The sequence below is a fragment of the Dysgonomonas sp. 520 genome, from assembly GCF_010501095.1.
Lineage (GTDB): Bacteria > Bacteroidota > Bacteroidia > Bacteroidales > Dysgonomonadaceae > QVMP01.
This window is the reverse complement of record NZ_QVMP01000015.1, coordinates 1-84634: the sequence shown is the minus strand read 5'-3', so window position 1 is coordinate 84634 and position 84634 is coordinate 1. Positions and strand designations below refer to the sequence as shown.

The 84634-nt window shown below is 38.4% G+C and carries 72 protein-coding genes and 1 pseudogene; 30 read left to right on the top strand and 43 right to left on the bottom strand.

Annotated elements, in window-relative coordinates; all coding sequences use genetic code 11:
* Window positions 1-120: 120 nt before the first annotated feature.
* The 16 genes from D0T56_RS10390 to D0T56_RS10315 all read right to left on the bottom strand — a co-directional run bounded on the left by D0T56_RS10390 (window position 121) and on the right by D0T56_RS10315 (window position 18267).
* Window positions 121-1836 (bottom strand): BACON domain-containing protein, encoded by a 1716-nt coding sequence (locus tag D0T56_RS10390; protein WP_163320084.1) that lies wholly within the window; start codon window positions 1834-1836, stop codon window positions 121-123.
* Between the two features lie 120 nt (window positions 1837-1956).
* Window positions 1957-2469: a hypothetical protein gene (locus tag D0T56_RS10385; protein ID WP_163320083.1), complete on the bottom strand. Its 513-nt coding sequence runs from the start codon at window positions 2467-2469 to the stop codon at window positions 1957-1959.
* Window positions 2470-2546: 77 nt separating this feature from the next.
* Window positions 2547-3467: a phage major capsid protein gene (locus D0T56_RS10380; protein WP_163320082.1), complete on the bottom strand. Its 921-nt coding sequence runs from the start codon at window positions 3465-3467 to the stop codon at window positions 2547-2549.
* A gap of 99 nt (window positions 3468-3566) precedes the next feature.
* Window positions 3567-4799, bottom strand: a complete 1233-nt coding sequence (locus tag D0T56_RS10375) for an XkdF-like putative serine protease domain-containing protein (RefSeq protein WP_163320081.1) — start codon at window positions 4797-4799, stop codon at window positions 3567-3569.
* 104 nt (window positions 4800-4903) lie between these two features.
* Window positions 4904-5089: a hypothetical protein gene (locus D0T56_RS10370; protein WP_163320080.1), complete on the bottom strand. Its 186-nt coding sequence runs from the start codon at window positions 5087-5089 to the stop codon at window positions 4904-4906.
* Window position 5090: 1 nt separating this feature from the next.
* A complete protein-coding gene (locus D0T56_RS10365) occupies window positions 5091-6380 on the bottom strand; it encodes a leucine-rich repeat protein (protein ID WP_163320079.1) in 1290 nt (429 codons plus the stop codon).
* A 2-nt stretch (window positions 6381-6382) separates the two neighbouring features.
* A complete protein-coding gene (locus D0T56_RS10360; RefSeq protein ID WP_163320078.1) occupies window positions 6383-6976 on the bottom strand; it encodes a hypothetical protein in 594 nt (197 codons plus the stop codon).
* A 147-nt stretch (window positions 6977-7123) separates the two neighbouring features.
* Window positions 7124-7531: a DUF5053 domain-containing protein gene (locus D0T56_RS10355; RefSeq protein ID WP_163320077.1), complete on the bottom strand. Its 408-nt coding sequence runs from the start codon at window positions 7529-7531 to the stop codon at window positions 7124-7126.
* A 47-nt stretch (window positions 7532-7578) separates the two neighbouring features.
* Window positions 7579-7740, bottom strand: a complete 162-nt coding sequence (locus tag D0T56_RS10350; RefSeq protein WP_163320076.1) for a hypothetical protein — start codon at window positions 7738-7740, stop codon at window positions 7579-7581.
* A gap of 130 nt (window positions 7741-7870) precedes the next feature.
* Window positions 7871-11188, bottom strand: coding sequence for a hypothetical protein (locus D0T56_RS10345; protein WP_163320075.1), 3318 nt, complete (start codon window positions 11186-11188; stop codon window positions 7871-7873).
* A gap of 289 nt (window positions 11189-11477) precedes the next feature.
* Window positions 11478-14339 (bottom strand): hypothetical protein, encoded by a 2862-nt coding sequence (locus tag D0T56_RS10340; protein WP_163320074.1) that lies wholly within the window; start codon window positions 14337-14339, stop codon window positions 11478-11480.
* A gap of 164 nt (window positions 14340-14503) precedes the next feature.
* Window positions 14504-14803 (bottom strand): hypothetical protein, encoded by a 300-nt coding sequence (locus D0T56_RS10335; RefSeq protein WP_163320073.1) that lies wholly within the window; start codon window positions 14801-14803, stop codon window positions 14504-14506.
* Between the two features lie 49 nt (window positions 14804-14852).
* A complete protein-coding gene (locus D0T56_RS10330) occupies window positions 14853-16379 on the bottom strand; it encodes a hypothetical protein (protein ID WP_163320072.1) in 1527 nt (508 codons plus the stop codon).
* 63 nt (window positions 16380-16442) lie between these two features.
* On the bottom strand, window positions 16443-16913 hold the full coding sequence (locus D0T56_RS10325) for a hypothetical protein (RefSeq protein WP_163320071.1): 471 nt from the start codon (window positions 16911-16913) through the stop codon (window positions 16443-16445).
* Entirely contained in the window at window positions 16910-17458 is a 549-nt protein-coding gene (locus D0T56_RS10320; protein WP_163320070.1) for a hypothetical protein, read from the bottom strand. The genes D0T56_RS10325 and D0T56_RS10320 overlap by 4 nt, the downstream gene beginning before the upstream one ends.
* Window positions 17459-17511: 53 nt before the next feature.
* Entirely contained in the window at window positions 17512-18267 is a 756-nt protein-coding gene (locus D0T56_RS10315; RefSeq protein ID WP_163320069.1) for a hypothetical protein, read from the bottom strand.
* Between the two features lie 72 nt (window positions 18268-18339).
* On the opposite strand from D0T56_RS10315, the gene D0T56_RS10310 reads away from it, so the two are divergent.
* Complete coding sequence (locus tag D0T56_RS10310; protein WP_163320068.1) at window positions 18340-19032, top strand: hypothetical protein; 693 nt, start codon at window positions 18340-18342, stop codon at window positions 19030-19032.
* A gap of 250 nt (window positions 19033-19282) precedes the next feature.
* Here the strand turns inward: D0T56_RS10310 and D0T56_RS10305 are convergent, their stop codons facing one another.
* The 6 genes from D0T56_RS10305 to D0T56_RS10280 form a co-directional block, all read right to left on the bottom strand.
* A complete protein-coding gene (locus D0T56_RS10305; RefSeq protein WP_163320067.1) occupies window positions 19283-20473 on the bottom strand; it encodes a site-specific integrase in 1191 nt (396 codons plus the stop codon).
* A 258-nt stretch (window positions 20474-20731) separates the two neighbouring features.
* A complete protein-coding gene (gene clpB, locus D0T56_RS10300; RefSeq protein WP_163320066.1) occupies window positions 20732-23317 on the bottom strand; it encodes an ATP-dependent chaperone ClpB in 2586 nt (861 codons plus the stop codon).
* Between the two features lie 592 nt (window positions 23318-23909).
* Window positions 23910-25394, bottom strand: a complete 1485-nt coding sequence (locus D0T56_RS10295) for a hypothetical protein (RefSeq protein WP_163320065.1) — start codon at window positions 25392-25394, stop codon at window positions 23910-23912.
* Window positions 25387-25869 carry a CYTH domain-containing protein gene (locus D0T56_RS10290; RefSeq protein ID WP_163320064.1) on the bottom strand — a complete coding sequence of 161 codons (483 nt, stop codon included), beginning with the start codon at window positions 25867-25869 and terminating at the stop codon, window positions 25387-25389. The genes D0T56_RS10295 and D0T56_RS10290 overlap by 8 nt, the downstream gene beginning before the upstream one ends.
* A gap of 3 nt (window positions 25870-25872) precedes the next feature.
* Entirely contained in the window at window positions 25873-26958 is a 1086-nt protein-coding gene (locus D0T56_RS10285; protein ID WP_163320063.1) for a DUF4831 family protein, read from the bottom strand.
* Window positions 26959-27020: 62 nt separating this feature from the next.
* Window positions 27021-27815 carry a thymidylate synthase gene (locus D0T56_RS10280; RefSeq protein WP_163320062.1) on the bottom strand — a complete coding sequence of 265 codons (795 nt, stop codon included), beginning with the start codon at window positions 27813-27815 and terminating at the stop codon, window positions 27021-27023.
* Window positions 27816-28099: 284 nt separating this feature from the next.
* On the opposite strand from D0T56_RS10280, the gene D0T56_RS10275 reads away from it, so the two are divergent.
* From D0T56_RS10275 to D0T56_RS16775, 4 genes and pseudogenes are all read left to right on the top strand, one after another.
* On the top strand, window positions 28100-29371 hold the full coding sequence (locus D0T56_RS10275) for a site-specific integrase (protein ID WP_163320061.1): 1272 nt from the start codon (window positions 28100-28102) through the stop codon (window positions 29369-29371).
* Window positions 29372-29651: 280 nt separating this feature from the next.
* Window positions 29652-30593, top strand: a complete 942-nt coding sequence (locus D0T56_RS10270; protein WP_163320060.1) for a type II CAAX prenyl endopeptidase Rce1 family protein — start codon at window positions 29652-29654, stop codon at window positions 30591-30593.
* Window positions 30594-30991: 398 nt separating this feature from the next.
* Entirely contained in the window at window positions 30992-31378 is a 387-nt protein-coding gene (locus tag D0T56_RS10265; RefSeq protein WP_163320059.1) for a hypothetical protein, read from the top strand.
* A gap of 171 nt (window positions 31379-31549) precedes the next feature.
* A pseudogene (locus D0T56_RS16775) lies at window positions 31550-31753 on the top strand (transposase); the annotation flags it as partial.
* 20 nt (window positions 31754-31773) lie between these two features.
* On the opposite strand, the gene D0T56_RS10260 reads toward D0T56_RS16775, so the two are convergent.
* The 4 genes from D0T56_RS10260 to D0T56_RS10250 all read right to left on the bottom strand — a co-directional run bounded on the left by D0T56_RS10260 (window position 31774) and on the right by D0T56_RS10250 (window position 35966).
* The gene (locus D0T56_RS10260) at window positions 31774-33027 is read right to left on the bottom strand and encodes a hypothetical protein (protein WP_163320058.1); all 1254 of its coding nucleotides are present in this window, start codon (window positions 33025-33027) and stop codon (window positions 31774-31776) included.
* Window positions 33028-33111: 84 nt separating this feature from the next.
* The gene (locus D0T56_RS10255) at window positions 33112-34803 is read right to left on the bottom strand and encodes a hypothetical protein (RefSeq protein ID WP_163320057.1); all 1692 of its coding nucleotides are present in this window, start codon (window positions 34801-34803) and stop codon (window positions 33112-33114) included.
* Window positions 34804-35006: 203 nt separating this feature from the next.
* Complete coding sequence (locus D0T56_RS16770; RefSeq protein WP_255491153.1) at window positions 35007-35132, bottom strand: hypothetical protein; 126 nt, start codon at window positions 35130-35132, stop codon at window positions 35007-35009.
* A gap of 6 nt (window positions 35133-35138) precedes the next feature.
* Window positions 35139-35966 (bottom strand): AraC family transcriptional regulator, encoded by an 828-nt coding sequence (locus tag D0T56_RS10250; RefSeq protein WP_163320056.1) that lies wholly within the window; start codon window positions 35964-35966, stop codon window positions 35139-35141.
* A 485-nt stretch (window positions 35967-36451) separates the two neighbouring features.
* On the opposite strand from D0T56_RS10250, the gene D0T56_RS10245 reads away from it, so the two are divergent.
* Window positions 36452-36838 carry a hypothetical protein gene (locus tag D0T56_RS10245; RefSeq protein WP_163320055.1) on the top strand — a complete coding sequence of 129 codons (387 nt, stop codon included), beginning with the start codon at window positions 36452-36454 and terminating at the stop codon, window positions 36836-36838.
* Between the two features lie 101 nt (window positions 36839-36939).
* Here the strand turns inward: D0T56_RS10245 and D0T56_RS10240 are convergent, their stop codons facing one another.
* Together D0T56_RS10240 and D0T56_RS10235 are read right to left on the bottom strand one after the other, a co-directional pair.
* The gene (locus D0T56_RS10240; protein ID WP_163320054.1) at window positions 36940-37740 is read right to left on the bottom strand and encodes a DUF4249 family protein; all 801 of its coding nucleotides are present in this window, start codon (window positions 37738-37740) and stop codon (window positions 36940-36942) included.
* A 29-nt stretch (window positions 37741-37769) separates the two neighbouring features.
* A complete protein-coding gene (locus tag D0T56_RS10235; RefSeq protein ID WP_163320053.1) occupies window positions 37770-40085 on the bottom strand; it encodes a TonB-dependent receptor in 2316 nt (771 codons plus the stop codon).
* 559 nt (window positions 40086-40644) lie between these two features.
* Between D0T56_RS10235 and D0T56_RS10230 the strand changes: the two genes are divergently transcribed.
* Window positions 40645-41259 (top strand): DUF2238 domain-containing protein, encoded by a 615-nt coding sequence (locus D0T56_RS10230; RefSeq protein WP_163320052.1) that lies wholly within the window; start codon window positions 40645-40647, stop codon window positions 41257-41259.
* Between the two features lie 70 nt (window positions 41260-41329).
* Here D0T56_RS10230 and D0T56_RS10225 read toward each other — a convergent pair whose 3' ends face one another.
* Both D0T56_RS10225 and D0T56_RS10220 read right to left on the bottom strand, forming a co-directional pair.
* Complete coding sequence (locus D0T56_RS10225) at window positions 41330-41950, bottom strand: nitroreductase (protein ID WP_163320051.1); 621 nt, start codon at window positions 41948-41950, stop codon at window positions 41330-41332.
* 46 nt (window positions 41951-41996) lie between these two features.
* Window positions 41997-42332 carry a hypothetical protein gene (locus D0T56_RS10220; RefSeq protein WP_163320050.1) on the bottom strand — a complete coding sequence of 112 codons (336 nt, stop codon included), beginning with the start codon at window positions 42330-42332 and terminating at the stop codon, window positions 41997-41999.
* 121 nt (window positions 42333-42453) lie between these two features.
* On the opposite strand from D0T56_RS10220, the gene D0T56_RS10215 reads away from it, so the two are divergent.
* The 5 genes from D0T56_RS10215 to D0T56_RS10195 all read left to right on the top strand — a co-directional run bounded on the left by D0T56_RS10215 (window position 42454) and on the right by D0T56_RS10195 (window position 50362).
* A complete protein-coding gene (locus tag D0T56_RS10215; protein ID WP_255491152.1) occupies window positions 42454-43614 on the top strand; it encodes a CDP-glycerol glycerophosphotransferase family protein in 1161 nt (386 codons plus the stop codon).
* Between the two features lie 104 nt (window positions 43615-43718).
* A complete protein-coding gene (locus D0T56_RS10210; protein WP_163320049.1) occupies window positions 43719-44051 on the top strand; it encodes a hypothetical protein in 333 nt (110 codons plus the stop codon).
* A 480-nt stretch (window positions 44052-44531) separates the two neighbouring features.
* Window positions 44532-46943, top strand: a complete 2412-nt coding sequence (locus tag D0T56_RS10205; protein ID WP_163320048.1) for a TonB-dependent receptor — start codon at window positions 44532-44534, stop codon at window positions 46941-46943.
* A 388-nt stretch (window positions 46944-47331) separates the two neighbouring features.
* Window positions 47332-48558 carry a GTPase HflX gene (gene hflX / locus D0T56_RS10200; protein ID WP_163320047.1) on the top strand — a complete coding sequence of 409 codons (1227 nt, stop codon included), beginning with the start codon at window positions 47332-47334 and terminating at the stop codon, window positions 48556-48558.
* Entirely contained in the window at window positions 48542-50362 is a 1821-nt protein-coding gene (locus tag D0T56_RS10195) for a DUF4954 family protein (protein ID WP_163320046.1), read from the top strand. Before hflX ends, D0T56_RS10195 begins: the two co-directional genes overlap by 17 nt.
* A 21-nt stretch (window positions 50363-50383) precedes the next feature.
* On the opposite strand, the gene D0T56_RS10190 is transcribed toward D0T56_RS10195, so the two are convergent.
* From D0T56_RS10190 to D0T56_RS10180, 3 genes are all read right to left on the bottom strand, one after another.
* Window positions 50384-51067 carry a DUF2461 domain-containing protein gene (locus tag D0T56_RS10190; protein WP_163320045.1) on the bottom strand — a complete coding sequence of 228 codons (684 nt, stop codon included), beginning with the start codon at window positions 51065-51067 and terminating at the stop codon, window positions 50384-50386.
* 14 nt (window positions 51068-51081) lie between these two features.
* Complete coding sequence (locus D0T56_RS10185; RefSeq protein WP_163320044.1) at window positions 51082-51705, bottom strand: viroplasmin family protein; 624 nt, start codon at window positions 51703-51705, stop codon at window positions 51082-51084.
* A 176-nt stretch (window positions 51706-51881) separates the two neighbouring features.
* Window positions 51882-52751 carry an NAD kinase gene (locus tag D0T56_RS10180; RefSeq protein ID WP_163320043.1) on the bottom strand — a complete coding sequence of 290 codons (870 nt, stop codon included), beginning with the start codon at window positions 52749-52751 and terminating at the stop codon, window positions 51882-51884.
* 138 nt (window positions 52752-52889) lie between these two features.
* Between D0T56_RS10180 and D0T56_RS10175 the strand changes: the two genes are divergently transcribed.
* The 8 genes from D0T56_RS10175 to D0T56_RS10140 all read left to right on the top strand — a co-directional run bounded on the left by D0T56_RS10175 (window position 52890) and on the right by D0T56_RS10140 (window position 59603).
* Window positions 52890-53609, top strand: a complete 720-nt coding sequence (locus D0T56_RS10175) for a pyridoxine 5'-phosphate synthase (RefSeq protein ID WP_163320042.1) — start codon at window positions 52890-52892, stop codon at window positions 53607-53609.
* 19 nt (window positions 53610-53628) lie between these two features.
* Entirely contained in the window at window positions 53629-54504 is an 876-nt protein-coding gene (locus D0T56_RS10170) for a cell envelope integrity protein TolA (protein WP_163320041.1), read from the top strand.
* An 11-nt stretch (window positions 54505-54515) separates the two neighbouring features.
* Window positions 54516-55061 (top strand): DJ-1 family glyoxalase III, encoded by a 546-nt coding sequence (locus tag D0T56_RS10165; protein ID WP_163320040.1) that lies wholly within the window; start codon window positions 54516-54518, stop codon window positions 55059-55061.
* Window positions 55062-55174: 113 nt separating this feature from the next.
* Window positions 55175-55603 (top strand): ribonuclease P protein component, encoded by a 429-nt coding sequence (locus D0T56_RS10160; protein ID WP_255491151.1) that lies wholly within the window; start codon window positions 55175-55177, stop codon window positions 55601-55603.
* Complete coding sequence (gene yidD / locus D0T56_RS10155) at window positions 55600-55821, top strand: membrane protein insertion efficiency factor YidD (protein WP_163320039.1); 222 nt, start codon at window positions 55600-55602, stop codon at window positions 55819-55821. Before D0T56_RS10160 ends, yidD begins: the two co-directional genes overlap by 4 nt.
* A gap of 29 nt (window positions 55822-55850) precedes the next feature.
* Window positions 55851-57470 (top strand): rhamnogalacturonan acetylesterase, encoded by a 1620-nt coding sequence (locus D0T56_RS10150; protein WP_163320038.1) that lies wholly within the window; start codon window positions 55851-55853, stop codon window positions 57468-57470.
* 22 nt (window positions 57471-57492) lie between these two features.
* On the top strand, window positions 57493-58131 hold the full coding sequence (locus D0T56_RS10145; protein WP_163320037.1) for an HAD family hydrolase: 639 nt from the start codon (window positions 57493-57495) through the stop codon (window positions 58129-58131).
* Window positions 58132-58142: 11 nt separating this feature from the next.
* A complete protein-coding gene (locus D0T56_RS10140; RefSeq protein ID WP_163320036.1) occupies window positions 58143-59603 on the top strand; it encodes a sodium:solute symporter in 1461 nt (486 codons plus the stop codon).
* A gap of 24 nt (window positions 59604-59627) precedes the next feature.
* Here the strand turns inward: D0T56_RS10140 and D0T56_RS10135 are convergent, their stop codons facing one another.
* Both D0T56_RS10135 and D0T56_RS10130 read right to left on the bottom strand, forming a co-directional pair.
* On the bottom strand, window positions 59628-59963 hold the full coding sequence (locus tag D0T56_RS10135; protein ID WP_163320035.1) for a MerR family transcriptional regulator: 336 nt from the start codon (window positions 59961-59963) through the stop codon (window positions 59628-59630).
* Between the two features lie 14 nt (window positions 59964-59977).
* The gene (locus tag D0T56_RS10130) at window positions 59978-60952 is read right to left on the bottom strand and encodes a M23 family metallopeptidase (protein WP_163320034.1); all 975 of its coding nucleotides are present in this window, start codon (window positions 60950-60952) and stop codon (window positions 59978-59980) included.
* 128 nt (window positions 60953-61080) lie between these two features.
* Here D0T56_RS10130 and alaS point away from each other — a divergent pair, with 128 nt between their 5' ends.
* Window positions 61081-63699 carry an alanine--tRNA ligase gene (alaS, locus tag D0T56_RS10125; protein WP_163320033.1) on the top strand — a complete coding sequence of 873 codons (2619 nt, stop codon included), beginning with the start codon at window positions 61081-61083 and terminating at the stop codon, window positions 63697-63699.
* Window positions 63700-63769: 70 nt separating this feature from the next.
* On the opposite strand, the gene D0T56_RS10120 is transcribed toward alaS, so the two are convergent.
* The gene (locus D0T56_RS10120) at window positions 63770-64270 is read right to left on the bottom strand and encodes a dihydrofolate reductase (RefSeq protein ID WP_163320032.1); all 501 of its coding nucleotides are present in this window, start codon (window positions 64268-64270) and stop codon (window positions 63770-63772) included.
* Window positions 64271-64350: 80 nt separating this feature from the next.
* On the opposite strand from D0T56_RS10120, the gene D0T56_RS10115 reads away from it, so the two are divergent.
* Together D0T56_RS10115 and mazG are read left to right on the top strand one after the other, a co-directional pair.
* Window positions 64351-66408 carry a cytochrome c biogenesis protein CcdA gene (locus D0T56_RS10115; RefSeq protein WP_163320031.1) on the top strand — a complete coding sequence of 686 codons (2058 nt, stop codon included), beginning with the start codon at window positions 64351-64353 and terminating at the stop codon, window positions 66406-66408.
* Window positions 66405-67187, top strand: coding sequence for a nucleoside triphosphate pyrophosphohydrolase (gene mazG / locus D0T56_RS10110; RefSeq protein WP_163320030.1), 783 nt, complete (start codon window positions 66405-66407; stop codon window positions 67185-67187). Before D0T56_RS10115 ends, mazG begins: the two co-directional genes overlap by 4 nt.
* A 21-nt stretch (window positions 67188-67208) precedes the next feature.
* Here mazG and D0T56_RS10105 read toward each other — a convergent pair whose 3' ends face one another.
* From D0T56_RS10105 to D0T56_RS10095, 3 genes are read right to left on the bottom strand one after another with little or no spacing between them, the layout of a single operon-like run.
* Entirely contained in the window at window positions 67209-67739 is a 531-nt protein-coding gene (locus D0T56_RS10105; RefSeq protein WP_163320029.1) for a GNAT family N-acetyltransferase, read from the bottom strand.
* Between the two features lie 44 nt (window positions 67740-67783).
* The gene (locus tag D0T56_RS10100; protein ID WP_163320028.1) at window positions 67784-68434 is read right to left on the bottom strand and encodes an alpha/beta hydrolase; all 651 of its coding nucleotides are present in this window, start codon (window positions 68432-68434) and stop codon (window positions 67784-67786) included.
* A 13-nt stretch (window positions 68435-68447) separates the two neighbouring features.
* On the bottom strand, window positions 68448-69233 hold the full coding sequence (locus tag D0T56_RS10095; RefSeq protein ID WP_163320027.1) for a hypothetical protein: 786 nt from the start codon (window positions 69231-69233) through the stop codon (window positions 68448-68450).
* 255 nt (window positions 69234-69488) lie between these two features.
* Between D0T56_RS10095 and secDF the strand changes: the two genes are divergently transcribed.
* The gene (secDF, locus tag D0T56_RS10090) at window positions 69489-72521 is read left to right on the top strand and encodes a protein translocase subunit SecDF (RefSeq protein WP_163320026.1); all 3033 of its coding nucleotides are present in this window, start codon (window positions 69489-69491) and stop codon (window positions 72519-72521) included.
* 189 nt (window positions 72522-72710) lie between these two features.
* On the opposite strand, the gene D0T56_RS10085 is transcribed toward secDF, so the two are convergent.
* Window positions 72711-73607, bottom strand: a complete 897-nt coding sequence (locus D0T56_RS10085) for a hypothetical protein (RefSeq protein WP_163320025.1) — start codon at window positions 73605-73607, stop codon at window positions 72711-72713.
* Between the two features lie 12 nt (window positions 73608-73619).
* Window positions 73620-74270 carry an ABC transporter ATP-binding protein gene (locus tag D0T56_RS10080; RefSeq protein WP_163320024.1) on the bottom strand — a complete coding sequence of 217 codons (651 nt, stop codon included), beginning with the start codon at window positions 74268-74270 and terminating at the stop codon, window positions 73620-73622.
* 130 nt (window positions 74271-74400) lie between these two features.
* On the opposite strand from D0T56_RS10080, the gene D0T56_RS10075 reads away from it, so the two are divergent.
* The 5 genes from D0T56_RS10075 to D0T56_RS10055 all read left to right on the top strand — a co-directional run bounded on the left by D0T56_RS10075 (window position 74401) and on the right by D0T56_RS10055 (window position 80937).
* Window positions 74401-75069 carry a TatD family hydrolase gene (locus tag D0T56_RS10075; RefSeq protein WP_163320023.1) on the top strand — a complete coding sequence of 223 codons (669 nt, stop codon included), beginning with the start codon at window positions 74401-74403 and terminating at the stop codon, window positions 75067-75069.
* A 220-nt stretch (window positions 75070-75289) separates the two neighbouring features.
* Entirely contained in the window at window positions 75290-76348 is a 1059-nt protein-coding gene (locus D0T56_RS10070) for an asparaginase (protein WP_163320022.1), read from the top strand.
* Complete coding sequence (locus D0T56_RS10065; RefSeq protein WP_163320021.1) at window positions 76329-76820, top strand: YkgJ family cysteine cluster protein; 492 nt, start codon at window positions 76329-76331, stop codon at window positions 76818-76820. Before D0T56_RS10070 ends, D0T56_RS10065 begins: the two co-directional genes overlap by 20 nt.
* 270 nt (window positions 76821-77090) lie before the next feature.
* Window positions 77091-78026 carry a phospholipase A gene (locus D0T56_RS10060; RefSeq protein WP_255491150.1) on the top strand — a complete coding sequence of 312 codons (936 nt, stop codon included), beginning with the start codon at window positions 77091-77093 and terminating at the stop codon, window positions 78024-78026.
* 16 nt (window positions 78027-78042) lie between these two features.
* The gene (locus tag D0T56_RS10055) at window positions 78043-80937 is read left to right on the top strand and encodes a PD-(D/E)XK nuclease family protein (RefSeq protein ID WP_163320020.1); all 2895 of its coding nucleotides are present in this window, start codon (window positions 78043-78045) and stop codon (window positions 80935-80937) included.
* Between the two features lie 175 nt (window positions 80938-81112).
* Here the strand turns inward: D0T56_RS10055 and D0T56_RS10050 are convergent, their stop codons facing one another.
* Window positions 81113-83206 (bottom strand): S9 family peptidase, encoded by a 2094-nt coding sequence (locus D0T56_RS10050; protein WP_163320019.1) that lies wholly within the window; start codon window positions 83204-83206, stop codon window positions 81113-81115.
* A gap of 256 nt (window positions 83207-83462) precedes the next feature.
* Here D0T56_RS10050 and D0T56_RS10045 point away from each other — a divergent pair, with 256 nt between their 5' ends.
* A complete protein-coding gene (locus D0T56_RS10045; protein WP_163320018.1) occupies window positions 83463-84047 on the top strand; it encodes a sugar O-acetyltransferase in 585 nt (194 codons plus the stop codon).
* Window positions 84048-84126: 79 nt separating this feature from the next.
* Here D0T56_RS10045 and D0T56_RS10040 read toward each other — a convergent pair.
* The coding region (locus D0T56_RS10040; RefSeq protein ID WP_163320017.1) for a hypothetical protein at window positions 84127-84634 on the bottom strand (508 nt) is incomplete at its 5' end.

Below are 84634 nucleotides of genomic sequence, written 5' to 3'. Positions count from 1 at the left end.
CTTGATTATATCAATTGTGTCTTGTTTAGCCATATCAAATTTTAATATATTGATATTTGAGATAATAATACAAAAAAAGCAGAAACATGATGCTTCTGCTTTCTTATATCATATTATATATTATCCTGTTATTTCTGCATTTATTACATAAGTTGCAGTTCTTGTTTTCTTGTTATAAAAAATCGTTCCTATTTTGGTATAGTCATTCTGATAATCAGCAGCATTTGAACCACCTTGTGTTGTAATACTCACACCAACAGCTTCAAATAATACATTCTCACCACCTACATTTTCAAAATTATAGCCATCCTGAACCATTGCACCACCTTTATAGGCATTCAGGAAGAATGCACAATTGCCATTTAAACGAGTACCAAACCAATTGGCATATACATTAATTTCAACCACATCAGGCAGGGTATCATATTGAGTTATTAAGGTGTTCATATTGATGTAAGTACATTCATTTCCACTACCTGTATTATCACCACCCCAAACCAAATAACTAGCAACATCAACATTTCTATTGCCTGACATATTCCAACCAACAGCAGAATTATCTAATTGAATATCATTAGCTAATGCAATATTAGTATTCATAAATACAGTTGATGTATCTAAATCCCTGCCATCACCTTCACCCCAATAATAACGAAAAACCAGATAATCAAATTCAGGAATAATGATAACATTTTCTGCCTGTGTAATATTAATAGTCAATTGAAGTTCTGGTTTATCATTGTGTTGTAATACGATTGTTCCATTTCTCATTGATTCTGCTTCATTTGCAGCGACATTAATATATAATGTATCATCAGTACCAATAGTATAACTTATCCAATTGGGAATGCTAACAACAGAATATTCATAATTTTCACCCAATACAGTAATAGGATAAGACTTTAAAGCACCCTCATAATTGAATAATTCTTCAACAATTCTTTGTTCTTGGTCGTTGGTAAAATACAGTTGATAATTGTATTTATTATAGCAAGTGGTATTGTATTTTCTTACTTTTTTACCATCAAAGGCTGTATCTATATCATAAGAACCCACCACATCATAATTACTTACATCCACATCATCATTGATGTTATTATATATGTGTATGGCTTGTTTATTCCCTGTATCTGAACATAACCTACCATCTTTATCAACAGCATATTCATTTTTATCATTGGTTACACAATAAGCATATTGTGCAACTTCATAATTGGTAAAACCTTGACATTCAAATAATGTTGGGATATATTTTATATTTAATATATAATCATCTAATGTTTTTGTTCTGTAATTCTCCATCACTGACAATGGTTTATAAGAGTTCGAAGAAAATGTAATGTTATATACATTATCACCTGTTACTTGCTCAATCAGTAATTCAATAGATATAGTAGCACCATTTTCATCACCAATTGTAAAACAGAAATCAGAAGTCAACACTTTTCCCTTCCAATATTGGTTATGAAGATTTGGGAAAAACATTACAAAGAATTTTTTGTTTTTGTTCTTGGATAGTAATAAATCCAATTCCTTATCTATTCTTCTGACCTTAGTCGTCAGTGATTGTGTATAATAGTGATTGTAATAGGTATGTTTAAAATTGGCTGTTTCATCAGCTTCTAATTGGTAGAATTTTGAAGTTGATAATATGGTACTGTATTCTGTCAAATTATCAAAGCTATCATTAAATGCTGTAGGTTTAAATGAACCTTTTGAAGTTTTGACAGCTTGAAAATCATCAAAAGGAAGAAGATATATTTTATATATGCCACCTGTCCTATAATCTAAGCAGTTATTTAATATATCTTGATTTATATCACAATTATTATTCATCAATATTTATGTTTAAGATATTGATATTGGTGGGGTGAGTACAAAAATACAAAAAGGGCGTTCCATGTGAACGCCCCTATCTACTATCTTATATTTTTATTACCATTTGGTAATAAGTTTTTATACCAATCCTGATACAACTGTTTCATCTAATAGTAATGTGTGTACTTCTGGTTCTACACCCACCATTGTTATAGTCCATCCCTGAGCATCACCAACTGCAGAACCACTATTATAATTGTTAGCTGTTGCCTCAATTCCATTGATACGACCAACCAAATTACATTTACCTGATTTATCAACTAATACAGCAGTGAACTTACCTAAATCCAATGGTGTTACTTGGTTCAACATTTCAATATCGTTATTACTAATAACTGCCTGAACTGTAATTTGTCTGTATTTATTACCATTACTAACTACTAAATCATCTTGGAAGAATGCAGTTTCGTTATTAAAATCAAATTTAAAGTATTTATCTGTTGCTTCTAATGTTATATCTGTTATATAACCATCAGCATCAGTTGTATATGTACTTTTCTCATTGAAATTGGTAAGATACAAACGTGCGATACCTGATAAATTATAATCACAAGATTTTGTTATAGAGCTATTTATTTGACATTTTGCCATAGTATATTTTTTGTTTTATTTGCTATTATTTAATTGTACTGGGATGGGAATAACCCACCCCAATAGCTTACTTGCTATTATTTATAAAGTACCACTTCATCAGGGAATGCAACTTGCACACCTAATTTCAATCTACCTTTAACGAAATATTTGTCATCTTCTGGTTGTGGGAACATACCAGTTCTTAACTCAGTTTCATCAGAAATCAAATCTGTACCATAAGCTAAATTGTGCCAGTTAGCGAATACCATAACATCAGATGGAATACCAGATAAAGCAACTACTTCATAACCCATATAAGATATACTATCACCAGTGTTTAACCAATTTTGGTTAATAACTATATTTGAGTTGTTTGTATCTGCTAATGCCAATTTAATTAATTTTTCAGCCTTTTTTGATACATAGAATTTTAATTCTCCATCCTCAGAAGCATCAATTACATCTTCTGATTGCGCTAAGAATATTTTTTCAAATTCACCTAAGATATTAGCTTTCGTTAAAGCCACACCTGCAACTTTGATTGTATCAGTTGCATTATCAAGAACGGTAATAAACCCATCAATATCAGTTGCTGATGCTACACCATTCCATATTTTAGCTTCTATTTCTTTACCTATTTTCTTTTGAACCAAATACATTATTTGGTCTTCTACTTCAGATGGAAGTTCATCCAAGTTTGCGCCTGGTTTCATAATTTCACCTATCCAAGATTTTTCAAATTCTGCTAAACATTGCTCAAAATTTACCTTGTATGGTTTTACCTCTAATTCACGTTCACTGAATTTTACATCACCTGATGGAGTCCAACCACAAGTACCCAACCCATCAAACTGAAGTAAATCGTCTTCAATTGAAGAAGTATTTAACAAGGTCTTATATTTTACGTTTGGAATTATATTAACGTGTTCAGAAGTCTTGTTTGAAAACATCAACTTTGTGAAAAAGTCTGGTTGTCTGGTAGGTTGGTATGTTACATTATCTAATATTACTGCCATAGTCGTATTTTATGTTTTTTTATTTTCTATTTATTTTGTGTTGGGATGGGTATTTTCCCATCCCAGTCAGTTGTCATTTAAGTTATTGATAACCAATTTTTATTTTTTCTGAAATGCTGATAATTGGTAAGCTAACTTTTCAGCCCTTGACATTTTTGTGTAGTCTATTTTCTTTGTCGATTGACGAACATTAGCAGGTTTGGTTGATGGTGTAGATTTTCTTAGTTTTCTCAATTCAACTGCATCATCAGCAACAGTAGATTCCAATTCTGCTATTTTAGCCAATAATGAAGCGACATAATCAGCAACTTCTTTAGTTACTGGGTGCATTGTTCCATCAATATCAATTTCAAATGTTTCATCTTCAACAAATTCATCTTCCTGTTTTACTCTTTTCGATTTCTTTAATTCAGTTGGTGCAACTGCTTCTTCTGGTTCATCAGCCACATCATCTGTTTCTTTTGTTTCAACTAAGTAGCCATCTGCATCAATTTCAATTATTGAATCATCAGATAGTATGTGTTCACCAGCACTCATTTGTTCTCCATCAATAGTAGCATAACCATCTTCATCAACAGTTATTTCACTGCCATCTTTAAGGGTAAATATTCTTACTGTTTCACCTGCATCAGCAGCATCAGCAATTTCAACATCCTCAATATCTAAGAAGAATCTACCTATCTTGCTTAATAAATTTTTGTTTGTGTTTTTATTCATAGTATATGTATTATTTTTTATACTGTTATTTTTTCTAACCTTTTGATTTATTGATAAATCACTTTTTGTTTTTCTTAATTTTTCCTGATAGAACATTCCTTCTAATGAGAACCCTTTTACATTGCCTGTTTTTACTTCTTTATTCCAATATTTTGAATCAGAAACCTTATAGGAACACATCAATGTACCTTTTGGTAATCTTTGGAACCCAAGTGCATTAGCCTTGTCATTGTCAGGGTCTTGGATAATCCATAATTCAACTAAATAGTTACCTGTCAATGGGGCTTGATGTTGGTGGGTAGTATTGGTTAATGCGATTTGGGAACGCATCATTTTTTGTGCAATCTTTTCAATTTGTTCAGCAGAATAGGTGATATAATATTCATACTTACTATTATCATCATATCTGTAAATCAGTTGTTCTGGTTGGAGTACAACACCAGTCAATATTTGTTTATCTTGGTTCAGGTGTAGTTTCTGTTCTTTTTTCTGTTTGGATAAAGCAACAAAATCAACCTCGACGGCAGGAAAATCAACAAAGCTGATTGCATAGATGCCTGTTTCATTATCGCTTTCATCAATCACACACTTATATATTGGGATATCTTTATTCATCGTAATAATAGTTTATATTTATGATATTGATATTGTAGTAATTAAAAAAGGGTTACAATCACTGCAACCCCATATTATCATTTGTAATAATAATAGTAAGATTATTATCCCTTTTCCAATTCTGCTAATATTTCTTCTGCTTCCTCAATAGTGATTTCAATATAATTATCAGCAGAATCATTCTTACCTAAATACATTTCAGATGAATAAATTTCTGTTTTGTCAGGATTTGAAAATACAAATCCATCATCTGCTACTATTTTCTTTATTTTAACTGTTTGTGTTTTCATATTATGCTATTGTGTAATTTTTATTTATTGTTTTCGTCAACACTTCGTCTGTTATTCTAGTCTTAACTTCAGCGTGTAGTGTTATGCTTCTTGTTGTGTTGCCTGTATTATCACCAAGATTAGTTAGGAACTGATTTATTGATTCAGCCCTGATTGATTTTGACCTGTTTAGGTTGATGTTTATCTGAGGGATTGCCCCAACATTACATTTTATATTTAATAATCCATATAGATTTGAAAATGAAAGTGTTGTTAAGCCTGTGAACCCACCAAAGTTTATATTGAATAATGTATATGTATTTGAAATAGATACACTTGTCATATTATTTAAATTAACATCATTAATATTAACCCCAACCAAAGCATTGTTACCTATTGAAGTAACTCCTGATGGGATAACAAAATCTTCCAAAGAACTACAACCATAAAATGCACTTGCAGCCAATGTGTTTAAACCTGTCAACCCTAACAGATTCAGTTTTTTAAGTTTATAGCAGTTGTAAAAACCATTTGTTAAGCCACCATCATCTTTTAATGCCGTAGGTAATATTATATCTGTTAGATTATAGCAACAATAAAACGGATATCCATTTAGACTATTTACATCATCTTTTAACCTTACTTTTTTTAAATTATAACAAAAAGCAAAGGCAAAACCATTCCCCAAACTTTTTGATGCAAAATTTGTCTTATTTGTTATTTCAAAACACTCTAAATTACTCTCAGAATATACAGTTACTGAATTACCATTAGCAAAAGAGATTTGTGTAAGATTGCAATTATCTAATACCACCCAACATATTTCATAAGAATTATAAATATTCTCAAATGATGGTCTGATTTGTACTTCTGATGTTGGTTGAGAATATATAATCATATATCTGGTTGAATATCCATCAGAAGTTGGTTTATCAAATGATTTATTCCAAGTATGGGTATAAGTCAATGGTACATTTTCTACCCATTCACCAGCATTTGTTTTAAATGATATATTGGTAATATTAGATATTACATTGGATAATAATACAGAATCTTTTACATCCTTAAACAAGAATATACCAATTCTATCATACCCATCTGGTATTATATCTTCTGCCAGTATTGTTTTTATATCATACCATTCTGCATTGGGTTTCCATTCCTGATTACCTGATGGTATTTGTGCAATCTTATCAGGGTAATCAGCGAACACCACATCATCAGCCACATCAACACCTTTATCAATTATGACTTGCCTTATATTGTATTTCGTATCTATTATTTTATATAATTTATCTGCTGTTGTTCCCATTATTATATTATTTCTCCATTTATTACATCAAGAATAGTATTAATATTCCCAACAATATTATCTATATATTTTTTATTGGCTGCGTGGTTATCAGAAGTTGGTATAGCAACACCTTCAATAATAGTATCTGAGCCTGTCCAAGTTGATGTATTTTGTGTATTAACTTGTAATTTTCCCTGATGGTTAAATTCAATTAAGACTTGTTCATTGTTGATATTCTTACCTACAATAGTACCAATGTTAGATATGTTTGCACCACCAACGTTTACTGCTGAATTACCTGATGGAACACCATTAAAAATAATTTCACCTGTCATTGTACCACCTGCAAATGGTAAGAATTTAGCATCTGTTTCAGCTTTGGTATAAGCATCAGAAACGCCACCCCCTGATGCTGTCTTAAAAACCTTGTCTAACTCTGTATCTATATTGGTTTCAGTTAATTGAGTTCCATTAATGGTTGTATCAGATAATATGCCTGTTGCAATTAGTTTGTTATCTTGGAAGAACGTAACTGAATCAGTTGGTATAGAATATGTATATGTAAATGCAGATAAACCACCTGTATATACAATATTGCTATCTTCTATTTTCACACTTTTTGAAGTTGTAGTTATTATCATATCAATATTTTATTCTATTGATATTATGATAAAAAAGAAAGGAGAATAAAAAAAGCACCCATGAAAGGGTGCTTAAAAACCTATACAGGTTCAATATAAGTTTTTGGTGTCAATAAATAATTACACAAGTGTAACTGAACCTAATTTTTTTGAAATATCGTGTAGGGCTAATTCAAGAGTTTTTAATTCATCATCTGTGAATTTAGCCTTTTTTCCATTAACCTTATAACCATTAATACGTTGATATAACCATTCTTTTGATTTATTAAAATATTGTTTAGCAATGTAAGACAAAGATACTATTTTTTCAACTTCATATAATTTAGCTTTTATAAGTAATATTTCTACTTCTTCACTAGATTTTTCCATAGATTCATCTACCATATTTTTAATAAATTCATCTATCAACATTTTTTCTTTTTCTGTACTTACTTCTGCATATACTTCTGTTACTAATTCTTTGAATTTATCAACCTCTGAGTTAGTAAAGTATTCTTTTATTTTATCTAATTTATCAATCAATTTCATAATGTTTATTTTTTATAAGCACCCCTTTCGAGGTGCTTTTTGTTTTTTTACTTTTCTAATTCTTTTAAAATTTTGTCAATGGTATTTATTAAATCTAATAATCTATCTATCTCTTTTTCATAATTGGGTAAATACTTTAACATTTCAATTTTACTTTTATACTCCATTCGCTTTTGAAGTAACTCTTTTTTAAATTCTTGTTTTTCCATACACTTATGTTTTAATTAATTATTGACAATACAAATATAATAATCTTTTGCGTATTGCGCAAATTTATTGGAAGAAAAATAACAGGAAAAACATAAAAAAATATTATTGTCATTTGGTAATAACTTTTTGTTAACTAAACCCTGCACTATCCTTAACTGTTGTCATCTGGTCGTTTACCCTGTTTATATCAGTCACGCTAACTGTTGGATTGAAATTAATATTTTTGATAGCATTTAATATTTCTTCATTACTATTATTGGTACTTGTTATATTATTCAGATTAACCAATTGTCCTCCATCTTCATACATTTGTTTGAACCCTGATGTTGGTATAATCTTACCAGTCGAATCATCATAGTAACTAATGAAATCACCAACACCCAATTCTCTATCCTGTGAGTTGATATAAGATAATAAACCTACATTCTTCATAGTAGTTCTTTTATTTACAACATATTCATTGCCTTCAACTTCTATGTTAGTACCTTCAATTCTTGCACCTCCTTGTGAATGGGGTTTACCTTTAATCAATCCACCATCTTCTAATTTACTTAATTGTGCTGTCATAATACCAACCTGAGCTGCACCCATTGCCCCTGCAACAGATGCTAATGCTAAACCTAATGGGAATGGAGAAACTGTTAAGGCATTGATTACTGCTAATGCAGTGTTGGCAACACCCTGCACAATATTACCCATCATTTCAGTTTTTTTCTGTTGCTTTTCGATTTTGGCAGCTTCCTTTTCTCTTTTTTCCTTTTCTTTGGCAAGTTGTTTTTCCTGATTGGCTAATTCCTTGTTCAAAGCCATTTCACGTTGAATTTCTTCTTGTACAACTAAGGCACGACCTCCCTGCGCTGTTTTTGCTTCTTCATTCAGGGCTTTCAATCTCTCATTGCTTTCTTCTTGCAATTCAACAACAGCTTCATATTTTTCAGTTACTTCATCCAATTTTGCATTGGCTTCTTCCAATTGCATATCGAAAAACATAGACATAGTTTCAAAAACACTACCAACTGAATCTGAAATAACTTGTACTTTTTCACCAATTTTTGCTGATAAATCCTCCCAATAATCATTAATCACCTGTGTTGCAGCCTGTGTATTATCTGCAATATCCTTATTGGTGGTTTTTATCTTATTATCCAAGTCGTTCAGAGCCTGTTTTTTGTTTTCAACCGCATCTTTATATTCCTGACTGTCTTTGTCATAAGTTGAAATAAGGGCATCATAGTACCTTTCAATTTGTTTTTTACTACTATCTAAGGTTTTCAGGTATTTATTTAATTCATTACCAACTTCTTTAAGGTTATTCTTAGTAGCATCAACATCAATCAGGTTAAATTTACCACTTTTTGCAACAGCATTTTCTTTTAAATTATTGATAGTATTTAATTGGTATTCAATTTGTTTTGTTTCATTATCAATAGCTTTAGTTTGTTCATCTCTTAACTTATTAATCCTGTCTGTTTCAAGTTTTAAATAATCATCATTTGATTTTTTAACTGCTTTGTTCCTATCATTCAGTATTTTCTTCTGATTATTGAATGATTTGGTATCCAATTCATCCTTTTGTTTATTGTATTCTTCTGTAATACTCGTTGTATCTTGTCCTAGTTTTTCAGCCTGAACAATAAGAGCATCATATTTTTCTTTCAATACCTTTTGTTCATTTTCAGCCAATGTTGAAGCATAGGTTAGTTCTTGGTTATAAGCATCTTTAATTGCTTTATTCCTAACTTTTAATTCATCTTTGGTGACAGCAGTCATATTATTAGCTGAATCTTTTAAATTACTGATTCTTGTATTCTCATTTAACAACCACATTTTGTTGGATTCTTCCAAATAAGACTTTAAGGTCTTTTTATAATTTTCTAAATTCTGTTTGTATTGTTGCCCTGCCTGTTTACCATCTTGTTCACGTTTTTTCTTTGCATCAGTTTTTTGTTGTGCATCATAAATTATCATATTGTCCTTACTGTCCTGATATGCTTTTTCCTGTGATTGGTATATATCTTTACTGTCCTGTAAGGCTTGTTTATTGGCTTCACGTTCTTCTGCATTCATTTTAGAAAATGCAGATTTCATTTCTTCATATCCTTTTTTGGCTAAATCAACTTCTTCTTTACGCTTGTCAATGGTATATTGAAGAATATCACGTTGGTTTTTCCCTTGTGCTGCCATCAATCGAGTTTGAAAATTTAATTGATATTCCAATTCAGATAAAATGTACTTGGTTTCATTCAAGGCATAATTAAGATTTCTTGTACTAACAGTAGCATTATCAGTTTCATCACTAAATGCAATAATTGCAGCAACAACACCTGCTAATGCCATAGCTATTAATACCAATGGGTTAGCTGCCAAAACAGCATTCCATAAGGTTGTGGCAATGGTGGCTGCCTTAGTAGCAACAGTTTGAGCAATGGTAGCAGTTGTATTTGCCCCTTGTGCAGCAGTATTGGCAGTCTCAGCAGCAGTTTCAACCACTGTTGCAGTAATATTACTTTTTTTAATAATCCCTAATGCAGTTAATGCCTTAGTATATAATGTGTTTACTAATGTTCCTTTTTGTGTTAAAGTATTCTGTAATGCCTGTAACGATTGCAGGGTTGTCATCACACCCATCATTTGTTGCATAGTTCTTTCAACATCCTCATTAGCAACACCAAACATATTCATTACACCTGTTGCAGTACCAAATACACCTGTTAATGCTTCACCAACACCAATAACATTATTCAAGCCCTGTGAATGTGATGCAAATTCATCAATGCTTGCACTTGCGTCTTGGATTGCTTGTTTTATCTCCCCTGCACGTTCTGCTAATGCTTGAAATGCTGCATCAGATGGTGATATTCCATTAGCAATCATTGCTGCTAATTGATTTTCAATATCACCTAATTCTTCTTTCATTGCTTTGGCAGCAATAGAGTAATCACCAACTGATTCTTGGTGTCTTCCTGTTGCTTCTTTGGCTGCCTTGTGTGCTGCGTCCAATTCTTGAATTTGAGCCAATAATGCACCACCAACATCAGCATTTTCTCTTTCTGCCTTACTCAGATTATCATATTGCGCCCTCAATAATTTTAATTGGGCTGCCATTTGGCGTACACTACCTTCCTGTGCTGTATTGGCTTGTACTGTTGCTGTTACTTCTGCTCGCCTATCCCTTAATTGTTGGTTAGCTTCTATGTTGATACGAGTAGATTCAGATTCCAATGCCTGAATACGTTGTTGGATTCTCTCATATTCTTGCCCAGCCTTACTTACTTCTTGTTGGGATTGGGTGACAGTGTTGTTGGATGCTGCAACTTCCTGATTACTTGTAGCAACAGTAGCATTAACACTATTGATAGCATTTAATGCTTCACTTAGTTTTATTACATCATTGTAACTTTTTTCAACCCCATCTATTTGAATGGTAAATACCTTTTTATCAGCCATTATATCAACTTTTAGAATATTGATATTTGGATGAGTGGTGGTTTATTATTATTTTTGAAGAGAAAAAGGGGGGCTCGTGGATTTCCCCCCTAAAAGAATTTATTTTTTAGTTATCTTTGATTTTAAATATTCAAAAATTAATTTAAAAACTAAACTCAAAATTTCTTTTATCAAAAGAATTAAAATAGTACTTTTCATAATTAATTATATATTAAATTATTAATTATGTATATATTCTAAAAAAAGAAAGAATATAAGTTGAGATATACTTTCAAGAAGTTTTGAGACGTTATATTTTCCTAATCAATTTTATTTCAGATGTGTTTTTCATCAATGGGTCATAACCACTAATTTCACTTACATAATACAAATCACTGTTTAACTTTATTAAGTTCCTACCATCCAATAATTCATACTGGCTTGGGTTCAGGTAAGTCTTAATAGTAGTATAATTGGTATCATTGGTAGTGATAATGGTGAAATAGTTATTCAATATGCTATGTTGTTTATTCTTATAGTCTAATATATTGTTCTTGTTGATGTTATATTCATTTTTTACCCTCATTAGTTTAACTGAATTGCTACCAATATAGAATATATCATTACTGAAATCAGTATTATTACCTATAATTTCATCTATATACCAGAATCTTAAACCCAAATCAGTGTACCATTTCTTCTGCATTTCAGCATAATCATCAGATGTTGGGTTCTCCCATACTTCATATTTGCTGATGATTGGTACATTTTCAGTTGTTGAACCTCTATTGTATTTTATAGTATTGAATGTGATGGGTTTATACCAATTGTAGCTAAATGATGAAGATACTTCTAATGTATTGCTGTTTACTGTACCTGTTTCAAATGTACCACTACCATCTTCATTATTGCTGCTGACAAATCCTTCTTCATCAGTATCTACATTGAACTTTATCTTTATCTCACTTGGTAGATTCAGGGGTTCATTAGAACGAAGTTTGATATTAAATTTATCTTCAAAGTCAACAACACCTGATGTGCCTAATTCTTTAGTTTGTTTTACATCCAATAAGAATTTACCCTTGCTTGGTTGGGATAACCTCAGGTTAAAAGCCTTACAAAAATTATCCAAGAAATCATTTACCTTTATTTCACTTGGTAGAAATTTGAATAGATTTATTTTTCCTTTCAAAAATCCATCTTCTGTATAATTAGTATCATTCCAAGATAATAATCTATTGCTGTCATAATCACCATTGTTGGTGAAATTGTTATAGGTTATATCAGTTCTGAATGGGGTTATAACCAACTCAAAATTAACTTTATCAATTATTGTTATCCACGAATCAAACTCACTATGATGGGAAGAACCACGCCTCATATCACCCATATCACCAACCACATTTATAGTCAGGCGTTCTCCTTTCTCTAACCAAATGATATTGCTTACACGACCATTGCCAGATGTATCATTAGTATTATTTATGTAATTGGATGGAGCATCTAGCAATACACCTTTCCTTTTTGTTGTAGCACCCCAGTCAAGTTTAATATCATTATCATCTGTTGCAGTTTCATCATCCCCATCAACAGAACCCCAACGCCAATAATTAATACCTATATTACCACCACTCCCTCCAGCTTGGTACATACTTGATATTTTTTGTTTCTGGGTAAAGGAATTGTTATAACTCCAACCATTTTGAATAAACATATAATTACATTTTTGGGTGCTGTCTTTTGGGTTGTAGTCGTCTTCGTGCCTTCCCCAATGCAAACCACATACAAAGTTTTGGTTGCTGCTGGCATCAATTACCATTGCTCCCTGACTGGATGGGTAGTATTTAGGGTATTGGCTTTGGTTATCCCAACTATCTTGTGGAAAGTTTGCCCTGTTATAGCTGCCTACAATATTCTTATTATTGAAATCACCTTCCCCATAATCACGTAATACTTGAATCTCATATCTTGACCTATCAAATCTGTTGTTTCTATTGCTATGTGATTGGGAAGTACTTGTAAATTTTAATCCATTATCTGAAAATCTAAGGTGTTCACCAACAGTGTTTAATTGGATGCTTCCACCTAAATCAACCCTGTAAAAACCAGACTTAGGTATAATCACACCTAAATTCTTTCTGGTATAATCCTTATCAGTATATTTATCCTTATATTCTGAATATATACAATTACTACCTGTATCTGTATAGGTTAAATTGGCTCTGTTGGTATCAAACAGGTTGATGTTATAATATTCACCATAAGTATCTGAATCAATACTTATTTGGCGTTCCCAATTGTAATAATTGTGAGTTGGAATAGGTGAAGAAATAAAGGAATAATCAGCCATAGACCAATCTCCAGTAATATGAATAGTAGATAAATCTCCATAATTCCATTCCTGTACATAGTCAGTAGGGTTGGAATAACTCATATACAGGTGTTTTAGCCTGTCATCATCAAATGCAGTACCCTCAATGGTTAAATCATTTGCCTTAAACATTTTCTGAATGGTAGCCAGCACATTCATTGATGGAGGGATATCCTCATAACCCAACCTTGCATATTCATCATAAATGTTTTTATTTGAATATTTACCAACTTCTTCACCATTGACCTGATACATTGGGTCTTCTGATACTTTTGGAATCAAACCATAAAGGACATAGGGAAATATACAATCATAACTGCTATTATTTATTTCGTAGTCATAAATGGCATTTTGGTTGTGAACGCTGATAACAGATGTGTTTTCAAGTAAGAATGGCAACCACCACTTATTTTTGTCAGGTATATTTGATGGGGCGTTCATTGTCCTGTCACCAAATATATCTTTGATAGTCTTGTATGTTGGGATATACAAATTGCCCTTATATGTGGTTTCAGTAATCTCATTCAACATAAATTTACCATCAAACACCAAAATGGTATCTACATACAGTTTTGCATCATACTCATAGTTAAACTTATTCTTAACTTCTTCTATATTGGCATAGTTGAAAATCTCATTATTGCTTGGTGTGTTGGGAATGGTGATAGTATAAGACATTTGAGCATCTTTAGATGTAAATTCAGCAGGTTTGAATACTTGCCTGTTTAATCTGATACCTAATTTATTCGCATCTGTAATATCAATTAATTTATCATTTATGTAAAACTCAACTAATACCATTATTATTTTTATTTATGGTATTGATATTTGGATGGGGAAGGTAGAAAATGTAAAAGCCTGTAACTCGTACAGGCTTCGCTTCTCTTTTATGAAAATGTTTTTATTTGTTACGTGCGGAAATAGGTTGCAGCTATTTCCAGTACAAATATAATCATTTATTTGATTTATATACCTATATATTTACTTTTACCACAATCCAAACAAATAAAAGCAGTTCGTGATATTTCTTCAAATGTATAAGGATGTCTTATTGTTATAGTATATTCTTTGGTGTCGTCATTTGAGCCACATTTACCACACTCTTTACGTTTGGTATATTGATGTATATACTGACCTAAATAAATTTCATCGTCGTCAGGATTATGGTTTCCATTAAAAAAATTAGGGTGTCTTTTGGAAAATTCTTGTATTAATTCTCTTTTGAAATTAAAATACGCATCAGTTTTTGTTTTAAATGTTTTCATAATAGTGTATTAAAATTAACATTGGCATTGAATACAAATATAATTAAATTCATTTGATATTAGTATTATAAGTATCTGCCAATTGATATTTCATTGTTACTTCAAATAAATCTTTATCCGCAACAGATAAATCAAAGTCATTCACTATTACATATCTATTTTCATCATCTATTGAATAGACATATTTAGATGTGCTTAATTCTTTCAACCATTCAGCAATTTCTTTCGTAACCATAGACTTGATAACAAAGGTTTCAGACACATCTTTTCTTTCAACTTTTTCATAAGTATCTGATATTTTATATTCAGGTTGCAGGGTCTTGAATGATGTTGTAGCATCTGTTTTAAACTCATTGTAGAAATCAGAATTGAAATAATAACAATCCCATCCACCCAATTTATTTAGGAATAAGAAACCTTTGGTTGTATTACACACATCCAATATTGTATATCTGATTGATGTAGAAATTTCATAATAATCTGTTGGTGATGCTGTTGGAATTTTCACAAATACCACATCAAAATATTGTGTGTCTTCTGTTAGCTCTATCTTGTCAGCAGTGATATAGATGCTATTCACCAAATGGTAATTATCAGCAACTGCAATAATATCTTCCTTTACCAACCTTGTATTTTCATAGTATTTTATCAGACAACCAATTTTGAAATCATCTGTCAGTTGGTAATCATTATAAATGAAATTTGCAGTAATATCTTCACCTACATTATAATATCTGTTGGTGTTGTTGGTTAATATGTTAACCTTATTATCTTCTAAGGGATTATAAATATATTCATCAAGGTTATTTTCTTCCAACGTTCGTTTGAACCCATCGACAACATATTTTTTATCACTTGTGTAAAAATATTCTATCTCGTAATCTTTAGTCCTTTTCGATTTATAATTGTAGGACATTGAAGAACCACTATCTACTAAGACATTGGGATTGAATAACAAATTGGGATAAGATACCATTATTCTATTCATTATGTTGTTGATGTCGAACCACACTTCACCATCAATGAATGATTTGGTAACAGTTGTAATAAACCTGTTGGTATTAGCATTATATACATCTAATTCAATGGTGCTGTTATACAAACTATTGTTGTTGGTTATAATGTAATCAGCGTTATCATAACTCAAACCAAGGTTATTTACATCAGAAATGGAAAATGAAAACTTTGGGTTCTTTCTTTTTCCAGCAATCATTATCTTGTTGCCACTGGTGGATATATCAAATGATGCCTTAAACCAACCATCACGCAAAATACAGGCAGCTATATTATTAGCTGTAATTGTATTGTCAGCACTGATATAGAATATATTGGTATTATTCAATATTGTTGATTTATCTTTAGTTCCCTTGAATGTATGTTTGGTATCTGTAGCAATCTCAGTAATTGTAAAATAACCATCAGTAGCAATTGCATTATTTACTGTAAGTATAAATGTTGGAATATCATTATTATTACTATCATCACCCACACCCATAAATGTTATGAATGATGGGTTATTGACTAAGGTTATTTCATTGCTATCTATAATTGTGGCTATATCTGTATTAATTACCATTTTTAGTTTTTAGTATTGATATTTACACAACTAAGGCGTTGCCATGACAACGCCCTATCTATATTAATCAGTAAAGAAATTAAGTAAATCATCAATCAGTGCTTCAAAAATCATATCAAAATATTCTTTATCAAACTTATCTTCAATATTTGTTATCAATGTTGCTGTGATTGGTCTTGCTTGGTGTCCATCTCGCCAAATTGCATATGATATTTTCCAAAGTGTTTCATTATCATCAGGAATACCATTCTTAACAGCCCAATCTTTTAATGCGTCTATTGGAGGTTGCTTCTTATATTTGGGTGGTCTATTCCATTCAAGATAAACAATATAGTGATTGAACAATACTTCAATAATGGGATTGCCAGTTTCTTGCACCTTAACTTCTACATCCTTTGCTAATTGGCTATCTTTTAATGTGTTCTTATTGACTTTGGTATTATTACTAATACTATCAGTATCAAATACCAATTGAGCCAATGTAGCAATATCAGCTTGAATTGCTTTTAGTATATCTTTTACTTTTGCATTCATCTAGTAGTTGGTATTGAGAAATCAGGTAATTTATTTACAAAAGTTGTACAATTAGATGCTGGGTTTACATCAAAGTCATTAATCAATTCTTTAACCTCAAACTGTTTATCTGTATCAAAGTGTTCATTAAGTAGACATAGGTTAGTAATGTTGGGATGTACAACAGTTAATGAAAATCGAACAGCAACAGCAGAATTATCATAATATTTTCTCAATGTTAATGCAGTCCAATTTGGTTTAATCTCCAATAGATTATTTTGCTTAATATGTTCTATAATATTTAAACCTGTACTAAACGCTAATGTTTCACATTTTACTTCATCAGTTTCTTTACTTGGTAATATTTGAATTGTGAAATTCAAATCTATTTCAATGCCTTGCCCTATGTTACCAATATTTCTTAAATATATTGGGGATTCTAACCAGAATACAGGATGTGGTTCGTTTCCATTACCAATTTCATATACAGGATTGTAGAAAAAAGATTTTATTAGTTTGTGCTGCCTTGCTTCATCTTTAAATATGTTAACTACCTTATCAATCATATAGATTTTATAATATTGATAAAGAAAGGGCAACATGAACGTTGCTCCTACTGCTATTTATTGTTCCTCAATTGTTCTAAGAATTTCTTATTAGCTTCTTCTGCATTTTGTTTATCAACTTGAAACGAAAGGAAGTTGAACACTTCGATAACGCCCAACGTAAAAATGTTATCCATTTGTTGTATATCGTGGTTCGCAAGTTGTGCCACCACTTTGTACCATCCCCATTTTTTTGAGAAATCTCTGTAAGTTGGTGAAGTTGGTTTTGAAGTTCCTCCACCATTAAACAATGGTTCATAATCTGATTGTATCTTTCGTTTAAGAGCAAAAAAAAAATTGAATAATGGAAACAATTTATCCATTGTCAACCCTTTGAATAATTCAATCCTATCTGCTAACCTGTTGGTATCATAGGCTTCACCAATGGGGCGACATACAACAGCTAGTATTTTACTTAACTTATCTGATTCTGATTTTAAACTTTCTTCTACATCAATCCATTCTGCTAATGTTAGTTCTTCTTCATTGTTGATAGTATATTTCACACCATCAATCTCAATGCTGTTTTTAACTTCCTTGATGGTGTCTTTAAGAGAAAATGATATAATACCAACCAAATCATTATAAAAAGATAATGGTAGGCTTTGAAGTGTGTTTAATTCAATTCCTGATACCTTAGATACAAATGTTACTTCATCTTCTTTGGTGATAATTTCAGAGCCAAACCAGTTTTCATAATCAGATAATTTTACATCATCATAACCGCTTGGTATGTTATATTCAATATCTGCAATCCTAATTTTAATCATAGATAATCATTTGTGATATTGATATTTTAACTTTCTTTGTGCAGTATAAGTATTAATTAAAAATTTGTGATTATGTTGAAATATCTTCTTGTAGCGATTATTGCAGCTATTATACCATTCATCTCTTTAATATTTAGAAAAGTTAGAGATGGTTATAACAAAAATGATATATTATCATTGGTATTCACTTTTTTTATTTCATTTTCAGGTTTATTTTTTGCTATATTCTTAACAGGGTTAAGCGAAAAAGATAAGGAAAAGGAGGATGTTATTAAATTACTAGAAGTTTCTAAATTAGAGATTCAAAGAACGCTATATTTATCAAGAGCTGCAATGGTTTCTCCTAATATGGATTTAGAACATAGGGCGAATAGTATAAATTTTTATGCTCCTGTAAGAAAAATAACCTTCACTAGTAATGTATTAAATAATGAATTAGTTTTAAGAACTTTATCTTCTACCTCTTTAGAACATATACTTAATGTAATTAGCTCTTATGATAACAACTTTGAAAGAACTTTCGAATTTATGAAAGAAGATGTTAACAATGAGAAATGGTATCGTTGTTTTCAAGGTACTTGTGTAAGCTTATACCATCTTCATAGAGCAATTGATAATGAAATAGAACTTATCAAAGGAGACATAGATAAGGAAGAACTAAAAAACAGATATAGTTCCCCCTCCAAAACAGATGAAGAAATTATTAATCAAGAGATATCTAAAATTGGTGGAGAATTTAGGAAAGATATTTATGGTTATGAATGAACAAGAAACACCATTAAAGAAGTAAAGTGCTAAAGTTGATACTCGATCATACAATTTCTACTGTCAGATGAAATTCAACCTCAAAATACATTTTTTTCTTTCAAATCCCCTCCCAAAAAGCCCTTAGAGGGCGTTTGAAAGAGAAAAATGTTGTCAGATTAACTGAAGCTTATTTTGAGTGTCTGTAAGATCGAGTCCCATTTTTTACAAGTAAAGTGTAATGGTGTTTCAAAGGATTCTCTCTACCTTACTACATTTTTATCAAATTTGCTACATTATTCATTTCGTTCATCAATGTACTTTCTAATACTTTTGCATAGCGTTGTGTTATCTTGGTGTTGGTGTGTCCCATCATTTTAGATACAGAAGTTAAGGCAATATTATTATTGAGAGTGACACTTGTGGCAAACGAATGTCTGGCACAATGAAAATGCAGATTCTTCTTAATACCACATATAGCAGCGATTTCCTTCAAGTAAGCATTAGTTTTTGTGTTTGATATAATTGGTAATTTGTAATCATATTTTTCCAATATCTCAATTGCTATTGGCAATAATGGAATATTAGACATAATACCTGTCTTTTCCCTTTTCTTCATTATCCACAAATTACCATTGTTATCAGTCTTGATGTGTTCTTCTGCCTTTAATTCAGCACAATCAATATATGCCAAACCAGTGAAGCAAGAAAAAATAAATATATCCTTGATTTGGTTTAATCTCTCACAATGACAATCTTTATTGTAGATGGTTTTTATTTCATCCATAACCAAGAAATCAACATCAACAGGTTCAATGTGTAGCTTGATAGCAGCAAAAGGATTTCTATCAATAACACCATCATTCAATGCCCTTAAACATATCTTCCTTAGATTCTTCATATAGTTAACAGAAGTATTATTCTGAATCTTCAATGTAGTTCTAATGTAATTCCAAAAACTTTCAATAATGGTTTTGGTTATTTCATTCATCTGAATATCATCCCTATCATATTTTTCTCTTAGAAATGATTGAAGGTGTTTTAGAGTGGTGGTGTGCTTTTGATAGGTGGTATAGGTTATTGCCCCTGTCTTATACATCTCTGCATATTCATCATTATGTTCTTGATATAACGTTACCAATGATGTTGACTTATCCTTAATCTTTCCTGTATATAGGTCTTTAATTGTTTCAGCAGTAACAGGGATGTTACGAGCCATTAATTTTGTTTGGCACTCATAAAGTTTTGTTCTGGTTAGTTCTATGAATGCATTAATATCCTTAGTTTCTACATCATCACCCTCCACCATTTGGAATTTCTTATTCCATAGTTCTGGTTTTACCTTTCTTGATAATTGAATTTTGGTTCTTACCTGATTTACGTTTAGTTGTACTTCTAATGGTGCAACACCTGCTTTGGTTGTTTTTGAAACTCTTACATCAAAATAAACATTGAAATTCATAACTATATGTTTTTAATTGTTTGACATATAGCCTTTGTGAATAATGTATAATTAATATTTCAAGCGTTATTTATAAGTTGATTATTATTATAATCTGCAACATATATAATTCATAGCCAACCTTAAGATTGATTAGAATACTGATAATCATTGAAGAAACTAAAAAAAAGACATCCCCCCGCTTCCGCAAAGCCAATATGAAGAATAAAAGAAGTCCTATAATTCGTTGAATTATAGGACTTCTTATTTTTTTAGGTATCAATTAAATACCAGTTCATTGTCTTTCACATCTATAACTATCAACGACGAACGGTCTACTGCTCCTGCGAGCAATTTCTTCGATAGTGTGTCCAACACCTGACGCTGGATGACACGTTTCACCGGACGAGCTCCAAACTCAGGATCATACCCTAACTCGGCTATCCAGTCGACTGCCGCATCCGTAAATTCAAGCCTTACACCGTTTCCTTCCAGAGTTTTAACAACTCCGTTCAACTGGATACGAACCACCTGAGCTATTTCGCTCTGATTCAACGGCTCGAACATTATTATCTCGTCAATACGGTTCAAGAACTCGGGACGGATGGTTGATTTCAACATATTCAAAACTTCACTCTTCGTTTTTTCAACCACTTCTTCGTGATTGTCTTTTGTCATCAGTGCAAAATTTTCACGAATGAGCGAAGACCCCATATTCGATGTCATGATGATGATCGTATTTTTGAAATTCACAACACGACCTTTATTATCGGTCAGACGACCATCGTCAAGCACCTGTAAAAGTATATTGAAAACATCAGGGTGAGCCTTTTCAATTTCATCGAAAAGCACTACGGAATATGGTTTCCGCCTGATGGCTTCCGTCAACTGACCACCTTCGTCGTAACCAACATATCCCGGAGGTGCCCCGATTAAACGGGTTGCACTGAATTTTTCCTGATATTCACTCATGTCGATACGGGTCATCATATTTTCATCGTCGAACAGAAACTCGGCAAGAGCCTTTGCCAACTCAGTTTTACCTACTCCGGTAGTACCCAGAAATATGAACGATCCGATAGGTCGCTTCGGGTCTTGCAAACCGGCACGGCTACGGCGTATAGCGTTCGATATGGCCGAAATAGCTTCATCCTGACCAACCACACGCCTGTGCAATTCTGTTTCGAGATTAAGCAACTTATCCTTTTCGCTTTGAAGCATCTTGCTAACGGGAATACCTGTCCAACGGGAAACCACATCGGCAATATCGGTTGCATCCACTTCCTCTTTTATCATTGCCATTGCGCCCTGCATTTCCTGCAACTGCTGTTGAAGCTGCTCGATACCACTTTCCAGTTCCTTTATCTTGCCATAACGCAACTCGGCAACTTTTCCGTAATCTCCCTCACGCTCTGCCCTGTCGGCCTGAAATTTGGCGTCTTCTATTTCAACCTTATTTTGCTGTATCTTATTAATAACCTCTTTTTCCGATTGCCATTTGGCTTTCAGCTCTTTTTCTTCTTCTTTCAGGTCGCTGATCTCTTTTGCCAGCCTATCTTCTTTATCTTTGTCATTTTCACGTTTAATAGCCTCACGCTCAATTTCCAATTGCTTGATACGACGGCTTTTTTCGTCCAATTCTTCGGGTACGGAATCCACCTCCATACGAAGTTTTGCCGCAGCTTCATCCATCAGGTCGATAGCTTTATCGGGCAAAAATCGGTCGGTTATATAACGGCTCGAAAGTTGAACGGCTGCAATAATAGCCTCGTCCATGATGCGCACTTTGTGGTGATTCTCATATTTTTCTTTCAATCCCCGGAGAATGGAAATAGCATCCATTTCGCTGGGTTCGTCTACCATAACAATCTGGAAACGACGCTCCAAGGCTTTGTCTTTTTCAAAATATTTTTGATACTCATCCAATGTTGTTGCCCCGATAGATCGAAGTTCTCCACGAGCCAAAGCAGGTTTCAATATATTGGCGGCATCCATCGCCCCCTCGCTCTTGCCAGCTCCCACCAAAGTATGTATTTCGTCGATGAAAAGAATTATTTCACCTTCCGACTTAGTAACCTCATTAACAACCGATTTCAGACGTTCTTCAAATTCACCTTTATATTTAGCACCTGCTACCAAAGCACCCATATCTAACGAATAGATCTGCTTACTTTTAAGATTCTCAGGCACATCTCCACGAACAATACGGTAAGCCAATCCTTCTGCGATAGCTGTTTTTCCTGTCCCCGGTTCTCCTATCAATATAGGATTATTCTTTGTGCGCCGGCTCAGGATTTGAAGAACACGGCGTATTTCCTCGTCCCTACCGATCACCGGATCAAGTTTTCCGTCTCTTGCACGCTGAGTAAGGTTGATAGCAAATTTTTCGAGCGATTGGTATGTATCTTCCGCCGATTGGCTATCTACCCGGCTTCCTTTTCGCAGTTCATTGATTGCTGCTTCCAGTTCCTTTTCCGAAACACCGACATCCTTCAACATTTGCGAAGCCGGACTTTTTACGGAAAGTATTGCTAATATCAAATGTTCGATAGAAACATATTGATCGCCCATCTTTTTCGAAATATCGACAGCCTTTTCCAACGTTGAATTACTTTCCCTGCTCAGATAGGGTTCGCCTCCCGAAACTTTCGGGTACGATTCTATATCCCTCGTAAGTATTGATGTCAGATGAGACAAGTTTATCCCTAATTTCTGGAAAAGAAAGTTCACTACATTTTCACCGGTCAATATCACCCCCATCAATAAGTGAGAAGGCTCTATCGATTGCTGATTTTGTTCCTTTACCACCTCAACAGCCTTTTGTACGGCTTCTTGCGATTTAATAGTAAAATTATTGAAATTCATATATTTATACTTTTATTATCCGTAGTGCATTTAGAAAATGGAAGATAACTAACAGAAACATAATATATATTTACATTGTCATCCTGAGTAAAACGAAGGATCTGGATTTAAATACACAGATTTTTCACTTCGTTCAAAATGATAAAACGGATATAAACCTTATAATGAATGAGTTAATATCAAAGTCTTAAATACACTACGGGTTTTATCTTTTATTTTAAACAATTATCTTATCTTTTTCGTTCAACTACAAATATTCAAATTATTTGCCAAGGTGTTTTTTGTGTCAATTTGTCAGATACGTAGTCGCTCAGGCTTTCTGGCTTTGTATATTCATATTTGTTCTTTTATTTTCATAGTACACTGCGCAGAATTAAAATCCCTCGCATCCCTTTTGAGTTGCCTTCGCTCCTCGAACGTTGTTTCTGAGTGCAACAAAGAATCTAAGCTCTATAAAACAGATCCTTCACTCTGTTCAGGATGACAAAAAGACACTGAGATTTACTCTTGATACACGCCTTTACTTTCGGGCAGATTAAAAACCTTCCCTACAAGCAAATGCTTTTGACGATATGCAATAAGATTATCCCTGTCAACTGAGGTCGGGAGTACTATTTATTTCCGTTATATCTTTTATTCCCTCACGGTTGAAAAGAAGACGGAATTTGCGGTAATATAGTTTTGAATGTCCCTGACATCTCAATACGATGTGCAAGGCATATACTTTTTCGCTGGGAGAAAGTATATAGCCGTTCTTTTCGTCGGGCATACAAAGCGGAACAAAGGGATTGTCCATCTTTTGTATGAAATTGGTAAGGTTGAATCGGGTAATGTCGTTTATGCCGACAAACCTATAACCTTTATATTGAGATATGTGGGTAGATGATAGTTGAACGAGCTTCTTGTATAGTATAATCTGCTCGTTGTAGATTTTACTTTCGGCTTCTACAAGCGGACTCCGTTTCCTGATATTCATCACCTTTTCGGGAATTTTTTCTTCCGAAACAAAATCGAACGCCTCTTTCGACCAGCCTATTTTTTGTTTTTGTATTTCCAGTTCTCGTTTGTTGTCGAAATATTTTTTGCCCAATTGCGTACTGAAATAATACCGCATAAGGTCTTTAATTCGATCCTTGAAAATATAACTGACAACCAACGCAAAAAACAACGGTACAGTAAAATTTCCGTATCGCTGTTGAGCTGTAAACGCCACAACAGTTGCAAAAACCATTGATACTCCTGCTGCTATGCCATAGTAGAATTGTTGAGCAAGCGCACCGTCTTTCAGGCTTTTTGTGTTCAGATAAAGGTCGCTCTCGATGAATTTTTTGAGGATACCCCGACGCATCACCACCAGATAGTTGTTTGTCGGATCTTTAGGGTCTAACTGGGAATAACCCTTTTTGTTTTTGTAAGAATCTTCTTTTTTCACCAACTCAAGCAGTTGATTCTTTATCGACTCATACACCGGACGACCTGACAACCGCCTCATTATGCGATAGGCATTCTGCTCGGCAATGTTGCCGATGAAGTCGTCTCCGAACGAAAAATATTGGAGATTATCTTTTGTCATTTTTTCGTCCATTATTTCCGAAAGTTTCCGATAATGGAGTAAAATATCCGAAATTTCGGAAATATATTCCGCAATAAGTTCCGCAATTTCATCATCATTTTCCCGGTCTGTGATGAAGTATGCCCTGTCTCGTGATGCACTTTTAAATATGGACGAAAACATCCTGACCTGATAGGCATAGTTGGCAGAACTGTTTTGATCTTCCGGGTTGGCTTTCAATTCTTCGATACTCGCCCTAAGACGAGAAAGCGGGCATTGATCGCCGTTGTATATATCCTTTAGTGAATAGACCGGCGTAATGAGACGGACATTCGATTTCGTATCTCTGTAAAACTGGTCTTTCGAGTAAGTTGAACGGTTGATATCGAGACTGTTCGGCACAAACATCCACATGTTGATACTGAACTCGTTGGTGTCGCTCATTTTCGATTTGCGGGTAGCAATGAAAGAGGTTTTGAACTCGAACGAGAACTTGTCGTGTATTTTTACTTTTATATCAATCATTCCGCATTTGCCACTTGCTATAAGGATGTGTTACCAGTTGCGAGTTGTAGAACCGTATGTCGCCTGTCACTTCCTGTCCCAACCATGCTGGCTTTTCAAAATCTTCATCTACCGAGTCAAGTTCTATTTCCGCAACTATCAGTCCTTCGTTTTCACCGAGAAATTCATCCACTTCAAACATTTTATTGTTTACAGGAACATAGTAGCGGATTTTATCGAGCACTTTGCCGTTGCACAATGTGAAAAGCTTTTCCGCATCGTCGGTGCTGATTTCCTTTTCCCATTCGGTACGAACCAATCCTTTTTCGTCACTCTTTCCCTTTATGGTGAAAAAAGCCTTATCGCCTTTGACACGTACCCTGACCGTACATTCGGGGTCGGACGACAAGTAGCCTTGCGTTATCCGTTCTTTTTTTGTCGATTGAGATTTAAAATCGCCACAGACAAGGAATTTACGTTCTATTTCGAGGGGCATTTCTTATTGTCCGTTTGTTTTCTTTATTGCACCCAAATCAGGATAAAAAATAACCTGCAAGGATTTATCTTTCTTGAATTCCAATTCTTTAGGCGTAAATACTTCCTTCGAGCCGTATTGAACAACATCAATCATATTATTCACAACAGCTTTGTTGCCGTACTCTATTTTCAGGTTTGCTTTAGCCGGAATGTTGTATATCAAACCATTGGAATATTTTTTCTCCAAGGCTTTTTGCTCCTTATCCGAAAGAAACAGTTCTTCACGAGGTTCTTTGTTTATCAAACTCAGATAAACAGGTGCTCCGGCCAGATTGTTTGCCTCCACAATGCCTAACTTCGACGAAAAGCGAAAAACCACTTGTCGGTTGATGTCTTCCTCGTCAGGAATTACAGTAAACTCTCTACGGGTGATGCTTTCCACTTCTTCCGTTCCCGAAAACAAGGACGTCAATGCTTTTTCCTGACGGTCAATTTGTTCCATCACTATTTTGTAGGCATTTCCATCGGGAGGCATGTTGTCTGCTTCTCCTGTGAGAATGTTTGTACGGGTTTCACGCAACAAGTAAATTTGCTTTGCTATCAGTTCTATCTGTTTACCGGTAGAACCCGATCGCAGCATTTCTTCGGTGAAGTAAGACTTCGGATTGTCGATATTGTTTTTGGTTACCGTAGCTAACGGATTTTCTTTTTCGGGCGAAAACTCAGCATCTGCATTGATGGCGCAAATAAGTCCGTCTTCCGTCAATGTTACATAAGGGGCAACCCAATTCGACTTGAATTCGACCAGATACGACTCATTTCTGTCGGGTATGCCATAGGTTTCGAAGGTGATATTGTCTATGCTATAAATAACCTCATCTTTTGTTATGGGGTTGGAAATGTTCAGATACCTGTCGGCATATTGATAATATTCGCCCGTTTTTCTTATGGTTTTCGTTACGTCAGCCGTAATTTTTATAGCTGTTTTTGGCAGGGTATAGGCAACCCCATAATTGTTTGCCTTCACAGCATTCAGCTTCACTGTATTTTGACCTTGTATTGCTTGTGCGGACAGAAACAGGAATAATAATCCGAAAATATTTTTCATAACAAATAATTTATACACGATTTATTTTCAAAAACAAATCTAATAAAAAATCTCCAACAAACTTATACGGCCACCACGCCTTTTATGTGCGGATGGGGGTCGTAACCCTCCAATTCAAAATCTTCGTATTTGAAATCGAATATATTTTTCACATCCGGATTTATTTTCATCCGAGGCAATGGCCGTGGTTCGCGCGACAATTGCAGATCAACCTGCTCCAAATGATTCAGGTAGATGTGGGCATCACCCAGGGTATGCACAAAATCACCTTCCTGAAGTCCGGTTACCTGTGCCATCATTTTCAAGAGTAAGGCATAAGATGCTATGTTGAACGGAACGCCCAGAAATATATCGGCACTTCGTTGATACAATTGCAGGCTTAATTTTCCATCGGCAACGTAAAACTGAAAAAAAGCATGACACGGAGGCAGGTTCATATTCGGAATATCGGCAACATTCCACGAATTAACAATAATTCGTCGTGAATCCGGATTTTTTTTTATAGAATTAACAACTTGCGTAATTTGGTCTATATGCCCTCCATTATAGTCGGGCCACGAACGCCACTGATAGCCGTATATATGTCCAAGATCACCATTTTCGTCGGCCCATTCGTTCCAAATACGTACTCCGTTGTCTTGCAAGTATTTAACATTCGTATCCCCTGCCAAAAACCACAATAATTCGTGTATAATTGACTTCAAATGGAGCTTTTTTGTCGTCAATACGGGAAACCCTTCTGCCATATTATAACGGCTTTGATGTCCGAAAATACTTATTGTTCCTGTCCCTGTTCTATCCTCTTTTTTTACTCCTTCGGCCAATACAATTTTAAGAAGTTCTTGATATTGTTTCATCTTTGTATATCTTTGTTTTTTTAATGGGAATCAAAAATACTTAAAAATCTAATCGAATAGTAATAATAATTGTTATATTATAACTAGGGGATTATCAATATAAGTTATTTATTTGTTTGTATCGAAGTCTGAATAATATGTAGTTCATATATCTCGTATTTGGGAAATGAAGATAGCCAAATCGCACTCTATATATATGATAAAATTAGTTTGATAAAATAAATGCACTAACATAAGGTATCAATAGAAGAAACTGAAATTATAACTTAAATTTTTACATTTTTATGGCATCGATATCATTTGTCTTTCGTCCGTCAACTCGTATTGGCGACCAGAAGGGAAGTCTCAGTGTACGAATTATTCACATGAGAAGAACAAAAGTCTTGAGTTTACCATTCCGAATTTATCCTCACGAATGGGACAAAGACAAACAGGCTTTAGTGTTCCCTATGACCGATCAGGTGAGAATACATTATTTAATGCAAATAGAGGAAAAACTCTCGGAGATCAACTCTATTTTCGAACACATTATCGAAAACCTGGAATTGGACGGCCGGTACACGGCAGTGGATGTAGTGAACTATTACAAGTTCAGAACGGATAGTGGGAAATTACTTAATTTTGTGGAACGTCAGGCAATGCTACTGATCAAATCGGGGCAGGAACGGACTGCCCGTGCCTATCGCACAGCAGCGCAAGCTCTGGTGCACTTCAACAAGAGTTTGGATATTCCGCTCAATCACATCAACGCAAACCTGATAAAGGATTTTGAGAACGAAATGAAACGAAACAGCAAAACGCCCAATACGATTTCGTTTTATATGCGAAACCTGAGGGCTATTTACAACAAGGCGGTCTCCGAAAAGCGTATATTACCAAAACATGCCAATCCGTTTATGCATGTATATACGGGGGTTCAGAAAACCCAAAAACGGGCACTCAACATCGACGAGATCAGCCGTATGAACGCTTTAGACTTGTCCGACAAAATCGACAGAAGATTCAGGACAACAACAAACAGGGATTACCTGGAAGGTCTCGATTTTGCAAAACGCTTGTTCTTTTTCTGTTTCCATGCCCGAGGCATGAGCTTTGTTGATATGGCTTTTCTGCAGAAGAAAAATATCAGGGGCAATATTATTCGTTATTACAGAAAAAAAACCGGGGGGATTATAGAAGTTAAAATAACCCCGTCGATGCGGATTATTATGGACAGCTTCAAAGAAGAGGTTAGGAACACTCCCTATGTTTTCCCCATTATCATTGACCCTAAAAAGTCGCCCCGCATTCAGTACGAAAGCGCATTACGTTTGCAAAATGAGCGATTGAAAAAGATAGCTGCTTTTTGTGGTATAAAGAAACGTATTTCTACGCACGTAGCCCGTCACTCGTGGGCAACCATTGCCAAGCAAGAAAATCTTCCGCTTTGGGTAATCAGCGAAGGACTGGGGCACTCGTCCGAGAAAACGACTTATACGTATCTGGCTTCGTTCGACCGATCTATCATAGACCGGGCCAATGAGCAGATAACTACGGCTATAAATACTAAGAAATAGAAATTGTTGAAAAACACAAACTTTACAAAAACTATCATAAACGTTTTTTTGTAAAAACGCTACAACCTTATTCTCCTAATTCGTTAAGATCCCGGGCATACTACCCCGAGCTCTTCTCTTGTTAAATTTGTGACATACGGGGCAAATTTTAATCCTTTGTGTTAAATATGCTGTTTGTGTGTATACGGAATTTCCCTTATTGTGACGAAATTGCAGGAAAAACGGAATAAAGATTATCTTTGCTGGCTGCAAAGCAATTTTGAACAAAAACATAATAAAAATGAAAGATAATCAAGTAGATAAGGACAAGGTAAGGTTGTTTCTCGCTTTAACATTTAGTTTGAGTTGGTTGGTAGCTGCATTGGTATACTTCACCGATACGAAAGCTGATGGCATAATGGGTTCTACTCTTATTTCCTTGTTCTATCTGATGTCGCCGGCCATAGCTGCCTTTTCGGTTCAGAGATTAATGTACGGAGAAAATTTGCAAACCTGTGGTTTTTGCTTTTTCAAAAACAAAACAAGGTGGTATTTTATCATTCCGGCATTGTTTATACTCATTTATGCCTTAATGTTTGGCATCATAAATCTGTTGGGAATACAGTTTCACCTGTCGCAATTCGGCATGGTCAACCTTTCGGGAGAAGTGATGATAGACAAAATGCTGGCGTCGATGCCGGAAATACCGCCTGGTTTGGTTGCTACGATGAAACAGTCTTCGGCTCAGATGTCGGGCACAAGCCTGTTGATTTCTTTCTTTTTCGGAATTATTTTCAGGGGTTTTACCTTAGGGATGTTGTTTTCTCTGGGTGAAGAACTCGGATGGCGCGGATTCCTGCTTAGGGAGACACAGAAAGCAGGCTTCCTAAGGTCTTCTCTGTTCATAGGCTTAGTTTGGGGAATATGGTATATACCCCTGGTGTTGTTGGGATTGTATCATCAGGGGCACACAGGCTTAGGCGTTTTCCTGATGGTGTTGTTTACCATATCAGCTACTCCTATATTAATATACATCCGACTGAAAATGAAGACCGTATTGGCTCCGGCTGCACTAATATCTATGCTGACGTCTATGATAATGATAATGCCGTTCATCGTAGATAATTACGACGAAACATACAGTTCGATAATTGGTGTTGCGGGCATTATTACCACAACTATCGTTTCGGTGGCTATCTTCGCTTTGGACAAGAAGTTTGTAAAGGATTTTGAGAATCTTTAATCCTCCAACCATCGCCGCAAATACTGATTCATTTACGATCAATGAAAAATCTTGGGCAGGGTTTTCACCTTCGCCCGTAAACCTCCACCGGTCAGGAGCAGCAACAGGATAATGGAAAGACCCGCTACCTGTTTGTATTTGCACTTTTTCTTAAAGCTTGTTTTTATTAACAATTAACATATTTTAACGATTGAGTCGTGTCAAAAAAATCCATTCTTCGTTTTTCTTCGTTTCATTTTACGTAAAAAATATCAAGAGGCAAACAAGCACGCAAATCTTAAATATGCGGGAAACAGAGTTAAAATTTTTTTCATTCGATTTATTTGTCTTATCTTTCGTTATAAATCATGGGAAATCATTAATTTTTATAAAAAAAACACCTAAGTCTAAAAAAACAGATGAAAACTACTAATCGAACTTTATCCATCGCTCCTGAGATATTCTTTATCCTGTTGTCGATGTTTTGGTTGGCAAGTAACAAGATCAGCGGAGAAGCGCTGTGTTTGCCAATACTTATTCTTGCGTTTACTTTAATCTTGCAGTTGATAATAAAAAGCAGAACTCTGGGCATTATTCTCGGTATGTTTCTGTTTGTCGGGTCATTGTATATGACTGTTACGGTTGTTACGGAGATAATAAAGACCGGAAGCAACCCGTCCACCGTATCCCTTATTGCAGGAATTGCTTCATTTGTGCCGGGAATAATATTTGCCTGCCTGATGATAGCTAAAAATATAATATCGAAAAAAGAAGAGGAAGCCGCAACTATAAACAAGATGGCGTAAAACCTAAAGAAATCACATCGCACACAACTCATATAAAACTACGAAAAAGAAGGGGCTGTCAAAAGTCTTTTCTACCCCTAATCCCCTAAAGGGGACTTTTTAAACAATTGATAATCAATACATCCCTTTAGGGGCTGGGGGTATTTTCTGAAATTTGGAACTTTTGACCCTCCTCCTTTCCGTAAATCAAGAAAACGTATTGAAACTTTATTCTCTCAATTATGTGACCAGTTTATGATTCGTAGAAATTATGCTAAATATTTTGATGGTTTCAAAAACAGAATATTATCTAAGATAATGACTCTGACAGTTATACAACTCATTAATAAATTAAACAACAGGAATATTAACAATTTAAAAACTTGTATTGTATGATTAATGCACTACGGGTTAACTTAATCTTTTATTAATTCCTTTAGCTGTGCATACCTTCCCCTAACAATGCCTTCTTTATCGGTCAGGATATAAGTGGGTGTACCTACAATGCCGTAATTCCTGAAGTTGTCTCCGTCAAACCCTTTGAAGTCGCAAAATTTATCCACCCATGGTAACTTTGCCGATGTTTCTTCATGCACTTCTTTGCCGATATCGGCTGCAATAGAGATTATCCTGAGACCATTATGTTTGTTGGACAAAAGAGAATATTTTGCTTTGAGGTTTTCGAGCTCGTAGTGGCAGTTGCCGCAACCTGTTTCGTAAAAGACGATCAGGCTGCTTTTGGGGATAAAGGATGTGCCATCACTAACAACTATTTCCGGAGCTAATTGCCCGTTCAGGGGCATGGTCAGGTATTCGGTGCCCAGTTCAGCCAGCAGGTTGTCTTTCGCATATTTAGAGAATAGACGGATAATTGTTTGTGTGAGTTCTCTGCGGATGGGTATGTCCCCCCCACAGCGGTCGAGCATGTGCCGGGTATTGGTTAAGAGTAAAGTATCGTTTTGCGAGGTCATTTGTACCCATGCTTCCAGCGTTTGACTCCAAAATCCGCAGGTATACAGGTCGTTGAAATTCACCTTATTGACAATAAACCCGCGCTGTTCTTCTAACATCTGCTGCTCTGAAATAATGAACGAACTGCCGACACCCGTCAACAGATTGAGTATTTCAAGTACACGTGCGGCATAGAGCGGACTACCGCTAATCTCACCCCGAAAAGCCTTGTATTCATTTTCTACCGCCTTCATACGTTGTTCGGGAGAAGCGAATATCATAAACTGCTCCGTTTGGCCATTGGCCAGGCGGTAATAGTCTTTAAGAATCCTGTTCTGTTTTGCCATGGCTTCGATCAGAAAACTGTTTTCGGGCGAATGTGTAAATATGGTCTTGGCTTCGAGGCTGTCCGCCTCGCTTAATGTAATACGCTTTTCTCCATTAAGTATTATATTGCGCATATGCCCGCACTGCTCTATAGTCAGACGGCCTACGCCCCGGTAGTTTAGAGGAAAACTGATTATAGCTTTGCCTTTGTCATCCAATAATCCCATAGCGATAGTATCCTGTCCTGTACCTTGCAACAGGCAGAGAGAATACTCCCTGCCTGAGCAGTATGGCAATTCAACTTCGAGGGTCTGGGCAAAACCCCTTCCGGCTCCCCCGAAGGGGGAGAGAAAGAATAGCAACCCAATAATATATATAATCCTTAGTATCATTTGTTATCTTGTATTTTCGTAACTCGGATATCCGTGGCTTTACGGCTCCTCTCCCCTTGGAGAGGCGGGGGTGAGGTGCATTAATTAGTTTTTGACGCAACGCAACGCATGGCCGACGCCGCGGTAGGTGCTGCCAGCAGGATATACCGCACCAGCGAGGAAGCTCATGAAGTAGGCATTAGTACCAAGGATACTACTGCTCCAATAGTAGCCATACATACCTTGGGCACCGAGCAAAGCATTACCGGCATGCCGACGGCCAGTAGCGGGCAAAAACAGGGTAGTGGTAACGCCATCAGGCTTAATTTCCATACCACGGCAATTGGTAGAGTTCCATTGCCAGGTGTTAGCTGTGGCGGTTGTAGTGGGACCTGTTATACCCCCGCCCTTGAAAATTCTGCCCCATTCGTCCTGCGAAGGTATACGCCAATTGGTAGTGGATGCCCCGCCGGCAGCGCTTGAACTCGCCGCAGGATAATAGGTCATGTAGGTCAAACCGTCAGCATTAATTTTAGCGCAAGGGTCGTTAGGTGCAAAACGGGCTGTTTGCCATAACAGGTCTATCTCGCTAGTCGGCAGGTTAAATGCCCAATTGTAATTTTGAGATGAACCGGGAATAATAAACTTACCATAGTAGGTAGCATTGGAACGAGCTACCTGCTGCATAGGATAACGCTGATAAGTACCAAGTAGGTTACCATTCTCGTATGTTGGAGGAGTAGTTGTATTATAATTTACCTTATTGCTACCCGCGGTTGCCTGTCCTGGAACAAAGCCTGCTGACACTCCACGCTTTTGGTGTCCATCACCAATACGCCCCCACTGGTATAAATCGCCGAGAACCTGCTCTTCATTTGCAATGTAATAATGCGCACTACCCTCCGAATCGGCAGAGTAATTCATCGGGTGTCCTATCTGATCGGCAATGGTCAGTTTGGTAGCACCCAGGTTAAAGCACATAAAAGAGACCCATTCGCCCATATTATCCTTAGCCCCGCACCCCACAGCCACTTCGGCCGTTTCAGAGGTCAGTGTAGCACCCTGATCACTCTCAGCGACACAATAGAATTTGTAAAAGCCGGTATTACGCGCATCGCGGGTAGTGCCTTTGAGTACAGCCTGAGGCTTGAATTTCGAAGTGTTGGCTCCGGCTGCATCAGCATCAGCGGTAGTTGTATATATAGTTCCGGCTTCACCCACAGGCTTGCCGATACGCACATGTACGTTATTGCCCGTTACCTGGTACCATTGGTAAGTCCATGTACCCGGACCCTTGACGATGATTTCAAGGGCATCGACTGTTCCCTGACCCGATTCGTAGAAGGTGAAGGCTTTGGGCTGCCCGGCAATGGAAGAGCTGGCGGGATTAACCCCTGAGGTCATCCATGCGGAACCGTCCCAGGTGTAGACCCCGGGGTAGAAAATCCCGTCATTGGTCAGGTTATAGACCATCAGCCCGGCAAGTTTCTCTTTAATAGAGTTGGTGTTGGCAACCCAATCGGCATTATTGTTTGCAATAAACGGCTGCATCGTATTGACATTTACCAGTTTGACGCGGGGAAGCAACAAGCCGCCTGTAGTGGAAGTGATATTGGCATCATCGATAACCGAAGGGACAGTCCCGGCTGTCTGCTGTGTTTTGAGTTCCAACAAGGCAGCCTTTGTAGGCTCTGTATCCGAACCAACAGTTACCTGGGCGTGCAATGCCGTAAAGGTTGCCGGAAACAACATCGCTGCCAGCAACAGGTTCTTGATTGTGTGATTTACTATTTTCATAATTTTTTTTTGTTTAATTGTTTATACTCTATGGACAACTTTTGTGTTTGCATAATGCTATGTTTTGCTGTATTATCTGTGATTTATATAATATGAATCTTTATAAAGCCTGTACCTTTAATTGTTTGCTCCCAATGAAAAACATGCCACGGATAGGTCATTTTGTTCATTTTGTGTATTTTGACCGATTATATTCCTTACTTTTATATTACATTCCGAAAACACATAACATCTGTCACTTGGTAGGTGACAGAGGTTACAGAAATACGCCATTCCTCAAAATCAAAAAAAATAGTAAATCCGGTCACATTGTTTTGCTTTTTAGCCATTGGTTTTTATCCGTTTGTTTGCTGTTTTCTTACCTGCCGGGGCGACTGCCCAAACATTTTATGACAAAATTCATTAAAGTGAGACAAGGATATGAAGTTGAAATCCGTAGAGATTTCCTTTATACTCTTTGACGATTTACTTAGCTCATTATAAACATCTTCCGCTTTTCTCTTCTGCATCCAACTGTATGCCGGAGTGCCAAACACCTTCTTGAATTTTTTATTGAATCCCGAATAACTGAAATTGACTAGATGTGCCAGTTGCTGTATATTACGCGCCTTCCTGTAGTTGATTCTGATTTGTTCCGTGAAATAGAAGTCGGAGATCATATACATGTTCAGGAAGCTGTGCAATTGTTCCGCCGGATATAATTTGCTGAGGATAAGGAAGAATTCCCTAAGTTTTATCTCTTCCAACTTAGCCGAAACCACATCGAAAGAGATATATGCTTGTAAGGTTTTCAGATAGTCGTACACCACCTCTATGATATCCAGACAGATGAATCCCGGCTTCATCCTGTATCCATCCTTTATCCTCAAGCTATTTTTCTCTTCCGGAGAAAAACACTTGCTCCATTTGATAATATTTTCTGTATGTATAATAATAATGGAGACATCACCCTTTGCCTGAAGACAAATATCGCTTTCTTCTGGCAAAATGAACATCATCCTTTCGCAAACAAGCGAATCATGAAAATAAGAAGACTCGGCATACACAGCTCCTTCCATAACGAACAATATTCTGGTTTTTCCAGATAGCGAATTATACTGCCCACCGTTATTCAGAGGTATGTATTCAATGTTCTTGTTTTGTTTTATATCCGGTATTTCCATCTTGTTTTCGCAATGTTTAAAAAAAGTTTAACAAGTACCTTTCTCGGTTGATATGCAAAACAACCGAAAGAAGCAAATCATGTCATTGATTATTAGCTATGTATGTCTCTATATAGCCGCAAAGTTCAGCAAGGTGTGATTATGTTGTTTAACTAAAGTCACAGAAAAAAAAGATTTACATTTTTCATATTAATATATCTCCCTCATAAACAGTAAGATATATTCGAACTAAAAAACCTCTGCCACCTACCAAGTGACAGAACGCAAAACATTATACGCAATCAGAGTACAAATATACGTAATTATTTTTATATAAAGTATCATTTTACGTAAAAAATATCAAGGGACAAACAGGCACGCAAATCTTAAATATGCGGGAAACAGAGTTAAATTTTTTTCATTCGATTTATTTGTCTTATCTTTCGTTATAAATCATGGGAAATCATTAATTTTTATAAAAAAAACACCTAAGTCTAAAAAAACAGATGAAAACTACTAATCGAACTTTATCCATCGCTCCTGAGATATTCTTTATCCTGTTGTCGATGTTTTGGTTGGCAAGTAACAAGATCAGCGGAGAAGCGCTGTGTTTGCCAATACTTATTCTGGCATTTACTTTAATCTTGCAATTAATAATAAAAAGCAGAACTCTGGGCATTATTCTTGGTATGTTTCTGTTCGTCGGGTCATTGTATATGACCGTTACCGTTGTTACGGAGATAATAAAAACCGGAAGCAACCCGTCCACCGTATTCCTCATTGCAGGAATCGCATCATTTGTGCCGGGAATAATATTTGCCTGCCTGATGATAGCTAAAAATATAATATCGAAAAAAGAAGAGGAAGCCGCAACTATAAACAAGATGGCGTAAAACCTAAAGAAATCACATCGCACACAACTCATATAAAACTACGAAAAAGAAACGGTTGACTATTTTCATAGCCAACCGTTCTCATTTCTTATCTTTGTTTTCTACCATTCGGCAATTATAGAAGCTCTGGTAAAAGAGTATGCGCTGAAATATCCCAACGCACCTCCTGCAATGTTGGTTGTGGGGTTGTTCATCGAATTGTCTATGTTACTCAGGGTATTGAAGAATTTGAAACAACTCTTATCCAAACATTGCTGCTCGATTGTTATTTCATCTCCTTTTTTTATGGGATGATTATCCTCATCATTTGAACTGACCGTTATAAGCCGGCTCACATAAATACCATCCGAGTGATCCATGGAAGTCATGGCGTCGTCGTTCAATGTATGCTTTTTGCCATTGATAAATACGAGGTGGCGGTAGTAGTCATTTTCTTTGCCCACAGGATCTTGAAAATGTACATACGGATATGGGTATTTGGTATTTACTGACTTAACAAAATCCATCGTTAAAGAATCTATGGGCACGAGAGGAGGCATTTTTGATGTTGCGGTATATTCTGCTTCATCCAATACAACCATCAGGTTGTAGGTAACCCTTTCCTGTCCCACGATTTTATCACTAACGTATAACTTTTTTAAAGGATCGTAGTCTAAAGTATCAAATTCTCCGTTGTCTGCCTCAATTGTGATCACGGCTCCAAGAATAGGCTCAAACTCATTGTCCGAGTAAAAATCTTTGGTTGTGGTGAGCCTGACGGTTGCATATTCATTCAGGGGAACCTTTCCTTCTATCACCAACCTGGGTTCAACCGAGTGCAGATCAACCGTTACTATTTTCTCGCAAGAAGAAACCAAGAAAGACGATGCCACTGCCAGTATTATATATATTATCTTTTTCATATTATAGTTTATATTTTTTTAATGCTACCTTAAAACTTGAAATTCCACGAGATAGAGGGTATAAAACGGAACAATGAATACTGATAAGCAGAAGTTTTTGTAGGGTCGTCATCGTTTGTCCTGAAATTTATCATATACGCATTTTCCCTCCCGTAAGCATTATAAAGGCTAAAGGCAAGTTCCGACGTAAACTTTTTGGTTTTCTTCAAAGTGTGCACAGCCCCTAAGTCCAAGCGGTGATAAGCCGGAGCCCTGTAACCATTACGCTCGGCGTAATACATCACCTCTTTGCCGTCGATCTGGTATTTTCCACTCGGATATGTCAAGGCATTGCCCGTATAGTAGACCCATGCGGCAGAAACTGTCCATTTGGGAGTCAGTTCGTATATACCTACAATCGATATGTCGTGCGTGCGGTCTTGATGCGCACTATACCAACGGTCGAAATTGATTCCGTCTATCTTCTTTTCCGATTTGGAAAGAGTATATCCTATCCATCCCGTTAATCGCCCGACACGTTTTTTCAACATCAACTCAATGCCATAAGCTCGTCCTTTCCCGCTCAAAAGTTCAGTTTCCACGATGTCAGTATCTCCAAATTCGGCGTTATCCTTAAAATCGAGTTGATTTTTCATATCCTTGTAATAAGCCTCAACGCTAAATTCGAATGTATTGTTGTCAAAATTGCGGAAATACCCTAACGAATATTGGTCTGCTATCTGCGGTTTTATATTATTGGAACTCATAGTCCATCTGTCGTACGGTGTGCCCATAGCACTATGTTGGAGCAAGTGCATATTCTGTGTAGTTCTTGCATACGCCGCTTTTATGGAGGATAAATCGTTCAGTTTATATGCGGCAGAAAAACGGGGTTCCAGGTTGATGTATGTTTTCACCACTTTCCCTCCTTTATAGTATGTTGTGTCCAATACATTCTTTTCGCTATCCAAAGTATAGTATTCGCCCTTACCCATTGCCATGAAAGCAGACATCCTGAGTCCGTAAACAATTTCAAGATTATCGGTCAGTTTCCATTGGTTTGAGACATACGCCCCATTTTCAAGAGCATATCGGGGCAATAAATTAAGGCGAGCGGTTCCCGCCTTCTGATCGCCCGGAGCCACCCGGTGATAGATGCTATTCAGTCCAAATCGCCATTCATTGTTCGGATTCCTGTTGTAAATAAACTCCTGTTTGAATCCAAAGTCCTTTATATCTGCCGTAACAGATACGTCTATACCTATATCTGCATTCGCATGATAGGCGTAGCGGTTGAAGCTAAGTGTTGTGGCAGAAGACCACTTATAATTCATTCTGTGATTCCATTTCAATGAAGCAACCAGATTTCCCCAGTCCGTGTCGGCAAAATCTTTCAGAACCATCTTATCTTTTCCCCAATATCCCGAAAAAGAAAGCTGGTCTTTATCTGTAAGTGCAAAGTTTGCTTTCGCATTCAGGTCGTAGAAGTATAGATAGGCATTGCTGGCCTCTTCCACTCCCGACAAACGGGCAATTGCGTCGGCATAGGTCCGCCTGCCTCCGATGATGAAAGATGACTTCCCTTTTTGAATAGGGCCTTCGAGAGTCAGGTTGGAAGAAATCAACCCTATTCCGCCCGAAGCATGGTAGCCGTTCACATCGCCGCTTCGTTGCTGAACATCTACAATAGACGCCAGTCGCTCGCCGTATTGGGCAGGCATAGCCCCTTTGTAAAGGGTTACATCGCGCACGATGTCGGTGTTGAATGTCGAAAAGAAACCCAACAAGTGCGAGGCATTGTAAAGAGAAACGTTATCCAACAAGATGAGGTTCTGGTCAGAACTTCCTCCCCTGACAAAAAAACCGGCGCCACCTTCGCTGGCCGCCTTCACGCCCGGAGTCAACTGTAAGGCTTTCAGAACATCCCTTTCGCCCATCAGCACGGGTAGTTTCATCACCTCTTGCACTGTCATTTTTTGCACACCGGTTTGCGGAGCACTAACATTTGCATCGGGACGCTCCGTCGATATGACAACCTCGTCGAGGCTTATGCTCGATTGGCTGAGCACAACATCTTGCCGCATATTTTTTGTTACGGATACTTTAATCTCTTTTGTTTCATAACCAACATAGGAGATTGAGAGTGTGTGGCTGCCTTTTTCCAACCAGAGCGAGTATTGCCCGTCTGCCGAAGTGGACGTTCCCGTTCCATCCATTTCTTTCACCAATATGGGAACCCCCATAAGAAGCTCTTTTGTTTTGCCATCCACAACAGTACCACTTACTTTGAACGTTTGCGCCAAAAGCGATGCCGGATAAAGTGCGATTAGGATAAACCAGAAGCATAAAAATTTGTGCTTGTACATGTTTAAAATTTGTTATCTTGATTAGTTAAATAATAGCCCTATGACAAGTTAGTCTACACTTTACAGAAAAAGTCACAACAATTTTTTCTTTTTTTTACATAAACGGATAATATTTTTTTTTATTTAATCGGAATTTGTAAAAAATCAGTAACAATAATGTAATATTGTTATTTATGGTAGTTAACCTGATAATAATCAGGATTGTCACCTGTTTTAATAAAAAATGTTTATTGTGATATTTTAAACAAAGATATATTTACAGACCGCCAAAACATAGATAAAATCGACGAACGATATTCTTTTCCCGACGAACGAAAGAATATTGATATTAACTCGTAGTGCATTAAAAAATAAAAGGCAACAGATTGAAAGATAATACATAATCATCTTGTCATCCTGAGTAAAACGAAGGATCTAAGACTAAAGGCCCAGATTCTTCACTTCGTTCAGAATGACAATTCAAATAAAAATTTCATTATGAGTGCTTTAACATTAAAGCTATAAATGCACTACAGGTTTGATATTATAATTTATCTTTGAAGAATAAAATTTTGATATTATGAAACGACTACACGTTATTTTCTTAGTTATTCTGTTTCTGGTATGCCTTTGGTCGGCTATTTCGCCCTACGGATATGTGTTGTGGTTTCTGGAGTCTCTGCCTGTAATAATAGGTTTTGCCATTCTGGCTTTTACATACAAAAAATTCAGGTTTACGGATATGACCTATTTTTTCATCTTGCTGCACTTTATCATACTTCTGATAGGAGCACATTATACATACGCAAAAGTACCTTTGTTCGACTGGGTGAGGGATGAGTTTGGCTTGATGCGCAACAATTACGATAAGGTTGGTCATTTTGCCCAAGGGTTTGTCCCGGCTTTCATTACACGCGAAATACTTATCCGACTGAAGGTGTTGAATAAAAAATCGTGGTTGCCTGTTATTGTAGTTTCCATTTGTTTGAGCATTAGTGCCCTTTACGAGTTGTTTGAGTGGTTTGTGGCAGTGGTGATAAAACAATCGGCCGACAACTTTCTGGGTATGCAGGGGTATGAGTGGGATACACAATCGGACATGCTTTGTGCTACAATAGGGGCGATTGTGATGCTGGTTTTATTTTCGAAATGGCAAAACAAGCAAATTAGAAAAATAGAAATAGAAGGGGTTTAAATACCTTATTTTATTCTCAGTTTGTCATTGAGTTGCATAAGCTCCTCAATGACAAACGAGTTATCTGATGTTATTTTATATATTGCACTTTATTTGCGTCCCTTGGTTTAGCTTCGGGAGACTCATTCTTGTAACCTATCGATATTCCGAAAGCAACATCGAAATTGTCGGGCATTTTTATCTCTTTAAGAAATTCTTTACCAACTTCGTCATTGAACACTACCGCAACATATCCAACCACACATGTGCCTATTCCCATAGACTCGGCACTAAGCAGGATATTCTGAGCCAACAACCCGCAGTCAACCGGACTGTAAGGATTCTCCTTATCCTTTCCTACAATGATAAGCGTGGGTGAATTATGGAAAACATTAGAACCCTCTTTTGCCTTTGTTTTCTCCACAAAGCGGTCGTTGATACGTTTCAGCAAGTCGGGATTTTGTATTACCCTAACCTCCCATGCTTGAAGATTTCTTGCGCTGGGTGCATTGATGGCGCATTGCATAATGGTATCCAGTTGCTCTTGCTTTATCTGTTCGGGTTTGTAAGAACGGATACTCCTCCTGTTCATGATGCTTTCCACAACAGCATTTCCTTGTGAGGCTTCTTTAGCCGGGTCTACTCCCTTATTTGCTTTTTCGCACGAAAACAACATCAAACCGACTGTTGCTAATAAAATGATTCTTTTCATAATCTCGTTAAAATTTAGAATTACTATAATGATTGTCCTTGAAATATTATTCACCGGAAGATGATGGATAAGGCTGATATATAGGTCTTTCAGGCCACTCTATATGCCATTCTGCCAATTTGTTGTCAATGAAAGAAAGCATGTAGATTCCATCGGTTTGCACAGCTGTTCTATAACCTAATACTTCTTTGAATCCTTCGGGAGTTTTTTCTGAGCTAACCGACAGATATGTTTCTCCCATAATAGCTACAACCTCCTGCTTAGTCATGTCTAGTTTCACTTTCCTCATATTGGAATCGGCATTCATCATCGAATTGTGTGTTGCTCCACAAGATGTGAGAAACAATAGAAATAATATCAGGAATGAAAGTTTATTTGCCATACATTTTTTTTTGAGTTTCAATCTAAAAAAGTTGATTGTAAATATAATAACAAATTTCCCTTGTTTAATTTCATTTTAATAATATTTTGTGTAATAATGTCAATCGGTAATTGTTTTGTCTATGACAAACCTTATATTTTCTGTAAAATATTACCTACCCATTGCCGAAATTCATACCTTTGTAGCCCGTGAAAATCAAATTATTCTTTTTACAACCGTTATGAATAAATACCTGCTTTTCGTGTCACATTCTTACGCCTATTCCATCTTACGCCCTATTCAGGATGAAATATGGAGAAGAGGCGATGACGTTGCTTGGTTTATAGAAGATACTTCTCCCGTGTTTCTAAAAGAAAATGAAAAACAATTGAAGACTATCGGCGAGGTTATAGACTACAACCCGAGGGCGGTTTTTGTTCCCGGCAATCATGTTTATGATTTCTTTCCGGGTATAAAAGTTGAGGTATTTCACGGATTTGATATAAACAAACGCCCCGGAAGAGGCGATCATTATGCCACGAAAGGCTGGTTCGACCTTTATTGCACTCAGGGCAAAAAAGACACTGTCGGATTTCAAAAACTATCGGAAAAATTAGGCTATTTTGCCGTACGGCAAACCGGTTGGGCAAAGACAGATAGCTTTTTCGATCAATCGGGGCAAATATTCCAAACCTACAACAAGAGACCTGTTATATTATATTCATCCACATTTACCAAATGGATAACCAGTGCACCTTTCCTGTACGACGAGATACATCGGTTGATACAAAAGCGGGATTGGGACTGGCTAATTACCTTGCATCCAAAAATGAATGAAGAAACAGTGACCCTATACAAAGAATTGGAAAAGTACGAGAACGTCACTTTTTATAATGGGGGAAACAACACCAAGCTGCTTAAGCAAGCAGATGTGATGGTGTGCGACAGTTCGTCTATCATTGTCGAATTTCTGTTTTTTCATAAGCCTGTTGTTACTTACAAGAACACTTCTCCCGGCAATCACCTAATCAATATTGAAGATAGTTCGTTGCTCGAAAGTTCCATAGAAAAAGCATTGAGTCCGTCGGACGAACTTTTGCAGCACATAAAGGAATATACAGATGAAATGCACCCCTATCGGGATGGCAAATCGTCGGCTCGCATACTGGATGCTGTGGACGATTTCGAAAAAAACTGTAAGGGAAAACTAAAGAAAAAGCCTCTGAATCTTTTTCGCAAATTAAAACTAAGAAAGAAAACTCATTATTTCCCTTTCGGTTCTTATCATTCTCCTAAAAAATAAAGACATTGAGTTCGTATCACCTATAAATTTTCTTTTTATCTTTGCAGCTCGAAAACAAGAGTGTGTTAAAGAATAAAATGAAAGGGAAAAAATATACATCTATAATGAAAGCAATACTACCCCTGTTGCTTATTGTATATTTTTCTTTTTCGTCCTCTTTTCCCCACACGCATATAATAAATGGTGTAACCATTGTGCACTCTCACCCGTTCAGTAAAGATGCTGACGGAAAATCTTCGCACAGCCACACAATGTCTCAGGTTCACCTGATACATGTGCTTACGTCTTTTTTCGTAACAACAGATATTATAGTAGCTTATACCCTTGGCTTATTAGCTTTAAATGCCGGAAAAATTGTTGAGGCTATTTATAATTTCATTTATATTGTACAAAAAAATAGCTTCTGCCGACTACGCCCTCCTCCTTCCCTTTTATAATATTTCAGTAATTACTGGTTGCAGATAAATAAACAAATAAATTATTTATTTACAACCATTTGCTTCGGATAGACTTTTGGTTTGTCTGAAAGTAGAGGTGTAAAGTCTTACGCCTAAATTCATAAATACCGGGTGAATTTTCTTTGTGTCATTGAGTCGCCTTCGCTCCTCGAACGTTGTTTCTGAACGGAGTGAAGAATCTGTGTTAAAATAGTTAACGAGTAGACATGTAAACGGGTTAACAAGTAAAAAACTTGTATCTCGTGCCTTGTGTCCTGTTTGCTAGATACAGATGCTTCGCGTTGCTCAGCATGACAAATCTTTCGGGTAGACCAGAGATCTGCCCCTACAAACCATCCCCACCCACATCCTCCTCCAAAAAGGAGTAGGGGTTGTTCCCTCTCTTTTGGAGAGGGTTAGGGAGAGGTGTATTCAGCTACTGATTCACATTACATTTATTTATTAAAAGGAAAAAAATCAATGAAAAAATATATATTTCTCCTGTGTTGTCTTTTTTCACAGGTGTCACAGATTATTGCGGATGAGGCAGAACCGATAGGCAAACCATCCGATGCAAACATTTTCGGGCATGTGGTTGATGCTAAAGATAACGAACACATACCGTTTTTTACGATCGGCATAAGAAACACTACAATCGGAACATTGACAGATGCCACAGGGCATTTTTCGCTCAAAAATCTGCCGGAAGGAACTTTCACCGTTGTGGCTGAAGGAATAGGTTATAAAACTCAGGAACAGAAAGTTACATTAAAGAAAGGAATCTCGCTGGAAGTTAACTTTACGCTGGAAAGAGATGCCTTGAAGCTGGATGAGGTTGTAGTGACAGCAGGCAGAGGAGTTCAGAAACGGACGGAAGCTCCTGTCATTGTAAACACACTGAGTACGCAATTGCTTCAAAGCACTCAATCGACTGTTTTGGGTGAGGGGTTGAACTTTTGCACGGGATTGCGTTACGAAAACGATTGTCAGAATTGTGGGTTTTCGCAAGTGCGCATGAACGGACTAGAGGGTCCTTATTCTCAAATACTGATCAACAGCCGTCCCGTTTTCAGTGGTTTGGCAGGCGTTTACGGACTAGAGCTGATTCCCGCTAACATGCTGGAACGCATAGAAGTTGTGCGGGGCGGAGGATCTGTGTTGTATGGATCGAATGCCATAGCCGGAACAATAAACCTGATAATGAAAGACCCGAAATCGAATACTTTTGAGGCTGGGTTCAGCAATTCGCTGATTGGTACGGGTGTGAGCAACTCTAACGGACCAAAGTCTGACTATGTGGCTAACTTCAACGCATCGCTGGTTACGGACGATCATCGGGCAGGTATAGCCGTTTTTGGTAATATGAGGGATCGTAAAATGTTTGATGCAAATGATGATGATTATTCGGAAATTGCCCCGATGAAAAATACGGTTATCGGCACACGCATTTTTTACCGACCTGCATACAGGAACAAACTGAGCCTCGATTTTTTCAATATAAGCGAAAAACGTGATGGAGGGAACAAGCAAGATTATCCGCTTCACGAAAGAGATGTGGCGGAAGCAGTTTCGCACGATATGAAGGTTGGAGCATTGACCTTTGAGCAATATTTCCGTGAAAGCGATCTGCTTTCAGTCTTTGCTTCGGGACAATATTTGAATCGGGATTCGTATTACGGAGCCAATAAATCGTTGAGCGATTACGGCAACACCGTTGACAAAACGTACAGTCTGGGAGCGCAGTATAAAATGATTTTTGAAAACTCGTCGCTTATAGGAGGGGTTGAGCATACCGGTTCGCACTTGAAAGATAAAAAGTTAGGCTATCCGGATTACGACAATGCCGAAATAGGCCCTAATTTTAATGGAACACAAGACTCTATATATTCTATACCCCATGTAGACAATACGACTGTTTCCGATCAATCGTTGACAACAACCGGTGTGTTTGCTCAATATGAAATTAAGTTCGGAAAATTGAAATTGTTGGGCGGTGCCCGTTTCGAGCATTATTCGGTTGACGACAAAGGTGCTGAAAATAGCGACAAATCGGGAAATGTATTTGTGCCTCGTGCCAGTGCCATGTACGATATAACTCCCTTTCTTCAAACACGTTTGGGATTTTCGAGAGGGTATCGTGCACCTCAGATATTTGACGAAGACCTACACATCGAAACGTCAGGTTCCCGAAGGGTGATCAACCGAAACGATCCCGGTCTGAAGCAGGAAAACAGCACCAGTTGGACTTTGTCTTTCGACTTTAACAAAAGTATCGGAAGTGTTTATACCGGATTTTTGATAGAAGGATTCTATACAAAACTGCATAATCCTTTCAGAAACGAGATTGGAGAACCGGATGAAAACGGAACGGTCATCTACACCCGTGTCAATTCGAAAGGTGGAGCTGTGGTTCAGGGTTTTAACATTGAAGTAAAGCTGCTTCCTCGCGAAAACATCAGCATCAATGGAGGATTTACGGTGCAATCGAGCAGATATAAAGAAGCCGGCGATTTTGACGAAAAGAAATTCTTCAGAACACCAAACACTTACGGATTTTTGGCTCTCGACTGGGATTTTCTGCCTAAGTTTTGTCTGTCGGCAACAGGCAATTATACAGGAAAAATGTTGGTTCCCTATTTCGGACCAAACACCGATCCTGTTGAGGGAGAATTGCGTAAATCGAAAAACTTCTTCGATGCAGGCGTAAAATTGAGTTATAACATGAAGATTGCCAGCGGAGTGAATGTGCAGTGGTTTGGTGGAGTGAAAAACATTTTCAACTCATATCAGAGCGATTTTGATAAAGGAATCGACCGTGACCCCTCATACATCTATGGTCCAAGCCTTCCCCGAACGGTATACTTTGGCTTCAAGATAGGAAATCTGCTGTAAGTAAGGTAAATATATATGATGAGGGTCTCAAAAGTAAGATTACACTATCAAAGTGTTACTCATTTTTTGTCATTGAGTCGCTTTCGCTCCTCGAACGTTGTCATTCTGAGTGCAACGAAGAATCTGTACTTTCTAAAACAGATCCTTCACTCTGTTCAGGATGACAAAAAGATACCAAACTTTACTTTTGGGACTTCTCCATTGTGCAACACAATTCAATATTTTACAAAACGAATGAACATAAGGAAAGAAGATGTAAAGTTGTCTCATGAAATTGGTTGTTTATTTAATTAAATTTTAATATTTTGAAAGAAACTGCTAATAAGTGTAAGAAAAATAACATCTTATTTACTATCTTTGCCTTGGAATAAAGTTTTAAAACTAATAGATGAAAGATTTTATAATCTCAGATGTAAAAAATGAGAAAGCTATTCTCGTTGGGGTTATCACACAAATACAGTCAGAAGAACAGGTAAAGGAATATTTGGACGAATTGGCCTTTCTGGCCGAAACAGCAGGTGCTGTGCCGGTGAAAATGTTTACTCAAAAATTAGACCATCCGAATGCCGCCACCTTTGTGGGTACCGGTAAGCTGAAAGAAATAAAACAATACATGGAAGATGAGGAAGTTGGGCTTGTTATTTTTGATGACGAACTCACAGCCAAACAGATCCGGAATATTGAAAAAGAGCTTCAGGTAAAAATACTCGACAGAACAAGCCTTATCCTTGACATATTTGCAATGCGTGCGCAAACCGCCTATGCGAAAACACAGGTAGAATTGGCGCAATACCAATATCTTCTGCCACGGCTTACCCGTATGTGGAGCCACCTCGACCGTCAACGGGGAGGAGGCGTAATGATGCGTGGTGTGGGAGAAACCCAGTTGGAAACAGACCGCCGTATTGTTCAGGCAAAAATAGCGGACCTGAAAGAAGAACTGAAAACGATAGATAAACAGATGGCTGTCCAACGCAAAAACAGAGGCAAAATGGTACGTGTGTCGTTGGTCGGGTATACCAATGTCGGCAAATCTACTTTGATGAATCTGCTTAGTAAATCGGATGTTTTTGCCGAAAACAAGCTGTTTGCAACGCTTGATACTACGGTTAGAAAAGTAATCATCGAAAATCTTCCGTTCCTATTATCGGATACGGTCGGATTTATCAGAAAACTTCCCACTCACTTGGTAGAATCGTTCAAATCGACTCTGGATGAAGTGAGGGAGGCCGATCTTCTGGTTCACGTTGTAGATATTTCGCATCCCAATTTTGAAGAACAAATTGAGATTGTTGAGAAAACCTTGATGGAAATTGACAAGGAAGAGAAACCAACAGTGCTTGTATTCAATAAGATAGATGCATTCTCTTATGTACAGAAAGATGAAGATGACCTTTCACCCATCAAACGGGAAAATCTGACACTTGACGATCTTCGCAAAACATGGATGGCTAAAATGAAAAATAATTGTATCTTTATTTCCGCAACTAACAAAACTAACATAGAAGAATTGAAGCAAATGCTTTATGACAGGGTAAAGGAAATCCACATAGAACGTTACCCGTACAACGACTTTTTGTTCCAAAAATATGACGAAGATGAAAGTAACGCATAGAAAGTTGACAGAAAAGGAGATTGAGCAATTAAAAGAAAACTATTGTTATTCAGACAATTGGAGTTTGATTGAAGTAAAGGAAGGTTTTTCTCCCGAATATGTAAGAAGTGTAAATTTTTCAGGAATTGTTAGTCTCGGTGTTTTCGAAAAAACTTTCATACGGGAAGGAGGCGTACCCATACACTCGGGAATATTACGTGCAACGCTGCACAATTGTAGTGTAGGAGATAATGTATACATAGCCGATATCCGCAACTATATAGCAAATTATGATATAGAGGATAACTGTTTCATCCAAAACGTAACAACAATTGTAGTATCCGGAAAAACCTCTTTCGGCAACGGCATCAAGGCTGCCGTGCTGGATGAAACCGGAGCCAGGGAAGTTACTATTCACGACAAATTGTCGTCTCATCAGGCATACGTTCATGCTCTTTACAGATACAAGCCGGATGTTATAAATAAGCTGGAATCTGTAATCGACACATACATTCAGTGTAAAGAATCGGATCGTGGATTTATCGGGCGCAATACCTCGATAAGGGATAGCCGGACAATAAAAAATGTACGCATATCGGAAAATACAATAATTGAAGGAGCCACAATCTTGGAAAACGGCTCGATCTGTGGAAATAAGCAGGCTTCGGTGCGTATCGGAAGTGATGTGATTGCAGAAGATTTTATTATCATGTCAGGCTCAAATGTGACCAACGGAGCAAAATTGCAAAGATGTTTTGTTGGACAAGGGTGTAAAATAAGCAGTGGTTTTTCGGCTGTCGATTCTCTTTTCTTTGCCAATTGCCACATGGCCAACGGAGAGGCATGTGCCTTATTCGCAGGACCTTATACCGTAAGTCATCATAAGCCATCGTTATTGATAGGTTGTATGTTTTCATTTATGAATGCAGGGTCGGGATCGAACCAAAGCAACCACATGTATAAACGAGGTCCCATACATTACGGGATAGGCGAACGTGGTTTGAAATTGGCCAGTAATGCTTATCTGGCTCTGCCGGCCAAAATCGGACCTTTCACTATGGTGATGGGTAAGCATTATAAACACTTCGACACTTCGATGTTCCCTTTCTCTTATCTGGTGGAAAACAGGGGCAATACAAGCCTGATTCCGGCAGTGAATATGCCAACGGTAGGCACACTCAGAGATTCGCGCAAATGGCCTGCCCGTGATACCCGCAAGGATGGCAATAAACTTGACAACCTGTCATTTAACATGCTGAATCCTTATGTTTGCGGACGGATTTTAGAAGCGATAAGGATTCTTAACGAACTGTTGGATGAATCGGACAAAGATATTTACGAGTACAATGATTGCCAGATAACGGTGTCGGCCATAACGAGGGCGTTGAAAATATACAACCTTGTATTGGACAAATATTATGGCGATATACTGATCGAAAACTCAGGACTCAAAGCCGAATTTATGGATTCGGGCATAGGCGAGTGGATCGACTTGGGTGGATTAATAGCCCCAAAGTTGGAAATAAATGAAATCCTCGCTAATATCTCAGATTTAGATCAGCTAAACAAATCTTTGAAGGATCTGGAAAGCAAAACTCATTCACTGGAGTGGAGTTGGGTAAAGAGCAGAGTGAAAGACTTGTCTCCCAACGACCTGATGGACAGATGGCTGAAAGCCACATCCGAGTTGAACAAGATGATAATCAAGGATGCGGCAAAAGAGTTTGACAATGTCTTTAAAGTAAGTTACGGAGTTGACGGTACGAACGAAGAAAAAATGCTGGACTTTGAAATCGTAAAAGGTCCGGACGAGCATAACTTCTGATTTATCGGCATTATTTCAACTCTAGTCGAGAGCCTCTTTGAAAAAGTTATATAACCATTCTAAAGATTGGAAATCCTCCCTGAGTAAATCGGCAAATCGGGCAGAAAACAATTCGTCTCCAACGGGTTTTGATTTTCCTACCCAGACGTTTTTCTTTTGCATCCACGGTTGGAAGTATTCAGGCAGGCTGTTTTGAAGAGGTCTTTTATAGTCATCCCCATTGATGTTGAAGCCTCTGTCCAGAACGGTTTTCTGTGTTATTTCCTGAAACTCGTTAGGATTGTATTCAACATTTTCACGGAAGTTGTCCATTACCTTTTTCTTGGGCATATACAACCCCATGCCGTAAACATATCCTGTATCGTTAAGATCCATAAAAAAACCGGGGTAGTTTTCCCATGCTTGCATCGGAGGCTGAAAAGTAAGCCAAAGCGAAGTTTTATAGGGGTCTTTATTTTTCGAAAAACGCACATCCCTGTATATGCGCGACATCACACGGTGAGGACGCATCTCAAATGTCGGATCAATGTTGTACATGGCTGGCGAAAGAGTCGTGATCAGGCTTTTGAAGGGGTTAAGCAATTCTTTTTCATACACATGACGATGCTCTTCGAACCATTCTTTATAGTTGTTTTCTTTCAGGTCTTTCAAAAACTGTATTGTTTCGGGTGTGAAGCCATTGAATGCTTCTATCTTTTTTGTCATATATAACTATTTTACTATTTCCGTCCAAAATCGGCAGGTATTTCGCCCCAATCGGCGGTTTCCCATTTAATTATTTGTGTTGTATAAGTATTTTCCTGAAGCCATTTTTCTGCCCGGTGAATCAAGTCGAACAAAACTTCGTTTGCTTCCGTCTCCACCAGTTTTGTCTTGCATTTTTTATCTTTCACCCACTTAATGGCATTCACGCTGTCGGAATAGATGGGGACGTTAGCCTTTTGCTGTTTCAGAAGAGCCAATCCATGAACAAGAGCAAGAAATTCGCCTACGTTATTCGTTCCTTGTTCGAAAGGTCCCTGATGAAAAATTTGCTGACCAGTGCGCACATACACCCCACGATATTCCATCAGTCCGGGGTTGCCACTGCATGCCGCATCCACCGACAGGCTGTCTTGAATAATATTGGCTCTCGAAATTCCTTTTGCCGATGATTTAGCTGTTTGTTTACCCAGATAATTCCACGGATTTTCGGAGAAAGCCTTGTGCGCATCGTCAATATTGGGAAACGATTTATACATCGCACCTTCAAAACCCTCGACCTGTGCTTTGGCTTCGTCCCATCGGTCATACACTCCGGGGCGTACACCTTTCCAAACAACGTAAAAGTTCTTTTTTGCCATTCGTTTTTTATATATTATTTATGTGAATCTGAAAGATTTGTCATGCTGAGCAACGCGAAGCATCTATATCTAGCAAACAGGACACAAGGCACGAGACACAAGTTTTTTACTTGTTTACCCGTTTACTTGTCTACTCGTTAACTATTTTGTTATAATAAATTGTTAACTGACCTCCGTCATTTCGTTCTCGGATCAACGCCCCACATCAGTTTATCCCTCAATGTACCATAAAACGTGTGACCTATCCGTTTTGCCAGCTTGATGGTCGATACAGATTTCTTTATGGTCAGGTTTAAACCTGTCGGGATAACTTCCGATCTGCCATCGAGCGAAATAAGGAAGTTCCGGTTGCGGCTTTCCACTTCCAGAACAATGATGGAGTTGTCTTCTATCACCAACGGGCGTGTATTTAAACTATGAGGCGCAATAGCCGATATGATGAAATTTGCCGCATTGGGATTCATGATAGGCCCTCCCACACTCAACGAATATGCCGTTGAGCCTGTCGGGGTAGATACAATCAGCCCGTCGCACTGATACGAAGTCAGGTATTCATCATTGATGTAGGCATTTATGTTAATCATAGATGCTGTGTCCTGCTTCAGTACGGCAATTTCGTTCAAAGCAAAATTCTTTCCTTGAAAGAGGTCTTGCATACCCATCAATTCCAGTTGAGTACGATGTTCGATACGGTACTTGCCTTGCAGTATTTCGTGCAGAGTCTCGTTCAGATTATCCTCTGTAATATCGGCCAGAAACCCCAGTCGCCCGCTATTGATACCGAGAATAGGAATATCTTTCTTGCCAATTGCAGCGACAGTCTTCAGAAATGTACCGTCTCCTCCGATGCTGAAAACACAATCGGCATTGAAATCTTCACCGGAAAACGATCTGACATGAGGAAACTCCATGCCGAATTCCGATATCAGATAATCGTGAAACTCCCTTTCTATGCACACTCTTGCGTCGTAATCAGACAGAATACCAAAAATCTGTTCTATCTGTTCCTTTCTTTGATAATTGCTGCCGAATATTGCTATTTTCATACTCAAAAATCATTACTATTACATTAATCGTACTAAATTTGTACACTGTAATAATACAAAGTTGAGAAAAAAGTTTGTAGAATACTCAACATTGTGTTACTTTTATCTGTTAGAATTATCTATTTTTGATTTGGTCTTATGACAAAACTGAGCGTAAATATAAATAAAGTGGCCACTATCCGTAATGCCAGAGGTGGTAATGTGCCAAATGTATTGCAAGTGGCATTGGATTGCGAAAAATTTGGAGCCGACGGAATCACTGTGCATCCACGACCCGACGAACGCCATATCCGACAGTCGGATGTGTATGCGATAAAGGCAAATATCAAGACCGAATTCAATATAGAGGGAAATCCTACTCCGACTTTTGTGGATATGGTGAAAAAGGTGAAACCTGCGCAGGTAACCCTCGTGCCCGACGCTCATGATGCTATTACATCGAATGCAGGTTGGGATACAAAAAGAAGCCTTGCTTTTTTGACCGAGGTTATTGAAGAATTTTCGTCTGTTGGCATCCGCACTTCCATATTTGTGGGAACAGAGCTGGAAATGATAGAATGTGCCGCAAAAGCAGGAACTGACCGTGTGGAACTTTACACAGAGCCGTATGCCACCCTTTACCCGAAAGATAGGGAAGCCGCAGTTGCCCCCTTTGTGGAAGCTGCAAATTTGGCTAAAAAGCTAGGTCTTGGCGTAAATGCCGGGCACGACCTGAGTTTGGAAAACCTCAGGTTTCTTTACGAGAACATTCCTACGTTGGACGAAGTTTCCATCGGGCATGCCTTGATTAGTGACGCCTTATACATGGGTTTGGAGAAGACTATTCAGGAGTATAAATTTTGCCTGAGAAAATTATAGGAAAGAAAATTTATTTGTAATGGATACATTTAGCATCGAAAATATAAAAGGATGGCTGGGGACAATACTGTTTCACCTGATACTCATTCTTTTACTCATCTTCACAACGATGGTTCCTTTTCAGAGTAAACGGGAAAGTCCGGCTTTGGAGGGCATACCTGTTATGTTTGGAAATGTTCAGGATGCGTTTGGGGATGACGAGCCTTTCGGTAGGGGCGATGGCACATCAACAGCAAATGTAGACCTCTCCGTTCCTGATCCTAATATAGAGCAAATTGTAAGCAACACAAAGCCTACTCCCGCAACGTCTCCCTCTACGGAAAACGTGCATACGCAAACAACCGAACCAACGGTTAATGTGAAAAATGAAGCCGAAAAGCGAGCTGCGGAAGAAAAACGTAAAGCCGAAGCGATAGAAGCCGCCAAAAAGCGGGAAGAAGTCGAAGCTGCCCGTAAGGCGCAAGCTCAGGCAGATGAAGCAAAAAATATAGCCAACTCGGTGGGTGGCATGTTCGGAAACGGTACCGGCAACGGAAGCCACGGAAACACACAAGGAACAGGCTCGCAAGGTTCTACTATGGGAAATTCCAATACGGGAGCCACTTCGGGCATAGGCGGATGGGGCAGTTATGCCCTTAACAAGCGACGTGTGGGTTCGGAAGGATTGGTGAAACCTACTTATAATGTGAATGACTACGGGAAAGTGGTTGTGGATATATTAGTTGATCCGAAAGGAAATGTTATATCAGCCTCTGTTGGGGCAGGAACTAATACATCTAATACGACACTGAAGAATGCAGCTGTCAGAGCAGCGCAAAGAACAAAATTTCAGGCAGACCCCAAAGCAGTAACAAATCAGAAAGGTACAATAACATACGACTTTAGTTTATTCTAATTTTTTTAGACATGAAGAATATATATGTTTTTTTAACAACAGGATTTGAAGAAATTGAAGCCCTGGGAACGGTAGATATCTTACGACGGGCAGGTTTGAGTGTAAAAACGGTTTCTTTAGAGAACGAGAAAACAGTGGTTGCCAGTCATGGTGTGCCGGTGGTTGCAGACTTGATGTTCGATGAAATAAACTTTAGTGATGCCGAAATGTTGGTTTTGCCGGGCGGAACAACACGGATAAACGATCATGTTGGTCTGAAAAATGAAGTTATGGCTTTCTACAACGAGGGCAAAAATATAGCGGCAATCTGTGCAGCACCGATGGTTTTCGGAGGTTTAGGTATTTTGAAAGGCAAAAAAGCAACATGCTATCCCGGTTTTGAAAAATATCTGGATGGAGCCATCCTCGAAACGGATAAGGCGGTTGTTGTGGATGGAAATATTATAACAGGTCGTGGTCCCGGTCTGACATTCGATTTTGCATTGACCATTGTCGAAATTGTTGCAGGGAAAGCAAAACGCAGTGAAGTTGCCGCCGGTTTATTATTGCACGAATGATCTGACATTTGAAATATAAAGAAACACAAAGGCATGAAAATTAGTGTCTTTGTGTTTTTTGTTTTTATATTGAAACGCAAAGTTTTGTAAGGACGTAAAAATTTGCGTCCGATATGGAAAAGAAAAGAATTCACATGCTTTTAAACAAGAAAGATAATACATTTGGAAAAGCAGAGCGGCTATGTAGCGAAAAGCGCATTGGCGCGTTGTTCACATCGAGCAGTTCGTTTATTGCTTATCCGCTTCGGGTGGTTTATCTTTTGCGTGAACCCGAAACAGAACCTCAAGTGTCTGTTTTGATAACCGTTCCTAAAAAGAAATTTAAACGAGCAGTGAAACGCAACAGAATCAAGCGGTTGATTAGGGAAGCATATCGTCTGAACAAGTCTTCGTATATAGAACTTTCTGAAGCCTTGAATAAATCGGTAGACATCGCTTTCCTCTATCTGGATACCGAATTACCCGGTTATGAAGACATTGAAAAAGCAGTATTGAAGGCTTCGGTACTGTTGAAAGATAAACTGTCTGTTGAGACGGAATGAAGAAGATACTATCATACATATTTCTTTTGCCGATATATTTCTATCGGCATTGTATATCTCCGATGACTCCTGCATCGTGCAGATATTCTCCTACCTGCTCCGAGTATGCGGTGGAGGCAATAAAAAAACATGGCCCGCTGAAAGGTGGCTGGTTGGCTGTGAAGCGTATTGCCCGTTGCAATCCTTGGGGTGGTAGTGGCTACGACCCTGTGCCATAGAATGTTTGAAATAAAGAGAAATACCCAATATGAAGAAACTATTATTCCTTATATTTTTTAGTGTGACCATTCCCGGGTCGCTATCTTTCGCTCAAGTGAGAATCCTTACCATTGGCGATTCGACAATGGCCGATTACGATGAGGTGAAAAATAGCGGGGAAAAAGAAAAGCGTGGATGGGCACAGATGTTACCTCTGTTCTTGAAAGATAATGTTAAACTGGATAACGCAGCGAAAAACGGACGTAGTTCCAAATCGTTCTATTATGAATTCTGGGGTAAGCTCAGAGAAACATTGAAACCCGGAGATTATGTTTTCATTCAGTTCGGGCACAATGATGAAAAAGCTGATGGTCAGGACACTGACGAAAACGACAAGAGCCAGCGAGGAACAGCCGCTTGGGGGCAGTATCAGAAATACATGGAGTTGTACATTTCAGAATCAAGGGAAAAAGGAGCAATTCCGATTTTGCTGACGCCTGTGGTGAGACGCTTGTTCGACAAAAACAATAATATAACGGATAAAGGATTGCATAACCTCGCAGAATTTGCGGGCAATGATTCAACAATGAATTATCCTTTGGCGATGCGATATTTAGCAAAAAAAATGAATGTGCCATTGGTTGATATGACCCTTTCAACAGAAAAGCTGGTGAAAGAGTATGGTGCGGAAAAATCGAAGGAAATTATATATGCGAAAGACGACAACACCCACCTGAAAGCGATGGGAGGAATATTATTTTCTAAACTGGCTGTGGAAGATTTGATAAGGCAGGATATTCTAACAGATTATTTGTCTTTGCCGTCGGGATTGCAAATAAAACCATCGGCAGTAGATTTCGGCAGACAATTTGTGGGAAGAGCATCCGCAAAAACATTATCTGTCATCGGCATGAATTTAGAACCGAAAGAAGGCTATGTTATGGTTTCTGTAAAAGAGCCATTTAGCGTATTTGACCTCAACAACAAGATGGGGTTCTCGCAAGTTCACGCCATTCCATATAGCAACGGAACTGTGAATGCCCAACTTCAAATTCGTTTCGATCCCGTATCGTCAAAGGAGTATAAGCAAGAGGCTGTGATAAAGGTCGATAAAAGTTCGGAGAGCCAGACGATAGAGTTGAAAGGTAAGGGGAAAGCCGTGAAAGGAGGGAAAGAAATTTCTGCTATGTATATCCCCACACGCCGTTTTGCGTCGACTGCGCAAAAAGATTTAGAAACCGGGTACGAGATAGACGGTTTAAAAACCGAGTTGATAGATGGAATGAGCATTTTCATCCCCTACGACGGCTGGCCATCAGGAGATATTGATGTGAATGCCACTCGTTATATTGAATTTTCCGTAACAGCCCCCAAGCACAATCTATATATTGACAACGTAAGTTTCAATGTTGGTGCTATTGGAGGAAAAGATATGTATTTCACCGCTTTAGGATCGCTGAATAAAGATTTTTCGGAAACAGATACTTTTGCGGTGATGGAAAACCTCCCGAATGGGAAACTGACGGAATACAATTCTTTTGATATCATTGAAGTGCCAAAGGGAAAAACTTATTATGTAAGGATATATCCTTGGAATAAAAAGGCTGCTTCGGATAAGTATTTCAGGATAGAAAGAATATCTATAAAAGGACTAATCTTTAAAAAGTAAAAAAAACACAAAACGAAAAAAAATGGAATTGAAAGAGACTGACAGTCTGATTTTTGACATGGACGGAACACTTTGGGATGCGGTGGATACGTATGCTTATTGTTGGAATATAGCCTTTAAAAAAGTGGGTTTGAATAAAGAGTTCACAGGGCAAGACCTGGTGCAATATATGGGAATTGAGGCGAAAAAGATTTTCACAATTGTTTTTCCCGATCTGACGGACGATGAAATAGACAGTTTGTTTAAGGTTATTGCCGAAACAGTAGATGAACACCTGCCTGTGATGGGAGGAAAAGTTTATCCCGATGTGATTGAAGGTTTACATAAGCTGTCAAAAAAGTACAAGCTGTTTATGCTGAGCAACTGCCAGAAAGGAAGTATCGGCGACTTTATGAAGTATACCAATACGCAAGATCTTTTCCTCGATTATTTTGAGCATGGGGCAAACCATCAGCCAAAGCATGTAAACATTCATACCTTGATGGAAAAATATGATCTGAAGAATCCTGTTTATGTGGGTGATACGGATTCTGACCGTAAACAATGCGATATTGCGAAAATTCCTTATATATTTGTAAGTTACGGATTCGGAACGACCGACAAATATGCCAAAAAATTTGATTCGTTCGCCCATCTGACCAACTATTTCATGGACCATTAAATCTGACGAAAATGCAAGGAGTATCTATTCTTATCATTATGGCAGTATACTTTGGCATACTGTATCTTATATCTTATTTTGTAAGTAAAAAACATTCTGATAACGAGGCATTCTTCCTTGCCAACCGCAAATCTCCGTGGTGGGTGGTTGCCATTGCAATGGTGGGGACGTCCATTTCGGGGGTTACTTTTGTTTCCGTACCGGGCATGGTTGGCGCACAGGCAATGACCTATATGCAAATGGTGTTCGGTTTCTTCTTCGGCTACCTCACTGTGGCTTATGTGCTTCTGCCTCTTTACTATAAATTGAATCTGACCACAATATACGGCTATCTGGAGCAACGCCTCGGATTTTGTTCGTACAAAACAGGCGCATCGTTTTTCATCCTTTCAAAGCTGATAGGTGCAGCGGCACGCTTGTATCTGGTGGCGTTGATTCTTCAAACACTGGTATTCGACCGGTGGGATGTGCCATTCACCGTAACGGTGGTCGGGATAATTGCCCTGATTTGGGCATATACACACAAAAGTGGTATCAAAACAATTATCTGGACAGATTCGCTGCAAACCCTGTGCCTTGTAGGGGCGCTCTTCCTGATTATCTGGCAGGTGGCAAGCAAAATGTCGATGGATTTCGGGCAAGTGGTGGATACGGTGAAGAGTAGCGAATATTTCCGCATTTTTGAATTTGATTGGGGAAGCAAGCAAAACTTTTTCAAACAGTTTTTTAGTGGGATATTCATTACCATTGTGATGACGGGTTTGGATCAGGATATGATGCAAAAAAACCTGACCGTGAAGAATTTGAAGGATTCGCAAAAAAATATGCTGACGTACGGTTTCGCATTTGTTCCTATCAATTTTCTGTTCCTTTGCCTGGGCATTCTTTTACTTGTGTTTGCATCAAGTCAGGGAATTGTGTTGCCTGAAAAATCGGATCAGATTTTGCCGGTGTTGGCTTCCGAATATCTAGGATTGCCTGTACTGATTTTCTTTACGGTAGGAATCATTGCCGCTGCTTTTTCCAGTGCCGATTCGGCTCTCACGGCGTTAACAACAACCGTGTGTGTAGATTTGCTGAATGTAAAAAAAGAAGAAGCCGGAAAAGCAAAAAAGACCCGCTTGAAAGTACACATCGGGGTGAGTATAGTTTTTGCGATTGTTATCTTGATTATCAATGCGATAAACAACACAAACGTACTGGATGCGATATACACGGTGGCATCCTACACTTATGGCCCTCTGCTTGGAATGTTCTGTTTCGGGTTGTTCACCAAACGGGCAATTCTCAAAGACAAGCTGGTTCCTTATGTTTGCATCCTTGCTCCCGTATTGAGTTTCAGTATAGATGTCTTGCTGAAGCAATTATTTAATTACACGGTTGGTTACGAAATCCTGATGTTCAACGGATTGCTTACATTCATCGGTTTGTGGATATTGTCGAAAAAGTCGGATGTGAAGACAATTGATTAAGTGCTGGCTGTCTGAATTGAACCGTTAGTCAAACGCACCCATCAGGTCGTTAAGTTCTTTTTTTATGCCTTCCAGTCGTTTAAGGATTTCCTGACGGCGGGTTTCCTCGTCTTTTTTTGTACTTAAAACTTGTTTAGCTCCTTCGATGGAAAGTTTTTTTTCTTTCAGAAGATGATATACGATTGCTATCTGGTCGATATCCAAACGTGTGTACTGTCTCACACCTCCTGCCGATTTGCGGGGCGCAACCTCTTTGAACTCGGTTTCCCAGAACCTGAGAGTCGACTCATTTATGCCAAAATGAATAGCAACCTCCTTTATGGAGAAATACAATTTTTTGCTGTTGTCAAAATCAATCATACTTCAGTCCTTAATCAGTCCATAACCTGACCGTGGTTTGCCGATATCCGCAACATCTGGTCATACTCTTCGGCAGTCAAATCCATGAAATAGTAATTGGCAGGATTGTCCGGCTTTCCTTTCACACGCACCTCGTAGTGAAGATGTGGCCCGGTCGATTTTCCGGTATTACCCACTTCCCCTATTTTTTCGCCACGCACCACTTGTTGGCCTTCTTTAATATTATAAGAATCTAAGTGGGCATATAGTGTTTCGTATCCGTATCCGTGATCTATGATAATACAATTTCCGTACCCTTGTTTCCAGTCGGCATACGTCACGGTTCCGTTTCCTGTTACATACACATCCGTTCCCGTTTTTGCCGTAAAGTCCATACCCGCATGGAATCGTGGGGTACCGTAAACGGGGTCGATGCGCATACCATATCCCGAAGCCACGCGCGACAAGTCTTTGTTGGCTACCGGCTGAATGGATGGCACATGCAACAGGCGGTCTTTCTGCTTGCCTATCATCACCACAATGTCGTCAAACGATTTGGATTGTATATATAACTGTTTGTTCAATAAGTCTAATTTCTGATTGGTCTGTACTATCATTTCCGGATTGTTCAGGCTCATCAGTTCTTCATATTTAGACATGTTGGCATATCCGGAATAACGAATTTCCTGAGGGATGGGTTCGGCATGAAAAATTGCCCGGTACATGTTATCGTCACGTTGCTGCATGTCTTTCATAACCTTCAAGGCTCCGTCAAATCGTTTCGATAGCATTTCGTAGTTTGCCCTCATCATGTTGATCTCTTTTCTTTGACCTACTTCGTGAGGCGATTCAACCACATAGTTCGTAATCAGCCAAAAACCAACAGCTCCTATTATTATTCCTCCCAGAAGATTACGTACAATGTTAAAAATCCGTTTCGACAGACTGGGGTAGACTCTCTCGTAAGACAAAGTTTGAGGATTGTATCGATAATAGATTTTTTTCTTCATGAAATATAAATAGTTCTGTCTTACTTTTTATTGGACATGAAGGGCAAAAGTAAAGTTTTTGAGTTATTTTTGCAAACTATATTTAATTAAAGAAACTGAAAAAGAAAAAAGCAAAAATATATAATACAATGATGACATCTAAAGAAATCCGTAATTCATTCAAAGATTTTTTCCATTCGAAAGGACATCAGATTGTACCTTCCGCACCTATGGTGATAAAAGACGACCCTACGCTTATGTTTACCAATGCGGGAATGAACCAATTTAAAGATATAATTCTGGGCAATGCCCCCATTAAATATCCGAGGGTGGCAGATTCTCAAAAATGTCTCCGTGTAAGCGGTAAGCACAACGACCTGGAGGAAGTTGGGTTGGACACTTATCATCACACAATGTTCGAAATGCTTGGAAACTGGTCGTTTGGCGACTACTTCAAAAAAGAGGCGATAGAATGGGCATGGGAATATCTGACGGAAGTCATTAAACTTGATAAAGACAGACTGTATGTAACTGTTTTCGAGGGAAGTCCTGATGAAGGCTTGCAACGTGACGATGAAGCAGCGGGCTATTGGGAAAAATATTTGTCGAAAGACAGAATAATAAACGGTAACAAGAAAGATAATTTCTGGGAGATGGGCGAAACGGGTCCTTGTGGACCTTGTTCTGAGATACATATCGACCTTCGCCCCGATGACGAGAGGGCAAAAGTGGATGCTCTTACTTTAGTTAATGAAAGTCATCCTCAGGTAATTGAAATATGGAATCTTGTGTTCATGCAATTCAACCGCAAAGCGGACAAATCGCTGGAGCCGCTTCCTGCCCGTGTTATCGACACAGGTATGGGTTTTGAACGCCTTTGTATGGCTGTGCAAGGTAAAACATCGAACTACGACACGGATGTCTTCCAACCGATAATCCGCACGCTTGCAGGTATGACGCAATCGGAATATGGCAAAGACGAAAAGAAAGATATTGCCATGCGTGTTATTGCCGACCATGTGCGCACCATTGCATTTTCCATTGCCGACGGGCAATTGCCTTCGAATGCTAAAGCGGGATATGTGATTCGCCGTATTCTTCGTCGGGCTGTTCGCTACGGATATACTTTCCTTGGTCAGCACCAAGCCTTTATGTACAAACTTATCCCTGCTCTACTGACGACTATGGGAGAGGCTTACCCCGAACTGGAGCAGCAAAAAACGTTGATAGAAAAAGTAATGAAAGAAGAAGAAGATTCTTTCCTGCGTACATTGGAAACAGGAATTAAACTTCTCGAAAAACATATAGCCGAAGCTAAAGCTAAAAACCAAACCGTTCTTGCCGGAATAGACGCTTTCACCCTGTATGACACATACGGTTTTCCTCTCGATTTGACGGAACTCATCTTGCGTGAAAACAATATGACCGTTGACGAAGATGGTTTCAAGACCGAAATGCAGAAACAGAAAGACCGTGCCCGCAACGCAGCAGCCGTGGAAACGGGAGACTGGACTGTAATAAAAGAAGGTGAACCTGTATTTGTAGGATACGATTTCACAGAATCGGAGGCACAAATACTTCGTTTCAGAAAGATTAAACAAAAGTCGGGCGAATATTTCCAATTGGTTCTCGATCGTACTCCTTTCTATGCCGAAATGGGAGGTCAGGTTGGCGATAGTGGTTGGCTGATAAATGGTGACGAAAAAATTGAAATATTCGACACGAAGAGAGAAAATAACCTTTCGGTACATTTGACCGCTAAATTGCCTGCTGATATCACAGCTACGTTTATTGCTCAAATCAATGCAAAGAACAGAACGGCGACGGAATGTAACCATACTGCAACTCACTTGCTTCATTCGGCTTTGAGAGAGGTGCTTGGCGAACATGTAGAACAGAAAGGATCTTATGTTTCGCCGCAAGTTCTCAGGTTCGACTTCGCGCATTTCCAGAAACTTACCGACAAGGAAATAAGAAAAGTAGAACGCATGGTTACTTCAAAAATAAGGGAAAATATTACCCTAACTGAAAATCGCCACGTACCCATCGCACAGGCAAAAGAAATGGGAGCAATGGCTCTTTTCGGCGAGAAATATGGAGAAGAAGTGCGTGTTGTCCGTTTTGGCGATTCGGTTGAGTTGTGCGGGGGTACGCATATCTCTTCAACAGGACGCATAGGGTCGTTCCGCATCATTGCCGAAAGTTCTATTGCCGCAGGAATCCGTCGTGTGGAGGCTATTACGGCAGAGGCTTGCGAAGATTATTTCTATGGTCAGCAAGAGGTATTGATGGAAATGAAAGCTATATTTCACAATGCACCGAATCTGGTTCAGGCTATCCGCAAATTTGTTGAAGAAAACGCCGAAATGAAAAAGCAGGTGGAAGAATATGTAAAAGAAAAGTCTGTCCGCCTTAAAGAAGCCATCATAAAACAAAAACAAGATATAAACGGAATATCCGTATTCACGATGCGTGGGCATATACCGGCAGATATCGCAAAAGATATTGCATTCCAGATTAAAGGAGAATATCCCGCTAATTCTGTTTTCATCGGTTCAACAGATACGGAGGGAAAACCAATGCTTACCCTCATGTTTTCGGACGACCTTGTAGCCAGAGGGTTCAATGCTTCGCAAATAGTGCGTGAAGCTGCAAAACATATACAAGGCGGTGGCGGCGGTCAGCCTCACTTTGCTACGGCAGGAGGCAAGAATGTAGAGGGCCTGTCGAAAGCAACGGAAGAAATATTGAGTAAGCTGAAAATCTAAGAGCCTTTTTGTCATTGAGTAGCGAAGGCTACTCAATGACAAAAATCAGTAACACCTTGATAGTGTAATTTTACTTTTGACATACCCTCCTATACAAAACGAACGAGTGCGCATAGCGATTTTTTTCGTCAGGAGAATTATATGTCCTTGACACTTCTTCCCATTCAGTTGTATCTATATTCGGGAAAAAGGCGTCGGTGTTTTCAAACGTATGGTCAATATAAGTGACATAAAGTTTGTCGGCGATAGTCATCGCATCTTTGTATATGGATGCGCCACCGATAATAAAAACCACCTCTTCATCCTTGCACAGTTCAAGAGCTTCATTCATCGAATGGCAAACTTCACATCCGTCTATCAGTATGTCTTGCCTCGAAAGCACAATGTTCCGCCTGTTGGGTAAAGGCCCGTTGGGCAACGAGTCAAATGTTTTTCGTCCCATGATGACAGGATGTCCACTTGTTACAGATTTAAAATATTTCAAATCGTTTGGAAGATGGCAAAGCAATTTGTTATCTTTACCAATAGCGTTATTGTTGTCGACAGCGACAATGATTGATTTTGTAAGCATAAACTTAATTTGACAATTTTTCGTGTAAAGGTAATTATTATAATCTTTATCTTTGTATCCCCAAATATGGTGAAAACTTTATGAAGAAGAAATTTTTTTTATTAGTAACATTTATTTCCCTATTTGTTACTCTGTCTTTGGCCTCAAATCCTGTTTCATGGAAATTTAGTCTTGTAGACAAAGGCAACGGCGAAATAGACCTTGTAGCCACAGCAACAATAGCCGCAAACTGGCATCTGTACGACACTAACCTTCCCGAAGGAGGTCCTAACCCCACAACATTGACTATCGACGAACTTCAAGGAGCAACAAAGCTTGGGAAGTTTAAAGCAAACAGAACATCTACTAAAGTTTACGATGAGATATTCGATATGCAGGTTGCGTATTTCGACAACTCGGTAAGTTTTACACAACGGTTTAAGGTTACGGATAAAGCCAAATTCAAGATGGAGGGCGATATACGTGCTCAGGCTTGCAACGATGAAACATGTACACCTCCCGACCCGATATCCTTTAGTTTTACCTCGGCTCAGTTGCCGCAAACTCTGGTTGTAGGCGCAGATAACAATAAAGAAGAGCAACCTGTAACAGCAGATACTGTTGCTGTTGCTATTGAAAAAACAAGTGTAGACACAGTTGCTACGGCATCACCCGCTGTTCCTGAAAACATAGGAGCATCCGGTTCGGAGACAGACCTTTGGACTCCTGTAACGGATCAACTGAAACCTTTCAGAGCAGAGGATGGTATATCGAACCGGTCGCTGATAATGATTTTTATTCTCGGTTTTGGCGGAGGATTGTTAGCTTTGTTTATGCCCTGTATCTGGCCAATGATTCCGATGACTGTCAGCTTCTTCCTGAAAAGAAATAAGAAAAGCAGGGCGGGTGCAATAAAAGATGCTGTGACCTATGGTCTTTCTATTGTGGTTATTTATGTACTGTTAGGACTCATAATAACTGCCATATTCGGAGCCAGCGCTTTGAACGATTTATCTACAAGTGCCATTTTCAACCTGTTGTTTTTTGCCTTGTTGGTTGTTTTTGCGGCATCCTTCTTCGGTGCATTTGAGATTGTATTGCCATCATCGTGGACAAACAAGATGGATAGCAAAGCCGATTCAACAACAGGTTTGTTGAGCATATTTTTCATGGCATTCACGCTGGCATTGGTGTCTTTTTCCTGTACAGGACCAATCATCGGGACTCTTTTGGTTGAGTCTGCCGTAAGTGGAGCCATAATTGCACCGGCAATGGGGATGCTAGGTTTCTCCTTGGCATTGTCCATACCTTTTGCCTTGTTTGCCATATTCCCGTCTTGGTTGGAGAGCATGCCAAAATCAGGTGGTTGGCTGAATTCGGTTAAAGTCGTTCTCGGATTTCTGGAACTGGCTTTGGCTTTGAAATTCTTATCGGTAGCAGACCTTGCTTATGGATGGAGAATCCTGGACAGGGAGGTATTCCTTGTTTTGTGGATAATTATATTTATACTGTTAGGTGTATATCTCTTGGGAAAACTAAAATTTGCCCATGATAGCGACCTGAAACATGTTTCGGTGACGAGGTTATTCCTTGCTATCATATCTCTTAGCTTTGCGGTTTATCTGATTCCCGGATTATGGGGTGCGCCACTGAAAGCGATCAGTGCTTTTGCTCCGCCATTGAAAACTCAGGACTTTAATCTTTACGACGGAGATGTACATGCCAAATTTGAAGATTACGACGAAGGCATGGCTTATGCCCGTAGAAACAACAAACCTGTGATTATTGACTTTTCCGGATATGGTTGTGTAAATTGCCGCAAGATGGAAAATTCGGTTTGGATTGACTCTCGTGTGAAAAATATTCTGGAGAATGACTATGTGCTCATCACCCTGATGGTTGACGATAAAAAGAGCCTTCCGGAAGTTCTGGAAGTAAAGGAGGCAAATGGAGAAGTCCGGAAATTGAAAACTGTGGGAGACAAGTGGAGCTACCTGCAAAGGCATAAGTTTGGGACGAATTCTCAACCTTACTACGTATTGCTGGGCTCGGACGGCAACCCGATAGGACCGTGGTATGCCTACAACGAAAACGTAGACGATTATATAAAATTCCTGAATATAGGATTGAACAACTTTAGGGAAAAAAGTAAAGAATGAATACCAGAGATCAAAAACTAGAGGCTTTCGGGCGTTTGCTTGACATAATGGATGAACTGCGGGAAAAATGCCCGTGGGATGCAAAGCAGACTAACGAGAGTTTACGCACCAATACAATAGAAGAAACATACGAACTTTGCGAGGCGATCATAAAAAATGATGATCAGGAGATAAAAAAAGAACTTGGAGATGTGCTTCTGCATATTGTTTTCTATTCCAAAATAGGGGAGGAGAAATCGGCTTACGATATAGCCGATGTTTGCAACGCCCTTTGCGACAAACTCATCTATCGTCATCCTCACGTTTTTGGCAACGATGCCGCAGAAACGGCGGGTCAGGTCGAGCAATCGTGGGAGCAATTGAAACTGAAAGAAAAAGGCGGCAACAAAACCGTTCTGGAAGGAGTTCCGGCTTCCTTGCCATCCATCGCCAAGGCTCATCGCATACAAGACAAGGCTCGTAATGCGGGTTTTGACTGGGAGCAAAAAGAAGATGTGTGGCAGAAAGTGAATGAGGAATTTAACGAACTTCAATCGGAAATTTCGCAGATGAATCAGGACAAAATGGAAGCCGAGTTCGGCGACTTGTTTTTCAGTCTTATCAATGCTGCCCGTTTATACAAAGTGAATCCTGATAACGCATTGGAACGTACTAACCAGAAATTCATCCATCGTTTCAACTATATTGAGCAGCAAGCCAAACTTCAGGGTAAAGATCTTAAGAATATGACCCTCGCCGAAATGGATGTGCTCTGGGAAGAGGCTAAATTGAAGTCTTAGTTTGACTGCACGCAGGACAAACTAATCAAAAAAAGCCGGAGGATAATGCACCCGCCCCGAAATTCCATTCAAGGCGTTGGAAACAAGCTCCAGTCCCATCGCATATTCCTGAGGCACATCAAAAGGCAATTGTATTCCGAAATCGCCCAAAGGCTTGTATCCAAACTTAGGATAATAGTCTTTATGACCTAGCAGAATCACAGAAGTATAGCCTAGATCCTTTGCTTTTTCGTGAGCTTCCCTTATTAAAAGGCTGCCGATTCCTTGATTCTGAAATTCAGGCAAAACCGCAACAGGAGCCATTGCCAACGAAGTAAAGTTTGATTCGCCCACCGTAATTTCAGACAACAGAATATATCCTACGATCTTTTTCTCCAACACTGCCACCAACGACAACGGAGGAACAAAAGCGTCCGTCTGCCTGAGTTTCTCAACCAACTCATGCTCCTTATGGTCGCTATGCAGTTCGTCGGCGAAAGCAGCTTTTACCAACTTTTTCACCGCCGGATAGTCTTTCTCCAATTCTTGTCTTATTATCAAATCGTTATCCATACAATTAAGCCTTTTCTTTGAGGATGATTAAAAATAAGACATTTTCAATTTTTACGCAAAATTTCAGATAGAATTTTATTAATCTCTCTCGCTTTTTTCATCACCATCAGGTGGTCGCCATTTTCAACCTCTATTGCACCGGTGATTCCTTTGATTGGGAATGTCCGGTCTTTTGTTCCTTGTATGTGATACAGGTTTTCAATTTCGGCAGGAGGCGTCCAATCAAGCAACTGTTTTATCGACCACTTCATGTAGACAGGATCAATATTGTCAATGAAAAGTTCTGATTCGGACGGAGGTATATGGTACACATATTTTATATATAGCTTACTCAAGACACTATCTTTCGATATCACATCCATCGGGAAGCGGTCGGCAAACTTTACTTTCCGTCCTATTCCGAACATGGAAGGCTCTTCGGCTTTGCTTTTCATGGAAGCCATTATGATAGTCTTTTTCGGACGTAGAAAACGGTTCATTTCCTGCACCACCAATCCTCCGAAAGAGTAGCCGATCAGTACAAATGGACGGGTAATATCTACCTCTTTTGCCATTTCACGGGCATATTCTTCCAATGATTCATCTCCACGAGGGATATACCATTCCAGATATTTCTTTTCAAATCCTTCCGGCAATTTAATCTTGTCGAAGACCCGGCAATTGGCAAGAAAACCCGATACAAAATACACATTCATATTTTGTTTTATCTTAATCATCACCCGAATCGAGGGCAACCTCCAGCGCAACAGCCCCAACAACAAGGATGGTTCCGCCTAAAATTTCCAAGCCTTTGCCAACACCGCCCCAAAACTTATGTCCGGTTTCCTTTCTTACATAAAACATGTCGCCCCGTTTTTTGCTGTAACCCACAATTTTTTCCGGCGAACGGTTTTTCGCCTTATACATTCCTTCCAAATAAAAGTCACTCTCGAAAGCGAGCGGTTGCTGCATATCATCGGCTTTCAGGTAAACTGTAAGATATGTGAAAAGGTGGATAGGCGTATCATTTTCAGTAAATTTGGCTACGGGATACTCTTCGCCGTTCCCGTCTTTGTACGAGTGTTTATATTTTCGGCTCTTTATTTTGTGGAAATTGAAATTCGACAGTTCAAGCAACACCCTGTCTATGCGCTCACCGGGAAATATTTTGGCAATGCCTTCCATATCCGTCACCAGCCTGTCGTGCTCTTGCCCTTCTCTTACCTGATATGGGGGAAGATAAGGAGAAAATTCTCCATCAAGAGTGATACCCGACTCCCGCCAGTCTACATATATGGGATGCGATGTCTTGTTTCTTACGCCAACCGAAATTGGGGCATTCTCTCCATTGAACCGGTAGTAAACATCAAGGCTATCACCTTCATATACAAACTCTCCATTGTTATTTTTCTGAGTGTAAGGATCGTTTGTGTTCATTGTTGAATAAAAGTACGTAGTAGAACATGAACTCAGCAACAAGACCAATGTACATATTGAAAACAGATAATACTTCATAGTCAATTATGGTTTGTGTGCCCGAAATTAGCCAAATAATAGAAAAAACACAATTTACGTACTACTTTTTTTAATATGTATACGGATATTTTTAAAACCAAAAACCGGCATATATTTCAGAATATAAATAAATATTTAGCAGTAAGGCAACAAAAAAAAATAAAAAGGTTATATTTGCACGCTGAAAAGTTTGTACTTTTGAGGGTTTTGGTAATTAAATAACAAAAATAATATATAAATAATTAAATTTAAAACATGCAAAACAAGGGATTTGTAAAGGTTTTTGCCGTTTTATTAACTCTGGTGTGTTTATTTTATATGTCTTTTACTTTCGTAACAAGATATTATGACAATAAGGCAGCCACAGAGGCAAACGGCGATCCTCTGAGAGAAGCAGAAATTCTTGATTCGCTTTCTACAAAAAAAGTATGGCTTGGCTATACTTTAAAGCAATGTCGGGAAAGAGAAATTGGGTTAGGTCTTGACCTTAAGGGTGGTATGACCGTAATGTTGGAAATTGACGCTGCAGCTGTGTTGCAGTCTTTGGCCAACACAGACGACCCTCAATTTCAGGAAGCAATAAAACAAACAGTAGAAGAAAACACAAAAGGTACGAGCAAAGACTTTGTGAGCCTTTTTGTTGAAAAGTACGAGTCCATAAATAAGGATGCCCGTCTTGTCGACATTTTTGGTTCGGGGTCGCTTAAAGAACCTATTGAAAAAATTAATAAAGATAAAAACAAGGTAACAAATGCGCAAATCAAGTCTGTGTTGGATGAAGAAATGCAAAGTGTTGCCAGCAACTCGTTTCAGATATTAACAACACGTATCGACCGTTATGGTGTTGTTGCTCCAAACATTCAGAAGTTGAATAACCGTGCAGAACGTATTCTTGTAGAACTACCCGGTATTAAAGAGCCTGAGCGTGTTAAAAAGCTACTTCAAGGAAACGCAAACCTTGAGTTTTGGAGAGTTTTCGACCGTGGTGCAGCTATTTCCGACTTGGCTTATGTTAATGAAGAAAGCGCAAAACGCCTCGATCGCACCACTGCTGCTCCGGTAGTTGCAGACTCAACCGCAACCGCAGCAAATGACTCTACAACGGTTGAACCGGACAGCGCAAAACAAGCTGCGCCTCAGTTGGCAGCAACAGAGACTGCAGACAAAGACAAACTATCGAAAACCTTGTTCGAAATGCTTAAGGTTGAAGCTCCTGTAAGTGGTGCTGTGATAGGTTTGGCAAACAGAAATGACACGGCAGCAATCAACGAGATACTTTACAAATTCAGAGATTCATATCCTATCGACCTGAAATTTGCCTGGGGCTTCAAAGCATTCAGCACAGACAATATGGATAAAGAAGTTAAAGCTGAATACGAAAAAGCAATTGAAGCGGTATTCGGACAACCATATAACGAAGAAACGTATTTCGAACTTTATGCTCTACGTGGAGTGGGTACTAAAAAAGGCCCAACGCTGGAAGGTGATGTGATTACATCAGCCAGAGTTGACCTTGACCCACAAAAAGGATATCAGGTGAGTATGCAAATGAACTCGAAGGGAACTACCCAATGGAGTGCTATTACCGAAGACGCCATGCAGAAGAAAGAAGCTGTTGCTATTCTTCTTGACGGCTATGTATATTCTGCGCCTAACGTGCAATCGAAAATTGACGGAGGAAGCTCTGTTATCACAGGTAACTTTACCGTGCAAGAAGCTCGTGACTTGGAAAACGTTCTGAAATCGGGTAAAATGAAAGCCGGTATCCGCATTGTGCAGGAAGACATCGTAGGTCCTTCTTTGGGACAAGAAGCTATTCAGGCCGGTGTTGTTTCCTTTATCATCGCTTTGGTTGTTTTGTTGACATATATATTCCTTATGTATGGCTTTATACCGGGCTTGATTGCTAATGGTGCGCTTCTGGTAAATATATTCTTTACGATTGGTATTTTGGCTTCGTTCCGTGCAGTATTGACACTTCCCGGCATTGCAGGTCTTGTGCTTTCATTGGCAATGTCTGTCGATGCCAATGTGCTTATCTATGAAAGAACTAAAGAAGAACTTCGTGCAGGCAAAAATGTGAAAAATGCCATCATGGATGGTTACAAGCACGCATTCTCGGCTATCTTCGATGGTAACTTGACGTCGATTATTACCGCAGCCATCTTGATTTACTTCGGTTCTGGCCCTATCAGAGGTTTTGCCACAACGTTACTTATCGGTATCATCGCATCGTTCTTCACGGCGGTATATCTGACTCGTGTTGTGTATGATTACTTCTTATCGAGAGGAAAATTCGGAAACCTTACTTTTGTAACAGCTATTTCTAAGAACTTCTTGACAAATACGAAGATTCAGTTCTTGAAATTACATAAACAAGCATTCATCTTGTCGGGAGTTATCCTTGCATTAGGTGTTGTTTCACTGTTCACACTAAAACTGAATCAGGGTATCGACTTCACCGGAGGACGTAACTACATTGTTCAATTCGAACAAAATGTAAAAACATCTGATGTTGAAAAAGCACTTACTGCCGAGTTTGAAGAATCCGGAGCTTTGATACGTGTTATCACGATGGGATCAGACAAACAACGTATCACTACCAACTATAAGATAGATGCCAGCAACCCAGAACAAGTGGAACTTGAAATCAGGGAGAAATTTAACAATGCGCTTAAAGGATATATTGCAGAAGGGCAGACTATCAACGATTACATACAAAGTGTGCAAGTAGTTGGGCCTAGCGTGGCGGAAGACCTCATCAAGTCGTCTTTTATAGCTGTGATTTTGGCTATCATCTGTATGGGATTGTATATCCTTATCCGTTTCCGAGACATGGCGTTCTCAGTCGGTACGATTGTGGCGGTTGCGCATGATGCCTTTTTTGTAATAGTAATGTATTCGTTCCTATACAAAATAATGCCATTCTCGATGGAGATTGACCAAACTTTCATTGCTGCAATCTTGACGGTTGTAGGTTACTCGATCAATGATAAGGTGGTTATTTTCGACCGTATCCGTGAAATCAGGAAAAACTATCCTACACGCCCTATCGGTGAAACTGTAAACGAAGCCTTGAACTCTACTATTTCACGTACATTCAATACATCGTTCAGTACATTCCTTGTAGTGCTTTGTATCTTCATCTTCGGAGGAGACACAATCAGGAGCTTTACATTTGCAATGTTGATTGGGGTTGTGATAAGTACATATTCTTCACTGTTCACTGCAACTCCAATTGCATACGAAATGTTGAAGAATAAATTCGAAAAGAAGAAAGCAAAATAATATTTGCTAAACTATAACAGCAAAAGCATCTTCCAACAGCGGAAGGTGCTTTTGTTTTTTGTTCCGCTTATAAGCTGTATTTTAGGAATGGTTCCCGACATGGAAATGGGTGGCGCAAACATAAAGGGTTTGACCAACAAACTGGAAAAGATGGAGACACACAAAGCGCTATGAACAAGTAAGATAGCTTTACTTCTTCTTCAATCTGGCTTTCAACTTATACAAAATGGGGGGAATAATATCTTTTAACCGGATATTGTCCTCCCTATTTTTTGCATTTTCTTTTTCCTGCAAAAAATCTTTCACTTTTCGGGTCAATTCTTGAATATCTTTTGCTTCAAAATATTCAAGCGATGGCCACAACCAAGGATCGAGAGGATGAAAACTACGGACATAACGATATGTTTGTTTGTTGATAGCTTTCCAGAAATTGTAATATGCCTCTACATCAAAATCGGTTTTGTGTCCCCAATTCGATAACTTTTGCTTGATTTCGTCATTGTCTCTTGCCCAGCTTTGATGCAGCACCTTAAAGTTTGTATATAAACTGATCTCAAAGTTTTCAGATAAACGGCATCCAACATACCGAGGATTATTTGTTGCCACCGGATACGTTTCATGAGTATTAATCACAAAATAGCCATTGTCATCTTTCTGAAATAATGTAATCAAGCCTGCATATATCTGAGTAGGAATATTAGCATTCAACGATTTTATATATTTCACAAAATTCTCAAAATCTAAGAAATACTCATCGGAATCTACAAAAATATGCCATCCGTCTAACCCCATATAAGACGAAAGCATGTTGCGCTCTCTGACATCACATTCTATTGACGACAATTCAGAAACATAAAAAGAATCTTCGTAAATATGAATTTTATTGTCCACATCATATTCTCTCACCCAATCGAAAAAAGATTCGGGTAATATGAAATTATTACCGCTCCATGTTTTCCTATCCTTATCGATAGCAAATGCGATGTAATCTGCAAAAGGATAAACCAATGGAAGGGCTTCCTTTACATATTTATAATCGTACGAAATAAGAAAACCTACCTTTATTGCCGGTTGTTTACTTTCCATCTTTACTCAATTTTATATGATAACACCATCCTTGATGTGTATAGTTCTATCTGTAAGTTTTGCCAGATCCTCGTCGTGGGTAACAATGACAAAGGTTTGTCCGAGCCTGTCCCTTAAATCGAAAAAGAGCTTATGCAACTCCACTTTATTTTCAGTATCCAAGCTACCGGATGGCTCATCGGCCAAAATCACCGCAGGATCGTTGATCAATGCACGGGCAACGGCAACCCGCTGCTTTTCGCCTCCCGACAACTCGTTAGGCTTGTGCCCCACCCTATCCGACAATCCCAACAAATCTAACAGATCCAATGCTTTCTTTTTTGCCTCTGCCTCTTTAGTCTTGGCTATCAGCGCAGGAATCATCACATTCTCCAATGCCGTAAATTCGGGTAATAACTGGTGAAACTGAAACACAAAACCAATATTCTTATTCCTGAATTCAGATAATTGGTTGTCATTAAATCTTGACACCTCATAACCATTAATATTGATCGACCCCGAATCGGCCTTATCCAAAGTGCCTATTATCTGCAACAAGGTCGTTTTTCCGGCTCCGCTGGCTCCTACAATAGAAACTATTTCGCCTTTTTCCACACTAAGATCAATACCTTTCAGCACTTGCAATTGGTCAAACTTTTTTGTGACGCCTTTTATATGAATCATTGATTGACTGATTTTATTTTCTATATCACACAAATATACGGATAATATTACTAATTCTTAGAGCGAAGACCACAAACTCAAACATATTTTATGTACCTTAGCAATCGAGGTAAGTTTTTGTTTTTTCGTTATGAACTATTATAATATTCATACACACAACCCTTTCTGCCAACAGGAAGAAAACGGAGATTATTGTAATCGCATCTTTAATGTATATCCGCTAGAGTTTGAAGTAGCCAAAGAAGACACGTCTCTGTCATGTTGCTTTTCGTGTGGATTGCATCCCTGGTATTCCGACAATGCCGATTCGCAGCTGAATTATTTGCAAGAAGTTATAGCCAACGATCGGATTATAGCTATTGGCGAAGCCGGATACGACAGGCTGAAAGGTGGTGACATGCAATCGCAAAGGCATATCTTCGAAACCCAAATCCAATTTTCGGAAACCATCGGAAAACCTCTTATCATTCATTGCGTGAAGGCATGGGAAGAGCTTATTGATTCGCATAAAAAATTCAACCCTAAACAGCCGTGGATAATACACGGATATAGAGGCAAACCCGAATTGACGAGACAGTTGCTGAAATATGGGTTTTATTTTTCAATTGGTGAAAAGTTCAACAGCCAATCGGCAAGAGAAATTCCCGTTGACAAGCTATTTTGCGAAACAGACGATAAACAAATTCCGGTGAAACTCGTTTATCAAAAACTAGGTGAAACTTTGAATATGAACTTAAAAGAATTGTCTGAAATAGTGAACAAAAATGTAGCCGACATTTTTCCAAAATTATTATTTTAAGAAGTCATCTAGACTTTTTAAATTATACTTAATTTTTGAGTTTTTGTCATGTTGAACGTAGTGAAACATCTAAAAAACAGATCCTTCGATACTCTCAGGATGACAAAATTGAATAAAACGAAAAAGTCTAGACGGTTTCTAAGTATAAATACTCATAGGACTTATTATTGGCAGAAAACATTAACTTTGTTTCAAAATTTAGGATGGAAAGGGGGCTGATATGATAGATTCGAATGCCAACATATTACTGATATACACCGGGGGAACAATCGGGATGATTGAAAATAATGTGACCGGAGCCCTCGAAGCATTCAATTTCAGCCAGATTACAGACCATCTGCCCGAACTCAGGCGGTTTAAGTTTCAGGTTGAGCCGATAGTGTTTGACCCGCCGATAGATTCTTCCGACCTGACTCCTATTCATTGGCAAAAACTGGTAAATATCATCGAAACAAACTACGAGCAATATGACGGATTTGTTATTCTGCACGGAACCGACACCATGTCTTACACGGCATCGGCACTCAGTTTTATGATAGAAAACCTGGATAAACCCGTTGTTCTGACCGGGGCACAGCTACCCATCGGTAAGTTGCGTACCGATGCGAAGGAAAATCTTATCACCGCCCTGGAAATTGCCGCCGACAAAGACAATCTTGGCTATTCGATTGTTTCGGAAGTTTGCATTTTCTTTCAGAACGACCTGATAAGGGGAAACAGGTCTACGAAAGTGAATGCCGACAATTTCAATGCGTTCAGGTCTTTCAATTATCCCAACCTTGCCAAGTCCGGTATAAAAATACGATACGACAGATCGAAACTTTTGACTCCAAACCATGAGAAAAAAGTAAGATTTCACTACAAAATGGACGAACATATTGTAGTTTTGAAACTTTTTCCCGGAATACCACAAAACATAGTGGAAACGATATTAGACATCGAATCGCTGAAAGCTGTGGTTCTGGAAACATTTGGGTCGGGCAATGCGATGCGTTCCGATTGGTTTTTGGAGGCATTGGCTAAGGCCGTGAAAAGAGGTGTCATAATTGTGAATGTAACTCAGTGCGCAATGGGATCGGTGGAGATGCAACGATACGAAACAGGGCAACAATTGCTTAAAGCAGGCATAATCAGCGGATTTGACATGACAACAGAAGCTGCCGTCACCAAATTGATGCACCTGATCGGATTTGGATACTCACGCGAAGAGATCATCGTCAGGATGCGTGTCCCATTGGTAGGAGAAATGACTAGATACGATGAAAGAGAAGAAGGATAAATATTCTGATTTAAGTTTTTTAGCTGAAAAGGCGAAACCCGGATTTAATCAATTTTTAAAAAAGAATAAAAAACGTCTGGAAAAGATGGATCACGAAGTACATGAGCTTCACGAAAAGTATTCTGAAGAAATTGACTGTCTTCTGTGTGCCAATTGCTGCCGTTCTCTTGGGCCGGCCATATACGACAAAGATGTTGAACGCATGGCTAAAGCATTGAGAATAAAGCCATCGGAAGTTATGGAAAAATATCTCAGGATTGACGAAGACAAAGATTATGTATTCAAGTCGATGCCCTGCCCGTTCCTGATGCCCGACAATTATTGCCAGATATACGAATCTCGACCCAAGGCATGCAGGGAATATCCTCATACCGACAGGAAACGCTTTGTGCAGATATACAACCTGACGGTTAAAAATACTTCTACATGCCCCATTGCTTATGAGGTTATGTGTGAACTTATTAACAAATAATATGTTATAGATTTATAAAATAATGAGAATCAGTAGTTGAATACACCTCTCCCCAACCCTCTCCAAAGGAGAGGGAATAAATCCCCTCCTCCCTTAGGGGGAAAATGGGTGAGGGTGGTTTGTAGGGGTGGGGTTCTACTCCACCCGTAAATATATATTTATTGAATAATTCAAACCGATGAATACTATAATCAGCTAAGGATAAATCATATATAATTTTATTCAATATACAATTAAAACATAAAAAAGACACAAGCCAAATTTTCCATTATGATGAAGACTTGTTTTTTATTTACTCTGATATTTCTATTTTCATCTATACATACGTATGGACAGGAACACCTGTCCAATGATTCGATAACACACAAGGAGCATCCTAAAGATAGCCTGAATAGGTCGGAGCTGATAAAACTGAAAGCCGAAAAAGTTTTGGGTGATGTTTTCCGTCCCGATTCGACACTCAATGCCAGAAACATACTGAAAGAATTTGATAATAGTCCATCATTTGGAATATACAAAAATAATTACATCATAGCCGGAACCACAATGTCGGGGCGTGTGAGTAAATTCAACTCCGACGCAAAAATACAAATCAGTGTATCTCAACGCCTTACAAACAGCGTATTGCCTTTCAACAGCTATTTGTTCCTAACCTTTACCCAACTTGCTTATTGGGATATTTTCAGGGAATCGTTTCCTTTCCGTGACCTCAATTTCAACCCAACAATCGGACTTGGGCGTGCATTGGCTTACAAGAATAGGTTTTTAGGAGTACTATCTTTCCAGTTAGAGCACGAATCGAACGGTAAAGATGAAGATTATTCTCGAAGTTGGAACAAGATTAGCTTCATGGGACTGCTGAAAATAAACAGGCACTGGACCGTTCAGGCTAAGGCGTGGATTCCACTTGTGGATGGAGGTAACAATAAAGACATCGTTAAATATAAAGGCTGGGGGCATCTGGGCATTGATTACAGCAAAGGACGCAGATTTAATGTCGGACTTCTGCTCACAAAACGCAGCACGTCCGATCTGAGCGCAAACATTACGATGAACCTGTCGTACCGTTTCTCGACGAATACGAACCAGTATTTGTTTGTCGAATATTTCAATGGTTATGGTGAAAGCCTGATAGATTATAACAAATATCATCACCGCATACGTGCAGGAATAGTTATCAAACCTAACTTTTTATTTGTATATTAGCCTAAAAACTATTTGGATGACCCCTTTTCTATTTAATGTAGCTAAAACATATTACAAACATCATGGCAAAGATATCAGTAAATTTACTTTTGTCTTTCCCAACAGAAGAACCGGACTATTTTTTCAGAAATATTTATCGCAACTGTCCAAACAGCCGATATTTTCGCCACAAATTCTGACCGTTGCCGATCTGTTTGCAATGCTTACGGAATACCGTATCACCGACAGGATTGAGTTGTTGTTTACTCTTTACGACAATTATAAGAAGATAAGTTCTTCGTCCGAGAGTTTTGACGAGTTTGTGTTTTGGGGCGAAATGCTCTTGAACGATTTTGACGATGTGGACAAATACATGGTCGATGCACAGCAATTGTTCAGGAATGTATACGACCTGAAAGAAATTGACGCCGGATTCAGCTTCTTGACAGAAGATCAAATCATGGCTATACGCCGTTTCTGGTCTAGCTTTCTGCCCATTGGAGATAGTGAAAAGAAAAAAGATTTCATGGAGATGTGGCAAATATTGTTTCAGTTGTACACATCTTTAAGAAACGACCTGATAGAAAAAGGACTTGCATACGAAGGCATGATTTTCAGGGATGTTGCCCAACGTGCCAAAGATAAGGAAGTGATGGACTTGCCTTTCGAGAAAATTATTTTCGTTGGTCTTAATGCGCATAGCAAGTCGGAAGAAGAATTACTGAAATATTTGAAAAACACAGGAATAGCCGATTTTTATTGGGACTATTCATCGCCGATGGTGAAAGACGCATACAATAAGTCTTCTTTCTTTATCGACAAAAACAGGGTGCAGTTTCCGTCTCAATATCAGCTTGATGCGGAAAAATTATTTATGGAAAACCCGACTATTGAAGTTGTCGGAATTCCGTCTTCGGTGGGACAGGCAAAGTATGTGCACACCATTCTGCAAACGCTTGTTGACGAAAATCACATACAATCTGCCGATAATGCCCTGAATACTGCGGTTGTATTGCCCGACGAAAACCTCCTTTTGCCCACTCTCTATTCAATTCCTAAAAGCATTGAAAAGATTAATGTGACAATGGGTTACAACCTGCATCACTCTTCTGTGGCAGGATTGATGGAACAAATATTCGACTTGCAAAAGAATATACGTTTTTCCGATGAAGGCATCGGTTTCTATTTCCGCTTCGTATTACCAATACTGAACCATAGATACCTGATGGCTTTCCTTCCTTCGGAAGTTCAGCATTTGAAACAAGAAATAATAAAATACAACAAACATGTTGTGCCGACCAAACTGTTTGCGATTCACCCCTTACTGGAACTCATTTTCACGCCTATTGACGATTGTAAGGATGTGTCGGGATACTTACAAAAAATATTGTCGCAGATAAATAAATTCACCTACTCGAAAAGAAAAGAAGCAGCCGAAGACACCGATGCTTCGCAGCTTGACATTGAGAGTGAGTTTATTATCGAATATTACAAGACAATAAACAAGATGGACGAATCGCTCAAAAAAGTTTCCGTGACGGAAATGTCTGTCGACACTTATTTCCGCCTACTGAGGAAACTCATTGCAGGCATTAGCGTTCCTTTTTCGGGTGAACCCCTTTCCGGCTTACAGGTAATGGGGGTTTTGGAAACCCGTGCATTAGATTTTGAAAATTTGATAATCCTGTCGATGAACGAGGGCATATTTCCCCTGAAAAAAGCCACAAACTCGTTCATTCCCTACAATCTCCGTCATGGTTTCGGATTACCTACTTACGAACATCAAGACAGCGTTTATGCCTATCACTTTTACAGGATGATAAGCCGTGCGAGACGCATCTACCTGCTATACGACACACGCACAGAAGGTTTGCAAACAGGTGAGATAAGCCGTTATTTCTACCAATTGAAACATCTTTACTCCGACCGGTTCGATATACGAGAGCGTCTGGCGGTTTATGAGGTTTCGGCAAATGCCAGTTTATCAATCTCGATGAAAAAGACCGAAGAGGTACAAGAAAAACTTAACTCTTTTCTTCATGGCGGAGACAGAAGCCTGTCTGCCAGCTCCATAAACATGTATCTCGATTGTCCCCTCCAATTTTATTTTTCGGTGGTCGAGCAATTGAAAGAAGACGAAGAAGTTACGGAAACCATTGAGGCAAGCACTTTCGGCAGCATTTTTCACGAAGTTATGGAGTGGCTGTACGAACCATTGAAAGGCAAGCTGGTTACAGCCGATTTATTAAAAAATATTTCGAAAGACGACAAACTCCTCACCCATACCATTGAACGATCTTTTGCTAAAAATTATTTCAAAAATCCTGATGACATACGCCGTCTGACAGGACAAAACTATCTGACAGGAGAAGTTATGAGGCGTTATGTAAGGCAAGTATTGAAAACGGATATAAAGCTGACGCCTTTCATCTACATCGAATCGGAAAGACGGATCGAGACGGAATATCCCCTACCCTCGGGCAAAATGGTTGCCCTGAAAGGTTTTCTCGACCGCATAGACGAAGTGAAAGGACATACCCGCATCATCGACTACAAAACAGGAAAAGGCGAGCTTCGGTTTTCGAACATGAATCAGGTTTTCGACAAAGCTGAAAAAGACAGGCCTAAAGCCGTGATGCAGGTTCTCATGTATGCTCATTTATATCAGAACGAATTTCCGGAACGGATAATAGAACCGGGAATTTATTTTCTTCGCAACTTGTTCGATACGGGCTTTGACGCAGATGTGATACATAAACCGGGAAGAACGGGATCTATACGTATGACCGATTTTTCAGTATACAGGGAAGAATTTAAAACCCAGTTTGATGCCTGTCTGGAAGAAATATTCGATCCTGCAGTTCCTTTCACACAAACACCCACGGGTAAAGCGTGTGAGTGGTGTTCTTTTACGAATATCTGTAAAAAATAAAGGAGGTGTATCAAAAGTAAAATTCGAGGTCTTTTTGTCATCCTGAACAGAGTGAAGGATCTTAATTGAAAATACACAGATTTTTCACTTCGTTCAAAATGACAAAATTGATATAAACCTCATAATAAACAAGTTAACACCAAAATCCTAAATACACTACGTGTATATTTTCTTTTTATTTCAAATATTCATCAAACCAACGGAAAAATTCCCTCTGGAAAAGTACTCCGTTCTGAGGTTGAGATATCCAATGGTTTTCGTTTGGGTAAATCAACATACGGGCAGGAATACCCCTTAGCTTTGCAGCATTGAAAGCCATCATTCCTTGAGAAGCAAGGATGCGATAATCCAGTTCGCCATGAGTTATCATGATGGGCGTATCCCATTTATCCACAAATCGGTGAGGTGAATTTGTATACGTACGTTGTGCTATCGAATTATTCCTGTCCCAGTAAGAACCGCCTAAATCCCAATTAGCAAACCACATTTCCTCAGTTTCCAGATATTGAGCCTCAAGATTAAATATACCTGCATGAGACAAGAATGCCTTGAATCGCTTGTTGTGATTTCCTGCCAGCCAATAAACAGAGAATCCGCCATAACTTGCCCCCGTGCAGCCAAGTTTTGTTTCATCCACATAAGGTTCTTTCGCCAATTCGTCGATAGCTGATAGATAATCTTTCATATTCTGACCTCCATAATCTCCACTGATCTGTTCCAGCCACTCTTGCCCGAATCCGGGAAGCCCACGGCGATTAGGCGCTACAATGATGTAACCATTTGCGGCCATCATTTGCAGATTCCATCTGTACGACCAAAACTGACTTACGGTACTTTGAGGTCCTCCTTGACAATATAAGATCGTCGGATATTTTTTATTCGGGTCAAAATTAGGCGGATAAACAACCCAAGTCAGCATTTTCTTATTGTCGGTCGTTGCTATCCATCGTTCTTCAACCTTGCCCATTTTTACTTGATCCAGAATTTCTTTATTCTCAAATGTCAATTGCGTTGCATCGCCTGTCGAAACGTTTACTGAATATATTTCATTTGGCTGCGACATCGAGTGTCGCAAAGCAATCAACTTATCGCCGGCATATCCGAACGATTCATAATCGTGAACACCCTGAGTGATTGCCTTCACTTCTTTTGTCGCTATATCCACATTCCAAAGTTGAGTTTTCGCTTCCACACAACTAACAATAAACAGACTCTTGTTATCATCATTCCATGCGGCAAAATCTGTATTATAATCAAAGTTTTCGGTTACATATATTTTCTCGCCGGAAGCCAAATCCATCACAAACAAACGATTTTTGTCCGACTCGTATCCATCACGCTCCATGCTTTGCCAAGCTATCAATTTTCCGTCAGCTGAGAATATCGGATTTGTATCATACCCCATCATTCCCTCAGTGATATTCTTTGTTTCTTTCGAATCGACATTATACAGGTAAATATCCGAATTGGTGGAAAGGGAATATTCCAACCCTTTTTTCTTTCGGCAAGTATAAGCAATCGTTTTGCTGTCGGGGCTCCAAGCCAATTGTTCCATTCCGCCGAATGGCAACATCGGACACTCGTACGGCTCATCGCCCAGAATATCAACAATATTGGATAGCTTAGAACCATCAAAATCTGCAACAAAAGAATGTGGTATTTCTTCCACCCATTCCGACCAGTGTTTATACATCAGATCGTCAATTATTCTTCCCGATGCTTGTGGCAAGTCAGGATAAATATCAGATGTTCGTTCGCCAAATTTTATATTTTTATAGAACAAAACCTTCTTACCATCAGGAGAATATGAAAAACCACTGACATCTCCTTCTATTTCGCTAATCTGCACCCGGTCTGTTCCATCCGGATTCATTTCCCATATTTGAGACGAGCCACTTTCGCTACTTAGGAAAGCAATTTTTGAACTGCCTTTCACCCAAATGGCATTGGCTTCGCTTTTCTTCGTCTGTGTAATTTGTTTATTATCAGAGCCATCAATATTCATAACGAATAATTCCCGATTCGTTTTATTCTGATCAATACTGACATAGCTTACGCCATAAAGAACTTTCGACCTGTCGGGCGAAACTTGCACGTCGCCCATACGACCAAAGCTATAAAGGACTTCAGGCGTCATAATTCCACCCGAAACTGTTACCGATGCTTTACCGATGAGAGATGCGTCATCTTCATTTTCTTTTTTATCCGAACTATTGCATGCAAAAATGGAGGCTCCCAAAAACATAGCCATAATTGATTTATATTTCATATTTCTTTCTTTTTTTACCAAATTCAAAGGTAAGGTTTTATTGCTAATCAATAAAATCAAACATAATAGATCATTAATTATTACGTTAAATAATTAGTAATACCAATCAGTATTTATTTCTTATAACAAATATGTTGGCTATTATTCAACGTTAATTATATTTTGTAGGGGTGGGTTTTTACTCCACCCGAAAGTGTACAATAATCACCAACATTTTTCAACTACTGATTCGAATCAGTAAATAAATAATAAAAACATGAAATCAGAAAAAGAAAAAATGCTCGCCGGTGAGAATTACGATGCTTCGGACAAAGAACTAATCACTCGTTGGCATCTGGCAAAAAAACTAATGCGGCAATTTAATCAAGCTGATTCTACAAACAGTGATTTTATTGAGAATACTCTTCAGTTACTGCTTGGCAGTAAAGGTGAAAACATTTGGATTTCAGCGCCTTTTTTTGTTGATTATGGCGAAAATATCCACATCGGCAACAATTGCGAAATCAATATGAATTGTGTTTTTCTCGATTGCAATACAATCACAATTGGCGATAATACGGGCATAGGTCCTAATGTTCAGATTTACGCAGTGGGTCACCCTATCAATCCGGATGAAAGACTTTCCAAGAACAATAAAAAAGAAGCTTTTGCTTTTTGGAATACGTCTTCTGCTCCCGTTACAATAGGCAGTAATGTTTGGATAGGAGGAGGCTCTATCATTTTGCCCGGTGTAACCATTGGCGATAACACAACCATCGGAGCAGGAAGTGTTGTTACAAAATCTATTCCTGCCAATTGTCTGGCGGTGGGCAATCCGTGCAAGGTTATCAGACATCTTTAATTTCACATAATACATATCAAAAAAAGGAAACACCTTTCTGCGTATAGGCGTTCCCTTCTTCGTTGTGCTAAATTTATTCTTAATTGATGCGGACATAGGAGCCGCTTGTCCTATGATTTCCTTCTCCAATATAAAAGGTTCCATCTATAGTATCTGGCAAATTTTGTCCTTCGACAACAATTGCAACATATACTTCCTCTCCGGTCTCTACTGTTGTAGTTATATTATAGTTTATATAGAATCTATAATCTACAAAAGAATTATAACGGCACTTATTTCCAACAAGTTCAAAAGAGCCATTAAACCGAGGAGAACCACTCCACAAATTGACATCATCACGGGGAAGTAGTTGAACTATCACATAAGTTATAGTTGAATTAGCGTTCAAGTTTGAAAATACAGCTTGAGCGCCAATAGAAATCAAATATGTACTATTTCTGTCAGGCAATACAAATTTATATGGATCACCATTAGAATCTCGTAATACACTAACCACACCTCTTCTTAAAGAGAAAGGTAGCCTTCCGGAGGGAATCCTCGTAAACAAGCTAAATCCCGGCGCAGACCATTTGCCATTGCCGCTGGCA

What these genes read in the sequence shown, in the direction of transcription:
- D0T56_RS10245 (WP_163320055.1), top strand. Translation starts at nt 36,452, where the DNA reads ATGAAAACTACTAATCGAACTTTATCCATCGCTCCTGAGATATTCTTT.
- mazG (WP_163320030.1), top strand. Translation starts at nt 66,405, where the DNA reads ATGAATACCAGAGATCAAAAACTAGAGGCTTTCGGGCGTTTGCTTGAC.
- D0T56_RS10255 (WP_163320057.1), bottom strand. Translation starts at nt 34,803, where the DNA reads ATGAAAATAGTAAATCACACAATCAAGAACCTGTTGCTGGCAGCGATG.
- D0T56_RS10345 (WP_163320075.1), bottom strand. Translation starts at nt 11,188, where the DNA reads ATGGCTGATAAAAAGGTATTTACCATTCAAATAGATGGGGTTGAAAAA.
- D0T56_RS10175 (WP_163320042.1), top strand. Translation starts at nt 52,890, where the DNA reads ATGACAAAACTGAGCGTAAATATAAATAAAGTGGCCACTATCCGTAAT.
- D0T56_RS10215 (WP_255491152.1), top strand. Translation starts at nt 42,454, where the DNA reads ATGACAAACCTTATATTTTCTGTAAAATATTACCTACCCATTGCCGAA.
- D0T56_RS10160 (WP_255491151.1), top strand. Translation starts at nt 55,175, where the DNA reads ATGGAAAAGAAAAGAATTCACATGCTTTTAAACAAGAAAGATAATACA.
- D0T56_RS10230 (WP_163320052.1), top strand. Translation starts at nt 40,645, where the DNA reads ATGAAACGACTACACGTTATTTTCTTAGTTATTCTGTTTCTGGTATGC.
- D0T56_RS10235 (WP_163320053.1), bottom strand. Translation starts at nt 40,085, where the DNA reads ATGTACAAGCACAAATTTTTATGCTTCTGGTTTATCCTAATCGCACTT.
- D0T56_RS10270 (WP_163320060.1), top strand. Translation starts at nt 29,652, where the DNA reads ATGAAAGATAATCAAGTAGATAAGGACAAGGTAAGGTTGTTTCTCGCT.
- D0T56_RS10335 (WP_163320073.1), bottom strand. Translation starts at nt 14,803, where the DNA reads ATGAAAACATTTAAAACAAAAACTGATGCGTATTTTAATTTCAAAAGA.
- D0T56_RS10045 (WP_163320018.1), top strand. Translation starts at nt 83,463, where the DNA reads ATGAAATCAGAAAAAGAAAAAATGCTCGCCGGTGAGAATTACGATGCT.
- D0T56_RS10100 (WP_163320028.1), bottom strand. Translation starts at nt 68,434, where the DNA reads ATGAATGTGTATTTTGTATCGGGTTTTCTTGCCAATTGCCGGGTCTTC.
- yidD (WP_163320039.1), top strand. Translation starts at nt 55,600, where the DNA reads ATGAAGAAGATACTATCATACATATTTCTTTTGCCGATATATTTCTAT.
- D0T56_RS10260 (WP_163320058.1), bottom strand. Translation starts at nt 33,027, where the DNA reads ATGATACTAAGGATTATATATATTATTGGGTTGCTATTCTTTCTCTCC.
- D0T56_RS10355 (WP_163320077.1), bottom strand. Translation starts at nt 7,531, where the DNA reads ATGAAATTGATTGATAAATTAGATAAAATAAAAGAATACTTTACTAAC.
- D0T56_RS16770 (WP_255491153.1), bottom strand. Translation starts at nt 35,132, where the DNA reads ATGGCTAAAAAGCAAAACAATGTGACCGGATTTACTATTTTTTTTGAT.
- D0T56_RS10390 (WP_163320084.1), bottom strand. Translation starts at nt 1,836, where the DNA reads ATGAATAATAATTGTGATATAAATCAAGATATATTAAATAACTGCTTA.
- D0T56_RS10320 (WP_163320070.1), bottom strand. Translation starts at nt 17,458, where the DNA reads ATGATTGATAAGGTAGTTAACATATTTAAAGATGAAGCAAGGCAGCAC.
- D0T56_RS10365 (WP_163320079.1), bottom strand. Translation starts at nt 6,380, where the DNA reads ATGGGAACAACAGCAGATAAATTATATAAAATAATAGATACGAAATAC.
- D0T56_RS10240 (WP_163320054.1), bottom strand. Translation starts at nt 37,740, where the DNA reads ATGAAAAAGATAATATATATAATACTGGCAGTGGCATCGTCTTTCTTG.
- D0T56_RS10280 (WP_163320062.1), bottom strand. Translation starts at nt 27,815, where the DNA reads ATGAAACAATATCAAGAACTTCTTAAAATTGTATTGGCCGAAGGAGTA.
- D0T56_RS10265 (WP_163320059.1), top strand. Translation starts at nt 30,992, where the DNA reads ATGAAAACTACTAATCGAACTTTATCCATCGCTCCTGAGATATTCTTT.
- D0T56_RS10295 (WP_163320065.1), bottom strand. Translation starts at nt 25,394, where the DNA reads ATGATTGATATAAAAGTAAAAATACACGACAAGTTCTCGTTCGAGTTC.
- D0T56_RS10140 (WP_163320036.1), top strand. Translation starts at nt 58,143, where the DNA reads ATGCAAGGAGTATCTATTCTTATCATTATGGCAGTATACTTTGGCATA.
- alaS (WP_163320033.1), top strand. Translation starts at nt 61,081, where the DNA reads ATGATGACATCTAAAGAAATCCGTAATTCATTCAAAGATTTTTTCCAT.
- D0T56_RS10095 (WP_163320027.1), bottom strand. Translation starts at nt 69,233, where the DNA reads ATGAAGTATTATCTGTTTTCAATATGTACATTGGTCTTGTTGCTGAGT.
- D0T56_RS10150 (WP_163320038.1), top strand. Translation starts at nt 55,851, where the DNA reads ATGAAGAAACTATTATTCCTTATATTTTTTAGTGTGACCATTCCCGGG.
- D0T56_RS10050 (WP_163320019.1), bottom strand. Translation starts at nt 83,206, where the DNA reads ATGAAATATAAATCAATTATGGCTATGTTTTTGGGAGCCTCCATTTTT.
- hflX (WP_163320047.1), top strand. Translation starts at nt 47,332, where the DNA reads ATGAAAGATTTTATAATCTCAGATGTAAAAAATGAGAAAGCTATTCTC.
- D0T56_RS10180 (WP_163320043.1), bottom strand. Translation starts at nt 52,751, where the DNA reads ATGAAAATAGCAATATTCGGCAGCAATTATCAAAGAAAGGAACAGATA.
- D0T56_RS10310 (WP_163320068.1), top strand. Translation starts at nt 18,340, where the DNA reads ATGTTGAAATATCTTCTTGTAGCGATTATTGCAGCTATTATACCATTC.
- D0T56_RS10070 (WP_163320022.1), top strand. Translation starts at nt 75,290, where the DNA reads ATGATAGATTCGAATGCCAACATATTACTGATATACACCGGGGGAACA.
- D0T56_RS10190 (WP_163320045.1), bottom strand. Translation starts at nt 51,067, where the DNA reads ATGACAAAAAAGATAGAAGCATTCAATGGCTTCACACCCGAAACAATA.
- D0T56_RS10105 (WP_163320029.1), bottom strand. Translation starts at nt 67,739, where the DNA reads ATGGATAACGATTTGATAATAAGACAAGAATTGGAGAAAGACTATCCG.
- D0T56_RS10225 (WP_163320051.1), bottom strand. Translation starts at nt 41,950, where the DNA reads ATGAAAAGAATCATTTTATTAGCAACAGTCGGTTTGATGTTGTTTTCG.
- D0T56_RS10290 (WP_163320064.1), bottom strand. Translation starts at nt 25,869, where the DNA reads ATGCCCCTCGAAATAGAACGTAAATTCCTTGTCTGTGGCGATTTTAAA.
- D0T56_RS10330 (WP_163320072.1), bottom strand. Translation starts at nt 16,379, where the DNA reads ATGGTAATTAATACAGATATAGCCACAATTATAGATAGCAATGAAATA.
- D0T56_RS10385 (WP_163320083.1), bottom strand. Translation starts at nt 2,469, where the DNA reads ATGGCAAAATGTCAAATAAATAGCTCTATAACAAAATCTTGTGATTAT.
- D0T56_RS10275 (WP_163320061.1), top strand. Translation starts at nt 28,100, where the DNA reads ATGGCATCGATATCATTTGTCTTTCGTCCGTCAACTCGTATTGGCGAC.
- D0T56_RS10130 (WP_163320034.1), bottom strand. Translation starts at nt 60,952, where the DNA reads ATGAAGAAAAAAATCTATTATCGATACAATCCTCAAACTTTGTCTTAC.
- D0T56_RS10380 (WP_163320082.1), bottom strand. Translation starts at nt 3,467, where the DNA reads ATGGCAGTAATATTAGATAATGTAACATACCAACCTACCAGACAACCA.
- D0T56_RS10285 (WP_163320063.1), bottom strand. Translation starts at nt 26,958, where the DNA reads ATGAAAAATATTTTCGGATTATTATTCCTGTTTCTGTCCGCACAAGCA.
- D0T56_RS10250 (WP_163320056.1), bottom strand. Translation starts at nt 35,966, where the DNA reads ATGGAAATACCGGATATAAAACAAAACAAGAACATTGAATACATACCT.
- D0T56_RS10305 (WP_163320067.1), bottom strand. Translation starts at nt 20,473, where the DNA reads ATGAATTTCAATGTTTATTTTGATGTAAGAGTTTCAAAAACAACCAAA.
- D0T56_RS10170 (WP_163320041.1), top strand. Translation starts at nt 53,629, where the DNA reads ATGGATACATTTAGCATCGAAAATATAAAAGGATGGCTGGGGACAATA.
- D0T56_RS10145 (WP_163320037.1), top strand. Translation starts at nt 57,493, where the DNA reads ATGGAATTGAAAGAGACTGACAGTCTGATTTTTGACATGGACGGAACA.
- D0T56_RS10075 (WP_163320023.1), top strand. Translation starts at nt 74,401, where the DNA reads ATGAACTATTATAATATTCATACACACAACCCTTTCTGCCAACAGGAA.
- D0T56_RS10220 (WP_163320050.1), bottom strand. Translation starts at nt 42,332, where the DNA reads ATGGCAAATAAACTTTCATTCCTGATATTATTTCTATTGTTTCTCACA.
- D0T56_RS10115 (WP_163320031.1), top strand. Translation starts at nt 64,351, where the DNA reads ATGAAGAAGAAATTTTTTTTATTAGTAACATTTATTTCCCTATTTGTT.
- secDF (WP_163320026.1), top strand. Translation starts at nt 69,489, where the DNA reads ATGCAAAACAAGGGATTTGTAAAGGTTTTTGCCGTTTTATTAACTCTG.
- D0T56_RS10370 (WP_163320080.1), bottom strand. Translation starts at nt 5,089, where the DNA reads ATGAAAACACAAACAGTTAAAATAAAGAAAATAGTAGCAGATGATGGA.
- D0T56_RS10315 (WP_163320069.1), bottom strand. Translation starts at nt 18,267, where the DNA reads ATGATTAAAATTAGGATTGCAGATATTGAATATAACATACCAAGCGGT.
- D0T56_RS10135 (WP_163320035.1), bottom strand. Translation starts at nt 59,963, where the DNA reads ATGATTGATTTTGACAACAGCAAAAAATTGTATTTCTCCATAAAGGAG.
- clpB (WP_163320066.1), bottom strand. Translation starts at nt 23,317, where the DNA reads ATGAATTTCAATAATTTTACTATTAAATCGCAAGAAGCCGTACAAAAG.
- D0T56_RS10375 (WP_163320081.1), bottom strand. Translation starts at nt 4,799, where the DNA reads ATGAATAAAGATATCCCAATATATAAGTGTGTGATTGATGAAAGCGAT.
- D0T56_RS10195 (WP_163320046.1), top strand. Translation starts at nt 48,542, where the DNA reads ATGAAAGTAACGCATAGAAAGTTGACAGAAAAGGAGATTGAGCAATTA.
- D0T56_RS10060 (WP_255491150.1), top strand. Translation starts at nt 77,091, where the DNA reads ATGATGAAGACTTGTTTTTTATTTACTCTGATATTTCTATTTTCATCT.
- D0T56_RS10165 (WP_163320040.1), top strand. Translation starts at nt 54,516, where the DNA reads ATGAAGAATATATATGTTTTTTTAACAACAGGATTTGAAGAAATTGAA.
- D0T56_RS10120 (WP_163320032.1), bottom strand. Translation starts at nt 64,270, where the DNA reads ATGCTTACAAAATCAATCATTGTCGCTGTCGACAACAATAACGCTATT.
- D0T56_RS10325 (WP_163320071.1), bottom strand. Translation starts at nt 16,913, where the DNA reads ATGAATGCAAAAGTAAAAGATATACTAAAAGCAATTCAAGCTGATATT.
- D0T56_RS10185 (WP_163320044.1), bottom strand. Translation starts at nt 51,705, where the DNA reads ATGGCAAAAAAGAACTTTTACGTTGTTTGGAAAGGTGTACGCCCCGGA.
- D0T56_RS10065 (WP_163320021.1), top strand. Translation starts at nt 76,329, where the DNA reads ATGAAAGAGAAGAAGGATAAATATTCTGATTTAAGTTTTTTAGCTGAA.
- D0T56_RS10055 (WP_163320020.1), top strand. Translation starts at nt 78,043, where the DNA reads ATGACCCCTTTTCTATTTAATGTAGCTAAAACATATTACAAACATCAT.
- D0T56_RS10085 (WP_163320025.1), bottom strand. Translation starts at nt 73,607, where the DNA reads ATGGAAAGTAAACAACCGGCAATAAAGGTAGGTTTTCTTATTTCGTAC.
- D0T56_RS10205 (WP_163320048.1), top strand. Translation starts at nt 44,532, where the DNA reads ATGAAAAAATATATATTTCTCCTGTGTTGTCTTTTTTCACAGGTGTCA.
- D0T56_RS10350 (WP_163320076.1), bottom strand. Translation starts at nt 7,740, where the DNA reads ATGGAAAAACAAGAATTTAAAAAAGAGTTACTTCAAAAGCGAATGGAG.
- D0T56_RS10340 (WP_163320074.1), bottom strand. Translation starts at nt 14,339, where the DNA reads ATGGTATTAGTTGAGTTTTACATAAATGATAAATTAATTGATATTACA.
- D0T56_RS10080 (WP_163320024.1), bottom strand. Translation starts at nt 74,270, where the DNA reads ATGATTCATATAAAAGGCGTCACAAAAAAGTTTGACCAATTGCAAGTG.
- D0T56_RS10210 (WP_163320049.1), top strand. Translation starts at nt 43,719, where the DNA reads ATGAAAGCAATACTACCCCTGTTGCTTATTGTATATTTTTCTTTTTCG.